114 protein-coding genes and 2 pseudogenes (1 of these 116 cut by a window edge) are annotated in these 109,798 nt (G+C 71.1%); 66 read left to right on the top strand and 50 right to left on the bottom strand.

The genetic code is table 11. The features are described from left to right. Positions 1–204: 204 nt before the first annotated feature. On the bottom strand, positions 205–699 hold the full coding sequence (locus ABEA10_RS23520; RefSeq protein ID WP_345467324.1) for a hypothetical protein: 495 nt from the start codon (positions 697–699) through the stop codon (positions 205–207). On the opposite strand from ABEA10_RS23520, the gene ABEA10_RS23515 reads away from it, so the two are divergent. The 3 genes from ABEA10_RS23515 (at position 686) to ABEA10_RS23505 (ending at position 5,874) form a co-directional block, all read left to right on the top strand. Then, complete coding sequence (locus ABEA10_RS23515) at positions 686–955, top strand: hypothetical protein (RefSeq protein WP_329255837.1); 270 nt, start codon at positions 686–688, stop codon at positions 953–955. The genes ABEA10_RS23520 and ABEA10_RS23515 overlap by 14 nt on opposite strands. Before the next feature lie 103 nt (positions 956–1,058). Further along, a complete protein-coding gene (locus tag ABEA10_RS23510) occupies positions 1,059–5,534 on the top strand; it encodes a cation-translocating P-type ATPase (protein WP_345467319.1) in 4,476 nt (1,491 codons plus the stop codon). Positions 5,535–5,739: 205 nt separating this feature from the next. Next, the gene (locus ABEA10_RS23505; protein WP_329255842.1) at positions 5,740–5,874 is read left to right on the top strand and encodes a hypothetical protein; all 135 of its coding nucleotides are present in this window, start codon (positions 5,740–5,742) and stop codon (positions 5,872–5,874) included. A 21-nt stretch (positions 5,875–5,895) separates the two neighbouring features. Here ABEA10_RS23505 and ABEA10_RS23500 read toward each other — a convergent pair whose 3' ends face one another. After that, on the bottom strand, positions 5,896–6,495 hold the full coding sequence (locus ABEA10_RS23500; RefSeq protein WP_425550942.1) for a TetR family transcriptional regulator: 600 nt from the start codon (positions 6,493–6,495) through the stop codon (positions 5,896–5,898). 218 nt (positions 6,496–6,713) lie between these two features. On the opposite strand from ABEA10_RS23500, the gene ABEA10_RS23495 reads away from it, so the two are divergent. From ABEA10_RS23495 to ABEA10_RS23475, 5 genes are all read left to right on the top strand, one after another. After that, the gene (locus ABEA10_RS23495; protein ID WP_345467313.1) at positions 6,714–7,814 is read left to right on the top strand and encodes an acyl-CoA dehydrogenase family protein; all 1,101 of its coding nucleotides are present in this window, start codon (positions 6,714–6,716) and stop codon (positions 7,812–7,814) included. After that, the gene (locus ABEA10_RS23490) at positions 7,814–8,986 is read left to right on the top strand and encodes an acyl-CoA dehydrogenase family protein (protein WP_345467311.1); all 1,173 of its coding nucleotides are present in this window, start codon (positions 7,814–7,816) and stop codon (positions 8,984–8,986) included. The genes ABEA10_RS23495 and ABEA10_RS23490 overlap by 1 nt, the downstream gene beginning before the upstream one ends. 19 nt (positions 8,987–9,005) lie before the next feature. Next, entirely contained in the window at positions 9,006–10,352 is a 1,347-nt protein-coding gene (locus ABEA10_RS23485; RefSeq protein WP_345467309.1) for an OB-fold domain-containing protein, read from the top strand. Beyond that, positions 10,349–11,515 (top strand): lipid-transfer protein, encoded by a 1,167-nt coding sequence (locus ABEA10_RS23480; RefSeq protein ID WP_345467306.1) that lies wholly within the window; start codon positions 10,349–10,351, stop codon positions 11,513–11,515. The genes ABEA10_RS23485 and ABEA10_RS23480 overlap by 4 nt, the downstream gene beginning before the upstream one ends. Positions 11,516–11,726: 211 nt before the next feature. Further along, positions 11,727–11,924, top strand: coding sequence for a DUF5999 family protein (locus ABEA10_RS23475; RefSeq protein ID WP_345467304.1), 198 nt, complete (start codon positions 11,727–11,729; stop codon positions 11,922–11,924). 194 nt (positions 11,925–12,118) lie between these two features. Here ABEA10_RS23475 and ABEA10_RS23470 read toward each other — a convergent pair whose 3' ends face one another. Next, positions 12,119–12,790, bottom strand: a complete 672-nt coding sequence (locus ABEA10_RS23470) for a TetR family transcriptional regulator (RefSeq protein ID WP_329255856.1) — start codon at positions 12,788–12,790, stop codon at positions 12,119–12,121. A 144-nt stretch (positions 12,791–12,934) separates the two neighbouring features. On the opposite strand from ABEA10_RS23470, the pseudogene ABEA10_RS23465 reads away from it, so the two are divergent. The 3 genes and pseudogenes from ABEA10_RS23465 to ABEA10_RS23455 form a co-directional block, all read left to right on the top strand. Further along, positions 12,935–14,555: pseudogene (locus ABEA10_RS23465) on the top strand (MFS transporter); the annotation flags it as partial. 58 nt (positions 14,556–14,613) lie between these two features. After that, positions 14,614–15,027, top strand: a complete 414-nt coding sequence (locus ABEA10_RS23460; RefSeq protein WP_345467298.1) for a hypothetical protein — start codon at positions 14,614–14,616, stop codon at positions 15,025–15,027. 164 nt (positions 15,028–15,191) lie between these two features. Beyond that, a complete protein-coding gene (locus tag ABEA10_RS23455) occupies positions 15,192–15,983 on the top strand; it encodes a rhomboid-like protein (protein WP_345467295.1) in 792 nt (263 codons plus the stop codon). Between the two features lie 39 nt (positions 15,984–16,022). Here ABEA10_RS23455 and ABEA10_RS23450 read toward each other — a convergent pair whose 3' ends face one another. Further along, positions 16,023–16,169 carry a hypothetical protein gene (locus ABEA10_RS23450; RefSeq protein WP_345467293.1) on the bottom strand — a complete coding sequence of 49 codons (147 nt, stop codon included), beginning with the start codon at positions 16,167–16,169 and terminating at the stop codon, positions 16,023–16,025. A gap of 281 nt (positions 16,170–16,450) precedes the next feature. Here ABEA10_RS23450 and ABEA10_RS23445 point away from each other — a divergent pair, with 281 nt between their 5' ends. After that, positions 16,451–17,089: an SMI1/KNR4 family protein gene (locus ABEA10_RS23445; RefSeq protein WP_345467291.1), complete on the top strand. Its 639-nt coding sequence runs from the start codon at positions 16,451–16,453 to the stop codon at positions 17,087–17,089. A 47-nt stretch (positions 17,090–17,136) separates the two neighbouring features. Here the strand turns inward: ABEA10_RS23445 and ABEA10_RS23440 are convergent, their stop codons facing one another. Then, positions 17,137–17,646: a transposase gene (locus ABEA10_RS23440; RefSeq protein ID WP_345467289.1), complete on the bottom strand. Its 510-nt coding sequence runs from the start codon at positions 17,644–17,646 to the stop codon at positions 17,137–17,139. On the opposite strand from ABEA10_RS23440, the gene ABEA10_RS23435 reads away from it, so the two are divergent. Then, a complete protein-coding gene (locus ABEA10_RS23435) occupies positions 17,634–17,846 on the top strand; it encodes a hypothetical protein (RefSeq protein ID WP_345467286.1) in 213 nt (70 codons plus the stop codon). The two genes, ABEA10_RS23440 and ABEA10_RS23435, sit on opposite strands and share 13 nt — an antisense overlap. 24 nt (positions 17,847–17,870) lie before the next feature. Here the strand turns inward: ABEA10_RS23435 and ABEA10_RS23430 are convergent, their stop codons facing one another. Both ABEA10_RS23430 and ABEA10_RS23425 read right to left on the bottom strand, forming a co-directional pair. Beyond that, positions 17,871–18,488, bottom strand: coding sequence for a nuclear transport factor 2 family protein (locus tag ABEA10_RS23430; RefSeq protein ID WP_345467283.1), 618 nt, complete (start codon positions 18,486–18,488; stop codon positions 17,871–17,873). Positions 18,489–18,651: 163 nt separating this feature from the next. Next, the gene (locus ABEA10_RS23425; protein ID WP_345467282.1) at positions 18,652–19,368 is read right to left on the bottom strand and encodes an IclR family transcriptional regulator; all 717 of its coding nucleotides are present in this window, start codon (positions 19,366–19,368) and stop codon (positions 18,652–18,654) included. Positions 19,369–19,534: 166 nt separating this feature from the next. Here ABEA10_RS23425 and ABEA10_RS23420 point away from each other — a divergent pair, with 166 nt between their 5' ends. After that, positions 19,535–20,173, top strand: coding sequence for a rhomboid-like protein (locus tag ABEA10_RS23420; protein WP_345467280.1), 639 nt, complete (start codon positions 19,535–19,537; stop codon positions 20,171–20,173). A gap of 36 nt (positions 20,174–20,209) precedes the next feature. On the opposite strand, the gene ABEA10_RS23415 is transcribed toward ABEA10_RS23420, so the two are convergent. Continuing rightward, entirely contained in the window at positions 20,210–20,725 is a 516-nt protein-coding gene (locus tag ABEA10_RS23415) for a MarR family winged helix-turn-helix transcriptional regulator (protein WP_329255870.1), read from the bottom strand. 145 nt (positions 20,726–20,870) lie between these two features. On the opposite strand from ABEA10_RS23415, the gene ABEA10_RS23410 reads away from it, so the two are divergent. From ABEA10_RS23410 to ABEA10_RS23400, 3 genes are all read left to right on the top strand, one after another. After that, on the top strand, positions 20,871–22,067 hold the full coding sequence (locus ABEA10_RS23410; RefSeq protein ID WP_345467277.1) for an FAD-dependent monooxygenase: 1,197 nt from the start codon (positions 20,871–20,873) through the stop codon (positions 22,065–22,067). A gap of 181 nt (positions 22,068–22,248) precedes the next feature. Beyond that, the gene (locus tag ABEA10_RS23405; protein WP_345467275.1) at positions 22,249–23,439 is read left to right on the top strand and encodes a 4-hydroxybenzoate 3-monooxygenase; all 1,191 of its coding nucleotides are present in this window, start codon (positions 22,249–22,251) and stop codon (positions 23,437–23,439) included. Positions 23,440–23,517: 78 nt separating this feature from the next. After that, a complete protein-coding gene (locus ABEA10_RS23400) occupies positions 23,518–24,534 on the top strand; it encodes an aminoglycoside phosphotransferase family protein (protein ID WP_345467273.1) in 1,017 nt (338 codons plus the stop codon). On the opposite strand, the gene ABEA10_RS23395 is transcribed toward ABEA10_RS23400, so the two are convergent. Then, complete coding sequence (locus tag ABEA10_RS23395; RefSeq protein ID WP_345467271.1) at positions 24,509–25,093, bottom strand: TetR/AcrR family transcriptional regulator; 585 nt, start codon at positions 25,091–25,093, stop codon at positions 24,509–24,511. The two genes, ABEA10_RS23400 and ABEA10_RS23395, sit on opposite strands and share 26 nt — an antisense overlap. Positions 25,094–25,214: 121 nt before the next feature. Between ABEA10_RS23395 and ABEA10_RS23390 the strand changes: the two genes are divergently transcribed. Continuing rightward, positions 25,215–25,670: a YybH family protein gene (locus ABEA10_RS23390; protein ID WP_345467269.1), complete on the top strand. Its 456-nt coding sequence runs from the start codon at positions 25,215–25,217 to the stop codon at positions 25,668–25,670. 12 nt (positions 25,671–25,682) lie between these two features. Here the strand turns inward: ABEA10_RS23390 and ABEA10_RS23385 are convergent, their stop codons facing one another. From ABEA10_RS23385 to ABEA10_RS23375, 3 genes are read right to left on the bottom strand one after another with little or no spacing between them, the layout of a single operon-like run. Continuing rightward, positions 25,683–26,078, bottom strand: a complete 396-nt coding sequence (locus tag ABEA10_RS23385) for a YchJ family protein (RefSeq protein ID WP_345467266.1) — start codon at positions 26,076–26,078, stop codon at positions 25,683–25,685. Between the two features lie 4 nt (positions 26,079–26,082). Continuing rightward, a complete protein-coding gene (locus ABEA10_RS23380) occupies positions 26,083–27,288 on the bottom strand; it encodes a sensor histidine kinase (protein WP_345467264.1) in 1,206 nt (401 codons plus the stop codon). A gap of 5 nt (positions 27,289–27,293) precedes the next feature. Further along, positions 27,294–27,941: a response regulator transcription factor gene (locus ABEA10_RS23375; RefSeq protein WP_345467262.1), complete on the bottom strand. Its 648-nt coding sequence runs from the start codon at positions 27,939–27,941 to the stop codon at positions 27,294–27,296. A gap of 147 nt (positions 27,942–28,088) precedes the next feature. Here ABEA10_RS23375 and ABEA10_RS23370 point away from each other — a divergent pair, with 147 nt between their 5' ends. The 5 genes from ABEA10_RS23370 (at position 28,089) to ABEA10_RS23350 (ending at position 33,325) form a co-directional block, all read left to right on the top strand. Continuing rightward, on the top strand, positions 28,089–28,625 hold the full coding sequence (locus ABEA10_RS23370; protein ID WP_345467259.1) for a hypothetical protein: 537 nt from the start codon (positions 28,089–28,091) through the stop codon (positions 28,623–28,625). A gap of 2 nt (positions 28,626–28,627) precedes the next feature. After that, a complete protein-coding gene (locus ABEA10_RS23365; RefSeq protein WP_345467256.1) occupies positions 28,628–29,821 on the top strand; it encodes a peptidoglycan-binding protein in 1,194 nt (397 codons plus the stop codon). Then, positions 29,818–30,564: an ABC transporter ATP-binding protein gene (locus ABEA10_RS23360; RefSeq protein WP_329255892.1), complete on the top strand. Its 747-nt coding sequence runs from the start codon at positions 29,818–29,820 to the stop codon at positions 30,562–30,564. Before ABEA10_RS23365 ends, ABEA10_RS23360 begins: the two co-directional genes overlap by 4 nt. Before the next feature lie 5 nt (positions 30,565–30,569). Next, positions 30,570–31,796, top strand: a complete 1,227-nt coding sequence (locus tag ABEA10_RS23355; protein WP_345467253.1) for an ABC transporter permease — start codon at positions 30,570–30,572, stop codon at positions 31,794–31,796. Positions 31,797–31,987: 191 nt separating this feature from the next. After that, positions 31,988–33,325, top strand: coding sequence for a serine/threonine-protein kinase (locus ABEA10_RS23350; RefSeq protein ID WP_345467250.1), 1,338 nt, complete (start codon positions 31,988–31,990; stop codon positions 33,323–33,325). Between the two features lie 33 nt (positions 33,326–33,358). Here the strand turns inward: ABEA10_RS23350 and ABEA10_RS23345 are convergent, their stop codons facing one another. The 5 genes from ABEA10_RS23345 to ABEA10_RS23325 all read right to left on the bottom strand — a co-directional run bounded on the left by ABEA10_RS23345 (position 33,359) and on the right by ABEA10_RS23325 (position 37,906). Beyond that, positions 33,359–34,621, bottom strand: coding sequence for an MFS transporter (locus ABEA10_RS23345; RefSeq protein WP_345467247.1), 1,263 nt, complete (start codon positions 34,619–34,621; stop codon positions 33,359–33,361). A gap of 145 nt (positions 34,622–34,766) precedes the next feature. Continuing rightward, entirely contained in the window at positions 34,767–34,949 is a 183-nt protein-coding gene (locus tag ABEA10_RS23340; RefSeq protein WP_345467245.1) for a papain-like cysteine protease family protein, read from the bottom strand. Between the two features lie 154 nt (positions 34,950–35,103). Continuing rightward, complete coding sequence (locus ABEA10_RS23335; RefSeq protein WP_345467243.1) at positions 35,104–36,426, bottom strand: RNA polymerase sigma factor; 1,323 nt, start codon at positions 36,424–36,426, stop codon at positions 35,104–35,106. 87 nt (positions 36,427–36,513) lie between these two features. Beyond that, on the bottom strand, positions 36,514–37,011 hold the full coding sequence (locus ABEA10_RS23330) for a cysteine dioxygenase (RefSeq protein ID WP_345467241.1): 498 nt from the start codon (positions 37,009–37,011) through the stop codon (positions 36,514–36,516). A 4-nt stretch (positions 37,012–37,015) separates the two neighbouring features. After that, positions 37,016–37,906 (bottom strand): amidohydrolase family protein, encoded by an 891-nt coding sequence (locus tag ABEA10_RS23325; RefSeq protein WP_345467239.1) that lies wholly within the window; start codon positions 37,904–37,906, stop codon positions 37,016–37,018. 182 nt (positions 37,907–38,088) lie between these two features. On the opposite strand from ABEA10_RS23325, the gene egtA reads away from it, so the two are divergent. From egtA to ABEA10_RS23300, 5 genes are read left to right on the top strand one after another with little or no spacing between them, the layout of a single operon-like run. Beyond that, the gene (gene egtA, locus ABEA10_RS23320; protein WP_345467237.1) at positions 38,089–39,279 is read left to right on the top strand and encodes an ergothioneine biosynthesis glutamate--cysteine ligase EgtA; all 1,191 of its coding nucleotides are present in this window, start codon (positions 38,089–38,091) and stop codon (positions 39,277–39,279) included. Positions 39,280–39,285: 6 nt separating this feature from the next. Next, a complete protein-coding gene (gene egtB, locus ABEA10_RS23315) occupies positions 39,286–40,575 on the top strand; it encodes an ergothioneine biosynthesis protein EgtB (protein ID WP_345467235.1) in 1,290 nt (429 codons plus the stop codon). Then, positions 40,575–41,309 (top strand): ergothioneine biosynthesis protein EgtC, encoded by a 735-nt coding sequence (egtC, locus tag ABEA10_RS23310; RefSeq protein WP_345467232.1) that lies wholly within the window; start codon positions 40,575–40,577, stop codon positions 41,307–41,309. Before egtB ends, egtC begins: the two co-directional genes overlap by 1 nt. Before the next feature lie 45 nt (positions 41,310–41,354). After that, positions 41,355–42,308 carry an L-histidine N(alpha)-methyltransferase gene (egtD, locus tag ABEA10_RS23305; RefSeq protein WP_345467410.1) on the top strand — a complete coding sequence of 318 codons (954 nt, stop codon included), beginning with the start codon at positions 41,355–41,357 and terminating at the stop codon, positions 42,306–42,308. Between the two features lie 9 nt (positions 42,309–42,317). Next, complete coding sequence (locus tag ABEA10_RS23300) at positions 42,318–43,337, top strand: LacI family DNA-binding transcriptional regulator (protein ID WP_345467230.1); 1,020 nt, start codon at positions 42,318–42,320, stop codon at positions 43,335–43,337. Positions 43,338–43,344: 7 nt separating this feature from the next. Here ABEA10_RS23300 and ABEA10_RS51240 read toward each other — a convergent pair whose 3' ends face one another. After that, positions 43,345–44,037, bottom strand: coding sequence for a zinc ribbon domain-containing protein (locus ABEA10_RS51240; protein WP_425550948.1), 693 nt, complete (start codon positions 44,035–44,037; stop codon positions 43,345–43,347). A gap of 684 nt (positions 44,038–44,721) precedes the next feature. Between ABEA10_RS51240 and ABEA10_RS23295 the strand changes: the two genes are divergently transcribed. The 4 genes from ABEA10_RS23295 to ABEA10_RS23280 are packed head-to-tail and all read left to right on the top strand — an operon-like array spanning position 44,722 to position 48,645. Further along, positions 44,722–45,354: a VC0807 family protein gene (locus ABEA10_RS23295; protein ID WP_345467228.1), complete on the top strand. Its 633-nt coding sequence runs from the start codon at positions 44,722–44,724 to the stop codon at positions 45,352–45,354. Continuing rightward, positions 45,351–46,862, top strand: coding sequence for an FAD-dependent monooxygenase (locus tag ABEA10_RS23290; protein ID WP_345467225.1), 1,512 nt, complete (start codon positions 45,351–45,353; stop codon positions 46,860–46,862). The genes ABEA10_RS23295 and ABEA10_RS23290 overlap by 4 nt, the downstream gene beginning before the upstream one ends. A 53-nt stretch (positions 46,863–46,915) precedes the next feature. Then, positions 46,916–48,043, top strand: coding sequence for a sensor histidine kinase (locus ABEA10_RS23285; RefSeq protein WP_345467223.1), 1,128 nt, complete (start codon positions 46,916–46,918; stop codon positions 48,041–48,043). Further along, positions 48,040–48,645, top strand: coding sequence for a response regulator transcription factor (locus ABEA10_RS23280; RefSeq protein ID WP_345467221.1), 606 nt, complete (start codon positions 48,040–48,042; stop codon positions 48,643–48,645). The genes ABEA10_RS23285 and ABEA10_RS23280 overlap by 4 nt, the downstream gene beginning before the upstream one ends. Before the next feature lie 62 nt (positions 48,646–48,707). Here the strand turns inward: ABEA10_RS23280 and ABEA10_RS23275 are convergent, their stop codons facing one another. From ABEA10_RS23275 to ABEA10_RS23260, 4 genes are all read right to left on the bottom strand, one after another. After that, entirely contained in the window at positions 48,708–48,848 is a 141-nt protein-coding gene (locus ABEA10_RS23275; RefSeq protein ID WP_345467219.1) for a hypothetical protein, read from the bottom strand. Between the two features lie 33 nt (positions 48,849–48,881). After that, a complete protein-coding gene (locus ABEA10_RS23270; RefSeq protein WP_345467216.1) occupies positions 48,882–50,402 on the bottom strand; it encodes an ABC transporter substrate-binding protein in 1,521 nt (506 codons plus the stop codon). Continuing rightward, a complete protein-coding gene (locus ABEA10_RS23265; RefSeq protein ID WP_345467214.1) occupies positions 50,399–52,291 on the bottom strand; it encodes a P-loop NTPase family protein in 1,893 nt (630 codons plus the stop codon). The genes ABEA10_RS23270 and ABEA10_RS23265 overlap by 4 nt, the downstream gene beginning before the upstream one ends. A gap of 172 nt (positions 52,292–52,463) precedes the next feature. Continuing rightward, the gene (locus ABEA10_RS23260; RefSeq protein ID WP_345467212.1) at positions 52,464–52,937 is read right to left on the bottom strand and encodes an oxidoreductase; all 474 of its coding nucleotides are present in this window, start codon (positions 52,935–52,937) and stop codon (positions 52,464–52,466) included. Positions 52,938–53,173: 236 nt separating this feature from the next. Here ABEA10_RS23260 and ABEA10_RS23255 point away from each other — a divergent pair, with 236 nt between their 5' ends. Next, positions 53,174–53,551, top strand: coding sequence for a MerR family transcriptional regulator (locus ABEA10_RS23255; protein ID WP_345467210.1), 378 nt, complete (start codon positions 53,174–53,176; stop codon positions 53,549–53,551). Positions 53,552–53,712: 161 nt separating this feature from the next. Here the strand turns inward: ABEA10_RS23255 and ABEA10_RS23250 are convergent, their stop codons facing one another. Together ABEA10_RS23250 and ABEA10_RS23245 are read right to left on the bottom strand one after the other, a co-directional pair. After that, positions 53,713–54,654: a DNA-3-methyladenine glycosylase family protein gene (locus ABEA10_RS23250; RefSeq protein WP_345467208.1), complete on the bottom strand. Its 942-nt coding sequence runs from the start codon at positions 54,652–54,654 to the stop codon at positions 53,713–53,715. Continuing rightward, the gene (locus ABEA10_RS23245) at positions 54,647–55,003 is read right to left on the bottom strand and encodes a VOC family protein (protein WP_329255934.1); all 357 of its coding nucleotides are present in this window, start codon (positions 55,001–55,003) and stop codon (positions 54,647–54,649) included. Before ABEA10_RS23245 ends, ABEA10_RS23250 begins: the two co-directional genes overlap by 8 nt. Before the next feature lie 77 nt (positions 55,004–55,080). On the opposite strand from ABEA10_RS23245, the gene ABEA10_RS23240 reads away from it, so the two are divergent. Beyond that, positions 55,081–55,512 carry a MarR family winged helix-turn-helix transcriptional regulator gene (locus tag ABEA10_RS23240; RefSeq protein ID WP_345467204.1) on the top strand — a complete coding sequence of 144 codons (432 nt, stop codon included), beginning with the start codon at positions 55,081–55,083 and terminating at the stop codon, positions 55,510–55,512. Positions 55,513–55,560: 48 nt separating this feature from the next. On the opposite strand, the gene ABEA10_RS23235 is transcribed toward ABEA10_RS23240, so the two are convergent. Further along, the gene (locus ABEA10_RS23235) at positions 55,561–56,661 is read right to left on the bottom strand and encodes an aldo/keto reductase (RefSeq protein WP_345467202.1); all 1,101 of its coding nucleotides are present in this window, start codon (positions 56,659–56,661) and stop codon (positions 55,561–55,563) included. A 145-nt stretch (positions 56,662–56,806) separates the two neighbouring features. On the opposite strand from ABEA10_RS23235, the gene ABEA10_RS23230 reads away from it, so the two are divergent. Then, on the top strand, positions 56,807–57,430 hold the full coding sequence (locus ABEA10_RS23230) for a TetR/AcrR family transcriptional regulator (protein WP_345467199.1): 624 nt from the start codon (positions 56,807–56,809) through the stop codon (positions 57,428–57,430). Positions 57,431–57,573: 143 nt separating this feature from the next. Here ABEA10_RS23230 and hemE read toward each other — a convergent pair whose 3' ends face one another. Both hemE and ABEA10_RS51235 read right to left on the bottom strand, forming a co-directional pair. Then, complete coding sequence (hemE, locus tag ABEA10_RS23225; RefSeq protein ID WP_345467197.1) at positions 57,574–58,704, bottom strand: uroporphyrinogen decarboxylase; 1,131 nt, start codon at positions 58,702–58,704, stop codon at positions 57,574–57,576. A gap of 72 nt (positions 58,705–58,776) precedes the next feature. After that, positions 58,777–58,983, bottom strand: coding sequence for a helix-turn-helix domain-containing protein (locus ABEA10_RS51235; protein ID WP_425550941.1), 207 nt, complete (start codon positions 58,981–58,983; stop codon positions 58,777–58,779). A gap of 242 nt (positions 58,984–59,225) precedes the next feature. Between ABEA10_RS51235 and ABEA10_RS23215 the strand changes: the two genes are divergently transcribed. After that, entirely contained in the window at positions 59,226–59,696 is a 471-nt protein-coding gene (locus ABEA10_RS23215; RefSeq protein WP_345467194.1) for a pyridoxamine 5'-phosphate oxidase family protein, read from the top strand. 112 nt (positions 59,697–59,808) lie between these two features. Here ABEA10_RS23215 and ABEA10_RS23210 read toward each other — a convergent pair whose 3' ends face one another. Beyond that, positions 59,809–61,254 carry an aromatic amino acid ammonia-lyase gene (locus ABEA10_RS23210; RefSeq protein WP_345467192.1) on the bottom strand — a complete coding sequence of 482 codons (1,446 nt, stop codon included), beginning with the start codon at positions 61,252–61,254 and terminating at the stop codon, positions 59,809–59,811. 108 nt (positions 61,255–61,362) lie between these two features. Here ABEA10_RS23210 and ABEA10_RS23205 point away from each other — a divergent pair, with 108 nt between their 5' ends. The 4 genes from ABEA10_RS23205 to ABEA10_RS23190 are packed head-to-tail and all read left to right on the top strand — an operon-like array spanning position 61,363 to position 64,522. Further along, positions 61,363–62,184 (top strand): ABC transporter ATP-binding protein, encoded by an 822-nt coding sequence (locus tag ABEA10_RS23205; protein WP_425550940.1) that lies wholly within the window; start codon positions 61,363–61,365, stop codon positions 62,182–62,184. Then, entirely contained in the window at positions 62,181–62,873 is a 693-nt protein-coding gene (locus ABEA10_RS23200) for an ABC transporter permease (protein ID WP_345467190.1), read from the top strand. The genes ABEA10_RS23205 and ABEA10_RS23200 overlap by 4 nt, the downstream gene beginning before the upstream one ends. Next, entirely contained in the window at positions 62,870–63,556 is a 687-nt protein-coding gene (locus ABEA10_RS23195) for an ABC transporter permease (RefSeq protein ID WP_345467187.1), read from the top strand. The genes ABEA10_RS23200 and ABEA10_RS23195 overlap by 4 nt, the downstream gene beginning before the upstream one ends. 33 nt (positions 63,557–63,589) lie before the next feature. After that, positions 63,590–64,522: an ABC transporter substrate-binding protein gene (locus tag ABEA10_RS23190; protein WP_345467185.1), complete on the top strand. Its 933-nt coding sequence runs from the start codon at positions 63,590–63,592 to the stop codon at positions 64,520–64,522. Between the two features lie 105 nt (positions 64,523–64,627). Here the strand turns inward: ABEA10_RS23190 and ABEA10_RS23185 are convergent, their stop codons facing one another. Continuing rightward, positions 64,628–65,236, bottom strand: coding sequence for a PadR family transcriptional regulator (locus ABEA10_RS23185; protein WP_345467182.1), 609 nt, complete (start codon positions 65,234–65,236; stop codon positions 64,628–64,630). Positions 65,237–65,308: 72 nt separating this feature from the next. On the opposite strand from ABEA10_RS23185, the gene ABEA10_RS23180 reads away from it, so the two are divergent. From ABEA10_RS23180 to ABEA10_RS23165, 4 genes are all read left to right on the top strand, one after another. Then, positions 65,309–66,031 (top strand): hypothetical protein, encoded by a 723-nt coding sequence (locus tag ABEA10_RS23180; RefSeq protein ID WP_345467180.1) that lies wholly within the window; start codon positions 65,309–65,311, stop codon positions 66,029–66,031. After that, on the top strand, positions 66,028–66,564 hold the full coding sequence (locus tag ABEA10_RS23175) for a YybH family protein (RefSeq protein ID WP_345467178.1): 537 nt from the start codon (positions 66,028–66,030) through the stop codon (positions 66,562–66,564). The genes ABEA10_RS23180 and ABEA10_RS23175 overlap by 4 nt, the downstream gene beginning before the upstream one ends. Positions 66,565–66,700: 136 nt before the next feature. Continuing rightward, a complete protein-coding gene (locus ABEA10_RS23170; protein ID WP_345467176.1) occupies positions 66,701–67,555 on the top strand; it encodes a maleylpyruvate isomerase family mycothiol-dependent enzyme in 855 nt (284 codons plus the stop codon). Continuing rightward, a complete protein-coding gene (locus tag ABEA10_RS23165; RefSeq protein WP_345467174.1) occupies positions 67,552–68,154 on the top strand; it encodes a GDSL-type esterase/lipase family protein in 603 nt (200 codons plus the stop codon). Before ABEA10_RS23170 ends, ABEA10_RS23165 begins: the two co-directional genes overlap by 4 nt. Before the next feature lie 144 nt (positions 68,155–68,298). On the opposite strand, the gene ABEA10_RS23160 is transcribed toward ABEA10_RS23165, so the two are convergent. The 3 genes from ABEA10_RS23160 to ABEA10_RS23150 all read right to left on the bottom strand — a co-directional run bounded on the left by ABEA10_RS23160 (position 68,299) and on the right by ABEA10_RS23150 (position 69,812). Continuing rightward, complete coding sequence (locus ABEA10_RS23160; protein ID WP_345467172.1) at positions 68,299–68,433, bottom strand: hypothetical protein; 135 nt, start codon at positions 68,431–68,433, stop codon at positions 68,299–68,301. Beyond that, positions 68,409–68,876, bottom strand: coding sequence for a hypothetical protein (locus ABEA10_RS23155; RefSeq protein ID WP_345467170.1), 468 nt, complete (start codon positions 68,874–68,876; stop codon positions 68,409–68,411). The genes ABEA10_RS23160 and ABEA10_RS23155 overlap by 25 nt, the downstream gene beginning before the upstream one ends. An 87-nt stretch (positions 68,877–68,963) precedes the next feature. Further along, positions 68,964–69,812: an SDR family oxidoreductase gene (locus tag ABEA10_RS23150; protein ID WP_345467168.1), complete on the bottom strand. Its 849-nt coding sequence runs from the start codon at positions 69,810–69,812 to the stop codon at positions 68,964–68,966. A 54-nt stretch (positions 69,813–69,866) separates the two neighbouring features. Between ABEA10_RS23150 and ABEA10_RS23145 the strand changes: the two genes are divergently transcribed. The 3 genes from ABEA10_RS23145 to ABEA10_RS23135 all read left to right on the top strand — a co-directional run bounded on the left by ABEA10_RS23145 (position 69,867) and on the right by ABEA10_RS23135 (position 73,284). Further along, positions 69,867–70,802 carry a LysR family transcriptional regulator gene (locus ABEA10_RS23145; RefSeq protein ID WP_345467166.1) on the top strand — a complete coding sequence of 312 codons (936 nt, stop codon included), beginning with the start codon at positions 69,867–69,869 and terminating at the stop codon, positions 70,800–70,802. Positions 70,803–70,910: 108 nt separating this feature from the next. Then, entirely contained in the window at positions 70,911–72,215 is a 1,305-nt protein-coding gene (locus ABEA10_RS23140) for a M20 metallopeptidase family protein (RefSeq protein ID WP_345467164.1), read from the top strand. A 106-nt stretch (positions 72,216–72,321) separates the two neighbouring features. Continuing rightward, on the top strand, positions 72,322–73,284 hold the full coding sequence (locus tag ABEA10_RS23135) for a quinone oxidoreductase family protein (RefSeq protein ID WP_345467162.1): 963 nt from the start codon (positions 72,322–72,324) through the stop codon (positions 73,282–73,284). Here ABEA10_RS23135 and ABEA10_RS23130 read toward each other — a convergent pair whose 3' ends face one another. Next, positions 73,285–74,184 carry a Vgb family protein gene (locus tag ABEA10_RS23130; protein WP_345467159.1) on the bottom strand — a complete coding sequence of 300 codons (900 nt, stop codon included), beginning with the start codon at positions 74,182–74,184 and terminating at the stop codon, positions 73,285–73,287. Between the two features lie 65 nt (positions 74,185–74,249). Beyond that, the gene (locus ABEA10_RS23125; RefSeq protein WP_345467156.1) at positions 74,250–75,161 is read right to left on the bottom strand and encodes an NmrA family NAD(P)-binding protein; all 912 of its coding nucleotides are present in this window, start codon (positions 75,159–75,161) and stop codon (positions 74,250–74,252) included. 82 nt (positions 75,162–75,243) lie between these two features. Between ABEA10_RS23125 and ABEA10_RS23120 the strand changes: the two genes are divergently transcribed. Continuing rightward, on the top strand, positions 75,244–76,002 hold the full coding sequence (locus tag ABEA10_RS23120) for a TetR/AcrR family transcriptional regulator (RefSeq protein WP_345467154.1): 759 nt from the start codon (positions 75,244–75,246) through the stop codon (positions 76,000–76,002). A gap of 1 nt (position 76,003) precedes the next feature. Here ABEA10_RS23120 and ABEA10_RS23115 read toward each other — a convergent pair whose 3' ends face one another. The 3 genes from ABEA10_RS23115 to ABEA10_RS23105 are packed head-to-tail and all read right to left on the bottom strand — an operon-like array spanning position 76,004 to position 77,415. After that, a complete protein-coding gene (locus tag ABEA10_RS23115; RefSeq protein ID WP_345467152.1) occupies positions 76,004–76,549 on the bottom strand; it encodes an alpha-ketoglutarate-dependent dioxygenase AlkB in 546 nt (181 codons plus the stop codon). A gap of 52 nt (positions 76,550–76,601) precedes the next feature. Continuing rightward, positions 76,602–77,000, bottom strand: a complete 399-nt coding sequence (locus tag ABEA10_RS23110) for a helix-turn-helix domain-containing protein (protein ID WP_425550939.1) — start codon at positions 76,998–77,000, stop codon at positions 76,602–76,604. Beyond that, on the bottom strand, positions 76,924–77,415 hold the full coding sequence (locus ABEA10_RS23105) for an ATP-binding protein (protein WP_345467150.1): 492 nt from the start codon (positions 77,413–77,415) through the stop codon (positions 76,924–76,926). Before ABEA10_RS23105 ends, ABEA10_RS23110 begins: the two co-directional genes overlap by 77 nt. Positions 77,416–77,425: 10 nt before the next feature. Here ABEA10_RS23105 and ABEA10_RS23100 point away from each other — a divergent pair, with 10 nt between their 5' ends. The 4 genes from ABEA10_RS23100 to ABEA10_RS23090 all read left to right on the top strand — a co-directional run bounded on the left by ABEA10_RS23100 (position 77,426) and on the right by ABEA10_RS23090 (position 80,434). Next, a complete protein-coding gene (locus tag ABEA10_RS23100) occupies positions 77,426–78,232 on the top strand; it encodes a Scr1 family TA system antitoxin-like transcriptional regulator (protein WP_345467147.1) in 807 nt (268 codons plus the stop codon). After that, positions 78,229–78,306 carry a DUF397 domain-containing protein gene (locus ABEA10_RS51230; protein ID WP_425550947.1) on the top strand — a complete coding sequence of 26 codons (78 nt, stop codon included), beginning with the start codon at positions 78,229–78,231 and terminating at the stop codon, positions 78,304–78,306. The genes ABEA10_RS23100 and ABEA10_RS51230 overlap by 4 nt, the downstream gene beginning before the upstream one ends. Further along, complete coding sequence (locus ABEA10_RS23095) at positions 78,273–78,398, top strand: DUF397 domain-containing protein (protein ID WP_345467144.1); 126 nt, start codon at positions 78,273–78,275, stop codon at positions 78,396–78,398. Before ABEA10_RS51230 ends, ABEA10_RS23095 begins: the two co-directional genes overlap by 34 nt. Before the next feature lie 86 nt (positions 78,399–78,484). Continuing rightward, positions 78,485–80,434, top strand: coding sequence for a glycine betaine ABC transporter substrate-binding protein (locus tag ABEA10_RS23090; protein WP_345467142.1), 1,950 nt, complete (start codon positions 78,485–78,487; stop codon positions 80,432–80,434). A 23-nt stretch (positions 80,435–80,457) separates the two neighbouring features. On the opposite strand, the gene ABEA10_RS23085 is transcribed toward ABEA10_RS23090, so the two are convergent. The 8 genes from ABEA10_RS23085 to ABEA10_RS23050 form a co-directional block, all read right to left on the bottom strand. Next, entirely contained in the window at positions 80,458–81,411 is a 954-nt protein-coding gene (locus ABEA10_RS23085) for a glycine betaine ABC transporter substrate-binding protein (RefSeq protein WP_329255991.1), read from the bottom strand. 63 nt (positions 81,412–81,474) lie between these two features. Next, complete coding sequence (locus tag ABEA10_RS23080; RefSeq protein ID WP_345467138.1) at positions 81,475–82,263, bottom strand: ABC transporter permease; 789 nt, start codon at positions 82,261–82,263, stop codon at positions 81,475–81,477. Next, positions 82,256–83,260, bottom strand: coding sequence for an ABC transporter ATP-binding protein (locus tag ABEA10_RS23075; RefSeq protein ID WP_345467136.1), 1,005 nt, complete (start codon positions 83,258–83,260; stop codon positions 82,256–82,258). The genes ABEA10_RS23080 and ABEA10_RS23075 overlap by 8 nt, the downstream gene beginning before the upstream one ends. Further along, on the bottom strand, positions 83,244–83,900 hold the full coding sequence (locus ABEA10_RS23070; RefSeq protein ID WP_345467134.1) for an ABC transporter permease: 657 nt from the start codon (positions 83,898–83,900) through the stop codon (positions 83,244–83,246). Before ABEA10_RS23070 ends, ABEA10_RS23075 begins: the two co-directional genes overlap by 17 nt. Before the next feature lie 436 nt (positions 83,901–84,336). Continuing rightward, positions 84,337–85,830 (bottom strand): RtcB family protein, encoded by a 1,494-nt coding sequence (locus ABEA10_RS23065; protein WP_345467132.1) that lies wholly within the window; start codon positions 85,828–85,830, stop codon positions 84,337–84,339. A gap of 163 nt (positions 85,831–85,993) precedes the next feature. Beyond that, positions 85,994–86,665, bottom strand: a complete 672-nt coding sequence (locus ABEA10_RS23060) for a hypothetical protein (protein WP_345467130.1) — start codon at positions 86,663–86,665, stop codon at positions 85,994–85,996. Positions 86,666–86,809: 144 nt separating this feature from the next. Then, on the bottom strand, positions 86,810–88,414 hold the full coding sequence (locus tag ABEA10_RS23055; protein ID WP_345467128.1) for a hypothetical protein: 1,605 nt from the start codon (positions 88,412–88,414) through the stop codon (positions 86,810–86,812). 75 nt (positions 88,415–88,489) lie between these two features. Continuing rightward, complete coding sequence (locus ABEA10_RS23050; protein WP_345467126.1) at positions 88,490–89,140, bottom strand: TetR/AcrR family transcriptional regulator; 651 nt, start codon at positions 89,138–89,140, stop codon at positions 88,490–88,492. Positions 89,141–89,212: 72 nt separating this feature from the next. On the opposite strand from ABEA10_RS23050, the gene ABEA10_RS23045 reads away from it, so the two are divergent. Next, a complete protein-coding gene (locus ABEA10_RS23045) occupies positions 89,213–90,106 on the top strand; it encodes an NAD(P)H-binding protein (RefSeq protein WP_345467124.1) in 894 nt (297 codons plus the stop codon). A gap of 12 nt (positions 90,107–90,118) precedes the next feature. Continuing rightward, complete coding sequence (locus tag ABEA10_RS23040; protein ID WP_345467122.1) at positions 90,119–91,060, top strand: alpha/beta hydrolase family protein; 942 nt, start codon at positions 90,119–90,121, stop codon at positions 91,058–91,060. A gap of 3 nt (positions 91,061–91,063) precedes the next feature. On the opposite strand, the gene ABEA10_RS23035 is transcribed toward ABEA10_RS23040, so the two are convergent. Beyond that, positions 91,064–91,915: a helix-turn-helix transcriptional regulator gene (locus ABEA10_RS23035; protein WP_345467120.1), complete on the bottom strand. Its 852-nt coding sequence runs from the start codon at positions 91,913–91,915 to the stop codon at positions 91,064–91,066. 117 nt (positions 91,916–92,032) lie between these two features. On the opposite strand from ABEA10_RS23035, the gene ABEA10_RS23030 reads away from it, so the two are divergent. Beyond that, positions 92,033–92,254, top strand: a complete 222-nt coding sequence (locus ABEA10_RS23030) for a tautomerase family protein (protein ID WP_329256012.1) — start codon at positions 92,033–92,035, stop codon at positions 92,252–92,254. 73 nt (positions 92,255–92,327) lie between these two features. Further along, complete coding sequence (locus tag ABEA10_RS23025) at positions 92,328–93,263, top strand: hypothetical protein (RefSeq protein ID WP_345467117.1); 936 nt, start codon at positions 92,328–92,330, stop codon at positions 93,261–93,263. Between the two features lie 60 nt (positions 93,264–93,323). On the opposite strand, the gene ABEA10_RS23020 is transcribed toward ABEA10_RS23025, so the two are convergent. Both ABEA10_RS23020 and ABEA10_RS23015 read right to left on the bottom strand, forming a co-directional pair. Further along, positions 93,324–93,980, bottom strand: coding sequence for a response regulator (locus ABEA10_RS23020; protein ID WP_345467115.1), 657 nt, complete (start codon positions 93,978–93,980; stop codon positions 93,324–93,326). Beyond that, the gene (locus tag ABEA10_RS23015) at positions 93,977–95,170 is read right to left on the bottom strand and encodes a sensor histidine kinase (RefSeq protein WP_345467114.1); all 1,194 of its coding nucleotides are present in this window, start codon (positions 95,168–95,170) and stop codon (positions 93,977–93,979) included. The genes ABEA10_RS23020 and ABEA10_RS23015 overlap by 4 nt, the downstream gene beginning before the upstream one ends. 134 nt (positions 95,171–95,304) lie before the next feature. On the opposite strand from ABEA10_RS23015, the gene ABEA10_RS23010 reads away from it, so the two are divergent. Genes ABEA10_RS23010 through ABEA10_RS23000 form a run of 3 tightly spaced genes read left to right on the top strand, consistent with a single transcriptional unit; the run spans position 95,305 to position 98,165 of the window. Then, positions 95,305–96,216 (top strand): ABC transporter ATP-binding protein, encoded by a 912-nt coding sequence (locus ABEA10_RS23010; protein ID WP_345467112.1) that lies wholly within the window; start codon positions 95,305–95,307, stop codon positions 96,214–96,216. Continuing rightward, positions 96,213–97,064 (top strand): hypothetical protein, encoded by an 852-nt coding sequence (locus ABEA10_RS23005; RefSeq protein WP_345467110.1) that lies wholly within the window; start codon positions 96,213–96,215, stop codon positions 97,062–97,064. The genes ABEA10_RS23010 and ABEA10_RS23005 overlap by 4 nt, the downstream gene beginning before the upstream one ends. Positions 97,065–97,067: 3 nt before the next feature. After that, positions 97,068–98,165 (top strand): glycosyltransferase family 4 protein, encoded by a 1,098-nt coding sequence (locus tag ABEA10_RS23000; RefSeq protein WP_345467107.1) that lies wholly within the window; start codon positions 97,068–97,070, stop codon positions 98,163–98,165. Between the two features lie 19 nt (positions 98,166–98,184). Here the strand turns inward: ABEA10_RS23000 and ABEA10_RS22995 are convergent, their stop codons facing one another. After that, positions 98,185–98,919, bottom strand: a complete 735-nt coding sequence (locus tag ABEA10_RS22995) for an IclR family transcriptional regulator (protein WP_345467404.1) — start codon at positions 98,917–98,919, stop codon at positions 98,185–98,187. Between the two features lie 177 nt (positions 98,920–99,096). On the opposite strand from ABEA10_RS22995, the gene hutH reads away from it, so the two are divergent. From hutH to ABEA10_RS22975, 4 genes are read left to right on the top strand one after another with little or no spacing between them, the layout of a single operon-like run. Continuing rightward, positions 99,097–100,635: a histidine ammonia-lyase gene (gene hutH / locus ABEA10_RS22990; protein WP_345467104.1), complete on the top strand. Its 1,539-nt coding sequence runs from the start codon at positions 99,097–99,099 to the stop codon at positions 100,633–100,635. Between the two features lie 13 nt (positions 100,636–100,648). Next, entirely contained in the window at positions 100,649–102,301 is a 1,653-nt protein-coding gene (gene hutU, locus ABEA10_RS22985; RefSeq protein WP_345467101.1) for a urocanate hydratase, read from the top strand. A gap of 3 nt (positions 102,302–102,304) precedes the next feature. Continuing rightward, positions 102,305–103,588: an allantoate amidohydrolase gene (locus tag ABEA10_RS22980; protein ID WP_345467098.1), complete on the top strand. Its 1,284-nt coding sequence runs from the start codon at positions 102,305–102,307 to the stop codon at positions 103,586–103,588. Beyond that, positions 103,585–104,910: a formimidoylglutamate deiminase gene (locus ABEA10_RS22975; RefSeq protein ID WP_345467401.1), complete on the top strand. Its 1,326-nt coding sequence runs from the start codon at positions 103,585–103,587 to the stop codon at positions 104,908–104,910. The genes ABEA10_RS22980 and ABEA10_RS22975 overlap by 4 nt, the downstream gene beginning before the upstream one ends. Positions 104,911–105,093: 183 nt before the next feature. On the opposite strand, the gene ABEA10_RS22970 is transcribed toward ABEA10_RS22975, so the two are convergent. Next, positions 105,094–105,858, bottom strand: coding sequence for a TetR/AcrR family transcriptional regulator (locus tag ABEA10_RS22970; protein ID WP_345467096.1), 765 nt, complete (start codon positions 105,856–105,858; stop codon positions 105,094–105,096). Positions 105,859–106,014: 156 nt separating this feature from the next. Here ABEA10_RS22970 and ABEA10_RS22965 point away from each other — a divergent pair, with 156 nt between their 5' ends. The 3 genes and pseudogenes from ABEA10_RS22965 to ABEA10_RS22955 all read left to right on the top strand — a co-directional run. Further along, positions 106,015–107,631 carry a carboxylesterase/lipase family protein gene (locus tag ABEA10_RS22965; RefSeq protein WP_345467398.1) on the top strand — a complete coding sequence of 539 codons (1,617 nt, stop codon included), beginning with the start codon at positions 106,015–106,017 and terminating at the stop codon, positions 107,629–107,631. A gap of 197 nt (positions 107,632–107,828) precedes the next feature. Beyond that, positions 107,829–108,365, top strand: a pseudogene (locus ABEA10_RS22960) (transposase family protein); the annotation flags it as partial. Positions 108,366–108,427: 62 nt separating this feature from the next. After that, positions 108,428–109,798, top strand: partial view of an AfsR/SARP family transcriptional regulator gene (locus ABEA10_RS22955; protein WP_345467094.1) — the 5' end (the start) only. 1,929 nt of this gene lie beyond the right edge of the window; 1,371 of the gene's 3,300 nt are visible here — the first part of the coding sequence; its start codon is at positions 108,428–108,430; the stop codon falls past the right edge of the window.

The following is a 109,798-nucleotide window of genomic DNA, read 5'->3' as shown; positions in this document are numbered from 1 at the left end:
CCTCCCTACCTGTGTCGGTCCGCCCGTATGCCTACCCGCCGCCTGTGCGGCCCGTACTCGCGGAAACGCCGGATAGCGGAGCCGGAGAGTCTCGTGATCCTCACCACCGGTGACACGTGGCCGCCTGCGGCGCTCTCCATCACGCCGCCGTGACCAGGGAAAAGGTCGGTCTGGAAACGCGGCCGGAGGCATGGCCGCACCCGCTCACGGAAACAACCTGGACTTAACCGGACATCGTGTCCGGGCACGTGAGGGGGGATGTGCCGGTATGGCGGAAGCCGGGCGAGCGACCAAAGAGAAGACCGCGCCGCGGAGCACCTCCGCGGGAAGCAAGACCTCGGCCGCGAGGGCGTCCGGCGGCGGGGGAGCCGGCGCCAGGACATCCCGCGGCAGGACCGCGGCCGGCAAGACCACGACGAGCCGGACCACGACCAGCAGGAGCGCGAGCAGCAGGACCTCGGGCGGCGGCGGCACGAAGAGCACGACGACGGCCAGGAGCACGAGAACGTCCGCCGCGGGCCGCTCCCGGGGCGGGACGACCACCCGGACCAGGACCTCCACGTCAAAGACCTCCAGGACCCGTGCGCGCGGGACCTCGGCCGCCCGGGCCGGCGGCGGCACGACCGCCACGGCGCGGCGGCCCGCCGAGCGTCCCTCCGCCGAGACCGCCGGGATGGACGTCTCGGTGCCGGTGCTCACCCCGCACATGAAGACCGTGCACGTGCCCACACCCGGGATGTCGTACGTGGGCGACGCCGGGAGGCTCGTCGCCGGGTACCTTCCGCCGCCCGAGCGCCTGGCGTTCTACGGCGGTCTGGGCATCGCGGCGGTTCTCGGCGCCATCGACTGGCCGGTCGCCGCGGCGATCGGCATCGGCACCATGGTCGCGCGCAGGACCGGCCGTGGCATGGAGGCCCTACGCGGGCGCGCGCGGCGCTCCACCTCGCGTACCTGACACTCACCGCTCCGCGGAACCCCGCCCGCCGCGAGCCGCGCCGGCGTGGGGCCGCTGACGCACGCCACCAGCACGCCACCAGCACGTGACCAGGAAGACGACCATGCGACTGCGACGACTTCTCGGCGACGCCACCGGCCTGCCCGGCGCCACACTGCGAGCGGTGACCGGGGCCGTGAACCGGCGCCAGGTGCACACCGCGCCGGGCCGGACGCGCATCCGGGTGCGCGGCGTGCACAAACCGGGCACCGAGGGGGTTTCGCGGTCGCTCGTCGACCGACTGACGAGCGTCGCCGGGGTGGCACGCGCCGAGGTGAACGCACCGCTCGGCTTCGTCTTCGTCCTGCACGACGAGGAGACGCCGCTCGACGCTCTCCTCGACGTCGTGGAGGCCGTGGAGGTGGCGCACGGAGCCTCCGGGGAGCCGTTCTCCCGTCTCGCCCACCCGAGCCGCCAGACGGTCCTGCGCGAGGCCGCTCTCGCCGGCGCGTACCTCGCCGGGGGCGGTGCCGCCGTGGTCGGCCGGATGTTGCGGGCCACGCCGCTGCCCCCGGGTATCGCGACGCTGCTGGCGATGGCCGACGCGTCCCCGCAGGTGCGGAACGGGCTGGAGCGGCGGGTCGGCCGTCCGGCCTCCGACGCGCTCCTCGGCGCCGGCGTCATCGTCAGCCACGTGCTGGCGTTCCAGCCCTCCGGTCCCGTCATCAACTCCGTGCACCGGCTCATGCGCATCGCCGAGATGCGCGCGCACGCGGAAGCGTGGAACCGGCGCTGCCACCACATCGCACCGACCCCCGGCGTCTTCCAGTGCGCCCCGCTCGACGTGCCGCCGCGGCCCGTCCCGCTGCCGTACGGCGCGGTGGAGCACGCCGCCTGGACCATCCCGGCCGCGATCATGACAGCCACCGGCACGTACGCGTTCAGCCGCGACGCCGACCGGGCCCAGGGTGTGCTCGCGGCGGGCGTGCCGAAGGCCGCCCGGCTCGGCCGCGACGCCTTCGCCGTCCAGGTCGGCAGGGCGGCGGCCCGCCGGGACGTGGTCGTGGTGACGCCGGAGGTCCTGCGCCGGCTCGACCGCGTGGACCAGATCGTCATCGACGCGTCCGCGCTGCGGACCGGCGACCTGGTCATCGAGGACGTGGTCCTCCTCACCGAGGACGTCGCGCCGGAGACGGCGTACGAGCGCGCCCACTCCCTCGTGGACGTGCACCGGCTGAGCGACCGGCACGAGGACGGCCCGTGGGCGGTGGCGCCGCTGCGCCCCTCCGCGCGCGGCCTGCCGTACGAGGCCAGGGAACAGGCGGACGTGCTGCGCAAGGGCGGCGCGACCGTACTGCTGTTGACCCACGAGATCGATCCGGTCGCGCTGGTCTCCGTCGTGGTGGAGTTGGACCCGCTCGCCGAGCCGTTGATCGCGGCGGCGCGGCGCGTCTGTCCCGTGGCGGTCGCCGGCGTCGCCGCCGGGACGCGACGGCGGCTCCCGGTCGAACAGGCGGTGCCGGGCGGCAGCCGCCTCCTGGCGTCCGTGCGGCGGCTCCAGGAGGACGGCCGTACGGTCCTGCTGCTGTCGTCGCGTGGCGGGGCGGCGCTCGCCGCCGCCGACGTCGGTGTCGGGCTCCTGAGCGCGAACGGGCACCCGCCCTGGGGCGCGCACATCCTGTGCGGCCCCGGCCTGGGCAAGGCGTACCCGGTGATCGAGGCGCTGGTGCCCGCGCGTGAGGCCAGTTCGCGCTCGGCCCGGATCGCCGAGGTCGGCTCGGTGGCCGGCGCGCTGCTCGCCGCCACCGGCACTCCGCGGAACGCCGCCCGGCGGGCGCAGCTCGCCATCGACACCGCGGCGCTGTCGGCGCTCGCGACCGGCACCTGGGCGGGGCTCACGGTCGGCCGGCGGCCCGCCCTCGTGCCGGTCGACCGTACGCCTTGGCACGCCTGGCCCGCCCAGGCCGTGCTGAACCGCCTCGACTCGTCCTCATCCGGGATCACCGCGTCCGAGGCCGAGCGCCGGCGGGTGTCCGCGCAGGACGGCACTCCGCGGCCTCCCGGCCTCGCCCGGGTCACGGTCGAGGAGCTGGACAACCCGCTGACCCCCGCGCTCGCGGCCGGCGCGGGAGTCTCCGCGGTCGTCGGGTCGATCACCGACGCGGCCCTGATCGGCACGGTCCTGGGCGTCAACGCGCTGATGTCGGGCATCCAGCGCGTCGGCGCGGACCGCGCCCTGCGCCGGCTCGTGGACCTGAGCGCGGTGCGGGTACGGCTGCGGCGCCCGGAGGAGGTCGAGACCGACGTCAGGGCGACCGCGGACCAGCTCGTCCCCGGCGACGTGATCATGCTGAGCGCCGGCGACGCCGTGCCGGCCGACGCGCGGCTGCTGGCCGCGAAGGGGCTGGAGGTGGATGAGTCCAGCCTGACCGGAGAGTCGCAGCTCGTCACCAAGACCGCCCGCCCGAGCATGGCCGGGTCCGTCGCGGACCGCACCTCCATGCTGTACGAGGGCACGGTCATCGCGGCGGGGGAGGCCACGGCGGTGGTCGTCGCGACGGGGGAGCGGACCGAGATCGGCCGCGCGACCCGGCTCGCCGGTGAGCACCGCCCCGGGGGCGTCGAGGCGCGCCTGCAGTCCCTCACCGCGGTGACGCTGCCGGTGGCGCTGGGCGCGGGCGCCGGCCTGTTCCTGTCGGACCTGCTGCGGGGCCGCTCGCTCGCCCAGGCGCTCGGCCCGGCGGTCAGCCTCGCCGTCGCCGCCGTCCCCGAAGGCCTGCCCTTCGTCGCCACCGCCGCGGAGCTGGCGACGGCACGCCGCATGTCCCAGCGGGGCGCCCTCGTACGCAACCCGGCGACGATCGAGGCCCTGGGCCGGATCGACGTCCTGTGCTTCGACAAGACGGGCACGCTGACCATGGGACGCCTGCGGCTGCGGCTCGTCTCCGACGGAGAGTCGACCTCTCCGGCCAAGGACCTGACACCGCAGCGCCGGGTCATCGTCGCCGCCGCGCTCCGCGCCAGCCCCGAGCAGGTCGGCCGCAAGATGCCCCACCCCACCGACCAGGCGATCATCCGCGCGGCCCGTGATCTGGACATGAAGGACTTCGAGGGGCTCGGCTCCTGGAAGCGTGTCGCCGAGCTGCCGTTCGAGCCGGGCCGCGGCTACCACGCGGTGCTCGGCCGTACGCCGGACGGGCAGCTGCTGAGCGTCAAGGGCGCGCCGGAGATCGTCCTGGAGCGCTGCGACCGGTGGTCGCGCGGCGACGAGACCGTCCCGTTCGACGACAAGGCCCGCGAGAAGGTCGAGCAGGAGGTGGACCGGCTGGCGCGCCTGGGCTACCGCGTGCTCGCGGTGGGCGAGCGGAAGGCGTCCGGGCGGCGGGATCTGACCGAGTCGCGCATCAACCGGCTGTGCCTGCTCGGCCTGGTCTGCATCGCCGACCCGGTGCGCCCGACCGCGGCCGAGGCCGTGGGCCGCCTCCGCAAGGCGGGCGTCGACATCATGATGATCACCGGAGATCACCCGACCACGGCGGAGGCGATCGCCGCCGAGCTGAACCTCCTCAACGGAAAGATCATGACCGGCGCTGACCTCGACGCCCTGCCCGAGGAGAAGCTCGGGGAGGCGCTGGCCGGGGTCTCGGTGTTCGCCCGGGTGAGCCCCAACCAGAAGGCACGCGTCGTGCAGGCGCTGCGCACGGCGGGCCGGGTGGTCGCGGTGACCGGAGACGGCGCCAACGACGCACCGGCGATCCGCCTGGCGGACGTCGGGATCGCCCTCGGCGAGCGTGCCACCCCCGCCGCCCGGGAGACCGCCGACGTCGTGGTGACCGACGACCGGATCGAGACGATCACCGACGCGATCGCCGACTGCCGGGCGATGTGGCGCTCGACCCGCGACGCGCTCGCGGTGCTGCTCGGCGGCAACATCGGCGAGATCACCTTCACCGTGCTCACCGGCCTGGTCAGCGGCAGCAGCCCGCTGAACGTCCGCCAGCTCCTGCTCGTGAACCTGCTCACCGACATGCTCCCGGCCGTCGCGCTGGCGGCCCGCCCGCCCTCCGGCGTCACCCGGGAGGAACTGCTCCAGGAGGGCCCGGACCGCTCGCTCGGCACCGCACTGACCCGCGACATCGCCGTACGCGCGTGCGCCACGGCGGGCGCCGCCGTGACCGCCTGGACCCTGGCGAGGATGAGCGGCACCCGAGAGCAGGCGGACACGACCGGCCTGGTGGCCCTGGTCGGCACCCAGCTGGCCCAGACGATCGCCGCCGGCGGACGCGACCCGTTGGTCCTGGCCGCGGGCCTGGCCTCGCTGGCCGCCCTGGGGATCATCGTGCAGGTGCCGGTGCTGAGCCACTTCTTCGGCAGCCGGCCACTCCTGCCGCACGGCTGGCTGATCGCCCTGGGCTGCGCGGGCGGCTTCGCCCTGGGCGCGGTGCTGGTGACCCGGTTGCCGGGCGGCACGATCGTGGCGTACGTGCCGGGCGCCGCCCAGGCCGCCCGCCTCGTGGAGGAGCTGAAGGACGACCTGACGGACAGCCTGCACGAGGCCCTCAAGGACGGCCTGCGCCCCGCCCTCACGCCCCACCGCTGAGCGGCGGCGTACCGCACGCCGGGGGCGATCAGCGGCGGCCCCGCGTGACGTCAGTGTCTCCTGTGTCGCCAGGGATCGACCGGGGTGGGCGTACCGGTTGACCTGGGCAGATGTTCACCTTCTCGTAACCCCCTGGGTTTTCCTGAAACCGGACAAGAAGGCATACTCATGTCGAAAGCATCCCTGATGACGTTAGGTTTTCCCCGTGCCCGACATCGTCTCGACCATCCTCGCGAAGGCCCTGGTGATGCTGCTCCAGGCCCTTCTCACCCGCCTGTTCCTGCAGTTCATGCGGTCCGGGCTGTACCGCGACCTGCGTGCCGCGGGCGTTCCCGCCTAAGGAAGCGGGTACTTCCCAGAATCAATCGCCGTCGAGCAGGCGCTCGGCGGCGATCTCCAGGCGTGCCTGGATCTGCTCGTTGCCGGTACGGCCGCGGAGCAGCTCGATCATCTCCATGACCCAGACGCTGGAGAGCGAGCGCAGCAGGATGTGACGTTCCTCGCCGGGCGCCGCGTCGTCGGCGGCGCGCGCGAGCATGGCCGCCATCCGGTCGCCGAGATCCGTCTTGACGTCCGACAGCAGCAGTGAGCGGATGAGGGCGTCCGCGAGCTCCGGTTCGCGCATCAGCCCGCGCGTCGCGCGCATCAGCGCCTCCACGGCCCTGCCGGCCGGCGTGCCCGAGCTCGGCGGCCGGCGATCGAGGCTCGCCTCCAGGGTGTCGATCTCCTCGTTGACGACCGCCACCACGAGGTCCATCTTCGAGGGGAAGTAGCGGTAGAGCGTGCCCAGGGCCACTCCGGCGCGCTCGGCGACCGTGCGCATCTGCATCGCCTCCACGCCTCCGCGCGACGCCAGTGCGGCCGCGGCCTGGAGGATGCGCTTTCGGCGCTGGTGCTGGCTGCGGGAACGACCTGTCAGGTGACCGGCCGCCGCGGGTTCTGCGGTCACGTCGCCACCCATCGGTCGGGAGCGCGGCCTCCGGTCCGCGCTTTCTTCGCACAAGGGTACATGCCGCGAGAACACGTTATTCCGCCGCAACGGTCCCGCGTGTCGCCCCGCCCTCGATGAATCCCGCTGTGTCGTGGCGGGATCGCGCTCGTCTCTCGGCAGTGGACACGGACTAGAATCCGTTCTAGTTTGCATCCCAGGCGCGCTGCCCCCGGCCGCGAGAGGGGATCATGGACTTCGATCTCGACGAGAACGCCCAGGAGCTGCGGAGTCTGGTGTCCGACCTGCTCGACCGGGAGGCGACCCCGGCGCGGATCGACGAACACGAGCGCTCCGGCGACCCGTACGACGCGCGGCTCTGGGCGGCGCTCGCCAAGACCGGCGTGCTCGGCGCCTGCCTGCCCGAGGACCTCGGCGGCTCCGGGCTCGGCACGGTCGAGCTGGCGGTGATCCTGCGCGAGATCGGGGCGCGCGCGGCGCCCGTGCCCGCGTACGCCTCGCTGCCGGCCGCTCTCACGATCGCCCGCCACGGCACCGGAGACCTCCGTCAAAGGCTCACCGCGCCGGCCGACGGCGAGCTGGTGCTCACCGCGGCGGTACGCGAGCCGGGCTCCGGCCTCGCCCCGGCACCCGCCGTCACCCCCGGCACGACCGCGACCCGCGACGGTGACACGTACGTCCTGCAGGGCGTCAAGACCTTCGTGCCGTACGCCGGGCAGGCGGCCTGCGTCCTCGTCCCGGCGCGCACCGGCGACGGCGGCGTCGGCGTCTTCGCCGTCGAGCCGGACCGGGCCGCACTGACCCCGCAGCCCGCGGCGACCGGCGAGCCCATGGCGCGGCTCGACCTGGACGGCGTACGGGTGAGCGCGGGCGCCCTGCTCGGCGCCGGGGCGTACGAGACGCTGCTCGGGCACGCCACCGCCGGGGCGGTCGCCACCGCCTCCGGCGCGCTCGCCGCCGCGCTCGACCTCACCACCGCGCACGTCAGGACGCGCGAGCAGTTCGGCCGCCCGCTGGCGGAGTTCCAGGCCGTCACGATGCAGATCGGCGACGTCTACATCGCCAAGCGGGCGCTCGACGTGGCCATGTGGGCCGGGGTCTGGCGGCTCGCCGAGGGCCACGACGACGCCGCCGAGGTGCTCGCGGTCGCCGCCTGGGCGGCCTGCGAGGGCGCCCTCCAGGCCCTCTACACCTGCCAGCACCTGCACGGGGGCCTCGGCCTCGACGTCACCTACCCCCTGCACCGCCACTTCGCCTGGGGCAAGCACTACGCCCACCTGCTCGGCGGCGCGGAGGCCCAGCTCGACACGATCGGAGCTCTGGTGGCCTGATGTTCATCGACCTGACCGCCGAGCAGCGGGCCCTCCGCGACGACCTGCGCGGCTACTTCCGCGACTGCCTCACCGCCGAGGACCGCGAACGGATCGCCGAAGATCCGTTCGGCCCGGCGTACATGGAGCACTGCCGCCGGCTCGGCCGCGACGGCATGCTCGGCATCGCGCTGCCGGAGGAGTACGGCGGGCGCGGCTTCGGCCCGGTCGAGCAGCAGATCTTCGCCAACGAGATCGCCCGCGCCGAGGTGCCGTACCCGATCATCACGCTCAACACCGTCGCGCCGACGCTCGTGCAGTACGGCACCGAGCAGCAGAAGAAGCGGTTCCTGCCCCGGATCCTCGCGGGGGAGTGCCACTTCGCGATCGGCTACAGCGAGCCCGGCGCCGGCACCGACCTGGCCGCGCTGCGCACCACGGCGGTCCGCGACGGCGACCACTACGTCGTGAACGGCCAGAAGATCTTCACCTCGGGCGCGCACCACGCCGACTTCATCTGGCTGGCCGCGCGCACCGACCCCGGCGCCGCCCGGCACAAGGGCATCTCGATGCTCATCGTCGACTGCGCCGACCCGGGCTTCTCCTGGACGCCGATCGTCACGATGGACGGCCGTCACCACACCAACGCCACCTACTACCAGGACGTACGCGTGCCGGCCGACCTGCTCGTCGGCGAGGAGAACCGCGGTTGGGACCTCATCGTCAACCAGCTCAACCACGAGCGCGTCACCCTCGGCCCGGCGGGAAACCTCGGCCACACCTACGACCGGTTCGTCCGCTGGGCCCGTACGAAGACCGGCCGTGATGGGCGGCCGCTGATCGAGGAGCCGGCGGTCCGGCGCGCGGTGGCACGGGTGCACGCGTTCCTGCGCGTCAACGAACTGCTCAACTGGCAGGTCGCCGCCGGCATGGACCTCGGCTGGCTCGGCGCGGCGGACGCCTCCGCGACCAAGATCTACGGTTCGGAGCGCATGCAGGACGCCGGGCGCGTCGTCGGCGAGATCCTCGCGCGGTACGGCGACCCGGGCGACGAGGAGACGCGTGAGCTGATCGACCGCGTCGACCACGGGGTCAAGGGCGGCCTCGTGCTGACCTTCGGCGGCGGGGTCAACGAAGTACAGCGAGAGATCATCGCCATGATCGGCCTCGGCCTGCCGCGGGCCCCGCGCTGACCCACCGCGAGGGAGAGACATGCACGACCGGCTGATGGCGCTCGCGGACGAACTCGCGGCCGAGGGCGAGAGCGCCGCCACGCCCTGCCCCGACCCGGTGAACGCCGCGATGATCCGCAACTGGACCCAGGCCCTCGGCGACCGGAGCGGACGCTGGTCGGAGTACGCCCCACCGGCCATGATCCAGGTCTGGTCGATGGCCGGTCCGGACGACCGTCCATCGCCGGGAGGTCGGTCGGGGCAGGTTGGTCGGGGAAAGAGCGCGCCCGATCGGGTTCTGTCGCTGTTGGACGAGTCCGGCTACACGGGCGTGGTCGCCACCAACTGCGAGCACACCTACGACCGGTACCTGCGGCTGGGCGAGGAGCTGTCCACGACCGTGCTCTTCGACGGCGTCACCGGGCCCAAGCGGACCGCGCTCGGCGAGGGCTACTTCGTCACCTGGTACGAGCGCTGGTACTCCGGCGGCGAGCGGGTCGCGGAGATGCTGTTCCGGGTGCTGAAGTTCAAACCGCGCGGCGCGCCGCCCGCCCCGGCCGGCGGGCGGTATCCGCTGCGCCCCGCCGTCGGCCCCGACACCCGGTTCTTCTGGGACGGCGTACGGGCCGGTGAGCTGCGGATCCAGCGCTGCGCCGAGTGCGGCGCGCTGCGCCACCCGCCCGGGCCGATGTGCCCGGCCTGCCACGCGACCAAGCGCGACCACGTCGTCGCCGCCGGGCGCGGCGTCGTGCACAGCTACGTCGTGCACCATCACCCGCCGGTGCCGGGCCTCACCCCGCCGTACGTCGTGGCGCTGGTCGAGCTGGAGGAGGGCGTACGGATCATCGGCAACCTGCTCGGCTGCGCGCCCGGGGACGTGTACGTCGGCATGCCGGTGGAGCTGGAGTTCCAGCGGATGGACGAGGAGCTGACGCTGCCGCAGTGGCGCCCGGCCGCCGCCGCGCCGACCGCGGAGAAGCCGCCGGGCGCCGCCGAGCCGAGCGCCGGCGAGTCGCGGCGCGATCGGGAGCCGGGCGAGCCGGAACTGCGGATCGAGCTGACGCCGACGTTCGTGATCTCGACGGCGCTGGCGACCCGCGACTTCACGCCCGTGCACCACGATCCGGCGGTGGCGCGGGCCCAGGGCTCCGCGGACATCTTCCTCAACATTCTCACCACGATCGGCCTGGTCCAGCGGTACGCCCTCGAACGCCGGCCGGACGCCCGCCTGGCCGGCATCGCGCTGCGGCTCGGCGCGCCCGCGTACGCCGGGGACACGCTGACCCTCACCGGCCGTGCCGGCGAGGACGGGACTCTAGAGGTGCGCGGCGCGGTCGGCCTGGGCGACCACGTGGTGGCGACCGTACGGCTGGGGGAGCCCGCATGACGATCTCGGGACGCGCGGCGATCGCCGGCATCGGAGCGACGGAGTTCTCCAAGGAGTCGGGCCGCTCGGAGCTGCAACTCGCGGCCGAGGCGTGCGTCGCCGCGCTCAAGGACGCCGGGCTGACGCCGTCGGACGTCGACGGGCTGGTGACGTTCACCCAGGACACGAACGCGGAGATCGCCGTCGCCCGCGAGCTGGGCGTCCCTGAGCTGAGCTTCTTCTCCCGCGTCGACTACGGCGGAGGCGCGGCCTGCGGCACGGTCGCGCACGCCGCGATGGCCGTGGCGACCGGGCAGGCGCGTACGGTCGTGTGCTACCGGGCGTTCAACGAGCGGTCCGGGCAGCGTTTCGGCCAGGCGACCACGGCCATGGCTCCGGGCACGACCGCGATGGAGTTCTCCTGGCACCTGCCGTTCGGCTTCGCCACGCCCGCCGCCTGGGTCGCCATGCAGGCCCGGCGCTACCTGCACGACTACGGCGCGACCAGCGAGGACTTCGGGCGCGTCGCGGTCGCGATGCGGCGGCACGCCGCGACCAACCCCCGCGCGTGGTTCCACGAGCGGCCGATCACGCTGGAGGAGCACCAGGCGAGCCGCTGGGTGGTCGAGCCGCTGCACCTGCTGGACTGCTGCCAGGAGTCCGACGGCGCCGTGGCGATCGTCGTGACCGGCGCCGACCGCGCCCGCGACCTCCCGAATCCGCCGGTGTCGATCACCGCCGCCGCCCAGGGCTCGGGGCCGAACCAGATGATGATGTTCGGCTACTACGACACGGACCTGGCCGCGCTGCCCGCGATGGGGGTGGTGGGCCGCGCGCTGTGGGAGCGGTCCGGCCTGCGCCCGGCGGACGTGCAGACGGCGATCCTGTACGACCACTTCACGCCGTTCGTGCTGATGCAGCTGGAGGAGCTGGGCTTCTGCGGGCGGGGCGAGGGCCGCGACTTCGTCGCGGACGGCGGCATCGAGCTCGACGGCCACCTGCCGGTCAACCCGAACGGCGGTCAGCTCGGCGAGGCCTACATCCACGGCATGAACGGCATCGCCGAGGCGGTCCGCCAGATCCGCGGCACGTCGGTCAACCAGGTCCCGGACGTGTCGCACGTCCTGGTCACGGCGGGCACCGGCGTTCCGACGAGCGGCCTGATCCTGAGCCGGGCCACCTGAGCGGCGCACGCGGGCCGGAACCCTCCACGGCCGGAGGCGGAGCCGCGCGGCGCGGCCCGGAGAGCGTACGGGCATACCGGCTAGCAGGAATGCCCGTACTGGCGCTGGCAGGCGGGTGGTTTGGGGGGTGGCGGCGCTGACGTGGGGCATCCGGCGAGGGATTGTGGTGTTGGTAAGTCAAGACGGCAACGAGGAAGGAAGGGGACGTGACATGTGCCGGCACCGGCCTCCATGCCCCACGGCGAACGCAGCAGACCACACGGCGGCACGTGTCGTGGCGTCGCACCCCGAGCAGGGCTGGTACCTGCTGTGCAACGGCGTCGTCATCTTCGACGACACCGGCGAACTCGCCCCTGACGGCCTCGTGACCGAGCCCCACCGCGCCCGGCCACTCTCCCTGGCGGCCTGAGCCCCGTACTTCGGCCCAAGAACGTCACCGGGGCGCGTGACCCTCACACGTGAGCCCCGCCGTGCGGCCCGTCGATCCCCACGACGGAGTCGCGAGCAGCGGCCGGCGGTTCCCCCGCCGCACGGCCGTATCCCCCGTAGGTGCGCCGGTCCACGGAGATCCACCCCCCAGGTGATCCGTGGGCCGGCGTGCCGTCATCCGGCGGCGGTCGTCTCCTCGGACCGGTAGGCCAGGCCGTCCTCCATGACCTCGAAGACCTCGTCCACGACCTCGGAGAAGCGGTCGGTCTTGGCCACGCCCGCCGCGAGCACCTCGAAGGCGCTGTGGAACGCGCAGTTGGCCAGGCCGGCCATCACGTGCGGCCGCAGGTCGGCGGCCGGGTCGACGCCCATGCGCTCGGCGATGATCCGGGTGATCTCCGACTGCTTCTTCTGCCCGTGCTCCAGGCTGCGGCCGAACACGGCCGGGCTGCTCTCCATCATCTGCTGGATGCAGCCGAACCGCTCCGGGTCGAAGCCGTACCGGCCCTCCTCGCAGGCGCGGATCACCGAGACCGCCGCGTTGCGCAGCGCGGTCAGCACCGGCTCGGAGGCCGGGCGGGAGGACAGCGCCTCCAGCATCGTGACGAACTGCTCTTCCTGGAACGTCAGGACGACGTCCTCTTTCGAGGCGAAGTAGCGGAAGAAGGTGCGGGAGGAGACGTCGACCTCGTCGGCGATCTCCTCGACCGTCGTCGCGTCGAAGCCCTTCTGCTGAAACAGCCGGAACGCCGCGTCGACCAGTGCCTCACGGGTGCGCTGCTTCTTGCGCTCGCGCCGGCCGGCCATGGGCGCCGCACAGCCGCCTTCCACCGTGGTCGCCTCCATGCCCGCAGAGTAACGGACGCCGTTCACTTAGCCAAGACCACTTTTCTCATTGTGACAGTAGTCATAGCGCGACTTTAGTCGCTTGACGACATGTGTCACAGCATGACAGCTTTGGGCCATCTCGAACTTCACGGAGGCAAGTTCATGTCCCAAGCGACACTCACGCCGCATGCGGGTGCGCGGGAGAGACCCCGCCGCGCCGGCCACGGTCATCCCTGGCTGACACTCTTCGCCGTCGCGCTCGGCGTGATGATGGTGGGCCTGGACGCGACGGTCGTGTCCATCGCCAACCCCGCGATCGCCAAGGACCTGCACGCCGATCTGGCCGGTCTGCAGTGGGTCACCAACGGTTACCTGCTCGCCCTCGCCGTCACGCTGATCCCGGCGGGGAAGATCGCCGACCGGTTCGGCCGCAAGAAGACGTTCCTGGCGGGTGTGATCGGCTTCGCCGCGGCGTCAGTGCTGGTGGGCGTGTCGGGCGGCATCGGCATGGTCATCTTCTGGCGCGTCGTCCAGGGCGTCGCGGGCGCGCTGCTCCAGCCGGCGAGCCTGGCTCTCATCCGCAACACCTTCCCCCCGCAGCGGCTCAACGCCGCGATCGGCATCTGGGGCGCCACCGTCGGTGTCTCCATCGCCGGTGGGCCGATCGTCGGCGGGCTGCTCGTCCAGCACGTCAGCTGGGAGTCGGTCTTCTTCCTCAACGCGCCGCTCGGCCTCATCGCCCTGCTCGTGGGCCTGTGGGTCGTCCGCGAGTCGCGGGACGAGGGCGCGCACGGGTCCTTTGACATCTCCGGCGTCGCGCTGCTGTCGGGGTCGCTGTTCGCCCTGGTCTGGGGCTTGATCAAGGCCGGCACGTACGGGTTCGGCGACCCGGTGCCGCTGTGGTCGTTCGCCGCGTTCGCGGTGCTGCTCGCCGGGTTCGTCGTCCGCGAGCTGATGGCCACGCATCCCGTGCTGCCGCTGAAGTTGTTCCGCTCGGTCTCGCTGTCGGCGGCGACGGGACTGCTCCTGCTCGGCACCTTCGCCCTGTTCGGCACGATCTTCTTCATCACGCTGTACCTCCAGCAGGTGCACGGCATGAGCCCGGTCTCCGCCGGCGTCCGGATGCTGCCGATGACCGGCATCTTCATCGTCTCCTCGCCGCTCGGCGGCGCGCTGACCCAGCGCTTCGGCCCGCGCGTGCCGCTGATCCTCGGCATGGTCTTCACCGCCGTGGCGATGTTCGGCCTGTCGCGGATCGGGGTGGACGCCTCGTACAACGCGATCTGGCCGTGGTTCATCCTCATCGGCCTGGCGTTCGGCTTCATCATGACGGCCGGCACCGAGGCGATCGTCGGCAATGCGCCCGTACAGCTCGCCGGCGTCGCGGGCGGGCTCCAGCAGACCGCCTTCCAGGTCGGCGGCGTGCTGGGTACCTCGGTCCTCGGCACCATCCTGTCCACGCGCGTGGGCAATGTCCTGATGGACCGGCTGACCGGGGCGGGCCTGCCCGTACCGGCCGCGCAGCGGTTCGCCGGGGCCAAGGAGTACGTCGCCCAGGGCGTCGCGCCGGTACCGCCCGGCACGTCGGCGCCGGCCGCCAAGGCCATCACCACCGGCAGCCACCTGGCGTTCATGGACGGCTTCCAGACCTCCATGACGGTGGCCGCCGCGGTCGCCCTCGTGGCGGCCGTCGCCGCCCTGCTCGTACGGCGCGGTGAGAACTCGGCCGAGGGCACAGTCGCCATCTGAGGCGCCATCTGAGGCGCGATCTGAGGGGCCCGGGGCGGGCGGAGGGGGGCTCCGCCCGCCCTTTTCACACGGAAGGAGCAGGAGCCATGTCCATGGACGCCGATATCGCGCCGGGCGCGACGCCGCTGCCGGAGAGCGGTTGGGAGCTGCGCCTCGGACGGGGGAGCGGGGACCGCCCCGCGCTGGAGGTGCACACCGGCGACGGCCTGATCGACGTCGCCGTCGCGGGCGGCCCCGGAGCCGTGCTCGTCCGCGGCGCCGTACGCGGGCGGGGGTTCTCGGTGGCGTGGGGGCAGCTCCCGCCCGGCGGCGAGGTCCTCGTGGAGTTCCGCGCGGGCGGCACGTCGCGCAGGGCCACCGCCGTGACCGTCGCGGGCGCCTTCTGGGCGGCCGAGGCACCGGGCCGGTTCCGCGAGGTCGTCGTGACGACGGCCGTCGACCGCGAGTCGTACCGCCTGCGCCGGTTCCGTGAGCGCCGTGCCGGCCGGCGGGCGGCAGCGGCGTGATCCCGGGTCGGCGGTCGGCCGTGAGGGGTGCCGTCCGTGCCGGTTCGGTGAGTGGCCGGGCCGGCCGGCGGGTGGCTGCGGCCTGATCCCGGGCCGGTTGTCAGGGACGGCGGCGGTCGACCGTGAGGCGTACCGCGGGTGGCAGCGGCGGTCGGCCGTGAGGGGTGCCATCTGTGGCGGGGTGGCGGGCGGGTGACAGCGGTCTGACCCCTGGGCCGGTTGTCAGAAAACGCTCAGTCGGCCGCACTAGGCTTCCGCCGTGCCCTCGCTCCTCAGGCGTTTCCCCCTGCCCCATCCTCTTCATCATCGCGCTGTGCGCCGTCTCGTCGGTGTACGCCTACGGGCTCGCGCCGTCTGATCAGCGATCTTTCGTCGCCTCGACGGCGACCAACCTCGTGAACCTGCGGACCGACCCGCTCGGCACGCTCATCGCCTCGGCCTTCGTGTCCGAGGCCACGCCGTGGATCTGGATCGGCTTCGCGATCGTCGGGCTGTTCCCGCTGGTCCACCGCTTCGGCAACCTGCGGGCCCTGCTTCTCGTCGCGGCCGCGCAGGTCATCGGCACAGTGATCAGCGAAGGCCTGCTGGCCTGGCAGATCTCGACCGGCGCGGCACCGGGGTCGCTGCGCTTCCTCGACGACGTCGGTCCCTCCTACGTCATCGCCTCCGCCCTGATCGCCACGATCCTGTACGGCCCCGAGCCCGCGGTGCGCACGGCCCGGCACGGACACTGGCTGTTCGACCGTGTCGCGAGCCGCTGGTGGCGCCTGGGGGCCTTCGCGGGCCTGGCGCTACTGGCCCCCCACCTGTTCGGCGGACTGAACCACCTGGACGTCGCCGCCGTCGGCCACCTGGTCGCCCTGATCACCGGCGCCGCGGTCGGGTTCCTCCTCGCCCGCCTCGAGCCCGGCCCGGGCGCGCGATCGCTCCGATCGGAGGCCTCCGCGGCGGAGTGACGCCGTCGCGACGCCGAGCCGCGGAAAGCGAAGCCTGCGTTACGCCACCAGGCCGAACACGACGAGGATGAGCGCGAAATACCAGCTGAGAATCATCAGGTGCGCCTTGCGGGTACCCCGCACACGGTCTGACAGGAAGCCGACCAGCGGCTTGACGCCGATCGCGGTGGTGCTGACGATCACCATGACCAGCGCGGCCTTCCCGGCGGACAGCCCGAGTGACTCAGAGAGACCGCACCCCCCACCACGGTGAGCACACCGAACAGGTAGTAGACACCGTTCCTGTCCCGCTTCGCCATCAACGCCGGGATGGAGGCATTGGCGATCACGCCGCCGAGCGCGGTCGCGGTGATGTACAGGTCGAACGGAACGGAAGTCGGCTGGCTGTTCCGCGCGTTCTCCGAGCACAGCTAGTGCCGCGTCAGGCAACGTTCGCCCTGTTTGATGGGTGAGGGAGTATGGCGGGCATGAGTGAGCTTGCTGTGTCGTCGGTAGCGGGATCCTGGCGGCGGATTGATGCTTGGCTTGCGACGCATGCGCCGGCGATGCTTTCCCTGCTCAATCCTCCCGTGGTTCCAGATGAGCTGGAGTCGGCTCAGCGAGTGCTCGGTGTTCAGTTTCCGGCTCATTTGAGCGAATCACTGAGCTGTCACAACGGAGTGGGCGAGTGGACGAGCCTGCTGCCAGAGCAGTCGCCACTCGGGGCAGCGGCTATTGCGGAGCACTGGAAGATGTGCATGGGGATCGCGTCGGACAATGACGGCCTGGTGACACGTCCTTGGGATGAAGAGCCCTGGTGGCATCCCCTGTGGGTGCCCTGGGCCGAGAGCGCTGACGGAAACGCGCACGTGATCGACCTGCGCCCGGGAAGTGGGTCCGGGCAGCTGGGCTGGGCCGGTCACGCCGATGGTGGTGATTTCTCCGACGCGTGGCCGAGCCTAGCTGCATACCTGCACGAAGTTTCCCGGGCGCTGTATGAGGGCGGGGGTGTCCGCGACATGTATCCCTATCTGACCTCGGACGGGCAGCTGTGGTGGGAGCTTGGCAAGGGTCCCCATTTGCTGAACGGAGATGCACTCCAAGAGGCGCCGGTGGGACTGGGCTGAGGGTGCGCTCTGTGGGAGAGCGGTTCCGGCGGGCGGGCGACAGCCGTTCAGGCGACGTTGGATCGGGCGACGATCTCGTGTAGACGTTCGTCATGGGCGTGGCGGTTTCGCCAGATGATGTAGCGGCGGATCATGCTGCCCTGCTCCTTGTGGCCGGCGTGGTCGGCCCCGTCGAGGGTGAAGTAGCGCAGGGCGGTGAACTGGGCTTCGATGCGGTTCAGCCAGGACGAATTGGTTGGGGTGAAGGCGATCTCGACATTGTTGGTCTCGGCCCAGTCCGCTACCCGGCGGCACTGCTTCGTGGTCAGGTGCGGTGAGTAGTTGTCACACACGATCGCGATGCGCTTGCTGGCCGGATGCAAGGAGCGCAGGTAGCGGCAGAATTCCAGGAACTTCGAGCGGTCCTTGGTCTTCTTGATGTGGCCGTAGAGCTGGTCCTTTCCCAGGTCGTAGGCGGCGAACAGGTGCCGGACGCCGTGGGGGCGGGTGTAGGTCGCCCCCGCCGGGGGCGGGGTTCGCGGTCGGGGTCTTTGCCCTTGCCGCCGTGTTCGGCCCACTGGCGTCCGGGGTGGGGCTGGAGGTTGAGCGGGCAGAACTCGTCCAGACAGAAGACGACCTCGGGTTCGCCGCCTTCGGGTATGACCTCGCCGTCGGCGATGGCGTAGAGGTGTTCCAGCCGGGCCTTTTTGGTGGCGTAATCGGGGTCACGGGAGGTCTTCCAGGTCTTTATGACCCCACTTATGAGTTCACCGGCTGAGAAGGACTACGGGGAGATGCACCGTCAATGTGGGTTTCCCGCCGTAGCGGAGCCGGCAAGCCACTCCGTGCCCTCGACGTAAAGACGTTCGACGGCGGCACCGGTCAGTCCCGGTAGTCCGAGCTTGACGGTGAAGCCGGCCTTCGTCTGCGCGAGGCCGAGATGGCGGTAGCCGACCGGGAACCGCGCCAGCAGCTCCGGATCGAGTTCCAGCCGCGATGCCGGATCGACGACGTCGAGCCGGTCTTTCTCATAGATCGGCTGGCGCCGGACGATCGTCCACTCCCCGTCATGACGGGCACAGAAGTCGTAGAAGCGGCCCGTGCACACCACGTCCACCTCGACGCCGTCGATCACCGACCGCTGGTTGATGGTCATCTTCGTCTGCGCCACCGCCCGGTCCCCAGCGATGTCAGCGGTGTGTCCGCCCAGGAAGTGCAGGATCGACACCCCTCGCTCGAACCCCTCCCGGCTCGCCGCGATGAACTCGGCCGCCGGGCCCTGGAACCAGGTCGCGGTCATCCACCCGTCGACCGGATGCCACACCGTGGCGAATCGCTCCCAGTCTCCCGCGTCGCGCCACACCGCCCAGTTCTCGACGAGCTCGCGGATCGCGAGCCGGTCTTCCGCGTGCGTAGGCATGTATTCCTCCCGCTTGTCGTCCCCGGTCCGGACATCATCGTGGGCCGGCACCGCGGCACAGGCCCAGGAACGGCCACCACTCAGTGGCAGCCCGGAAGCGAAAAATCGGCCGACGTCGTCGTCTCGGCGGCCGCACGAAAGACCGTCACTCTGGACCAGGCTCTCAGCCGACGCGGCGGGAAACTCCGAGCGCCGCGGTCCGCACCGCCGGGGCAAGCCGCCTCAAGGCGGCGCGGGAATGGGTCACGATGCCGAGCGCGCCGCGAACCTCACCGGAGGCATCAAGAATCGGCGCGGCCACGGACACCGCGCCGAGCGTCATCTCCTGATAGGAATACCCGACGCCTTGCTCGCGCACGATCTCCAAGGCCGCGGCGAGACGTCCAGGCTGGATGATCGTGTGACGCGTGAGCGCGACCAGCCCGTCGTCGACGACCTCTTTGAGCACAGCCGGTGCGGAGAAGGCGAGCAGCACCTTGCCGACCCCGGTCGCGTGCAGTGGCAGCCGCCCGCCGACCTGGGTGGCGGTGGGGACCGCACGCTGACTGGAGATCTTCTCGATGCACAACGCTTCGCGCCGGTCGAGCACCGCGAGCTGCACGTTCTCCTGGGTCGCCGCACACAGGTCCTGCATGAACGGCAGCGCCGCCTCACTCAGCACGCGCTGCTGCGGCGCCAGCGAACCGACCTGCCACAACCGGATGCCGACCCGGTACCGCCGGTCCGGCGTCCGTTCGAGGCCGCCCCATTCGACGAGCTCGCCGATCACCCGCCGAGCCGTGGACAACGGCAGCCCCGACAGTCTCGCGATCTCGGTGAGCGTCAGCGCCGGGCGATCGAGGTCGAAACAGCCGAGCACCGCCAAGAGCCTGCTGGACACACTTTGTCCCGGCAAAGCGCCGTTGCCTGCCACTACGGCCACCCCCAGCGGCCAGGATCGCCTGCCACTGAACGGCAGAGTACTGCTACCGCCTCTTCTCGACGCGCTGTCGGCCATCGCCGAGATCAACGCCGCGGACGCCGAGGGGCCGCTCTAAGCTGCCGGGGTGACCCTGTTCCTCCGGCGGTTCCCGGTGCCGGTCGTCTTCATCGCGGTCCTGTGCGCCGTCTCCGTGGTGTACACCTACGCGCTGAGGCCGGCCGGGCAGCGGTCGCTGGTGGCCGCGACCGCGACCAACCTCGTGAACCTCCGGTCGGATCCCATCGGCGCGCTCGTCGCGTCGGCGTTCGTCTCCGAGAGTGAGCCGTGGGTGTGGCCGGCGTTCGCGGCCGTCGGGCTGTTCCCCCTGGTCCACCGCTTCGGCAACCTGCGTGCGCTGCTGCTCGTCGGGACGGCGCACGTCATCGCCACGCTGGTCAGCGAGGGGCTGCTGGCGTGGCGCATCTCGACCGGCGCCGTACCGGGGTCGCTGCGCTTCCTCGACGACGTCGGCCCGTCGTACGTGGTCACGTCCGCGCTGCTCGGCACGCTGCTGTACGGTTCCGCGTCCGCCGCCCGGGGATGGCGGGTGTTCGCCGGGAGCGGCTGGTGGCGGCTCGGCGCGGCGGCGGCCCTGGGCGTGCTCGCGCCGTACATCTTCGCCGGGCTGGGCCGGCTCGACGTCGCGGCGGTCGGCCACGTCGTCGCGATGGTCATCGGAGCGGTGGCCGGGCTTCTCCTGCGCCCGGCGGCGCCCGCCGGTTGAAGCGCTGCGGGAACGGGGCTCGGGGCCGCGCGCTCGCTACGGACGGGACGGGCTCTCGTCGTCGATGGCCGCCAGGCGCGCGGTGAGGTCGTCGGCGAACCGGCCGAGCAGACGGCCGAAGTCCTGGCGGTCCCGCGCGGGCCAGCCGGCGAGGACGTCGGTGAACCAGCCGAGAATGGTCCGCAGGTAGCGCTCGGCCGCCGCCGTGCCCTCGGGGGTCAGCTCGATCAGACGTGCCCGCTGGTCGTCCGGGTCGGTGGCCCGGCGTGCCAGGCCCCGCCGTTCCAGCTCGTTCATCTGCCGGGTGACGTGGGGGCCGACGACCTGCATGCGTTCGGCGATCTCGCCGACCCGCAGCGGCCGGTCGGACATCTTCAGCGTGACCAGCACCGACATCGCCGGCCTGTCCAGGCCGAGGCCGACCCGCTCCATGGCGCGCTCGACCAGGCCACTGCGGTTCATCACGTTGCCGAGCTGGGTCAGGCGCGGGAACACGGCCATGAGGTCGAAGTCGGGACCGTCCTTGTCGCCGGCGGGCTGAGTGTCGTCCATCACATCCTCATTTAAATACCTAAGTTAGGTATATAGTTGCGTCAGGTGTCGCGGCGGCCGACGGTTCGCCGCGCCGCCAATAAGGATACCTAAGGTAGCTATATTGTCGTTCCCTCCTCAGGGGACGGCGGGACAGGAGCACGCAATGAGCCGTTCACCGCGAGGCACGGTCCTCATCTCCGGTGCAAGCATCGCAGGCCCCGCGCTCGCCTTCTGGCTCGACCGGTACGGTTTCCAGGTCACGGTCGTGGAGAAGGCCGGAGCGCTGCGCGGCGGTGGCTATCCCATCGACATCCGCGGCACCGCCCTGGAGGTCGTCCGGCGCATGGGGCTGCTGCCGCGCCTCCGAGCCGCCCACATCGACACCCACAAGATCAGCTTCCTCGACGCCGACGGCGGCCTGATCGCCTCCCTCCGGCCCGAGGTCCTCATTGGTGGGGATGAAGGCCGCGACCTGGAGGTTCGCCGCGGGGATCTCGCGGAGGTGCTCTACGACGCCGTCCGCGACGACGTGGAGTTCCTCTTCAACGACTCGATCGCCACGCTCGACGACCGCGAGGGCGGCGTGGACGTGACGTTCCGCGGCGGGGCCCGGCGCACCTTCGACCTCGTCGTCGGCGCCGACGGCCTGCACTCGAACACCAGAGGGCTCGTCTTCGGGCCCGAGGAGCGGTTCCATCGCTACCTCGGCTACTGCTTCGCCGGGTTCACCATGCGCAACGACTTCGACCTCTCCCACGAGGGCGTCCTGTGGAGCGTCCCGGGCAGGTCCGCGGCTCTCTACGCGGTCGGCGACGGCGACGAACTGCATGGCTTCTTGAACTTCACCCGTCCCGACCCGCCCTTCGACGCCTTCCGGAAACCCGATGCGCAGCGCGAGCTGGTCGCCTCGGTCTTCGCGGGCGACGGCTGGCTTGTCCCGCGCATGACCGCAGCCATGCGCGCCGCCGACGACCTGTTCTTCGACGTCGTCAGCCAGATCCACATGCCCCGATGGTCCGCCGGCCGGGTCGCGCTCGTCGGCGACGCCGCGTACGCGCCCTCGTTCATGACCGGGCAGGGATCGAGCATCGCGCTGGTCGGCGCGTACATGCTCGCCGGCGAGCTCGCCACCAGGCCCGGCCACGCGGAGGCGTTCGCCGCGTACGAGGACGGCGCACGCGAGTTCGTGGAGGTCAACCAGGCGCTCGTCACGAAGGGGAACGCCACGCTCTTCCCCAGCACCGCCGAGGCCATCGAACGGCGCAACGAGGCCCTGCGCGGGCTCACCTCCCTGCCCGTCGGCGACGACCGCGCCGAATACTCGGCGCTCACCCTCCCCGCCTACGCCGCGGCCACCTGACGCGGTCGGCGTCAGGGTCACCGATCAGTGGCCTCCACGGCAGGTACGGCGGGTCGGCCCTCATGTACGTTCTTCGCGTGGATCACCAGATTCCCGACTCGTGCCAGGCCGTCGCATGGCGCCCCGGCGTGACGGGAACGCCCTCTCTCGTCCCCCCGCCCCCGGCCGGTCTCGCCCCTCGATGACGGTCACGCGCACACGGGTCGCGGTCGTGGGCGCCGGTCCGGCCGGGCTCACGGTGGCCAACCTCCTGCGCGCCGCCGGGATCGACTGTGTGCTCATCGAGGAGCGGAGCCGCGCCTTCATCGAGCGCCGGCCTCGGGCCGGGTTCATCGAGGAGTGGGCGGTGCGCGCCCTCGAACGCCACGGCCTCGCCGACCGGCTGCTCCAGCGGGCACAGACGCAGGACGCCTTCGAGTTCCGCGTCGACGGGGTGCGCCACATCGTGCGGTACGGCGAGCTGTCCGGCCAGCGCCATTTCGTCTACCCGCAGCAGAACCTCGTCACGGACCTGGTCGCGCACTACGCCGACCAGGGCGGCGACGCCCGGTTCGAGGTGCGGAACGTCGGCCTGCACGACCTGGAGACCGAACGGCCCGCGGTCACGTACGAGGACGAGGACGGCCGGCCGTACCGGATCGACTGCGACTTCGTGGCCGGCTGCGACGGCGCCCGCGGGGTCTCGCGCGGTCACCTCGCCGCGGCGGGGCGGCTCTTCGCCTCCCACGACTACGGCATCGGCTGGCTCGCCCTGCTGGCCGAGACACCGCCGTCCGGGCCCGGGGTCATCTTCGGCATCCACCCGCGCGGGTTCGCCGCGCACATGGCGCGCAGCGCGCAGGTCACGCGGTTCTACCTCCAGTGCCCGCCCGGCGACCGGGAGGAGAACTGGCCCGAAGACCGCGTGCACGAAGAGCTGCGGAGCCGGCTGACCATCCCGGACGGGGAGATCCGCCTCGGCCCGCTGATCGAGCGGCGCGTGCTGGACATGCGCAACTACGTCGTGGAGCCCATGTCGTACGGCCGCCTCCACCTGGCGGGGGAGTCGGCCCACCTCGTCGCGCCCATCGCGGCCAAGGGCATGAACCTCGCCCTGCACGACGCACTGCTGCTCGCCACCGCCATCGTCGCGTACTACGACGGCGACGACACGAAACTGGCCGGCTACTCGGACGCCTGCCTGCGCCGGGTGTGGCAGTACCAGGAGTTCTCCCAGTGGCTGTCGGAGATCTTCCACGGTCATGCCGCGGGCTCACCGGCCTCTCTGTTCCACACCCGCCTGGCGCAGGCGCGCCTGCGCCGGCTGCTGAAGTCGAGAACGGCCGCGACGGCGTTCGCGGACCTGTACGTCGGCAAGCACGCCGACTTCTGAGACCACGGCGTCTCGCGCGATCCCGCACGCCCGGAAAACCGGTTGCCGGGGTGGAGCCGGGTCGCGAGCCTGAGGCGGATGAACCCGGACGGACACGCCCGGCCCCCGGCGATCGACACCGCGCTGGTCCGGCGGCTGGTACGCGCGCAGTTCCCCCAGTGGGCCGGCCTGCCTGTACGCCCGGTCGCCCGCGACGGCTGGGACAACCGCACCTTCCACCTCGGCGACACGATGGCCGTACGGCTGCCCAGCGCCGCGGGGTACGCCGCGCAGGTCGACAAGGAGCACACCTGGCTGCCGAGGCTGGCGCCGCACCTGCCGTTGCCGATCCCGGTTCCGCTCGCGAAGGGCGTGCCCGCCGAGGGATACCCGTTTCCCTGGTCCGTCCGTGCGTGGATCGACGGTGAGACCGCGAGCGCCGAACGCATCGGCGACCCGGTCGTCTTCGCCACCGACCTCGCCGCGTTCCTCACCGCCCTGCGGCGGGTCGACCCCACGGGCGGGCCGGCCGCCGGCCGGCACAACTTCTTCCGCGGCGGGCCGCCGGACACCTACGACGCGGAGACCCGCGAGGCGATCGACGCGTTGAAGGACCGGATACCGGCCGACACGGCGACGGAGATCTGGGAGACGGCACTCCGTGCGCGCTGGCAGGGGAGCCCGGTCTGGTTCCACGGCGACGTGGCCACCGGCAACCTGCTGGTCGAGGACGGCAGACTGACCGCGGTCATCGACTTCGGCACCTCGGGCGTCGGCGACCCGGCCTGCGACGTTGCGATCGCATGGAAACTGCCGACCGCCGAGAGCCGGCGGGCGTTCCGCGAGGCACTGGCCGTCGACCCGGCCATGTGGGCACGGGGCCGCGGCTGGGCCCTGTGGAAAGCCTTGATCACACTGAGCGGCGAGCCGACGAGCGAACGGAGTGGACGGCGAGGGACGAGTCGTCCGCGGAGTGAGGGAGGAGGGGAGCGCGACCATTCAATGCTGAGAGGGGAGCGCGACCATGAGCGGGCCGGGGACGATGGCGCCGCTCGGCTCGCCGCCGAACGGCGGACGCTCCAGGCGATCCTCAGCGAGTACGCGCGGCCGGACTGAGCGGGTCCGTGGCGCGGAGGCCGGCGAGCAGGATCTCGGCGGCGAGCCGCCAGTCGGTTCCGGCGGTGATGGCGGCGCCCAGGCCGACCATCATGCCGTTGTAGGTCTCGGCGCTGACCTCGGGACGCAGCACGCCGGCGTCGTGTGCGCGGCGGATGAGCACGGAGAGCCGGTCGCGGAACTCCGCCTCGGCCTCGGGGGTGGTCTCCTTGGCCGGCAGATCGGGAAAGACCTCCCGCAGGCCCGCGTCGCGGCTCATGGCCTCGGCGCTGCGGTGGACGTACTCGGTGATCGCCACCCAGGGGTCGGCCGTGGCGAGGGCCTGTTCGAGGTTGGCGGCGCGCTCGGCCGTCCACTCGGCGCGCATGGCGCCGATGAGCGCCCGCCTCGTGGGGAAGTTGCGGTAGAGCGTGCCCACGCCCACCCCCGCGCGCCTGGCGATCGGCTCCATCTGCGCGGCGGCGCCCTCTTCGGCGAACACCTGGCGAGCGGCCTTGAGGATCCGCTCGCGGTTGCGCCGGGCGTCCGCACGCATCGGGCGCTCTTCTTCGGCCTTCACGCCGTCCGAGTGTAGTGCGGCCGGAACCGGAGATCCGGGTCCGATTGACGCGCTGAGGCGGTGCCGTCTACGGTGCCGATAGCGGAATCGGAAATCCGATTCCAGTTAGTCAGGAGACAGGATGGACTCTTCGACCGAGCGCGCGGAACGCGAGGTGCGGCTCGCCGTGGCCCGGCTGATGTCGGCCGCCGACCGCCTCGACCTGGAGGAATTCGTGGCCATGTTCCATGCCGACGCCGACTTCCACAATCCGATCGGCATGGTGTCACGCGGACGCGACGAGATCCGCTCGCTGCACGAGAAGCTGTACTCCCCGACGCCTCCGCCGGGTTTCCCGACCTTCACCGACGCCGCGTCGACGGGTGGTGTCCAGGCCGTGCGCGTCCTCCGCCCGGACGTCGCGATCGTCGACTGGCACTGGACGCAGACGGGGGCACGCGCCGACGAGAAGGAGTGGCCGCCACGCGAGGGCACCAACACGACGGTGTGGGCCCGCGACGAGGCCGGCGAATGGCGAGTGGCCGCCTGGCGCGACAAGGACTTCCCACCCGGCTTCGACCGCCCGCCCGGCCACTGACTTCTGGACCGTTCACGGAAGCGCGGTGACATACAGCCAGGCGCCGTCGTGAAGGACGAAGCGGCTGTTCTCCTCCAGGTGGCCGGGGCGCTTGCGCCTGACGTAGTGGGCGCGGAAGTGCACGGTGCCCTCGGTGTCGAGGAGACCGCCGCCGGTGGTCCGCAGGACCTCCAGCCGCTGCCACCGCAGGGCCGGGTCGAAGTCGATCCGCGGCGGCCGCGTCGACGGGTGCCAGGTCTTCAGGAGATAGGCCTCGTCCTCGACGCTGAAGGCGGCGAACCGCGAGCGCATGAGGCGTTCGGCGGTCGGCGCCCTCGCGTCGCCGCGGTGGAACCGCCCGCAGCAGTCGTCGTACGGCGCGGGCAGCCCGCACACGCAGTTCGCGTTCGAAGAATCCGATCCGGGCACGCCCTCATTGTGCCGCGACGGACGGGGTGGGCTCCCCGGCGTACTCCCAGACGGGGAAGGCGACCTCCACGACGAGGCCGCCGTCCGGCCGGGCGCGGGCGGTGACGGTGGCGTCGTGGGCGGTCGCGATGGCGCGGACGATCGACAGGCCGAGGCCGTGGTGGCCGTCGCCCCGCGCGGTGCGGTCGCCGAGGCGCTGGAACGGTTCGAAGAGCCGGTCGACCTGCTCGGACGGGATGACCGGCCCGGTGTTGGCCACGGAGACGACGGCGCGTCCCGCGCGGGTCGCCGTGGTGACCTCCACCCACCCGTCCGGACGGTTGTAGTGCGTGGCGTTGTCGACCAGGTTGGTCACCAGGCGTTCGACGAGGGTCGGGTCGCCCGAGGCGAGCGCCGGCGCGGTGCCGGCCCGGACGCGCGGCCGGCCGGCCTCCGGGCGCGAGGTGAGCACCACGTGGTCGGCGACGGTCGCCAGGTCCAGGGGCCGGCGCCGGTCGAGGCCGCGTTCGCTGCGGGTGAGGGTGAGGAGCGACTCCAGCAGGCGTTCCTGCTGCTCGCTGTTGGCCAGCAGCCGTTCGAAGGTCGCCCGAAACGACGAGAGCGTCGCCGAGCGGTCGGTGAGAGTCTCTTCGAGCAGCGCGTGTTCGAGCGTCAGCGGCGTGCGCAGCTCGTGGGCCGCGTTGGCGACGAAGCGCTTGTGCGCGTCGAGAGCGGTCTCGAGCCGGCCGAGGAGGCCGTCCACGGTGTCGGCCAGGTCCTTCAGCTCGTCGCGGGGACCGCCGACGGCCAGCCGCTCGTGGACGTTGCGCGCCGAGATCTGCTGGATGGCGGTGGTCATGGTCTGCAGCGGGCGCAGGACCCGCCCGGCGACCAGCCAGCCGAGGGCGATCGAGATCACCAGGGTGATCGCCAGAGCGATGCCGGACTGGACCAGCAGCTCGTGCAGTTCGGCGGCGTGCTGGCGAGCCGCCTGCGTACGGGCCTGTGCCAGGACGCCGGGGGGAGGAGCCGAGAGCGAGCCGAGATCGGAGGTCGGCGGGCCGTCCAGATGTTTGATCAAGACGAACCGGCCCGTCGAGTGGCTGACGAGCAGGTAGGTGATCGCGAGCAGCACCACGCCGGACACCGCGAACAGGGCGCCGTACAGCAGGGTGAGGCGCAGCCGGACCGTACGGGGCGGCAGCCGCCGCATGAGGAGCAGAGGGCGCATGGGCGTCAGATCCGGTAGCCGGCTTGGGGAACGGTCTCGATCACGGGCGGGGCGCCGAGCTTCGCCCGCAGGCGGTTGATCGTCGCCTTGACGGTCGTGGTGAACGGGTCGGCCGCCTCGTCCCACACGCGTTCGAGCAGTTCCTCGGCGGAGACGGCGCGGCCGTCGGCGGCGAGGAGGTACTCCAGCACCGCGAGCTCTTTCGGGCTGAGCGGCAGGCGCATCCCGGCGCGGGTGGCGACGCGCTGCGCCGGGTCCAGCCGCAGGTCGCCGCGCGTCAGGACCGGGGGTGAGGCGGTCGGCGAGCGCCGGGCGACCGCGCGGATCCGCGCGATCAGCTCGGCGTACGCGAACGGCTTGGGCAGGTAGTCGTCCGCCCCCATGCTGAGGCCGTCGACCCGATCCTCGAGCGTGCCGGACGCCGTCAGCATCAGCACGCGGGTGGCCTGGGCCACGAGGGCGCGGCAGACGTCGTCGCCGTGGACGCTGGGCAGGTCCCGGTCGAGCACGACGACGTCGTAGCCGGTCACCGCCGTACGCTCCAGCGCGTCCTCGCCGTCGTGGGCGAGGTCGACGGCCATCCCCTCGCGGCGCAGGACCCTCGCCACCGACTCGGCGAGTTCGACGTGATCCTCGACCACCAGCACTCTCATCGCCAGGCTTCCCCGAACGACCGTTTCATGGTGTCGAGAATGCCCGATATCCGGTCACAGTCGGGTCACAGGTCCGCGCACCGTCGTGTGACCGCCTCATCCGTACAACGGTCCCCGACGCACGACACCGATGCGAGGGAGCAGGACATGAACGGACGGATGAGGAGCGCGGCCCTGCTGGCCGTGGCGGCGGCGGCCTTCGGGGCCGCGGGCTGCGGCGGGTCGGGCGGCTCGTCGAGCGCGACGAGTTCCGCCGCCGCGGCGGGCGGCGGGAAGGCGACGAACTCCACCAAGGCGGTGCAATACGCGCAGTGCATGAGGAGCCACGGGGTGCCGAGCTTCCCCGACCCGGTCAACGGGCGGTCCACGGTCATCATGAAGAAGGGCACCGACATGGACCCCGGCAGCCCGGCGTTCAAGGCGGCGCAGGAGGCGTGCAAGGCGTACGCGCCGAGCGGGGCGTCCGGAGCGGGTGACCCGAAGCAGCAGGCGCAGATGCTGAAGTACGTCACCTGCATGCGCCAGAACGGGGTGCCGAACTTCCCCGACCCACAGGACGGACGCATCGTCTTCAAGGGCGGCCCGAAGTCGGGCGTCGACCCCAACTCGCCGCAGTTCAAGGCCGCGACGCAGAAGTGCCAGAAGCTGCTGCCCGCCGGCGGTCCCGGGTCCGGTGGCCAGTGACCATGAGTGTTCCCGAATCGGAGGCCGAGGCGCCCGACGTGCCCGAGGCGCCCCACGCGTCCGCCGCGCCCGACGCGTCCGGCAGGGCGAAGCGGCGCCGGTTCCGGCGGGCGAGACTGCCGGTCGGCGCGGTCGTGGTGCTGGCCGCGGCGGGTGGTGCGATCGTCGCCGTGCACCCGTTCGGCGGCGGGGACGAGAAACCGCCGCCGGCCGGAGCCGGCGGCTCCCTGGTCGCCGTACGGCAGGGCCCGCTGTCGGCTCAGGTCAGCCAGAGCGGCACGCTGTCGTACGCCGCGCGGGACGACGGCACCCCGTACTCCGTGGTCAACCACGTCCAGGGCATCTACACCTGGGTGCCGAGCGCGGGCGATGAGGTCAAGTGCGGCCGGATCCTCTACTGGGTGGGGGACACCCCGGTCGTGCTCCTGTGCGGCACGAGGCCCGCGTACCGGAACCTGTCCGTCGGCGACAGCGGCCGGGACGTACGGGAGCTCAACGCCAACCTGGTCAAGCTCGGGTACGCCAAGAAGTCGCAGCTCGACCCCGACTCCCGGTACTTCGGCTCGGCCACGGCGGACGCGCTCCAGAAGCTGCAGGACGACGTCGGCGCCGACGAGACCGGGGAACTGCGCCTCGGCGACGCGGTGTTCCTGCCCGGCCCGCTGCGGATCACCAAGGCGCGGGCCACGCTCGGCGGCCGGGCGGCGCCCGGTGCGCCGGTCGCGGAGGCGACGTCGTCCGACCGGCAGGTGACCGTGGATCTGGACGCCTCCCAGCAGTCCGACGTCAAGGTCGGCGACAAGGCGCAGATCACCCTGCCGGACAACACCGTCACCACGGGGAAGGTGACCCGCATCGGCACGGTCGCGAAGTCGTCCTCCTCCGACGACCAGAGCTCCTCGGACACCACGCTCCCGGTCTACATCACGCTCGCGCATCCCAAGGTCGCGGGCGACCTGGACCAGGCGCCGGTCCAGGTGCAGATCACCACCGAAGGCGTGAAACAGGCGCTGATCGTCCCGGTCACCGCGCTGATCGGGCAGGCCGGAGGCGGCTACGCGGTCGAGCGGGTCGACGCCCGCGGCGTGCATCAGACGGTGCCCGTCACGCTCGGCCTGTTCGACAACGCCGAAGGGCTGGTGCAGGTGTCGGGGAGCCTGGCGGCGGGCGACCGAGTGGTGGTGCCCTCCACATGAGCGCCGAGTCCACGCGTGACGACGCCGTTCCGGTGCTGGAGCTGGAGGCGGTCACCAAGACCTACGGTGAGCAGCCGCCGGTGGCCGCGCTGCGCGGAGTCGACCTCACCGTGCGGGAGGGCGAGCTGGTGGCGATCGTCGGGCCGTCCGGGTCGGGCAAGACGACACTCCTGCACGTCATGGGCACGCTCGACCGGCCCACCGGCGGCACGGTGCGGATCGACGGCGTCGACGTCGCGGGCCTGGACGACCGCCGGCTGGCGGCGCTGCGGGCCCGCAGCATCGGGTTCGTCTTCCAGCAGTTCTTCCTGGACGAGCACAGCTCGGCGCTGGACAACGTCGCGAACGGGCTGCTTTACGCGGGCGTGCCCGTCCGTGAGCGGCGCGAACGGGCCGCCGAGGCGCTCGCCCGGGTCGGGCTGGCCCACCGCGCGACGTTTCGTCCGGGAAAGATGTCCGGCGGCCAGCGCCAGCGCGTGGCGATCGCCCGCGCGCTGGTCGGTCGCCCGGCGATCGTGCTCGCGGACGAGCCGACCGGCAACCTCGACAGCACGACCGGAGCCTCGATCCTCGAACTCCTGCACGAGCTGAACGCCGAGGGCGCGACGATCGTCATCATCACGCACGACGGCGGCCTGGCCGCCCGGCTGCCGCGCCAGGTGCACGTGCTCGACGGGCGGATCGTCTCCGACAGCGCCGCCGACCGCGTGCCGGTGCCGGCGGAAGCGGGGGAAGGATCGTGAGGGCCGTGACCACGCTGGTCCCGGCCCGGCTGGGCCTCGGCGACCAGGCACGTGTGGCGAGCACCGGGCTGCGCGCCCGGCCCCTTCGGGCGGCGCTGTCCGCGCTCGGCATCGCCATCGGCGTGGCGGCGATCGTCGCGGTCCTGGGGCTGTCCGCCTCGTCCCAGGCGGGGCTGCTGTCGGAGATCGACCGGCTCGGCACCAACCTGCTGACCGCGAACAACGGCCAGTCCTTCACCGGTCAGACGGCGCGGCTCCCGATCGAGGCGCCGTCGAGGATCGCGCACCTGCCGGCGGTCGAGCAGGTGGCCCACGTGGGCACCGTCGAGGACGCCAAGGTGTACCGCAGCCCGCTCATCCCGCCGATCACCACCAACGCGCTGAAGGTCCGCGCGGCCAGTCTGAACCTGCCGTCCGTGCTCGCCGCCACGGTCGCCCAGGGCCGCTGGCTGAACTCCGCGACCGCCACCCAGCCGGTCGCGGTGCTCGGCGCGGTCGCCGCGCAGCGGATGGGCATCGACCGGGTCTACCCGGGCGAGCGGATCTGGCTCGGCGGCCAGTGGTTCTACGTCGGCGGCATCCTGAACCCGGCGGTGCTCACGCCCGACATCGACACCAGCGTCCTGGTCGGGTACCCGGCCGCCCAGCGCTACCTCGGCTACGCGAGCATCTCCCGCGGCAAGCTGACGGTCGGACCGCCCAGCACGGTCTACGTACGGGCCCAGACCGACCATGTCGCCGACGTGCAGGCGGTGCTCGGGCAGACCGCGAACCCCGAGGCGCCGAACGAGGTCGACGTCAGCCAGCCGTCCGACGCGCTGACCGCCCGCGCCGCGGCGAGCGGGGCGTTCAACAGCCTGTTCCTGGGCCTCGGTGCCGTCGCGCTGGTCGTCGGCGCGGTCGGGGTGGCGAACATCATGATCATCTCGGTGCTGGAACGCCGTTCGGAGATCGGGCTCCGCCGCGCCCTCGGGGCGACGCGGGGGCAGATCCGCGGCCAGTTCCTGTCGGAGGCGATCATGCTCGCGCTGCTCGGCGGTGCCGCCGGCGTCGCGTCCGGCGCGGCGGCGACCGCCGTCTACGCGAGCACCAAGCAGTGGGCCGTCGTCATCCCCGCCGAGGCGTGGGCGGGCGGAATCGGGTCGGCCATCGCGATCGGCGCGCTCGCGGGCCTGCTGCCGGCCCTCCGCGCCGCCCGGCTGTCGCCGACCGATGCCCTGCGGACGGTCTGACCGGCGACGGCGCCAGGGCCTGTCTCGAAGCCCCGCGGTCCTGCCATGGGCAGGGGCTTCGAGACAGGTCCGCGCGCAACGCTCCTATAACCGGTCCCGCCATCAACGGAATCGCCTGCGGCGATGCCGAAAAAGACCGCTGGCGGTTCGCCTTAAGTTCACTTTATGGATGATTCTCTACAGCATGGTTCATGCTTCGCGAGATCTCCAAGCTCGGTTTAGCCGCACTCCGGCTACTATGCCAGGCTTGGCGGCATTCGGGGAACTCCGACTACCTCCCGCCCGTCTGGAACTGCCGACCGCTGCAGCGAAGGTTCCCCGACCGCTCCTCTGCTTTCAAGACCATCGCGCTGCTGATCCTGCTTTATTCGGTCTGGCTATCCATTGTCAAAGGCACGCTGTGGCCGCTCTTTCCGCCGGCGCTTTACTACTTCGTTCGCGGCGCTCGCATCCTCGCCTGGCGCCTCTTCCCCGACGAAGCCGCCCAGGATGTGCACGACCCGAAGCTGACGCGCATCAATCCCGCGCTCCCGGCCCTGCTGACCAGCGTTTTGACCTGGGAGTGCGCCGTCCTCAGCGAAATACCCTTTGGAGGACCATCGACGATCGTGGACCTGCTGTTCTTCGGCGGCCCGGTCATAGTGAGCGCCATCGCGTGGTGGGAGATCCACGAGCTCCGCAGGCCAGGAACCGAGCGGCACCGCGGGGAGGTCCACGTGGCACGTAACGGGGAAACAGTTGTGAGCGGCCGATATCGGCTGGTGGAGGTGCTGGGCGAGTGCGCAATGGGTGCTGTGTGGCGCGCTCACGACACGCGAATGCGCCAGGATGTGGTGCTCAAGCAGCTCAAGCCCCCGCTAGGCCTGGAGGCTGCACTACGTCAAGATCTGATGGCACGAATGGAGCGGGAGTCGCAGGCGGTCGGGATGCTCCAGCACCCTGGCATCGTCACCGTCTATGACCAGTTTCGCGACAAGGACGGCCTGCTCTGGATCGCGATGGAACTGCTGCGGGGGCGCTCTTTGGCCGACGTCATCACCAACGAGGGCCGACTGGACGAGGCGCGGGTCGCCCGGATCGGTGCGCAGATAGCCGCAGCGCTGGCGGCCGCACACCAGGCGCGAATCGTGCACCGCGACATCAATCCCTTCAACATCCTGCTGCAAGACCAGCGGGTGGTGGTCACCGACTTCGGGATCCCCGCCGTCGCCGGGGACATCACCCTCACCGCCGGCGGCGCCCTGCTGGGCATCCACGCCTACACGGCCCCCGAACAGGTCAACGACCACCAGCCCACCGCCGCCTGCGACATCTGGTCCCTCGGCGCCACCCTGTACACCGCCATCGAAGGCCGTCCCGCCTTCATCGGCACCACGAACGCGGCACTGCTGCGCGCCGTCTCCCAGGGAAACCCCGCCCCTATGCGACACGCCCAGCGCCTGGTCCCGGTCCTGGCCGATCTGATGCGTTTCGACGCCCGCCGACGCCCCACCGCCCAAGCCGCCGCCACCGCCCTCACCGCCCTGTGAGCGCATCTTCTTCAGAACGGCTGATGGGACGGATCAAAGATCAAGCTGAACGGACGTCTGCGGCGCCTCGGGGCGGCGGCGCCGGACGGGGGTGAACAGGCCGGCGCCGCCGATGCAGAGAAGCGCCGCGCCCGCCGCCAGCAGCGTGTCCCGTACGCCGATGCCCTTGGCCAGCGCGGTGAGCACCACGGCTCCGATCGGGGCGAGCACGTTGTGCATGGTCCAGAACGCCGCGGTGACGCGGCCCAGCAGATGGTCGGGCGTCACCTCCTGCCTCAGGCTCATCGAGCACAGGCCCGCCAGCGCCACGCCGAGCGAGTACGCCAGCACCATTCCGCCGACCACCACGACGTTCTCCACCACCCCCGCGACGGCCACGGCGACCCCGCACAGCCCGACCGACCCGAGCCAGCACGGGCCGAACCCCCACCACCTTCGCAGCGGCGACATCAAGGCCGCGCCCGCGATCGTGCCGACGCCCGCTGCGCCCATGACGTAGCCGACCACCCGGTCGTTCTGCCCGAGATCGTGCCGTACGTGGTAGATGAAGGTGTCGGTCATCCCGAGGCTCAGGAACAAGAACACCGTGAGCAGGATCGTCAGGGCCCGCAGTACCGGGGTCCGCCACAGGAACCCCGCCCCGGCCAGGAAACCCTCCCGCAGGCCGAACCTTCGGGCCGCCGGTTCTCCCGGCTCCTCGCGCGGGCGGAACCTGATCAGCGCCAGGCCCGCCGCTGAGACGGCGAAGCTCGCCGCATTGATCGAGAGCGCCGCCGTGACGCCGAACACGCCGGCGACCAGACCCGCCAGCATCGGCCCGAGCACATAGGCGGCCGAGTTCGTCGTCTGCAGCACACCGTTCGCCGCGCTGATCTGTCCCTTGCCCACCAGGTTGGGGATGGCCGCGACGTAGGCCACCTCGAAGATCATCTCGAAGACGGCCGCCGACCCCATCACCACGTACAGCAGCCACACCTGCGGGGCGGCCGCCCAGCACACTGGAATCAGCGCGTACAGCACGGCCCGCGCGACCTCGCACAGCACCATCAGCCGCCGCCGGTCGAGCCGATCCACCAACGTCCCGGCGAACAGCCCCGTGAGCACCGACGCCGCTCCCGCGATCGCGGTCAGCAGTCCCATCCGGGCCACCGACCCGGTCGCCTGCAGTACCAGCAGCGGCACGGCGACCAGCGCGAACGCGTTGCCCACCTCGGACAATGCCTGCACGAACCAGAACACCGCGAAGTTCCGGTCGGTTCGGAGCGGACGCGCGGCCACCGCGCTGCCAGCCGTCACCCAGCCTCCTCGCCGCGAGGTCGCCACCGCACGATCATGATCGTACGTTTTCTCCCAAGGCCGGCCGACGCCGACAAGGACGGGGCGGGCCCGAAGCCTGGCCTCAGGAGCCGTCCCGCGGACCGCGGATCAGCGGATCAGCGGATCACAACAGCGAACGCGAGATGTAGTGCATGCCTCCGTTCGCCTGCAGCGCGCCCGCCAGGCTCTTGGCGGAGACGGTGTGGGTGCCGCCCGTGGCCTTCCACGGGTCGAAGACGGTGACCGTACCCTTCGCCCTGTCGTATCCGTACACCACCATCGCGTGCCCGATCTTGGTCCCCTTCACCTTGTCCTTTGCTACTCCAGAGGGATCGAGCACAGAAGCTACGGATGTCTCCGATGTGCTGGAACGCAGTTCGGTTCCCTCTGGGCCCGCTCCGGCACTACAGCCCCACCCGGCCGTACGGGCAGCGCCCCTCGTTCCGCCGGTCCGGGGCGGCTCAGGAGCCGCTCGGGTCGGGGGATGGGGAGTCGGAGCCGTGGTCCGTCGGCGAGTCGCTCGGTGTCGGCGTGGGGTCCGGCGTCGGCGTGTGCGTCGGTGAGCCCGGCGGCGACTTCGGCGGTGTCGGGTGGGTCGGGTGCGTCGGTCTCGAGCCACCGCCCTTCGGCGGCGTGCCCGGCGTGCCCGGCTGGGACGGGCCGGCCGGGGCGGTGGTGCCGGGTGGCGTCGTGGTCGCGGGCGCGCCGGACGAGGACGTCGTCGGCTTGGGGGAGGCCGACGTGCCCGGCTTGGAGGTCGCCGCGTCCGGCGGGCCCGACCGCACCGGTACGGACGGCTGGGCGGAACGGCTCGCCGTCTGGCCTCGGTGGACCAGCAGGCTGGTCCCGTCCACGTTGGACGTTCCGCTTGAGTGCGGGCTCGGCCACAGGGCGAGCACGCCGGTCGCCGCGGCCACGCACGCCGCCAGGCCCGCGACCTCCAGGAGGTTGTCGTGCCGGCGGCGCAGGAACGGCTGCTTCTGCGACCGGTTCTTCGGCCGGTTCTTCGGCCGGGCGTGTGAGACGTGGGCGGCTCGCGACGCGGGCTCGGCGGACGCGGTCGCCTCCTGGACCTCGCGGACCGGCTCCTCGGGCGAGATCCGGGTGAACGGGCGCGTCGGCTCCTCGGCGTCGCGGAACAGGCCGTCCAGCGGGATCGGCATCCCGTCCGCGTCGAACAGCAGGGCCCCGTCCGCCGCGCGCTCGGCCGCCGCGCACGAGGACAGCACGCGCTCCCGCTGCCGCGGCGGAGGCTCGTACCCGCGGGTCACCACCCGGTGCAGGGCATCGCCGCTCAGCGACGCGAGCATGGCCGCGTCGTGCGCCTCCCGGCCGCCCACCGAGGCGGCGGCCTGCTCCAGCCGCCGCTGCGACACCCGTACGAGCATCTCCGCCGTGTCGCGGGCCACGCCGATGACCCGGGCGATCTCCTCCGCCCCCAGGACGGTGGACAGGGCCAGGACCTCGCGGTGTTCGGGACGGAGGAGGGTCAGGGCACGCCGCACCGGGTCCGCCGGCGAGGTCGACACCGGGCGGCGCACGAGGGCGCCGCGCCGTACGCACTCCGAGCGGGCCAGGGCGTGCAGCCACACGGGCAGCGCGCCGTCGTCGGAGGGCGCCTCACCCGGGTGCCGGGCGACCGCGATGAAGGTGTCCCGTACGGCGTCGGCGGCCTCGTCGCCCACCATGACGTGGCAGTAGGCGTAGAGCGGTCCGGCGTACTCGTCATAGAGCACGCCGAAGGCGTCCGGAGCACCCGTCCGTAGAGCCTCGGTAAGGGACACCGGTTCCTCCGTCCCGCCGCGTCACTGGGATGATCAACGCAATCCAGGCATAACACTAGAAATCTGGATACTAGCGGGACGGGTTGGTCAGGCGACAGCGTCCAGGGGGCGCAATTCGTCGGCGTAGCTGACCGAGACGCGACGCATCACTCCACCGTCGTCGATCGAGTACTGCCCCAGGCGCCACAGGGGCGGGGAGTAGGCGTGGATCGAGACGCTCTGGTCGGCCTGCCCGACGAGGCGGTGGATGTGCTCGGGTCCGAACGCGAAGGACTGGCCGTTCTCGACCGTGACCTCGACGTGGACGCCGCCGATGCGGGGGTTGCACTCTTTCAGGGCGCCGTCCACGACGGCGACCGCGCCGGAGGAGATGTCGTGGTCGTGCCAGCCGGTGTCGTTCTGCGGGGTCCAGCAGAGCAGCCAGACGTCGACGTACTCGTCGCGGTAGAGGGACACGTAGTGTCGCTGCCCGTCGGGGAAGTCCACGTGCTCGCGCCACGACTCCGGATCCTTGGCCAGGCCGTCCACGAGCTCACGTAGCTCGCGCTTGTCGAGGCACCGTGCGGGCAGTGACTCGAAGGACATCGGATCACTCCTCTCCCATCAGCAGTCGGCCCGGGTTGCTCACCCGGATTGCGTGCTCGGCGGCGTTCCCGAAGTCGGGACCGAAGCCGAGCGGTGGTGCGTACGGCCGATCGGAGCCGCACACGATCGTGTCGATGCCGAGCGCGCGGATCGTCGCGTCCACGGCGCGCGGACCGTACGAGGAGGTCTCGAGGAAGACGTCGCGGTCGACCTCGCCGCGACCGCCGCCGCGTGCGGCGAAGCGTTCGCCGTGCAGCGGGGCCAGCCCGGCGAGCAGCGCGAAGCACACCCGCAGCCGCGGGTGCCGCTCCCGGCCGAACGCCCGGAACGCGAACCACGCCGCGTGCATCTGCTGCACGTACGGCACCAGCGCCGGCCACCAGGACGGCCCGTCGGACGCGGGCGCGGGCCCGGGGTGCACGAACAGCGGCAGGCCGCGCGTCTCCAGCAGTGACAGCAGCGGCGCGCAGCGCTCGTACCCCGCCGCGTCGAGCAGCGCGTCGGCGGGCAGTTGCAGTCCCGCGAACCCGCGGTCGAGCCATCCGGCGAGAGGCGAGGGGTCGATCTCCGACACACAGGCCGCCGCCCAGGCCCCGAACGGCGCCGGCAGCGCGAGCGCGTCCTCGTGGTAGGCGTCGAGGAGTGGCGCGGCCTCGGCGGACGGCAGCCACTCCACACCGAGCGGCGACGACAGCGAGGTGAGGACGCGGTCGAAGCCGTCCGCGGCGGCCTGGGCCGCGCGGGCCGCCGGATCATGGTCGGCCGGGTCGACGTCGTACGACGGCTCGCCGTCGAGATGGAGCGTCCAGCCGTCGAGTCGCGGCGCCGTCGTACGCCGGCGCAGGGCGTCGGCGAACGCGGTGCCCCACAGGTGCTGGTGTACGTCGGTGGCCACGGGTCTCCCGTTTAGTGAACCGGTTTACTGAACCGTATCACTGTACCGCTTCAGTAAACCGATTCACCAGTTCAGGCGGCCAGAGTGTTCATGAACGTGTCACTGGCGAGATGCCGAGTTTCCGATTATTGATCCGGTTCAGTAGGGAATGACCCTCGTTCGTACTGTGAACGGAGGTGCTCATGACCCGTCTGACCTTGGACGACGTGTACGAACACGTCAGCGGTGTCTGTTTCAAGACCGGGCCACCGGGACAGGTGGGCGCGGAGACCGAGTGGTTCGTGGAGGACCGGCGCTCGCCGGGCACGGGGGTCACCATCGGCCGGCTCCGTACGGTGATGGAGGCCGCGGGCCCGCTTCCCGCGGGCAGCCGCGTCACCTACGAGCCGGGCGGTCAGCTCGAGCTCAGCTCCCTTCCGCGACGGGGGGTGGCGGCGGCACACGCCGCCCTGGCCGCGGACCTCGCCCACGTCGGGGACCACCTGGCCCGCGAAGGGCTGGAACTGGCGGGACGCGGCACCGATCCGCGCCGTCTCCGCGCGCCCTTCTTCCAGCTCGACGAGGGGCGTTACCGCTGCATGCGCGCCTACTTCGGGGAGCCGGGGCTCGCCATGATGTGCGCGACGGCCTCGCTCCAGGTCTGCCTGGACATCGGCGCGGACGAGAAGGACGCGGGGCGGCGCTGGCGGCTCGCGCACGCGCTGGGGCCCGTGCTCGTCGCGGCGTTCGCCAACTCGCCGGGGAACGGCACACGGTCGGCGCGGCAGGTCATCTGGGAGGGACTCGACCGTGGCCGTACGGCCCCGGTCGTGGGAGAGGACCCGGTGGAGGCGTGGGCGCGCTACGCCCTGGACGCACGGGTCATGCTGCTGCGGGACGGCTGGGTGCCCGACCCCGGGATGACGTTCCGCGAGTGGCTCATCGGCGGAGCCGGCAAGGGCAAGCCGGACCTGGCCGACTTCGCCTATCACCTCACCACGCTGTTCCCGCCGGTACGCCCGCAGGGCTGGCTGGAACTGCGGATGATCGACGCGCTGCCGGACCCGTACTGGCCCGTGCCGATCGCCCTGGTCACGGCCCTGCTCGACGACCCTCTGGCCGCGGAGATCGCCGCCGAGGCGACCGAGCCCGCCGCGGACCGCTGGCACGAGGCCGCGCGTGACGGCATCGGCGACCCCGTACTGGCGCGCGCCGCCCGCCGCTGTTTCGAGGCCGCGTGTGACGCGCTGCCCCGGCTCGGTGCCCCGGCGCTCGCCCCGCTCGTCGACGGATACGCGGAGCGCTACGTACGGCGCGGCCGCTGCCCGGCCGACGACGAGCCCCTCGAAGCAAAGCCCGGCGGTGCGACGGTGCCCGCCGGCAAGGAGGAATGAACCACGATGGACGTGAAAGAGCGGATCGTCGCGGAGCTGACCGCGGCCCGCGACCGCAGCTTCGGGCTGACGGTCGAGGCGCTGGAGGCGCCGGAGCTGACCGCGCAGGTCTCGCCGCTGATGTCCCCGCTGGTCTGGGACCTGGCGCACATCGGCAACTACGAGGAACAGTGGCTGCTGCGCGCCGCCGCCGGGGCCGCGGCCGTACGGCCCGACATCGACGACATCTACGACGCGTTCGAGCATCCCCGCGCCGAGCGGCCCTCCCTGCCGCTGCTCAGCCCCGCCGAGAGCCGCGCGTACGTCACGACGGTCCGCGACCGCGTGCTCGACTCCCTGGAGAAGGTGCCGCTCGTCGGCGCCCTGGCCGGGGACGGCTTCGTCTACCACATGGTGATCCAGCACGAGCACCAGCACGACGAGACCATGCTGGCCACCCACCAGCTCCGCAGGGGCGCGCCCGCGCTGCTCGACCCGCCGGAATCCGGCCCCGTCGCGGGCGAGACGCTGCCGGCGGAGGTGCTGGTGCCCGGCGGGTCCTTCCTCATGGGCACCTCCGACGACCCGTGGGCCTACGACAACGAACGGCCCGGCCACCTGGTCGACGTGCCGTCCTTCCACCTCGACACGACCCCGGTCGGCAACGCCGCGTACGCTGCGTTCGTCGAGGCCGGCGGGTACCGCGACCCGCGCTGGTGGCACCCGAAGGGCTGGGAGTGGCGGTCCCGAACGGGCAAGGAGGCCCCCGCCTTCTGGTACCGCGAGGGCGGCCAGTGGATGCGGCGCCGGCTGGGCCGCGTCGAGCCGGTGCCGATGGACGAGCCGGTCCAGCACGTCTGCTGGTACGAGGCGGACGCGTACGCGCGGTGGGCCGGTCGGCGGCTGCCGACCGAGGCGGAGTGGGAGAAGGCCGCGAGCTGGGACCCCGCGGCGGGCCGCAAGCGGCGGCTGCCCTGGGGCGACTCGGGCGATTCCGACGCGCACGCCAACGTCGGGCAGCGCCGGCACCGCCCCTCGCCGCTGGGCTCGTACGCGGACGGCGCGTCGGCCTACGGCGTGCGCCAGCTCATCGGGGACGTCTGGGAGTGGACCTCGACCGACTTCCACGGCTACCCGGGCTTCCGGTCCTTCCCGTACAAGGAGTACTCCGAGGTGTTCTTCGGCGGGGAGTACAAGGTGCTGAAGGGCGGTTCCTGGGCGACGCACCCCCTGGCGGCCCGGCCGACCTTCCGCAACTGGGACTTCCCGATCCGGCGGCAGATCTTCGCCGGCTTCCGCTGCGCGAGGGACGCCTGATGTGCCGGCACCTGGGTTACCTGGGCGACTCGCGGACCCTGCACCAGCTGTTGTTCGCGCCGGAGTACGGGCTGGCGACCCAGGCGTACGCGCCCCGCATGAACCGCAACAACATCCTGAACGCCGACGGGTTCGGCGCCGGCTGGTACGACGCCGCCCGTGACGCCCCGGTCCGCTACCGGCGCGCCCAGCCGATGTGGACCGACCTGTCCTTCGCCGACGTCGCCGACGTCGTACGGACGAACTGCGCGGTGGCCGCCGTGCGGTCGGCGACGGTCGGGTTCCCGGTGGACGAGTCGTGCGCCCAGCCGTTCACGGACGGGCTGCGGCTGTTCAGCCACAACGGCGCGGTCGAGGGGTTCGCCGGGGTGGAGGCCAAGCTGCGCGAGCTGGCCGGGGACCTGTCGCCGGTGCCGGACGCGCGGGCCCCGGTCGACTCGGCGCTGCTGTTCGCGATGGCGGCGGGCGCCTGGCGGAACGGCGCCTCGCTGGCCGAGGGCCTGGCGCACGTGGTGCGGAGCGTCACCCCGCTCACGGCCGGCCGCTTCAACCTGCTGGCCGCCGACGGCACCCGGTTGGCGGCCACGACCTGGGGGGACACGCTGTTCGTCCGCAACGGGCGAACCGTCGTGATCGCCTCTGAACCCTACGACGACGAACCGGGATGGGAGGAGGTGCCCGACCGATCACTCGTGACCGCCGGTCCAGGAGGGGTCGGAATCAGCCCGCTCTGACCGCTTCTGACCGATGACTCGATGAGGAGATCCTCAGTGCCGATCATGAAGAGCTATCTCACGCCCGACGACCTTGGAAAGTCGCTCCGGCAGGACGTCGCCGACGGCCTGACCGCGTTCCCGAAGACGCTGCCGCCCAAGTGGTTCTATGACGAGCGGGGGAGCGAGCTGTTCGAGGAGATCACCAGGCTGGAGGAGTACTACCCGACCCGGCGCGAACGCGCGATCCTCACCGAGCGCGCGGCCGACGTCGCCGCGCTCACCGGCGCCCGTACGCTGCTCGAACTCGGGGCCGGATCGGGGGAGAAGACCCGGCTGCTGCTCGACGCGCTCGGCGGCACGCTCACGACGTACGTGCCGGTCGACGTCAGCGGCGACTTCCTCGCCGACGCCGCCGGCCGGATCGCGTCGGAGTACCCGTCGCTGTCGGTACAGCCGATCGTCGCCGACTACGAGCGGCACCTCCACCAGATGCCCGGTGGGCCGAAACGGCTGGTCGCCTTCCTCGGCGGCACGATCGGCAACATGACACCGGCCGAACGCGTGTCGTTCCTCGCCGGGCTGCGCGCCACGATGGGCGAGGACGACGCGCTGCTGCTCGGCGCCGACCTGGTCAAGGCGCCGCACCGGCTCGTACGGGCCTACGACGACGCGCGCGGGGTGACCGCGGACTTCAACCGCAACGTGCTGCGGGTGATCAACCGTGAACTCGACGCCGACTTCGTCGAGTCGCGCTTCGAGCACGTCGCGATCTGGGACGGCGCGGAGGAGCGGATCGAGATGCGGCTGCGCTCGACCCGCGCCCAGACCGTACGGGTCGGCGCGCTCGACCTGGTCGTGGAGTTCGCGGCGGGGGAGGAGATGCGTACGGAGATCTCCGCGAAGTTCCGCCGCGAGAGCCTGGAGGAGTCGGCGACGGAGGCCGGCCTGCGCATTGACCGATGGTGGACCGACGAGGACGGTGATTTCGTCCTCAGTCTTGTCCGGCCCGCTCTATAGGGTTGGAGTGTGACGCAGCAGCGGAAGCGCGCGACCATCCGTGAGGTGGCCAAGGCGACCGGGCTTTCGCCGGCCGCCGTGTCCTACGCGCTGCGTGGCATACAGACATCAGAGGAGACGCAGGAGCGGGTCCGCCGTGCCGCCGAGGCGCTCGGCTACGAGGCCCACCCGATCGCGCGGGCGCTCGCCAGCGGGCGCAGCGGCATGGTGGGCCTGCTCTGCGGCTCCCTGGAAGACCTGTGGCAGCAGTCGCTGGCCGTGGGCATCGGCCGGGCGCTGTTCGCCCGCGACCGCTACGCCATCATCCTCGACGCCGCGGGCGACCCCGAGCGCGAGCTGATGCTCGCGCGGCAGCTGCGCGACCAGCGGGTCGACGGGCTGATCGTCCAGCCCCTCGACCCGTCGGCGTCGCTGTGGGCCGAGCTGGGCGAGAGCCTGCCGATCGTGTCGATCGGCGACTCGCTGCACGGCGCGCACGCCTACGGCGAGGTCGTCTTCGACAACCGTGCCGGTGTCACCGCGGCCCTGGAGCACCTGCACGACCTCGGCCACCGGCACATCGCGGTGCTCACCCCGACGATGGCCCGCACCCCCGACCGCCCGGCCGACGTGCACGTCAACGCCGAGGCCGAGCGGCTCGGCGTCAAGGTCGACGTGGTCCCCTCACCGCAGGCACTGGGCGCGGCGACGGACGTCGCCCTCGGTGTCCTGGGCGGCACCCCCCGGCCGAGCGCGGTGTTCTGCTTCTCCGACTCGATCGGCTACGGCGTCTACGCGGCGACCCGCGAGCTGGGGCTCGCGGTGCCGGAAGACGTCTCGGTGGCCGGCTTCGACAACCACCCGATGTCGGCGCTGCTCACCCCGCCGCTGACCAGCGTCGACTGGGACATCGAGGGCATCGTCCACTCGGCCGTCCGCGTGATGATCGGCGCAATCGACGGCAAGCCCCGCCGCCGCCGCATCGTCTGCGAGCCGAGCCTGCTGCAACGCGAGTCGACCGGGCCCGTCCGCTCGCCGGACGACTCCTAGTGCCGTGTCAGTCAACGTTTGCCTCGTTGGGGAGGTGGGGTTGGCTGGTCCTCGCTGTGGTGGGCGAGCGACTCCCCACTTCTGGTGGGGCGGGCCACGGCCGGCCATGGGGCCCCGCGGCGGTGCCGTGATGGGGGGACCGTCTGGGGTCACGCCGGGACCGTCCGGCACCGGGGAGGTGCCGTCCGGCTCGACGGTGCGTGATCACCACCGGGAACGTGTTGGTGGTGATGGTGCCGCCCGGGCCACTCCGGGCGATGTTGGCGGCGCCGACCAGGTCGCGGTGCCCATTGAACCCGGAACGAGTGCAGGTGAAGTTCCGGTTCTTGGGTTGGGGAACCCGCCGGCGACAGGTGGGGCAGGTCGAGGAGGTGCCCCGTTCGTCCACCAGCACCAGGCCGATCCCGGTCTGTTCGGCCTTGTCCCTCAGACACTTCAGCAGGTGCCCGATCCGCCAGGCATGGACCCGCTGGTTATGCCTTCGCCCCGCCGTGAGGGCCAGGACGCCGCGCGGATCCCCGACCACGAGTGTGCCGATCCGGCGTGCGGTCGCCCACGTGATGACCTGACGGGCGGCCTCGTGCTGGGCCTGGCGGACCCGCCGCCGGTGGCGGGCCTCGAGTTTGCGTTGCCGGGCCCGGTACTTCCGCCACCGCCGCGAACCGACCTGACCCGGCTTCGGTGCCCGCCGCGAGCGCACACCCACGACCGGTCGGAAGCCGCAACCGCCGCTCTTCCAGCGTGAACGTGCCGTGGTAGTAACGCACCGGCATCAACCGGCGTTTCCGCCGCGGGTACCGCGCCGCCGTCTCGCCGTCTTTTCGGTGTTTGGCGGTGGCGAACCAGGCGTCGCTGTAGCGCCGCAGCACCGACCGTGCTCCGACCGTGTTCAACTCCCCGAACGTGCCGGACCCGCCGCCGACAACTCCCGGCACAACGCCTGATAGCCCACGATCGCCGGCAGCCCGCGCTGCCGCCGCCACCGGTTCAAATCAAGCACACACGCCCACACATCACCGGCCGAGACCAGCAACTCGAAACAACGGCGCCGCTGCGGGGGAGTCAACCGCAGGCCAACCCGGGCGGTCCGCAACACCACCCGACACCTTCATCACGTCGAGGCACCAGGCGATTACAGCAAGTACCTACGACAGAATTCGGCCCCAGCCCGCACCACCTGGTCGACGCCTGCCCGAGGCCGAACACACGGCGGCCAAGACCACCTGACAAGCCTCCCGCGCTTCCCCCAACCGGTTCCAGACAGCACACACCACAACAGGGCAAACATTGCCTGCCACAGCACCAGCGTTCTCGTCTCGCCGTTCGCCGCGAACCATGACATCTGTCGTGGGTTCCGTGGCCCGTGCGACGCGACGCTCGGTACATGACCGAGAAGCGAGACACCCGCAACGTCGTCCGTGCACTGATCTGGGAGATCGGCGCCCCCGTCATCGTCTACTACGCGCTGCACCTGTTCGGCGCCTCGGCTCTGCTCTCCCTCGCCGCGGCCACCGCCGTCTCACTCGGGCGGATCCTGTACGTCGCCGCCCGCGACCGGCGGCTCGACGGGTTCGCCGCGCTGATGGGCGCCATGTTCGGCATCGGGCTGGTGCTCACGCTGATCACCGGCGACCCCCGTGTCACGCTGGCCAAGGACTCCGTCACGACCGGCGTCGCCGGAGTGGCCTTCCTCGGCAGCTGTGTCATCGGACGGCCGCTGATGTTCGCGGCGGCCAGGCGGATGCTGCCCGAGGCCCGGCAGGCCGAGGCCGACGAGCGCTGGCGGAACGACCCGGGATACCGGAGCCGGCTCATCGCGCTGTCCCTCATCTGGGGCGGCATCCTGCTCACCGAGGCCCTCGTGCGCATCGTGCTCGTCTACACCCTGCCGGTGGACGTCATGGTCGGCCTGTCCCACGGGCTACAGCTCGCCGCGATCGGCCTGGCCGTGCTCTGCAGCATGGTGTACATGCGCCAGACGCGGCGCCAGGCGGCTCCCGCGCGGGCGATGCGATGAGCACGGACACCGACGTCCTGGTCGTCGGAGCCGGGCCGACCGGGCTCACCCTGGCCTGCGACCTGGTACGACGCGGCATCATCTGCCGGATCATCGACCGGTCGCCCGGGCCGCAGGAAGGATCACGCGGGTTCGGCGTCAAGCCGCGTACGCTGGCCGTCTTCGACGCGCTCGACATCGCCGACACCGTCATCCAGGCGGCACGGGCCGACACCCACCTGCGTGTCTACCTCGGCACCGACCCGATCTACACCGGCCGCAGCGAGCCCGCGGCGCCGACCGCGGACACGCCGTACCCCGGTCCGGTCTCGCTGCCCCAGTCGCGCACCGAGGCCATCCTGCGCGCCCGGCTCGCCGAGTTGGGCGAGTCGGTGCGCTTCGGCTCGTGCCTCACCGGCCTGGACCAGGACGCGGACGGCGTCACCGCGACCATCGCCACGGATGGCGAGGAGGAGACACTGCGCGCCGCATACCTGGTCGGCTGCGACGGCGGCGGCAGCACGGTGCGGAAACTGCTCGGCATCGGCTTCCCCGGCCGTACCGAGGAGGACATGCGGGCGCTGCTGGCCGACGTCGAGGTGCACGGGCTGGAACCGCGCGATGCCGTGCACCTGTGGCTGGGGGCGCGGCGGATGATGGCGGTACGGCCCTGGCCCGGCGCCGCGACGAGCCAGGTCGTCACGTCGATCGCGCCCGGGCGGACCGTGGAACCGTCCGTGGGGGAGCTGACTCGCCTGGTCGCCGAGCACAGCGGCCGCGACGACATCCGGTTCGGCACGCCGACCTGGCTGTCGGTGTGGCGGTACAACCTGCGGCTCGCCGACCGGTACCGCTCCGGGCGGGCTTTCCTGGCCGGCGACGCCGCACACGTGCACAGCCCGTTCGGGGCGTACGGCATGAACACCGGCGTCCAGGACGCGTACAACCTCGGCTGGAAGCTCGCCCTGGCCGTGCGGGGCCGGGCCGCGCCCGGCCTGCTGGACACCTACGAGGCCGAACGCCGGCCCGCCGGGCAGGCCGCCCTGGACGCCAGCGACCGCGGTCTCTCCTCGGCGGTCACCCCGCCCCGCGTCCTCCGCCCGGTCGTGCGCCATCTGATCGGCCCTCTCCTGTCACGCATGCGCGCCGGCGGTCGCGACGACCATCCGACGTACCACGACGGGCCGCTCGGCGTGCAGGCGAGCCGCCGCACCCGGGTCAGGGCCGGCGATCCGGCCCCCGACGGCGTCCTCACGACGCCTCGGGGCGACCGGATCCACCTGTACGACCTCTACCGCGCCCCCGGCTTCACCTCGCTCTCCTTCGACCGGGAACGACAGGTCTACGTCACGACGCCGCCTGACTACACTCGCGGCACCGGCCACGACGATCCCGATGGCACGGTCCGCGACGCCTTCGGCGTCCGGCCCGGCACCACCGTCGTGATTCGCCCGGACGGGTACATCGGCCTGATCGCTCCCACCTCCGGCCCCGAACTCCCCGCGTACCTGCCCCGGGTCCTCCGATGACGCACGACGACGCGAGCGTGGACGGAGGGTGGGGGCTACGTAAACTCATCGCCATGCAGGACGGGCCGGAGCCGACCGCGTGGCCGGCGTACGCGGATCCGCCCGGGTCACCGCGGCCGATCCGGCGGATGTTCGGGCCGGTGCTGGCGCTGGTGGGGCTGGGGACGACGGTGGTCCGAGCGCGGTACGGACACACCCCGCACCGGCCCCTGATGCTGGTCGACGGCGTGCTGATCGCCGGCGGGTTCCTGGCGGCGGTGTACGCCGGGCGGCGCACCGGCCCGCCCGCTCGGATCGCCATGCTCGCCGGCCTGTACCTGGCCGGGTCCGCGTTCGCGGTGCTCGTCGGGGACCCACGCGGGCTCGGGGGGCTGGCGTACCCGATCATCGCCTCGGTCGTGCTGCTACCGCCGCTGTGGACCCGCGTCATCGGCACCCTGGCCGCGGTCATCGAGGTGGCGCTGAGCTGGTGGCTTCGCGGCGCGCCGAGCTGGGACGTCGCGCTGCTGCTCATGTTCGTCGCGTACGTGCTGACCGGCATCAACCAGCTCAGCCGTACGGTCGCCGAACTGCGCGCCGCCCGCGACGAGATCGCCACGCTGAGCGTGGCCGCCGAGCGCGCCCGCGTGGCCCGCGACCTGCACGACGTGCTCGGGCACAGCCTCACCACGATCACCGTCAAGACCGCCCTGGCACGGCGCGTGCTGGAGAGCGGCGCGGAGCATGCGCGGGCCGTCGCCGAGATCCGCGACGCCGAGCGGCTGTCCCGGGACACGCTGGAGGAGATCCGCGCGACCGTGTCCGGTTACCGCCGGGCGTCGCTGACCGCCGAGCTGGCCGGTGCCCGGTCCGCTCTGCGCGGCGCCGGCATCGGTGCGCGCCTGCCGCTGTCCGCCGACGATGTACGCGCGGACCTGCGTGAACCCTTCGCCCACGTGCTCCGCGAAGGCGTCACCAACGTGATCCGTCACAGCGGCGCCGGCGCCTGCGAGGTCCGCATCACTCCCACCTCCATCGAGATCCGCGACGACGGCACGGCCGCCGCCCCGCCCCGGCCCGGCACCGGCCTCGCCGGCCTCACCGAACGCCTGGCCACCGTCGGAGCCCGCCTCGATGCCGGGCCGCTCACCGGCGGCGGCTTCCGCCTCGCGGCCACGGCGACGCAAGAGGCCGAGACGTGATCCGCGTGCTGCTGGCCGACGACCAGGCGCTGGTCCGGGGCGCGATGGCCGCGATGCTCGGCCTGGAGCGCGACCTGGAGGTGGTCGCCGAGGTGGGGACCGGCGATGAGGTGCTGGCCGCCGCCCGGCGGACCCGGCCGGACGTGGCCCTGCTCGACGTGCAGATGCCCGGGGCCGACGGCCTCACCGTGGCCGTCGAGCTGCGGGACGCACTGCCGGCCTGCCGCGTCGTCATGTGCACGACGTTCGGCCGCCCCGGCTACTACACCCGCGCGATGGCCGCCGGCGCCGCCGGTTTCGTGGTCAAGGACGCACCGCCCGAGCACCTGGCCGACGCGATCCGCCGGGTCCACTCCGGCCTGCGCGTCGTCGACCCGGTCCTGGCCGCCCAGTCCCGCGCCAGCGGCCCCGACCCCCTGACCGAACGCGAACGCGAAGTCCTCCAGGCCGCCTCCGAGGGCGCCACGGTCGCGGACATCGCCGCCGCCCTCCACCTGTCCGGCGGCACCGTCCGCAACCACCTCTCCTCCGCCATCAGCAAGACCAACGCCACCACCCGAGCCGAAGCCGTCCACATCGCCGAACGCAACGGCTGGCTCTGACCCGCGCGGTCCCATCGGAAGCCGGTCCGGTGGCGGGGCAACGCGGTCCCTGCGTTTCGGGCTCATGCGTCCTCAATCGTCACCGGGCCGTGGTCGGCACCGTCCAAGGGCTGCTTCAGCTGGTCGCGGGCGAGACGCAGCTGCCCGCGCTTCGCCCGCTCCAGCTTGGCGACGGTGGCGGTCTTGCGGCGCCGTGTGCTCACGGCGGCTGGGCGACCATGCCGGGATCCGCGGGGTCAGCGTTGGATCTGCAGCACGACGGGTGGGGTGGTGGGCTTCGGGTTGCCGTTCCGGTCCAGGTTGGTCAGGGTGACCGCGCCGGTGATCTGGCGGCCCAGCTGGAACTGGCGGAGGCTGACGCGGATGTCCTCGCGCTTGGGCGGTGCTCCGGCGCTGTCGGAGTCGGCCTGGCGGATCGCCGACCCGGCCGTCATCATGGCGTCGTGGGCCGCGATGCCCCAGCCGTCGTTCAGATCCGAGGCGGAGAAGACGGTCTTGGGCGAGTCGCCCGGCGTTCGACGGGTGAACTCGGTGGCGAACGCCGACCACGGTCGCGGGTTGGTCCTCTTCAGGACGTTCGGGTCGGCCAGTGGCACGTAGAGGACGGTGAAGCGGCTCGCGTCCGGGTGGCCCGACCGGTCGGCGGGCTCGGCCTTGCCGTCGGAGAAGACCGCCGCGTCCGAGCCGGTCACGATGGTCAGTGGCCGGACCTTGCAGCTCTGGCCCTGTTGCGTCTGGTACGCCCGAAGGTCGCTGATGAACTGGTTCAGCGCGTTCGCCCGGCCCGCGAACATGACCATGTCGGCGCGGTTCGGCCCGCAGAAGTCCCGCACCGCGCCGGGAATGTCCTTCTGGATGTCACCGGCGCCGATGAACGGGTCGTCGGCGTGCCCGCCGCGAGCCCAGTACTCGCCCAGGTACTTCTCGAAGTCCTTGCGGAGCGAGGTGTTGTACATGTCGCTGCCGTTGAGGTCGGTCAGCATCACCGCGGTGCGCAGATCCTTGCGGTACTTCGCGAGGTGGTCGGCGATGGTGTGGATCTGCTGGTCGTTCGGGATGGCCACGCGCGCCAGGTAGTCGAGCGGCCGGCCGACCACCGCGCCGGTCGCATCGAGGCCGTCGGCCGTGATGATGTCGCCGATGACCGGAACGTGCTTCTTGGACAGCTCCAGTGCGGCCTGTGCGGTCTCCTTCTGGCTGAGGACCAGGCCGATCACCGCCTCCAGCGGGGCGTCGTCGTCGGTCATCGCGACGAGTTGGTCGACGGCCGCCTTCCAGTGGCGTTCGCCGTGTCCCTCGTTGGCGAGCGTGAGCTTGATCCGTCGCTGGCCGGTGCCGAGCGGACCGTGGTTGAGCCGGTGCTGGGCGATGTACGCGCCCTCGATCTCATGAACGATACGTCCGCCGGTCAGGCCGTCCGGGTCGATGTCGGTCAGCGGGCCGAGGAACGCGACCGTGACCGGCCTGCCGCCCTGCGAGTCGACCCAGTCGTTCTCCGCCTTGATCGCGTTCCTGACCTTCTCCAGGACGTCCTGGCCCACGGGGGCGAAGGCTTTTTCGTACGAGACGCCGACGCACTCCCCGTCGAGGCGTAGCACTCCGGCCGAGCACCTGACGGGACGCGTGAAGTGGTACCAGATCGTCACCGCGACGATGACCGCCGCGGCGAGGACGGCGACGACGCGGCGGGCGTTCCGCCGCCTGCGGAGTCGTCTTCCCCGGTCCGTCTGCCAGGGGTCGAAGCTGATGTCGGTCATCGTTCCGTGTCCTTTGACGCCGGCCATTCCCGCGCCAGCTCCTCGTGTCGTTCCGTCTCGGGCTCGAAGACGTCGCGTCCGGAGGGCGCGGCCCCGCGGAGTGCCATGTAGGCCCCGGCGATCTCTTTGTGCAGTTTCCTGCGGTCGAGGCCGGTCAGGGGGTCACCGGCGAGTTGCAGGCCGGAGACGAGGTAGGCCACCCGTGCGGGGCGGGAGTCCCACGGCCCGGCCCACGACGTGTCCACCTTCTTGTGGGGAGACCGCGCGGGCGGGTTCCGTACGGGCGCGGCGGTGATGGCCTCCAGCGCCGCCAGCCAGGGACCGGCGTCGAGGTTCTCCGGTCGCTGGGCGGGATCGCCGAGCCGGTCGACGAGCCACCCGACGACCGACTCGACCTCGCCGAGGGCCAGCGCGTGGTAGTGCCGGGCGAACTCGTCGTGGCCCGCCCGCTCGCGCAGCCAGGTGAACACCCGCGGCCAGCCGTCCGCGCTGTCGTCGTCGCGATCGGCCAGCTCGCGCAGCAGGAGGTGTCGCAGCACCGGCTGCAGGACGGCGGCATCACCGGACGTGTGCAGCAAGGACCACCGATCGTGGATCACCGCCAGGTCACCCGGTTCGACCAGGCCCTCCAGCCGGTTCATCTCTCCCACGTCCCGCGCCGCCGCGCAGGTGGTCAGAACCTTGACGTGCGCCGTCGAGAACCCGTCGAGCAGGCGATCACGCAGCTGTGCGGTCAAAGCGTCGTCCAGGACCTCGGAGAGCGGCTGCTCGGGCCGATCACGGAGCTTGTCGACCAGGACGTCCGTGGCCCACGGATGCCCACCGGCGAACTGGTACAGGACCCGCCGGACGTGTGCGGGCGGGCTCATCCCGACGATCGGCAGCGCTCCCTTTCCCTGCACCATCTGCCCGACCTGGGACTCGGTGAGGTTGCGAAGCCAGATCGCCAGCCGGGGACGACCGAGATACGGCTCGATCGGCCCGACCGGAGGGAGCCTTTCGTCGTCGGCCTGGAACGGCGATTCGCCCGCGCTCGGCAGCACGGTGGCCACCACGGTCATCGGGTCGGGACCCGCCTCCTCCTTCCCGCGCTCCTTGGCGAGCTGCCGCAGGAACTCCTTGCCCGCCTCGGCGTCGGCGTTGTCCAGGAGGATCACGCAGTTCAGTACGCGGCGCCCGGCCCGCCTGCGTACGTGGAAGGCGTCGCGCAGGTCGGCCAGGAACGCTCCCAGCAGGATCTCGTCGAGCGCCGCGCGGTCCGGAACCCTCGCGTGGGCGGACTGGCTCATGCTCACGAGCCGGTCGACCGGGTCGGTGTTCTTGACGCCGTGCCACGCGACGCCCCGGCCGAGCAGCACCTTGCGCGCCGACGGTATGAGCAGCAGTAGATCGATCAGCAACCCGAGCCCGAGCCGGAGAATCGTCTTCAGGCCCGGGAACCTCGTCGTCGAGGCCAGGCCGGGCACGGCTTCGGTCAGGATCCCGCGGATCCGGGTGATGCCCCGCGCCTTCGCCAGCGCCGCCGTCATTTCACGGTGGGCCGTGCCGGGGATGTCGCTCACCGGAGTGCGTATGGCGATCAAGGCGGCCGCGAAGCGCGGAAAGGGCAGCCGGCCGTACATTCCGCATTTCTCGTTCAGGCCCAGGGCGAGCCTGACGAGCATCGTCTGCCTGGTCAGCGTCTTGTCCGCGGCACAGTCAAGGAGTGCGTGCGGAATATTGCCCCGCAGCCTGGACGCGAGCGTCGTGAGCAGCGTGGTCTTGCCGATGTGGTGCGGCCCGGTGAAGTACAGCACCGGGAGGCTGCGGCTCTCGGGAAAGCGACCTTCGCCCGGGCGGTCGAGGAACGCACGCACCAGGCGTATGGCGGAGTCCTGCCCGTAGCTCATGGCCGCCTCCCGCAATCCGTAAACCCGACATAGACCAAACCGTGGTATGGCCGCGTATGTTAGGCACGATGGGTCGGGAGGGGTCCCGTAGTCGAGTAATGGCCCGATTACCGGCTTTATTTATATTCTGCGCCAGAAGCACCGGAAATGGACCTTCCGGTGTCGAGCGGCATCAGGCCGTGTACTGATAGGCCGGGTAGGTCAGGTAGCCCGCGTCGCCGCCCTGGTAGTACGTGGCCTCGTCGACGGGGGCGATCGGGAGCCCGGTGCGCAGCCGCTCGACCAGGTCGGGGTTGGCGAGGAAGCCGCGGCCGAAGCTGATGAGGTCGGCGCCCAGCGCGAGCCAGTGGTCGGCCTCGGTCCGCCCGGTCTGCTTGGGGCCCATGGGGAGCACCGGGTTCATGATGAGGGTGCCCGGCCACGCGCGGCGCAGGCCCACCAGCACCTCTTCGCCGGTGGTGGCCTCGAGATGGACGTAGGCGAGGTCGAGGCGGGCGAGCTCGGTCAGCAGCGCGCCGTACAGCTCGGGGACTTCGGTCTCCTCCACGCCCCAGAAGGTCCCGCCCGGAGAGAGCCGGATGCCGGTCCGGGCCCCGCCGACGGCCGCGACGGTCGGTGCGGGCCGGAGGCCACCCGGAGTGAACACCTCGCCGACGGCCGGGACGCGGTGTCGCCAGCCCGCCGGCGGCCGCCCGTACCCGCGTCATCGGCGCCATCACCACCCGGTCGGGCAGCGCCAGGTCACCGAGCCGATAGCCGTCGAAAAGGGTCGTCATGTCATCCTCCAGACGTCCGTGGATCTCCCGTACGGCGGCTACGCTAAAAGCTCACATCAATGTCAGAGGCAAACACTGTGCCGCAGGTCACAGCGGGAGGGGCGACGTGCGCATCGGCGAACTCGCGTCACGGACCGGAGTCAGCGTCCGGTCCCTGCGCTACTACGAAGAGCAGGGCCTGATCACCAGCACCCGCAGCGCCAGCGGACAGCGGCACTACACCGACGAGGAGATCGAGCGGGTCAGGTTCGTCCAGCGCCTGTACGCCGCGGGCCTGTCCAGCCGCACCATCGCCGAACTGCTGCCCTGCGTCGACTCGCCCAGCGAGGAGAACTCCGACGCCGCCCTGGAGCGGATGGCGCAGGAGCGCGACCGGCTCTCCGCCCACATCGCCGACCTCATCCGCACGCGCGACGCCCTCGACGAACTGACGGCCATCGCCCGAGCGCACCGAGAGACGCTACGGGTACCCCTGGCCGGCTGACCGGACCTCCTCGACGCGGGGTCGGAGACGGGCTGGGCCGCGGCCCGGAGAAGGTGTCCGCACGCCGCAGCAGATCGTTCGCGCCGGCCGGCGTCTTGATGCACCGTCCGGTGAGCTTGATGTGCGAAGTAGATGACCGGCTTCGTACGCGGGCCGGAATTCTAAGGTGCGTTGTCGGCGGAGACCACCCGTCCTGCTCCGGAGATCTCGCCGGTCTCGTCCTCCAGTCGGGCGCGGAGTAGCAGGGTGACCCAGGTGCGGTAGGGCTTCCAGCGCTGGCTGAGGCGCTGTAGTTCCTCGGCGGAGGGTGGTTCGGGCAGGCCGTAGGCGAGGGCGACGGCACGGGGGAGCCGCCCTTCGTGGAGGGGGATGTGGTCCGGGTCGCCGGCGCCGCGCAGCAGGATGAGTTCGGCGGAGAAGCCCCCGATGCCCGGCAGCCGGGTCAGCTCGGCGAGGGCTTCGTCGCGCGGCAGGGCGCGCAGGTGCGTGGCGTCCAGGTGGCCGTCGAGGGCGGCGCGGGCGATCGAGCGCAGCCATTCGGGTTTGCGGCCGGACAGCCCGGTGAAGCCGTCGAGCCCGGCCAGGCGCTGCGGTGAGGGGAAGGCGTGCACCACGTGTTCGCCGAACGAGACCGGCTCGCCGAGTTCCCTCGCCATGCGGGACTTGATCGCGGCGGCCTGCCGGATGCGGATGCGCTGCCCGATGACGGCCCAGGCGGCGGCCTCGTACGGCGACCAGAAGCCGACCGGGCGAAGACCCGGGTAGTGACGCTGGAGCCCGGCCACCACCGGGTCGCGGTCGCCGACGGCCGGGAACCCGGACCCGTCCACGTCGAGCGAAAGGATCCGGGTCACCTGGGAGCGGATGGCCGCGGCCAGGCCGGGCGCCGGGGCCGCCGGGCTCACGATCTCGGCGGTGACGCCGTGCGCGTGCTCGCGCACGCGCACGCCGGCCGTCCGCCTGTCGCCCTCCACGGGGAACGCCAGTTCCAGCGGCTCGTCCGCCGTTCCGGTGAACCCGGCCGGAGTGAAGCCCTCCAGGAACCGGGTGCCGGCCGCCAGCGAGAACGGCCCCCGCGCGGTCAGCGTGAACTCCTCAGCCATGGAGCGTCACGACGTATCCGTCGGGGTCGGCGAACGCGAAGGTCCGGCCGAACGGGCCGTCGAACGGTGCGGTCACGACGGTGACGCCGTGGCTCACCAGGTCGTCGTGCAGCTTGTCGACGTCGTCGGCCTTCAGCCACAGCGCCACGCCCCAGCCCAGCCGGTCGGTCGCGTCCAGGTCGACCAGCGGCTCGCGGACGGCGAAGGGGACCGGCTCGGTGGCGAACACCACGGCCCCCGGCGGTGAAACGGCCGCGCGGGTCAGCCCCAGCCGCTCGGTGTAGAAGCGCGCGGACGCCTCCAGGTCGCGCACCTGGAGTGCGACGAAGTCAGGTCCGGTGACAGCCATGATCACTTCTCCTCGAGTAGTATCAGGTTGCCTGATACTATGTCAGGTAACCTGATACTACGCAAGGGAGGGCTCCTTTGGCCGCCCCGAACTCCACCGGCCGCCCCGGGTACCTGCTCAAACGCGCCCAGGGCGTGCTGAACGCGGCACTCACCGGCGAGCTGCGCGAGCACGGCGTGACGATCCCCCAGTACGCCGTGCTGACCGCCCTGGACGAGGAGCCGGGGCTGTCGAACGCCGATCTCGCCCGCCGCGCCTTCGTCACCCCGCAGACCATGAACCAGGTCCTGCGCGACCTCGAACAGCGCCGCTGGGTGAGCCGCCGTCCGCACCCCGGCCACGGCCGCATCCTGCAGGCGGAGCTGACCGCTGACGGCCGCGAGGCGCTGGAGGCCTGCCACGGTGCGGCGGACGCCGTCGAGGACCGGATGCTGGCCGCGCTCAGCCCCGCGCAGCGCGAGCAGCTCAGCACGGCCCTGCGCAGCTGCATCGAGTCGCTCGCGGAGTGACGACCGTCGGCGACACGGCCCCGCCGCATGGGTCGTACGGCGCCACCGTCAGCCGACCGGCCGGGCGGCGCCGTTCCACGTCGGCGGCGCGTATCCGGCCGGTTTGTCGCCGATGCCCAGCCCGGGGCTCACCACCCACGACTGGTACTCGGGGGTGAACATCGAGTAGACCGACCCTCGCGGCGGAGCGCCGGCCTGGTCGAGCCGGTGGCGGGCCTCCGGCGGGATCTCGAAGTCGAGCGCGGTGAGGTTGCCGTCGAGCTGCTCGGGGCTGCTCGCACCGATGATCACCGACCCGACGGCGGGCTGGGTGGCCACCCAGTTGATCGCCACCTGGGCCATGCTCCGGCCGAGTTCGGCGGCCACGCGTTCCAGCTCCTCGACCACCTGCCAGTCGCGGTCGCCGACCGGCAGGTGGTCTCCACCCTTGGTGAACCGCCCCTCGCCGGCCAGGCCGTCCGTGCCGCGCCGGTACTTGCCGGTGAGCAGCCCGCCGCCGATCGGGCTCCACGCGGTGAGCCCCAGCCCCAGCGACTGTGCCATCGGCACGAACTCCGGCTCGATGTCCCGCGCGACGAGCGAGTAGGGCAGCTGCAGGTTGATCATCGGGGTCAGGGCGTGCGCCTCGGCGAAGCTCTGCGCCCGGGCGGCGTACCAGGCCGGCACGTCGGACAGGCCGGCGTACCGGATCTTGCCGGCGCGCACCAGGTCGTCGAAGGTGCGCACGACCTCCTCGACCGGAGTGATCCGGTCCCAGGTGTGGAGCAGGTACAGGTCGAGGTGGTCGGTGCCGAGCCGGCGCAGCGAGGCCTCCACCGAACGGATCATGTGCTTGCGGCCGTTGCCGCTGGCGTTGGGGTCGGCCGGATCGGTGGTGTTGGTGAATTTGCTGGTCAGCACGAGCCGGTCGCGCACCCCGGCGGACGCGATCAGCCGGCCGAGGATGGTCTCGCTCTCCCCGGCGGTGTAGAAGTCCGCCGTGTCGATGAAGTTGCCCCCGGCCTCCAGGTAGCGCCGGAAGATGGGCTCGGCCTCCGCCTCGGTCTTCCCGTACGCCGCGTGGAAGCCGCCGGTGCCGAAGTTCATGGTGCCCAGCGCCAGCCGGCTCACCCGTAGCCCGGACCGGCCGAGCAGGTAGTAGTCGTTCATGTCCGTGTCTCCCCGTGGTGCGTGTCGGTAACGGCGGCCGGGCGCGGGCCGCGTCCGCCTCGCTCACCACGATGTGTCGGCGAAAATGGACCCGCAAGTCCAAAAGGGGCATGATGGTCGGCACGGGCGACGAAGTGAGGTGGGGATGAGCGGGACACTGACCCGGAAAGGGGCCGCGACCCGGCAGCGGATCATCGAGGGCGCGGCGGCGGAGATACGCGAGCACGGCGTCCTCGCCACGACGCTCGACGACATCCGCGGCCGGACCGGCACGAGCAAGAGCCAGCTCTTCCACTACTTCCCGGAGGGCAAAGAGCAGTTGCTCCTGGCGGTCGCCCGGCACGAGGCCGACCAGGTGCTCGCCGACCAGCGGCCCCAGCTCGGCGACCTCACCTCCTGGCCGGCGTGGTCGGCCTGGCGCGACCGGGTGGTCGACCGCTACCGCCGCCAGAAGCTCGACTGCCCGATCAACTATCTCGTCTCCGAACTCGGTCGCAGCACGCCCGGCGCCCAGGCCGTGGTGGTCGAGCTGCTGCGTACGTGGCAGGCGGAGATCGCCGTCGGGATCCGGCACATGCAGAGCATCGGCGAGGTCGACCCCGAAATGGACACCGAGCGGGCCGCCGCCGCGCTGCTCGCCGGTATCCAGGGAGGCGTCGTGGTGCTGATGTCGACGGGAAGCATCACGCATCTGGAAGCGGCGCTCGACGCGGGCATCGAGAGCCTGCGGGCGAGCGGCCGGCGGCACGCCCCGTCCGACGCGGCCTGACCGGCGCCGGTCCCGGGACGCGTCCCGAAGCCCCGGCCGTACGGCCCTGGGCGTGCGCGCCTCGCCTGGCCACGTGTGGGCGGCGAGGAGTCGCTCGCCTCACGGCGAGGATCCACCCACGCCATCCCCCAGGCCGGGAAACGTCAGCCGCGCTGGTCCGGTGGCGCGGGTGTGGTCCAGGCGCGTACCTGCTCGGCCAGGGCGGCGACATGCTCCGGGGGCGTGGTCTTGCCGACGCCGTGCCCCAGGTTGAACACGAACGGCCCTCCGCTCAGGGCGCGCAGGATGCGGTCCGTCTCGGCCTGGAGCGTGGGGCCGCCGGCGGCCAGGAGCTGGGGATCGAGGTTGCCCTGCACGCAGCGGCCCAGGCCGCGCTGCAGCTTTCGCGCGGCCCATTCGAGGGGGACCGTGGTGTCCAGGCCGATGCAGTCCGCTCCGGTGGCCTCGGCGAAGCGGTCGTAGCCGAGCCCGGCGCCCCGCGGGAAGGCGATGACGGGAACTTCCGGATGCTTGTCCTTCAGCGCTGCGATGATCGCGGCGGCCGGCTCGACGCACCAGCGTTCGAAGAGATGGGCCGGGAGAATCCCGGCCCAGGTGTCGAACAGCTGGACCGCTTCCGCGCCTGCCTCGATCTGGCGGTCAAGGAACTGGGTGACGGCGGTGGTGAGCAGGTCGATCAGGGGCTGGAACCCGTCGGGGTCGCTCAAGGCCCACTGCTTGACGACTGAGTGCTCCGACGGGCCGCCGCCGCGTCCTTCGACCATGTAGGTGGCGATGGTCCACGGCGCACCGGCGTAGCCGATCAGGGTCACCTCGGCAGGCAGGGCGCGGGTCAGCCGCCGGACGGTCTCGTAGATCGGCGCCAGTTCCTCGTGCAGGCGGGAGACGCTCAGGAACCCGGCCATGTCCGCCGCGGAGCGGATGGGGGGCGTCAGCACCGGGCCTTCACCAGCCCGGTAGTCGAGGGTCTGGCCCAGCGCGGCGGCGACCTGCGGGAGGTCCGCGAAGAGGATGGCGGCGTCGAGCGGGAAGCGGCGGAGCGGCTGCAGGGTGACCTCGACGGCGTGCTCCGGCGAGTTGCAGAGCCCGACCATGCCCCCGGCGGCCTCACGGACCCGGTGATACTCGGGCAGGTATCGACCGGCCTGCCGCATCAGCCATACCGGCGGCCGCTCGGTCGGCTCTCCCGCGAGCGCGCGCAGGAGCAGCTTCTTCGGCCGGACGGTGCCGGATACCGGCTCCGGACTGACTTCTTCCCGTGTGCCGATGTCCACGCTGTTCCATTCTGCTGAATCGCCCCGGGCTTCGTGCTGTCACGGCGATGGGGGCATGAAAGATCTCCGTGCTCATCGGAGACCCCGAGTGTCAAGGACGTCCGGCGATTTTAGACCTAGTGCCGTGCCAAGCAACGCTCGCCCTGCGGCAGGGATGGTCACGCGGCGGGCCCGGCGATGCCGGGCGATCGCGACCAGCACCTCGGGAGAAGCGCCCCGCGAATGCCCCCGCTCGAGCCTGGAGTAATACGAGGCGCTCACCCCGGCCAACTGCGCCAACTCCTCGCGCCCTGCCGTGGACAGGCACCGGTCACTCCTACGGACGCGGGCGGTGAAGGCAGCCCGGACGGTGAGCGGAACACGTCGGGGTCGCCGCCGGCCGCGTCCCCAACCTCACGCGACAGAGCACCTAGGACGTGTCCCGTGGATCTTGGTTGGTCCTTGTTCAGCAGGTCGGTCCCGTGAAGGATGGATGGCCCTGAAGTGTGATGATCTTCAGGGTGGATGGGGAGTGGTGAGCGGTGTCTGGTGAGTTGTTCGAGGTGGCGTTGGAGCTGTTGCGCGCGAACCCGTATGGGTTCTTGACCACGGTGGACGATGGGCAGCCGCATACTCGGCTTGTCCAGCATGTCGGTGTTGATGACGACGGGACCGTGTGGATCGGAACCAGCCCGGCGTCTCGCAAGGCGACCGAGATCTCTCGCCATCGGATGGTGTCTTACGCAGTGGAAGACAGGGGTGCCTTTGCCTACCTGTGCCTGCATGCGAACGCCGAACTGGTCGTAGAAAAGACGGAACGGGTAGCTCGGTGGCAGGACGGGTTGGAGGCCTTCTTTCCGGACGGCCCAGCGGGGAACGATTTCGTGCTGATCCGGTTGCGTCCACACAGAGTCGAGCTCATGGACTTCTCCCGCAAGATCCACCCCGACCCCTACGGGCTGGTCCCCGCCGCCGCCGAGCGGCGGGAAGGCTCGTGGTCGCCTGGCCGGTGAGCCGGCTCCGGCAGCATCCACTCCTCAGTAGTCAGATCGTGACGCTTCAGGCGTTCCTCATCCACAACCGGTGATCTACACCATCACCGACATCAAGATCACGGGACACGCCCTAGTACACCCCGTACGCGGCGATGCGGGGGAGGAGGTCGGTGGCGGTGGTGATGTCGCCGTCCAGGGCGCGGTCCTCCACCTGGGGGTCCAGTACGGCCGCCGCCGCGGCGAAGACCTCGCCCAGCCGGCCCGCCGGCATGCGGTCCTGCATGCGCAGGGCCCGTACGGCCGCGACCAGTTCGCACGCGAGGACGACCCGGTACGCCCCGATCGCCTCCGTCGTCGCCCGGGCCGACTGGGTGGAGAAGCCCGCGTGCTCCTCCACGCCGCGCGACAGCACCGCGTTGCCCAGCGCCGACGGGCTCGCCAGGCGCCGGATGTCGGCGATCGCCGAGTGGGCGACGTACTCCAGGATCATGATGCCCGAGCCCGGCTCGCCCGGGGCGGCCTGGAACGGGGCGAGGCCGGTGAAGGCCGGTTCGACGAGGGTCCCCAGGCGTGCCGCCGACAGCGCCGCCGTCTGGAACATCGCCGCCCGTACGGCGTCCAGGCTCAGGCCCACGTACGCGGTGTGGAAGTTGCCGTTGTGCCACACCGTACGGCCCGCGACGTCCACGAGCGGGTTCTCCGACGACGCGTTGATCTCTCGTGTCACGATCGTCTCGGCGTTGTCCGCCGCGTCCACACTGGGCCCGTGGACCTGCGGGAACGCCCGGTAGCCGTACGGGTCCTGGATGCGCGACGGGACGTGGTCGGCGCCGTCGAGCAGCCCCCGCATGGTGTCGGCGACCCGACGGCGCCCCGGGTGCGGGCAGTTCTCGTGCACCGGGGCCGCGTACGCCTCCGGCGACCCCCGCACCGCGAGCAGCGACAGCCCGGTGATCGGAATCGAGGCCCGCAGCAGTTCGCGTATGTCCCGGCAGTCCAGCGCCGCCTCGCCCAGCGTCGCGGCGTTGGAGCTGATGAAGGCGAGCGCGTCGGCGGGCCGCAGCGGGAAGCGGGCGGTGGACGCGCCGCCCTGCCACGGGCGTTCGCCGATCAGGCACAGGGCGGTCGACGCGAGCGCGGTCAGGTCGCCGGTGCCGATCGCGCCGTACGCTGGGATCGGGGGAATGAGCCAGCGATTGATCACATCGGCGAGGGCGCCGAGCACGTCCGGGTCGACGCCGGAGCCGCCCGCCGCGATCTGGTTGAGGCGTACGACGAGCATCGCGCGGACGTTCTCGGCCGACATGAGGGGGCCGGCGCCGCCAGAGTGGCTGCGCAGGAGCCGCAGGCCGTGGGCGTCGTCGTCCTCGATCGTGACGTCGCGGTTGGCGCCCACTCCGGTGGTCCGCCCGTACACTGGCCGCTGCGCGGCGACCTCGCGTACGACCTCCCACGCCTGCCGCGCATTCTCCACCGCTTGTGGAGTAACGGTAACGAAGGCGCCATCACGGGCTACAGCGGCTACAGCGTCGCAGTTCAACCCGCTACCGTTGACCGCTATGGCCGTTTGACTCATGGCCGGACCCGTATAGACGGTACAAATACCACTATCTTGACCTCTTAACTTGGAAACGAGTCGCGGTCGTCCCGGACCACAGGGCCGCCTCTAGAGAGAGAGTCACTCTTGATCAAGTTCGACGGCGTCACCAAGCGATACCCGGACGGCACCGTGGCCGTTGACGATCTGACCTTGGAGCTGCCCTCCGGCCAGATCACCGTGTTCGTCGGCCCGTCCGGCTGCGGCAAGACCACGTCGCTACGGATGATCAACCGCATGATCGACCCTACCGCCGGCACTATCAGCATCGACGGGGAGGATATCCGGAAAAAGGATGCCTCCGATCTGCGCCGTGGCATCGGCTATGTGATCCAGCACGCGGGGCTGTTCCCGCACCGCACGATCGTCGACAACATCGCGACCGTGCCGTACCTGCTCGGCTGGGACAAGAAGAAGGCGCGTGCCACCGCCATGGAGCTGATGGAGCGCGTGGGCCTGGACACCAAGATGGCCAAGCGCTACCCGTTCCAGCTCTCCGGCGGGCAGCAGCAGCGCGTCGGTGTCGCGCGGGCGCTCGCCGCCGACCCCCCGGTCATGCTGATGGACGAGCCGTTCAGCGCCGTCGACCCGATCGTGCGCAAGAGCCTGCAGGATGAGTTCCTGCGGCTCCAGTCCGAGGTGCGCAAGACGATCGCCTTCGTCACGCACGACATCGACGAGGCGATCAAGCTCGGGCACCGCATCGCGGTCTTCCAGACCGGCGGCGTCCTCGCCCAGCACGCCACCCCCGACGAGCTGCTGACCGACCCCGCCGAGGGCTTCGTCACCGAGTTCCTCGGTGGTGAGAAGGGCCTCAAACGGCTGCGCTTCAACCGCGAGCTGGACGCCACCCCCGAGCCCGCCGACGACAGGGCCGACGAGGACGAGGTCGAGGCGGCGGAGCGATGAGCGTACTCGCCGCCGGCGGTGAGCCGCTGGTCCGCTGGAGCTGGATCGGCGACCACACCGACGAGCTCACCACCCTGACGCTGCACCATCTCAAGCTCGCCCTGCTGCCGATCGTGTTCGGCCTGATCATCGCGATCCCGCTGGGCATCATGTGCGCGCGCTGGCGCTGGATCTACCCGCCGACACTCGGCGTCGCCAACGTCCTGTACGGCGTACCGTCGCTCGCCCTGTTCATGCTGTTCATCCCGTACTTCGGCATCGGCAGCGGCGGCAAGGCGGACTTCACGATCATCCTGCCGCTGACCCTGTTCTCCCTGTCGGTCCTGGTGCCGAACGTCGTGGACGGGCTGCGGTCGGTCCCCGAGCCGGTACGGCAGGCGGCCACCGCGATGGGCTTCGGCACGCTCCGCCGGCTGGTCCAGGTCGAACTGCCGATCGCCGTCCCCGTCGTCATCGCCGGCGCGCGGGTCGCGGCGGTCGCCTCGATCAGTCTCGTCAGCGTGGGCGTGCTGATCGGCAACGGCGGGCTCGGACAGCTGTTCATCGACGGCTACTCTCGCGACTTCACCACGCCGATCATCGTCTCCAGCGTGCTGATCCTCGCCCTCGCCCTCATCAGCGACGGCGTGCTCGTCACGGCCCAACGGCTGCTCACCCCGTGGGCGCGCACCCGGAGGAGCAACGGATGAACCTCACCGACCAGATCAACGCCGCCTGGAACTGGCTCACCGCCTCCGCGCACTGGAGCGGCGGCGACGGCATCCCGCACCGCCTGCTCGAACACCTCGGCTACAGCGCGCTCGCCCTGGCCATCGCCGCGGTGATCGCCCTGCCGCTCGGCGCGATCGTCGGCCACACGGGCCGGGGCGGGTTCATCGTCGTCAGCTTCGCCAACCTGGCGCGCGCCGTGCCCACGCTCGGCCTGCTCCTGCTCGTGGTGACGGTCACCTCGATCGGCCTCACCCCGGTGATCATCCCGCTGATCGCGCTCGCCACGCCGCCGATCCTCGTCAACACCTACGAGGGCATCCGCGGCGTCGACGCCGACATCAAGGACGCCGCCAAGGGGATGGGCATGAAGGGCCCCGGCGTCCTGGTCAAGGCCGAGATCCCGGTCGCCATGCCCCTCATCCTCCTGGGGCTGCGCACGGCGGCGATCCAGGTCGTCGCGACGGCGACCATCGCGGCGTACGCGGGCATCGGCGGTCTGGGCCGCTACATCGTCGACGGGCTCTCGCGTAAGGACTATCCGTCGGTGGTGGGTGGTTCAGTACTCGTTGTGCTGCTCGCCGTCATCGTGCAGCTCGCGTTCGTCGGAATCCGGAGAGCGGTCGTGTCCCCGGGCCTGCGCGGTTCGTCCCGCACCTCCTGAGACTTGGTAAGAAGAGGGAAGGAAAACAGAACAATGATGCGGATAGTCCGTGGCGCCGTCCTCGGTGTCGTCGCCGCGCTGGCCCTCAGCGCGTGCGGTGGCAGCAGCGACAAGGGCGGCAGCGACAACCCCCTGGACCAAAAGCCCGCCGGCGGAGGCGGCAACGTCGTCGTCGGCTCGGCGAACTTCGACGAGAGCAAGCTCCTCGGTGAGCTGTACGCCCAGGCGCTGGAGGCCAAGGGCGTCAAGGTCACCAGGAAGTTCAACATCGGCAGCCGCGAGGTCTACTACGACCAGGTCAAGTCCGGCGGCATCACCGTGATGCCGGAGTACAACGGCGCCCTGCTGACGACGTCGGTCGACAAGTCCAGCAGCGCCGTGACGACCGCCGACGTCAACGCCGCGCTCAAGGCCAAGCTCCCCCCGACCCTGGCGATCCTCGACTCCTCCCCGGCCGAGGACAAGGACTCGGTGACGGTCAATCCCCAGACCGCGCAGAAGTACAACCTCAAGTCGATCGCCGACCTCAAGTCGGTGGCCGGCCAGCTGACGATCGGCGGCCCGTCGGAGTTCAAGACCCGTCAGCAGGGCCTGGTCGGGCTGGAGAAGAAGTACGGCCTGAAGTTCAAGAAGTTCCAGCCGTTCGACGCCAACGCCCAGACGACGCTGGTCAAGCTGCTGAAGAACAACACGATCCAGGCGGCCGACCTGTTCACCACCGACCCGACGATCGCGGCGAACAAGTTCGTGGTGCTCCAGGACCCGCAGAACGTCTTCAGCGCGCAGAACGTCACGCCGCTGATCTACAAGTCCGGCGTCGACGCGAAGTCCCAGGCCGCGCTGAACGCGGTCTCGGCCAAGCTGACCACCCAGGACCTGCTCGCCATGATGACGCGCGTGGTCTCTGACAAGGAAGACTGGGACACCGTCGCCAAGGACTGGCTGAACAAGGCCGGCCTCGCCTGACGCCGTCTCATGTAACCGTCTGAACGAACCCGGGGCGGGCACGGTGTGTCGAGCACCGTGCCCGCCTCTCATCTTCACGCCCCCGAGCGTCCGGAGGGCCGGGCGTCATTCCCGGTCATCGGCCTTGAGCGCGTCGAGCCACTCCCTGGTCCAGGTCAGCTTCTTCTCTTCGAGATCGGCGATCAGGGATTCGACCCAGCTCAGCTCCGCCCTGGTCATGGCGATGGCGTACTCGTCCTCGATCAGGAAGAGGCGAGGCACGGTCTCCGCCTCCGCCGCACGGCCGGTCTCGGCCTCGGCCAGGCGGCGGGCGAGCACCTCGGCTCGCGCCTCGAGGTAGCGTGCCACTTCCTCCGGTGTCGCCGCGGACATCGTCGCGAGGGCGGCCGGGAACTCCGGGAACTCGCGGGCCGGGGTCGACAGCGTCGTGGCGAGCCACTGCTGGAGCGCGGTCCGCCCTTCGTCGGTGATCTCGTAGATCGTGCGGTCCGGGCGTCCGGCGCCGCGCGACGTCCCGCGTACGCGGATCAGCCCACGGCGGCTCATCTGCTCGATCGCCTGGTAGACGCTGTTGCTCCGCGCCACGTTGACGACTTGGTCCTTGCTGCGTTCTTTGATGAGCCGACGCATCCGATAGGCGTGCATCGGTTCCTCACTCAAGAGCGCGAGGAGGACGAGAGCCAGCGGCGAATGGCGGCGTGGACCTTCGACCATGCACTCATCCTCCCAGCCCGAGGATGCGTCGAGTCATAGCCATATTATGGCTAACCATGTTATGGTCATCGCATGATCTTCGGCTTACACGCTCCGAGACGGGCTCTGCGCTCCAGCCCCTATGCCGTCGCGGTTCCGCTGCTCGTCATCTCCGAAGGCCTGTCGCTTCGGTCGACCGGCATGGGGGCCGCCGCACTGCTCGTGGGCGCCGTCGCGGGTCTGCTGTGGGCGCTGCTGCTGGGGCTGGTCGCCGGCTGGGCCGGTGCCACGCCCGAGCGTGGGACAAGGACGGAGAACGCGCTCATCTTCTGCGGCGTGATCTGCGCGGCGTTCCTGTGCTGCGGCGGCGTCATGATGATCCTGCTCATGGGCGCGGCCCTGGAGGAGCCATCGACGACTTACCAGACGCTCTCGGCGATGATGGCCCCCACATTGCCCTACTTCATCGTCGGTAACACGGCGATGGAACTGTTCATCGTGCCCGCCGCCCTTTTCGTCTGCCGGCGAGGCGGCAGACGGCGAAGCCTCATCGTCTCGGCCGCGCTGGTCTATTTCGCCTCGCGCGTGTGGACCTATCTCGTCTATGCCCAGCGCAGGACGGAGACGGCCACCGGCCGACTGTCGGCCGACGACGTCCGCTGGTACAAGGCGACCCTGGTCGTCGACTATCGCGTCGTACTCCTCGGCGCGGTTCTCGTTCTCTTCGCGGCGGCGGCCTTTCTCCCGGCTCGGCGGTACGCCGGCCCCGTACGGCATCGCGACTCGACCGCGAAACCACAACCCGGAAGGGCATGACGATGACTCGTGTACGCGCAGCGCTGGTCGCCGGCACACTGATGGCCGCTCTGTCGAGCGGCTGCGGAGCCGCGCACGAGACCGCCGGCGCGGCGGCGAAGGCGGACGACCGCGTCCGGCCGGCATCCGTGCGGCGGGACCGGGGACGGGCGATCACCTCGCTGCTCGGCTCCGTCGACCGGGCATGGAACGCCGGGAACGCGCGGGCGTTCGCGTCCAACTGGACGAATGACGGCGTGGTCATCAGCCCACAGGGCAGGCGCACCGAAGGCCGCGACGATATCCGCAAGGAGCAGGCCTCTGCCTTCGCCGGCTCCATGAAGGGCACTACGCACAAGCTCGCCGCGACCGAGATCGAATGGTCGTCGAGCAACGTCGCGGTCGTCGACGGTGACGCGGTGATCAGTGGCCTCAAGGGGGACGACGGCACGACCTACCCGCCGCTGTCGGCTCGATTCACGTGCGTCTGCGTCAACGAGCACGGCAGATGGCTGGTGTCCCACATGGTGTCCTACTCCTTCATGAACTCCTGACACGCCCGACGCGGTCCCGGCAGGACCGACGGCGCAGAGCCCGTGGGACCGCCGGAAAACCGCTGGGCAAGGCCGGTCCCGGCCTGCCAGACTCTCTGACACCCGTCGTGCCGGCGCGCATCATCGAGGGGAAGCGATGACCGATACCTCCTGGCTGGGGCCGCCCATCGACGCCCGGCCGCTGCTCGCCGAGCAACTGGCCGCGTTCACCGGCCTGCTACGCCGGCTCGACGGGGACGAATGGGACAGGCCGACGGTCTGCCCCGGCTGGAGCGTCAAAGATGTCGCCGCCCACGTGCTCGGCGACCACGTCGGACGCCTGTCCATGCACCGCGACGGCTTCCACACGCTCCAGCCACGAGACGGCGAGAACCTCCCCGTCTTCCTCGACCGCATCAACGAAGAATGGGTCGTCGCCGCCCGCCGCATCAGCCCTCCGCTGCTCGTCGAGCTGCTGGCGAACATCTCGGACCGGATCGTCGCGTTCTGGCAGACCGTCGACCTGGACGCCCTCGGCGCCTCGGTGTACTGGGCCGGGCCCGGGCCGCACCCGTACTGGCTGGACGTCGCCCGCGAGTACACCGAGTTCTGGACCCACCACCAGCAGGTCTGCGAGGCGACGGGCCGGGCCGGGCTCACCGACCGGCACTACGTCGGCCCCCTCATCGACACCTTCCTGCGCGGCCTGCCGCACACGCTGCGCGACGTGACCGCCCCGGAGGGCGCCGCCCTTCAGCTGACGGTGACCGGCCCCGGCGGCGGAGACTGGACCTGCACGCGCGGCCCCGACCGCTGGCGGCTGTCCCGTGGACCGCACCCCCGGCCCACCGCGCGGCTCGAACTCGACACCGATACGACCTGGCGCCTGTGCACCCGCGGCATCACCCCCGGCCAGGCGGCCGAACGCACCCGCACCGACGGCGACCGGCACCTCGCGGCGGCGGCCCTCCAGATCGTGTCGATCATCTGGTCGCCGCCAGGGCTCAAATGACGAGAGACCTGCGTATCTGCTTCATCGGCGATTCCTTCGTCCAGGGGGTCGGCGACCCCGAATATCTGGGCTGGGTGGGGAGGGTGCTTCAGCGGACGCCCGGCGAGGTCACGGCGTTCAACCTGGGGATCCGGCGTGAGACATCCGAGGACGTGCTGCGCCGTTGCCGGCCGGAGATCCTTCCCCGGACGAAGCCGGACGCCGACAACCGCCTGGTCATCTCCTTCGGGAGTAACGACATGGTCGAGGAGGACGGAGCCCTTCGCGTCGACCCGGCGCGCTGCCTCGAGAACCTCGCGGCGGTACTGGACGAGAGCAGGCGCCTGGCGGTCTCCGCGCTGGTCGTCGGCCCGCCGCCGGTCGTCGACGCGGGCGAGGACCACCTGAGTCGGACCCGGGAACTCGCCGGCGAGATGGCGAGCCTGTGCCTGCGGGGAGACGTGCCGTTCATCGCCGTCACCGAAGAACTCGCCCGCGACTCGACGTGGACCACCGAGGCCACGGCCAATGACGGCGCCCACCCCCGCGCCGGCGGCTATCGCCGGATGGCCGACCTGGTCCTGGCCGGCCACTGGCACGAATGGCTCGCCCTGCCCTGAGTCACTCGGTACCGAGGCTCGCCGAGTCCTGAACAAGGGCTACACCCCGGCCGTACGCGGAGCCCGGCGCCTGCCGACGTCTGGCAACGCCTGGTCGATGCGGCCGGCCTGACGCTCCCCGACCAGCGGCACGAAGTGGCTCGCTCAGTACGGCATGGGCGGCGAGGTCAGGCGGCGGCGGTGCGAGGAGCGTCGTACGGCGACCACGATGATGATCACGGCGGCGATCGCCAGCGTCGCCAGCGGGATCAGGATCACGGCGAAGATGCTGCCGACCATCTGTCCCGCTCCGGGCGGGGTGCCGATGCCGTACCGCGCGTCGCTGTTGGTCGCGGTCCGCAGGCAGGTGACCTGGTACGTGCCGTCGGCGGGCAGGCGCAGGTGGGACAGGGGACGTGCCAGCGGGTGCCGTTCTCGGTGATGGTGGCGGTGCCGGAGATCGGCTCGGCCGTGAACTGCCGTCCGGTCGAGTCGCGGGCGTAGCAGCGGTCGTTCGGGGAGCCCGCGTCGGTGACGTAGAAGCCGGGCCGTGGAGCCTTGCCCAGGTGGAGCGTCACCGTCTCGCCGGGGCCGAAGGTTCGTGTCGGCCCGGCACCGACGATGAGCCTGACGAAGATCACGGCGGCGGTCGCCAGGCCGGCCACCACGATCAGCGCCGCGATCAGGAACCACAGGCGTCGCGGGCGGATCTCGGCTGCGGGGGGATACGGCGGTCGGACCATGTCAAAACAGACGCGCCCCGGCCGTGACGCGTTCCATCGGGCTCCTCGACGCGATCCTCGTCAGGCACACGACGAAGTCGTAGGCGCTCAGAGCTGAGAAGCGCCTCCGTCCACGGCGAGTTCGGCGCCCGTGGTGAAGGTCGCGTCGAACGCCAGAAACTCGACCGCCCTCGCGACCTCTCGGGGGTCGCCGAAACGCAGCATGGGATTGGCCGCCCTCATCTCCGCCTTGGTCTGCTCGGAGGCCTCCTTCGGCATCGACCTGTCCAGGATTCCCGTGTCGATGGGACCGGGGCTGACCGCGTTGACGCGGATCTTCCGGGGGAGCAGCTCGCGGGCGAGACTACGCGTCATGGAGCGCAGGGCCGCCTTGCCGGCGGCGTAGGCACTGATCAACGGAATGCCCTTGACGTTCGCGACCGAGGTGGTGAGGACGACGCCACTGCCCTCGTTCAGCAGCGGAACGAGCTTCTGCACGGTGAAGTAGGCGCCCTTGGCGTTGATCGCGAACAGCTCGTCGTACACCTCCTCGGTCACCGCCTCGAAGGGCGTGAACCGGGTGATGCCGGCGTTCACGAAAAGCGCGTCGAGCGTGCCGAATTCCGCCTTCGCGCGATCGGCGAGAGCGTCGATGTCGGGAAGTGAAGCGGCGTCGCTCCGAATGGAAACGGCGTTTTCTCCGAGTCGTTCGCGTGCGGAGTCGAGAGTTTCCTGGCCGCGCCCGGTGATCAGAACGCGCGCTCCGCCGTCCACCAGCAACTTCGCCGTCGTGAAACCGAAGCCGCTGCTACCGCCCGTGATGACGATACTTTTGCCATCGTATTTGCCCATGGTCGGACGCCCTCTGTTCGTTTCTCGATACGTGGATTTCGACCTCGGTGTACGAGGATGCCGAGGTCGATTTCGAGTTAACGGCAATTCAAGATCGCTGTCCAAGACCTGTGCGGTACCTCGTCATGCGGCCGGCGTATGACGACGTAGGCTTGATGCGTGCCCGACGATTTCTCGCCCCCTGCGGGACCCGACCTCCGCCTGGATCTCGAGCTGCGGCTGGTGCGTTACTTCACGGTCGTGGCGGAGCACCTGAACTTCGGCCGGGCGGCCGCCGCGCTGCACCTGGCCCAACCGTCGCTCAGCCGGCAGATCCAGCGTCTGGAGGACCAGCTGGGGGTGCGCCTGTTCGATCGCACTCCCCAGGGCAGCAGCCTCACCGAGGCGGGCCAGGCGTTCCTGCCGCGAGCGCGGGCGCTGCTGCAGGCGGCGAACCAGGCGGCGCTCACCGCGCGTGCCGCCGCGCCGCCGCACGCGATCACGATCGGATACGTCGGCGACCTGATCGTCACCCCGGCGGTGCGGGAGCTGCGCCACCGTTACCCTGACGCCCAGGTCCGCACCCGCCATCTGAGCTGGCAGGACACTCACGCCCTCCCGCAGCGTCAGGTGGACGCGCTCCTCGTCCGGCTGCCGCTCCCGTTCCCGACCGACCATCTTCGCGTGACCGTGCTGTACGACGAGCCGCGGGTCGTCGTGATGCCGGTTTCGCACCGCCTGGCGGGCAAGGAGTCCCTCACTCTCGACGACCTCGCCGACGAGGAACTCGTCGCCTGCACCAGCACACCGACGATCTGGAGTACGCCCCGGCGTCTCGGCCCGGGCCCCGACGGCCCGGGGGCACCGCCCGGTCCCGGGGCCGACGACAGCTTCGAGGACAAGCTCGAACTCGTCGCGGGCGGGCATTCCGTCGCCATCCTGCCCGCCGGCGACCGGCGCAGCACACTACGCACCGACCTCGCCACCATTCCCCTCACCGGGATCGACCCATGCCAGGTCGTGGTCGCCACCCACGCCAACGACCGAAACCCCCTGGTCGGCGCCTTCCGCGAAATAGCGGGGCGAACGCTCGACCGCCCACCGGTCCGGCGCTGACGGGATCGTCTCCGACCTCACCGACCGTGCGACGGTGGACCTGAGTACACCCCCGGACGGTGGCTGTCCGGATCGAGGGCACGGCCCGCGATCCGTAGCGTCCGGGGCATGACTGATCGCCACCTTGCAGACCACGCTGGAGACCACGCCCTGACCCGCCGGAGTGTGCTCGGCGGTGCCGTCGCGCTCGGCGCGGGAGGTGTTCTGACCACCGGCATCCCCGCTCAGGCGGCCGAGCCGTCCGGGCTCGAAGGCCGGATCGACGCCCTCGCCGGACGGCTCGACGCCGACCTGATCGCCCTGCGCCGCGACATTCACCGCCACCCCGAACCGGCGGGCGACGAGGTCCATACCGCCGCGCTGGTCGCGGACCGGCTGCGCGCCGCCGGCCTGGAGGTGACCACGGGTGTGGGCGGCCACGGGGTCGTCGGCGTCCTGCGGGGCGCGGGACGCGGCCGGACGGTCGCCTACCGGGCGGACATGGACGCCGTGCCGCCGGACTCGCAGATCAACGGCGGTCCGGATCCCGCGCACGTCTGCGGCCACGACCTGCACACCACGATCGGCGTCGGGGTCGCCGAAGTGCTGGCGCGGCTGAGGACCCGGTTCCACGGCCGCGTGGTGTTCCTCTTCCAGCCGGGGGAGGAGACCCTCACCGGGGCGCAGGCGATGATCTCCGACGGCGTGCTGGAGCGGACGAGGCCGGACGAGATCCACGCCCTGCACTGCGGTCCCTTCCCGGTCGGCTCGTTCGCGGTCACGCCGGGCACCGGGCTGCCGGGACAGGACCACGGCGGCATCACGCTGACCGGGCCCGGCGCGTCGGACCGGGCCGAACGGCTCGTCGCCGACATCGGCGCGCTGTCGACGGTCACGGCTCCGCAGACCTCCGCCGACCTCGAACGGCTCATCCGGGAGGTGGAGACGCCGCACGGGCCACTGACCCGGTTCGTCTGGATGAGGGCCGCCGCGAGTCCCGCCGCAGGCGGCGACGTCGAGGTACGCGCCACGTACCGGTGCTGGCCACAGGAGCGCGTCCCGGAGATCCGCGCCCGGTTGCGCCGCCTGGCCGGCCGGTACCCCGACGCCCGCATCGAGTTCCCCGCCGACGCGTTCCCGGCGATGGTGTGCCCGTCGCGTCCGGGCCGGGAGGTCCGCGACTACCTGGTGCGCGGACTCGGCCGTCCGGCCGTCACGACCATGCATGCGGCGATTCCGTTCAGCGGCGAGGACTTCGCGCTGTTCCTCCGCCGCGTCCCCGGGACGTTCAGCTTCCTCGGCGTACGGCGGCCCGGCGCGGACATCACCACCGCGTACCCGCACTTCGGCACCTTCGACCCGGACGAGCGCGCCATCGGCGTCGGCGTCCGCGCGATGGCCGGCTGGCTGGCCCACCGCGCGGCCGGGCGGTAGCAAGGAAGCACGTTTTTGGACTTGCCGGTCCATTTTTTCGGACCTACGTTCCGAACTGTGCGCCGGGCGCGTCCCGGCGCCGGCCCGGAGCGAGAGAAGGTCACCAATGCACGCGATCCACATCGGCGAATACGGCGGCCCGGAGGTCATGACCTGGACCGAACTGCCGGAGCCGGCACCGGGACCCGGCGAGGCGCTCGTACGGCTGGGGGTGGCGGGGGTGAACTTCATGGACACCGGCGTCCGCGCCGGGCCGGTGCGCGGCTGGTCGGTGCCCACCGTGCTGGGCGTCGAGGGAATGGGCTACGTCATCGCGCTCGGCGACGACGTGCGGGGCCTCGCCGTCGGCGATCGGGTCGCCTGGGTCTACCACAGGGGCAGCTACGCCGAGCGCCTCGCCATCCCTGCCGCATCCCTGGTGAAGGTCCCCGAAGACGTGGACGACGAGACGGCGGCCGCGGTGATGATGCAGGGCGTGACCGCGAACCACTTCACCACGGAGACGTACGCGGTCAAGCCGGGTGACACGGCCGTCGTGCACGCGGCGGCGGGCGGTGTCGGCCTGATGCTGACCCAGATGATCAAGGCCAGGGGCGGCGTCGTCATCGGCCTGGTCTCTCGGGAGGAGAAGGTCGCCGTCGCCAAGGAGGCCGGGGCCGATCACGTCCTCGTCTCCAGCGGCGGTGGCTTCGAGGACCGGGTGCGCGAGCTCACGAACGGCGAGGGCGCGCACGTCGTGTACGACGGCGGCGGCCCGGCGACCTTCCGTTCGTCGCAACTGGCCCTGCGCCGCCATGGCGTGCACGCCTATTACGGCGTGCTGATGGGCGACCTGTCGTTCCACCCCATGGAGCTGCCCAGCAGCATCCTGTTCTCCTACCCGACGTACGCCGACCACGTGCCCACCCGTGAGGCGCTGGTCCGCCGCACCACCGAGATCTTCGATTTCGTGCGGAAGGGGCAGGTCAGGCCGCGCATCGGGGCGCGCTACGCCCTCACGGACGCGGCGAAGGCGCACGCGGACCTCGAGTCGCGCCGTACGACGGGGAAGCTGCTGCTCCTCCCCTGATCAGCCGGGGAGTGACCGGCCGGGGACGGCGGCGACGCGGGCGAGTGCGCCGATCTCGAGAGCCGTCCACAGCGCGCCGTCCGGGCCGAGCGTGATGCCGTGCGGTTCCGAGCCGGGTGTGGGCAGGTCGTGGACCTCGATCGTGCCGTCCGCGGCGATCGAGCCGACGCGGTTCGCGCCCCATTCGGTGAACCACTGCCGGCCGTCGTCGCCGGGGGCGATGGCGTGCGGCCGGGCGGCTCGGTCGGGCAGCGGGAACTCGGTGATCACGCCGTCGGTGCCGATCCGGCCGATCTGCCCGGCGGCGATCTCCACGAACCACAGCGCGCCGTCCCGGCCGGCGCTGATGCCCACCGGCGCGGCGGCCTCGGTCGGCAGCGGATGAACGGTGATCTCCGCGTCCATGCCGATGCGGCCGATCGCGTTGCCCTGGTTGAGGGTGAACCACATGCCCCCGTCGGCGCCGGCGGTGATCGCGGAGGGGAAGGCGCCGGTGACCGGCAGCGGCACCTCCGTGACCTCGCCGTCGGTGGTGATCCTGCCGATGCGGTCGGCGGCGGTCTCGGTGAACCACAGGGCGCCGTCCGGTCCCGCGGCGATGCCGAACGGCCCGCGGTCCGTGGCCGGCAGCGGGAACTCCGTGACCTCGCCGTCGGTCGTGATGCGTCCGATGCGGTGCGCCTGGTACTCGGTGAACCAGAGCGCGCCGTCCGGCCCGGTGACGATGATCGTCGGCCCGGACGCCGGATCGAGCCGATGGCTCAGGGGTTCGCCGCCGGGGACGAGCCGCCCGATCCGGCCGCTGTGCACCATGGTGAACCACAGCGCGTCGTCCGGACCGGTGGTGATCGCGTACGGGCCGTCCTCGGCGCCCGCGACGGCGTACTCCTCGATGGACATTCCGGAGAGGTTACCGGCGGAGCCGAGGGACCTCGAACTCTTTTCGACCCCGGCCGACGCCGGGGTCAGGCGGTGGTGAGGTGGGCGCGCAGGGCGGCGGCGCCGGACTCGGTGAGCCAGTCGGCGAGGGTACGCAGTCCCGGGTGGATCACACGCAGTGCCTCGATGTCGGCGTGCCAGCGGTGACCGGCCTGCCAGCGCTTCCTGGTCTCGGCGACCTCCGGGCCGATCTCGGCGGCCTCGTCGTCGGTGAGCCACTCGTACCGGACCGGGACGCCCGTGGCCTCGCTGATCGCGGCGGCGGCCGCGACCGGAGTCGGTTCGTCACCGGCGAGCTCCAGGGTCCGTCCGGCGAACCGGGGCGGGTCGGCGAACGCGAGCGCGGCGAACTCGGCGACGTCCTCCAGCGCGATGACCTGCATGGGCTCGTGCGGTGGGAACAGGTGCCGGTGCACGCCGCCGGAGATGCCGTCGATCCTCGACCCGACGCCGAGATAGTTGGTCATGAACCGGACCGGGCGCAGCACGGTGGGCAGCGCGATGTGGTCGCGCAGGTACTCCTCGATCAGCGCCTTCCCCGCCGAACCGAATGACGCCCTCGAAGCCGAGGCGACGGTGCTGAACACCACCTGCTCGATCCCTGCCGCGGCCGCCGCGTCGATCAGCGCCCGGCCGCGGGCCACTTCGAGGTCGGTCTCGGGCCCGGCCGGCCCGAAGGCCACGGGTGGGATGCCGAACAGGGCGGCGGCGCCGTCGAGCGCGGGCGGCAGGCTCGCCGGATCGTCGAAGTCACCGCGTACGAGCTCGGCGCCGGCTTCGGCCAGGGCGGCAGCGGCGGGTGCGGTCGTGTCGCGTACCAGGGCGCGCACCGGCCGCCCCTCGGCGAGCAGCCGCCGTACGGTGGCGCCGCCCTGCTTGCCGGTGGCGCCGGTGACGACGATCGGGTGGTGGGATTCGGCCGGTGTCACAGCGGTCATGGCGTCCGTTCCGGAGTTGGTGGATACTGGCACGATCCGGAATACTCCACCCGCTTCACCGCCACGAAAAGGGTTACGTGACATGGCAGCAGTACCCGTCGCCGCGCCGGCCGGGCGGGCCGATGCCCGCCGCAACCGGGAGGTCGTGCTGCGCACCGCGATGCGCGTGTTCGCCGAGGAGGGCCTGGAGGCATCGCTCGGCCGGATCGCGCAGCGTGCCGGCGTCGGGGCCGGTACCGTCTACCGGCACTTCCCGAGCAAGGAGATCCTGCTCGAGGCGGTGCTCGCCGAACACCTCGAAGGCCTGGTGACGGCCGCGGGCCGATGGCCCGCCCGCGCCACGCCCGGTGACGCGCTGTTCGGGTTCCTCATCGAAGTGATCGAGAAAACGGCCGGCCGTCAACGTGTCTGCGACGCGCTCACGGCCGATCGCGGCTGGCCGCACGCCCTGCTGACCGCGGCGGCGCGGCGGTTCCGCGAGGCGCTGGACGACCTGCTGACCAACGCGAAACAGGCCGGTGCCGTACGCGCCGACGTGCGGGTCGACGATCTGACCGCGCTGATCGCCGGCGGTGCCGCACTGCGTGCGGCCCACCGGGACCGGGCACGCGGCACGCGGCTGGTGCGGCTGCTGCTCGACGGACTGCGCACTCCGGCCGTCACGAAAGAAGCGGCGTTCCGTGACGCGACGTCCCTTCAGCGTCACGAAACCGCCGCCTCCGACGTGAGGTACTGCGAGGAATGCGGCGCTCGGCTGCGGGTCCGGCCCACCGGGCGGCCGCCCCGCTACTGCGGGCCGACCTGCCGCCAGCGCGCCCGCCGTCGCCGCACCGCCGGTTGACTCAAAGGACGGTCCGCAACGTGACGGACACCCGCCGTCCACGGGGAACCCGTCCGTTCGGGCCAGGGTCGGACTTGCGGGCCGGGATGGAGTGCCGCCACGTGAATCGCGCCGGGCCGGTCATCACGCACAGGCTGCCGGGTTCGAGCACGACCGGCACGCGCGTCCTGTCCTCGGGGTGGGTGAACTCCATGACGCACGCCGACAGCAGGCTGACCGAGGCGACGACCGGTCCGAAACTTCCGACGTGGTCGACGTGGGCGCTGATGCCCTGACCGGGCAGGTACTCGTTCACGATCACCTGGTCGGGCGGGCGGTCGAAGTGACCGTCCTCGTGCAGGCGTCGGGCCAGCGTCACCGCCCAGCCGGGCAGTGGCGGGGCCGGAGTGCCGCCCACGCCACGACTGCCGTAGTCGTAGCGGTGCCCGTAGTGCTGGACACGCCGCCGCAGCTGCGATGACCAGGGCGCGGCGTCGATGTCCGCCGTCAGCCGCCGCCGGCCGTCCTCGTCCAGCCAACGACCGACGCACACAAGACCCGGAACCATGGTCGAAAACATATTCGATCGTGCTCTGCCGGGAGAGGATTCGCGGGAAGTGTCACCCCCTCGATCTAAGGACTCCGTGGCGGGCCAGGATGCGGCGCATGGCGCCGTAGCCGCACTCGAAGCGTTCGGCGACCTGACGGATCGACCATCCCTGCTCGTACAGGCGTACCGCGTCCTCCTCCATTTCCGTACGCGCGGGATCGGCGGTGTTTCTCTTCTCCAGGAGCGCGCGGATGTCCGCGCGGCGGTAGCGACGATGGCCGCCCAGGGTCGGTACGTACGGCACCGCGCCATCGCGGGCCCAGGTCGCGAGTGTCGCGACGGAGACGCCGAACATCGCCGCCACCTCCTTCGGCGTGAGCAGGTCGGGCCGGTCATCGGGGGAGTACGGCCCATACGGTCTTGCCGCCCCGTTCTTCGGGCCGGACTCCCCACTCTTTTGAAAGCGCATCTACCAGGAACATCCCTCGACCGTTGACCGCGAGGGCGTCGGGCAGCGTGACGTCAGGTGTCGCATCGGTGCAGTCCCAGACTTCGATCAATATTTGGTTTTCGCGTAGATCAAGGGCGAGCGTGAACACGCCCACCGAATGCATAAGCGCATTCGTTGTCAGCTCGCCCAGAACAATATGCGCGTCATCGGCGCAGGGGCCGTGGACACACCACTCCGAAAGCGCCCATTCCAGTACCTTATGGGCTTGTCGCGAGGCAATGGGATGGGGTGGAAGCGGTAGACGGTACTTTTGATTCTGTGCTATTCCTGATTCATCCATTCCACCTACCCCCGATCCGTCGATTCGTTGATGACGGAAGTCTGTAGCTTCCGGATCGATGGCGTAAGCATTCCGATGCTCTCGGAAAGTCACGGAGACCGATATGGCACCGCACCCCGATATCGACCCCGACTCGTCGCTGTGGGCATGGCTCGCTCATGACCTGCGCTTCTACCGGGAGAAGTACGGATTGTCGCAATCTGCGATGGGAAAGATCATCCGCCGAAGCGCGACAAATCTTTCCAACTGTGAGGCGGGCAGACGGCGGATCACCGATAAGGAGGCCAAACTCCTGGACGTCCGCTTCAAGACCGGCGGCCACTTCCAGCGCCTGCTCCACTTCGCCGAACTCGGCCACGACCCCAACTGGCTCAAGCAGTACGTCAACCTCGAGAAGCGAGCCGCGGTCATCAAGACGTTCCAGGCGCTCGTGATCCCGGGTCTCCTCCAGCTTCCGGAGTACGCCTACGCCGTGATCAAGGCGGGGGGCGAATTGGATCCGGAGCAGGCGACGAATGAGAGGATGAAGAGGCAGGCCATCCTTGATGACACTCCACAGCCGATGTTGTGGGCGTTAACAACAGAGAGCGTCCTCGAGTGGCCTATCGGCGGGCGAGAAGTGATGCGGAGGCAACTCGCGCACCTGCTGGAGATGTCCGAGCGGCCGAACGTAGGGATCCGGGTGATTCCAAAGGTCACGGGTGAGCACGCGGGTCTCGACGGAAGCTTCTCCATCATCTCGGGTGAGATTGGCGCGGTCGCCTACGCGGATTCGCCCGGAGGCGGGCGCCTGGTTCCCTCGACTACCGAGGTAGACCTGTATACGGTGCGGTATGACCGCATCGGGCAAGTGGCCTTGCCCGCAGAACCCTCCCGGGTGCTGATTCAAAAGGCTATGGAGGCATTGTGACCGACTGGACGAAGAGCTCCCACAGCGGAAACACGGGTGAGTGCGTCGAGGTCCAGGTTGTGGAGTTGCCGTGACGGCAGAGACTCAGTGGGTGAAAAGCTCCTGGAGCGGAACGCAGGGTGACTGTGTCGAGGTCAAGCTTGTGGAGTCCGAAAACAGCGCCTGAGGTGGGCTGAAGCTGATTGCGGGTTCCCATGCCCGGTCGCCCTCTCCCTCTTTTGTCCTGAAATCGCCTGGTTGTGATGCGTTTCAGTGCGAGACGATGCTTCGCGAGGGGGAGAAGGCGACACGTCTAATGCAGCCATTACGACCGGAGGATCCCGAGCGATCGGCCCGTATCGGCTCACCGGGCGGCTGGGTGAAGGCGGCCAGGGCGTCGTCTACCGTGCCGAAGGCGACGATGGCACACCGGTCGCCCTGAAGGTGCTGCATCCGCGGCTGCTGCGCGGCGCGCGGGCGTACGACCGGCTGAGGGACGAGATCGCGGCCGTGCGCCGGGTGGCCGACTTCTGCACGGCGCGGATCATCGAGCTGGGCAGTGACGGCGGCCGGTCGTACCTGGTGAGCGAGTACGTCGACGGTCCCTCGCTCCAGGAGTTCACCGAGTCCGGCGGGCCGCTGACCGGTGGGGCGCTGGCCCGGCTGATGGTGGGTACGGCCTCGGCGCTGGCCGCGATCCACCGCGCCGGGGTGCTGCACCGCGACTTCACGCCGTACAACGTGCTGATGGGCCCGGACGGGCCACGCGTGATCGACTTCGGTATCGCACGCGTGCTCGACGCCGGTGCGACGGTGACCAGCGGTCTCGTCGGCACCCCCGCGTACACCGCGCCGGAGCTGCTGCGCGGTGAGCGTCACACGGCCGCGGCCGACATCTGGGGCTGGGCGGTGACGATGACGTTCGCGGCGACCGGGCGGCCGGCGTTCGGCACCGACGCGGTCGCCGCGGTGTTCAACCGCATCCTGCGCGACGAGCCCGACATCGCCGCCGTGCCCCCGCCGTACCGCGAGACGATCCGGCGCTGCCTGGCCAAGGACCCGCGCGAACGCCCCGAGGCGCGCGACATCCTGCTCCGGCTCCTCGGCTACCAGGACGTGGAGGAGGCGGCGTCCGCGATCGGGCTGCCCGAGGGGGTACGCCCCGCCGACCACCTCACCGTCGACCGGCCCGAGCGGGGCGCCGACGGCGACCGTACCCGGCCGGACCGGTTCACCCGCCCGGACCGTACGCCGGTGATCCGGCGCCGCCGACGGCGGGTCCGGACGCTCGTGGCGGCCGGGGCCACGGCGGTGGCGGTCGGGGCGGCGGCGCTGGTGTTCGCGCTGTGGCCGGACGGCGGGGCACGGCGCGCCGGCGGCCCGCCCTCGGTACCGCCGCCCGAGGTCACCGTGGGATCGGCCAACTTCGCCGAGAGCTCCCTGCTCGGCGAGGTGTACGCGCAGGCGCTGGAGGCCAAGGGGTACCGGGTGACGCGGAAGTTCTACCTGGGCGACCGCGAGACGTACTTCCCGCAGGTGCGAGCCGGGCAGATCGACGTCATCCCCGAGTACACCGGCGCGCTCGCGGTGTCGCTCGACCCGACCAGCACCGCGGCCACGGCGGAGCAGGTCGACGCGGTCCTCGCCCGCAAGCTCCCGGCCCAGCTCCAGCTCCTGCGCTCCGCGCCGGCCGAGGACAAGGACACGGTGACGGTGACCAGGGCGACCGCCGACCGGTACGGCCTGCGGACGATCGCCGACCTGCGGCCGGTGGCGGGCGATCTGGTGATGGGCGGCCCGCCGGAGTTCCAGACCCGGCACCAGGGCCTCGTCGGGCTGCGCGGCACGTACGGGCTGAACTTCCGGAGTTACCAGCCGTTCGCGACCGACGACCGGGCCACGGTCGTCAAGCAGCTCCAGGACGGCCGCATCGACGCGGCGGACCTGTTCGCGACCGAACCGGCGATCGCCGAGGGCGGGCTGGTGGTGCTGGAGGATCCCAAACACGTGTTCAGCGCGCAGAACGTCACGCCGCTGGTCTACCGTTCGGCGCTGAGCGCCCCCGGCCGGGCCGCGCTCGATGCCGTCTCGGCCAGGCTGACGACCGACGCCCTGCTGAACATGAACGTCCGCATGCTCATCGACAAGGTCCCGGCCCGTACGGTGGCCGCCGACTGGCTGCGCCGGGCGGGCCTGTCCGCCACGCCCGGCGCCACTCCCTGACGGGCGGCCCTCACGGCTCGGGTCTACTTGATGAAGCCCTGCTGCTTGAGCCAGTCGTGGGCGACCTGCTTCGGCTCGTAGCCGTCGACGTCGACCTTCGCGTTGAGCCGGCTCATGGTGTCGTTCGTGAGCTTCTGCGCCACCGGGGCGAAGATCTTCTGGATCTGCGGGTACTTGTCGGCGATCTGCTGGCGCAGGGTGAGCGAGGCGTTGTAGACGGGGAAGAAGTGCTTGTCGTCCTCCATGACCTGCAGGTGCTTCGCGGGGATGCGGCCGTCGGTCGTGAAGACCTCGCCGAAGTTGCACGTCGAGCCCTTGGCGGTCTCGGTGTAGATGACCCCGGTGTCGAGCTGCTTGACGTTCCCCGGCGGGACGTTCATGTCGTACGCCTTCTTCAGGCCGGGCCAGCCGTCGTCACGGGTGGAGAACTCGCTCTCGATGCAGAAGGTCGCCTCGGCGGGCTTGGTCTTGAGCAGGTTCGCCACGTCGGACATGGTCTTCACGCCGAGCTGCTGGGCCTCGGTCTGCCGGATCGCGAACGCGTACGTGTTGTTCAGCGGGGCGGGCGGCTCCCAGACGATCTTGTTCTTGGCCAGGTCCTCCTTGGCCACCGCCTGGTACTGCTCGGTGGGGTCGGCGATCGGCTTGGCGTGCTTGAGATAGGTGATCCAGCCGGTCCCGGTGTAGTCCCAGTACAGGTCGACGAGGCCCGAGGTCAGCGCGTTACGGGTGTTGGTCGAACCCTGGATGTTGGTCTTGTCGGTGACGCTCGCGCCGTGGGCGCGCAGCAGCTGCAGGGTCATCTGCCCGAGCACCAGCTGCTCGGTGAACTCCTTCGAGCCGACGCGTAGCGACGCCCCCTTCAGCTCCTGACCGGCGCTTCCCTGCTCGACAGCGGACTTCGATCCGCCGCAGGCGGCGAGTGACGCCGCAAGAGTGAGTACTCCGAAAGCCGCTCCGATGGCACGAAAACGCATGTGAACCTTTCTCTCTGTCGGCCGGTCGTGACGATCGGCCCGGGCGTCGGTCAGGAGGAATCGTCAGGAGAGGCCGCGAGGTCGTAGCACGTCCTCGGCCAGGCTGCCGAGCCAGTCGACCAGGAACGCGATGCAGCAGGTGAGGACGCCGCCAGTGATCAGAACCGGATGGCGGGACAGCTTGATGCCGTTGACGATCATGTCGCCGAGGCCGCCCGCGTTGACAAAGGTGGCGAGCGTGGCCACGCCGACGGTGAGCACCAGTGCGGTCCGCAGGCCGGCCAGGATCACCGGCACGGCCAGCCGCAGCTCCACCGACAGCAGCACCTGGAGCCGCGTCATCCCCATGCCGCGTGCCGCCTCGACCAGGGCGGGGTCGACCTGCTGGATGCCGACCATCGTGTTGCGGAGCACGGGCAGCACGCCGTACGCGACCAGGCCGATCATGGCGATCTTGAACCCGACCCCGAACTTGATGGTGAGGAGCACCAGCACGCCGATGGACGGAATCGCCTGGCCGAGGTTGGAAAGGCCGAGGATCACCGGGCTCACCCACTTGGCCCTGGGCCGCGAGACGAGGACGCCGAGCGGGATCGCGATGACGACGATGATCACGCTCGCGAGCAGGGTGAGCTTGAAGTGCTCGATCACCCGGTCGTGCATGTACGTGTAGTTCAGCGTGCGCCGCTCGATCGAGTCGAGCTTGAGCCCGTGCACCCACAGGTAGAGCACGCCGAGCGCGGCGGCGATCGCGATCGGCGTCCCCAGGTGCCGGAGCAGGACGCGTCCCCGGCTGCGCCGTGGTGTCCCGGCGGCACCGACCTCGCCCGTGACGGGCAGCGTGTCAGCCACCACTCGGCTCGACCTCCCGGCTCTCGCTGTTGATCGCTTCGCAGATGTCCTGGTAGGTCAGGCAATGGCGTGCGTCCCCCGAGACGGCGGCGACCTCGTCGGTACCGTGCGCGACCATGGCGTCCAGCGCCTCGCGCAGCGTCGCCGTCGCCTCGACCTCCGGCAGTCCGGCGGTCTTCTTCGGGCCGTCGCCGGCGGTGCAGGCGTCCTCGACCGTGATCAGGGCCAGGCGTTTCAGCGTCCCCGCGCTGCCGATGAAACCGGCGACGTAGTCGTCCGCGGGAGCGCCCAGGATCCGCGCCGGCCGGTCGTACTGGGCGATGTGCGAACCCTCCCGCAGTACGGCGATCCGGTCGCCGAGCCTGATGGCCTCCTCGAAGTCGTGCGTGACGAAGATGATGGTCTTGCGGAGTTCGCGCTGGAGCCGCAGGAACTCGTTCTGCAGGTGTTCGCGGGTGATCGGGTCGGTGGCTCCGAACGGCTCGTCCATCAGCATCACCGGCGGGTCCGCAGCGAGCGCGCGGGCCACCCCGACCCGCTGCTGCTGGCCACCGGACAGCTGCCGTGGATACCGGGAGCGGAAGTCCGCCGCGTCGAGCCCGACCAGGCCGAGCAGCTCATCGACCCGGTCGTTGATCCTGGCCTTCGACCAGCCGAGCAGCTTCGGCACGACGCCGACGTTCTGGGCGATGGTCAGGTGCGGGAACAGCCCGATCTGCTGGATCACGTAACCGACGTGGCGGCGCAGGTCGTCCGGACGCATCTTGAGCACGTCCTCGTCGCCGATGCGGATCTCGCCGGAGGTCGGCTCGATCAGCCGGTTGATCATCTTCATCGTGGTCGTCTTCCCGCACCCGGAGGGGCCGACGAAGACGACGAGCTCCCCGGCCGGCACGTCCAGCGAGATCGCGTCCACGGCGGGACTGGACTGTCCCGGATAGCGCTTGGTGAGCTCGCGCAACTCGATCCGGACGCCACCGTCACTGTTCTCGAACACGAAGACCCCTCGGACTGGTTAGACGGCGGACGATGAGGAAGAACAGGTCGCAGAGAAGAGCGAGGATCACCACGCCCAGCGTTCCGGCCAGCGCCTCGTTCAGCGAGTTCGCCGAGCCCAGGCGGGACAGCCCGTCGAGGATCTGCTGGCCCAGCCCGGGACCGGCCACGTACGCCGCGATCGCGGTGATGCCGATGATCATTTGGGTGGCGACGCGGATCCCGCTGAGGATCAGCGGCCAGGCGAGCGGGAGCTGAAGGCGCCACAGCACGTGGAACGAGCTCATCCCCATGCCGCGCCCGGCCTCGATGACCGCCGAGTCGACGCCGCGCAGGCCCACCACGGTGTTCCGGATGATGGGCAGCAGCGAGTAGAGGGTGAGCGCGAACACGGTCGGTGACCAGCCGAGGCCCAGTATCGGGATCAGCAGGCCGAGCAGCGCGAACGACGGGATCGTGAGGAACCCGCTGGAGACCCCGATGGCGAAGCCGCTCAGCCGCGCGTGCCGCCAGGTGAGCGTCCCGACACCGACGCCGAGCACGGTGGCGATGGCGATGGACAGCGCCACCACGAGGGCGTGCTGCCCGAAGGCACGCGTGAGCTCGTCCGAGCGCGTCTGGACGTACTCCGTGAAGGTCATCGCACTCTTTGAAGGGCCATGTTTTATACCTAATTGTCGGGATTCAAGGATTAGAGGGTGGAATCTTACGGCATGGAACAGTCCGAAACCATGTACGGACCCTCAGTCACGACCGTGACGGCCGCGTCCGCGCGTCGCGCACGGGCGCGCGGCACGCCGACGGCGGGCCATGGGCGGCAGGCGCGGGCCGTTGCCGTGAAACAACCGGTCGACCTGCGAAGACGCTCACGAGCGTCGCGTGCGCGCCGACCGTACGACGACGACCGGGAGCATGCCGCGCCGGGGGCGGATCACGACGAAGATCACGTTTTGGCATCGCCGATCGGGATCCGCCGGAGCGAGACAATTAGCCGATGAAATGTTCGGCGGAGTGGGCCGAAACCCCCCTACGGGACAAGGCCTCCGCTCGTACGGGGGCGGGCGCCCGCCCGCGGCGTCACCCCTTGACGGTCAGCAGGGGGCGGAGTTCGACGACCGGGTCGGCGACGCCGGCGTTCCGCAGGCTGGAGACGACCGGGCCGATGTCCTTGTAGACCCAGGGCGCCTCCTGCTTGAGGTCACGGCGCCAGACGGCCATGACGTCGGTGCGGTGGGCGACCTTGGGGTCGCGGTGGTCCAGCGGCGTGACCACGCGAAACTCCGTCAGGAACGCGTCGAGCTCCTTCTCGTTCGCCCGTGAGGCGGCGCCGCGCGGCACCCGGCGGCCCGCGCCGTGGCAGGCGCTCGCCAGCGACCGCGGGTTGCCGTGGCCGCGCAGGAGGTAGCTCGCCGCACCCATCGAGCCGGGGACGATGACGGGTTCGCCCCACAGGGCGTACGGGCCGCCGGCCGTCTCCTCATAGCCCCCGGCCGGGGTGGCCCCCTTGCGGTGCGTGACGGTGTCGCCGTCCTGCCAGAGCAGGTTGTGCGGCGCGTCGTAGACGAGATCGGCGGTGAGCTCGCCGCACTCGGCGGCCAGCCCGGTGCGCAGCATGAGGGACAGAAAGAAGCGGTTGCCGACCGCGAAGTTCGCGGCGTTGCCGAGGGCGTCGAGGTAGCGCCTCCGCCGCGTCGCGGACCGCTCGTCGAGCAGCATCGGGATGATCTTGTTGTCGGGCGCGGGGAGATCGTCCGGCCACGCGGCGCGGGCCTGGTCCATGCCGTCGGCGTTCGCCTGGTGGCCGAGGGACAGCGAGCCGCTGTGCACCATCGAGACGACCTGGCCGAGCTCGAGGCCCCAGGCGTACGCGGCCTGCCGGTCGTGCACGGCGGCGACGTACTGCAGCTCGGCGAAGTGGTTGCCGCCGCCGATGCTGCCGACGATGCTGTCGTAGCTCGTGCCGCCCGCGCTCGTGATCCAGTCGCGGAACGGCTCGGCGGTCGTGGTGGGGTAGCGGGAGCGGTGGATCCGGTCGTGCCGCTCGTCCTCGCGCAGCGCCGCCCAGACGCCGTCGTCCGGCCGCGGGCCCGCGTCAAGGAGGCCGGGCAGGCCGTCGCGGAGCAGGCCCTCGCGCTGCGCGGCGGTCAGGGCGATGCGGCGCCCGCCCTCGAAGAACAGGTGACGCAGCCGGCGTTCGAGGGCGTCGAGCCGGGGCCGTACGTCGTCGACGGTCAGCGAGGTCGTCTCCACGCGCATGCCGCAGTTGATGTCGTTGCCGACGGCCTGGGGGATCAGCGCGCCGCGGGTGCGCAGGACCGTACCGATCGGGATGCCGGCGCCCTTGTGGAGGTCGGGGGTGAGCACGACCTGGGTGATCGCGGCATCGCCGCCGAGGCGTTCGAGGGTGGCCGCGGTCTGGAGGACGGTGAGGATCTCGTCGATGGCGCTGGATTCGATCGGCACGTCTGCGGCGGCGCAGATGTCGACCGGGACGTGCCAGGGGTTGGGCAGGCGCAGCCAGTCGTCGTCGACGCGGACGAGTCGTGGATCCTGCGTGGGAGAGCTGGGCATGAGGCCTTCCTGGTGGCTGCTTGTCGAGGCATGAGGGAGTGCCGCCGCGTTTTCGGTGCGCGGCGGGAGCGCCGGTATTCCCCGGGATTCAGCAGCCGCGAGGTGGAACGACGATATCCCGCCGGACCGGGGCGGTCGCAACGGGATTTCGTCGTTTCGCCGGTTATCGGGCCTGCAGCGCCGGGGCCGGGGCGGTGAGCGGGGCCCGGCGGGCGCTGCGGAGGATGCTGATGCTCATCGCCAGCAGCCAGTAGCTGAGGATCGCGCCCATGGAGGCGGTCGTGCCCCAGCCGTTGGCGGCGTAGAAGAACGCCGGCTTGTTGCCGAAGAACATCGAGGGGATGAAGGCGAAGTTGATCGCCGCCAGGACGTACGCCGAGCGGCCGGTCCAGCGGGGGAGGGCCCGGGTCCGGGCGATCGCGTAGCCGACGGCGGCGAGGAAGGTGCCGAGCAGCATGCGCCCGATCGAGCCGTACAGGATGTAGGTGCCGTTGACGGTGATGGTCGGATCGATCGGGTGGTCGGTCGCGATGACGGAGCCGGCCTCCAGACCGTGGGAGACGAGCGTGACCACGACGTACGCGAGCCCGGCGGCGGAGGCGATCCCGCCGATCCACTCGTGGCGCGGGCTGACGGCCTTGATCAGTTCGCGGAGGCCGGTGACGAACAGGAGGAGGAGCCCGAGGGCGAGGATGCCGATCAGGAGGCGGGACAGGACGTTCCAGTCCGGCGGCGCACCGTCGTAGACGAAATAGAGCGGCACTTCGACGATGAACGCCACGGCGGCGGCGAGGCAGGAGAATCCAGTGAACTTCCGGGCGAGTTTCTCGTTCATCTCAGCTGGGGCCTTTCCGAGCATTTCTTGCTGACACGAGCAATCCTGCTGGGGAAGGCCACAGCGTGTCGGTGGGCGTGGACACCGGCCGGGGGTGGACCTTTCACCACCATCGCCCCGGTGGTGTCAGAACCCGTGCCGTCGTTAGGCGGGGGTGTCCCACAGGTCGAGTTTTTGGTTGATCTCGTCGCTGGGTGCCCTGTCGCCGCCCCGTACCCAGTACTGCGCCGCACGGCCGAACGGCAGGATGGTCGACGCCGCGCTGCTGACGACGCCGACGCGGTTCTCTATCGAGCGTACTCCCCCTTGACCGTCCCCGACCTGGTAGCCCCTGACCCGTACCTTACGTCCGTTGTTCGGATAAGGATTTCCGGACTTGTCGGTGTTATAGAGATGGAAGCCGAAGTCGCGGAAAACGCCGTTCTTTGTCGATCGCCACATTTGCTTTCCGGTGCTGACGGCCACGTGGATGTCGTTGACTTTCGCGTGTTTCCCGGTGGCGTCGGCTCTTACGCGAGCCAGGGTCTGTCGGGCGCCGCCGTATCCCGAATCCATGAATTTCTTTCCGGGTGACGAACGCAGTAGTGCGGCGAAGGACTTCTCCTTGATCTGCCGAAGCTCGGCACGCAGCCGGGGTACGAGTCCCTTGATGCGCCGGAGCATCCCCAGCAGCGAAGCCATCACGTGTCCGACAACGCCGGCAGTCCGTTCCGACTCCGCCGTGATCCGCTGCGCGGCGACCAGCTCTGAGACCCCGAACGTCTCGACGGCGGCCAGTTGGGCGCTGATCCACGCCACCGCGGCCCATACGACCACCTCGTTGATCATCTCGCGGATGACGGCCTCGACGTCGGTGATGAGCGAACTGACCAACTGCAGAAGCGCGGCGGTCCGGTCGGCGCTGCCCGCGGTCTCCGTGATTCCGTCCCGCATCTCCGTCAGGCGCAGCCGCGCGGCGTCCGCGGTGGTTCCCCGCCACGTCTCTCCGAGAGTCCGGTCCATGGTCTCGTCGAGGTTCGTGGCGAGTGTGCGGCAGCCCTGGGCGATGCTGTCGAAGTTGTACGCGGCCTGTCCGGTGGCGATCGGGTCACCTGTCAGCAGGTCCGTGAGACTCTTCGTCCAGTAGAACGCGTTCAGCAGAAACGGAATGCCGCATCGAACCAGAAACCCCATCGGGTCGGCGCGGAGATTGGCGATACCGCCGATCGTCGACAGGTAAGCGGTGGAGGCGTCGGTGGCCAGCAGTGCGATATCCGTGCCGATGTTGTACTTGTCGTCGCTGTTCAGGTCGCCGTACAGTCGCAAGGAATGAAGGCCGGTCGAGCCCCACGCGCCGACGAACGATGGCGCGGAGATGATGACGCCGTTCCAAATCCGATGGTTCTGGTAGAACTGCGACGCCGGATTCAGCTCGCGGAGTCGCCGGCCGTCACCATATTCGTTCCCGACCTTCGCCAATACCCGCAAGCATGCGGTTTCGGCCGAAGAATAGTTGGCGGCCGTGCCGTGCAGGCGTTTCTTCGCGCCGTCGATGGCGCCGGACATGTGGTTCAGGTGTTCTTTGAACTCGGTGGCGAGTGACAGGAAATCCTGTCTCAGGGACCGGAGCAGCCCCCACGCGTGTTCCGACGAGAGGGAACGCGCCGCATCGTCGGTGGCGCGATGAAACGTCTCCACCCGGGCCGCCAGTGTCCCGATACCGTGCGCGGCGCCGCCGACCGCGCCGGCGGAGACGGTGAATCCGTCCATGCGCCGTCCCCAAGACGATCCGGCCGTGCCCGGAGTCAAACGATCAATACCGAAGTCGATCTTACCGACCGGCGTTCAGGCCGGTGGGCCCGGCAGAGCGGTCGAGACCAGGCGGCGGATCGCGCCCAGGTCGACGTCCTCGGCCAGGGACGTCTCCTCGGGCATGTCCTTGATCGCCTCGTCGACGTTGAGCAGCGTGCGGAACAGCCGGGGGAGCACGGTGCGGGCGAGCAGGTCCTCCGCGAGCACCGCGCTGTCGGCGGGGTCCATCGCGTACCGCTCGGCGAGGTAGGTGCTCAGGCGCTCGTACGTGCTGCCGAAGATGGCGTCGAAGTACGTGCTCGAGCTCCCGGGCAGCCGTTCGGCCTCGGTGATGGTCAGCCGGCAGGTCCGTACCTGGGCCTCCCACACCATCAGCTGCAGGAACCGTCCGCAGAACCGCGTCACCGCCTCCGCGGGCTCCTCGGCGTACGCGCCGGGGGTGCCCAGCCTGCGCAGGTACAGCTCACGGACGAGGTCCAGGACCGCGAGGAACAGCGTGTCCTTGTTCTCGAAGTGGGCGTACAGCGTCCGCTTGGACGTCTCGGCGCGTGACGCGACGGTGTCCATCGAGGCCCGTTCGTAGCCGGTCTCGAGGAACACGTCCTTGGCCGTGAGCAGGATGTGGCGGCGTAGCTCCTCGCCGCGCCGCTGCCGCGTGCGCCGCGGTTCACCTTCTTGCCTCATCGGCTTGCATCCCCAAAAGTAAACGGTACGGTAGAGTTTACTTCGCCAGAGCGACTCCAGTGGAGAGAACTCATGCTCGTTATCACCGCCCCTACGGGAAACATCGGACACCAGGTCCTCGACCGCGTCCTCACCGGCGACCAGCCGGTTCGCGTCATCGTGCGCGACCCGAACAAGCTGCCCGCCGGCGTCCGTGAGCGGGTCGAGGTCGTCCAAGGCTCGCACGGCGATCCGCGGGTCGTCACCCGAGCCTTCGACGGCGCCGACGCCGTGTTCTGGCTGCTGCCGCCCGACCGCCAGGCCGCCAGTGTCGAGGAGGCCTTCGTCGGCTTCACGCGCCCCGCCGCCGAGGCGATGCGCGACCAGGGCGTCAAGCGCGTCGTGGACGTCAGCTCCCTCGGCCGCGGCACCGCGTACGCGGGCAAGGCGGGGTACGTGACCGGTTCGCTGGCCATGGACGACCTGATCGCCGGCACCGGAGTGGCGTTCCGCGCGCTGACCATGCCCGCGTTCATGGACAACCTGCTGCGGCAGGTCCGGGCGATCAAGGAGCAGGGCGTGTTCTTCGACGTCCTCGGCCCTGACCACAGGCTGCCCACCGTGGCCACCCGCGACATCGCCGCCGTCGCCGCCCGTCTGCTGCTCGACACCACGTGGACCGGCCAGGAAGAGGTCCAGGTGATCGGCCCCGAGGACCTGTCCTACGACGACATGGCCGCCGTCGTCTCCGAGGTGCTCGGGACTCCCGTGCGGTACCGGCAGGTCTCCATCGAGGCGCTCGAACAGCAGCTCACCGGCCCCGGCCGGTCCGACGCCATGGTGCAGGGCATGCTCGACATGATGATCGCGGCGGACAACGGTCTGTACGGCGGCGTCACCCGTACGCCGCAGCACGCGATCGACACCCCGACCACCTTCCGGCAGTGGTGCGAGGACATCCTCAAGCCCGCGGTCCAGGCCGTCTGAGAGGTGAGCCGGATGACCACACCGCCGACGACCACCGATCGGCTGGACGAACGACTCGACGCGATCGCCGACGGTTTCAGCACGTCAGGCCGATCGCCCGTGCTGCACACGCCGGCCGAGCACGGGCTGCGGTTCGAGGACGTCACCTTCCCCTCCGAGGACGGCACGCCCCTGGAGGGGTGGTTCGTCCCGGCCGAGGGCGCGGACACCGTCGTGATCGTCAACCATCCACGGTGGTTCAGCCGCTCGGGGCTCCCGTCCCACCTCGAACCCTGGCGTTCGGCGCATGCCGCCACCGGCAACGACGTGGAGGTCGACTTCGTCCCGGACATCGCGATCCTGCACTCCGCCGGGTACCACGTCCTCGCCTACGACCTGCGCAACTTCGGCCTCAGCGGCGCCGCCAACGGCGGACTGACCACGGGCGGCAACCTCGAGTCGCGCGACGTCATCGGGTCCCTGCGCTACGTACGGTCCCGGCCGGAGCTGCGGGACGCGAAGATCGCGCTGTTCGGCCGGTGCCTGGGAGCCAACGCCATCCTGTTCGCGATGGAACGAGCACCGAGCGAGTTCGCGGACGTCCGGTGTCTCGTCGCGTGCCAGCCGCTGTCGGCCCGCATGGTCCTGACACGGAACCTGGAGCGACAGGGCATACCGGTCGAGTGCCTCGACGAGCTCGACCGGCGGATCAGGCTCCGGACCGGTTTCGGCCTCGACTCGATGTCACCGGCGCGCGCCGCCCGGAGCGTACGGACGCCGACGCTCGTCTACCAGGTCCACGACGACCTGATGACCAGGCCGGCCGACGTCCAAGCGGTCTTCGACGCCATCCGGGACGACGTGCCGAAGGACCTGCTCTGGATCCACGGGACCACCCGGCGATGGGACGGGTACCTGCACTTCCAGCGGAACCCGGACCGGATCCTGGACTGGCTCGCGCGGCACACCCGGTGAGCCTCAGCCCACCTCGTCGGCCGTCAGCCGCTGGGTGCCGATGACCTCCAGCAGCCGCAGCTGCTCGACGGCGGGCGTGCCGGGCCGGGGAGCGAACCACAGGAGCCGCTGGCGCCCGTCCTCGCTCAGCAGGGTGAGGCAGTCGATCTCGACGACGCCCAGCTCCGGATGGACGATCCGCTTGCTGTCCCGGCGCCGTACGGCGACGTCGCCGCCGTCCCAGAGGGTGGCGAACTCGGCGCTCTCGCGGCGCAGGGCCGCCACCATCGCGTCGGAGTGCGGGTCCTTCCCGCGGCGGCCGGTGGCGGCCCGAAGGTCCGCCGCGAACGCGGCCGACTGGTGCGGGTGGTCCTCAGGCGGGTACAGCTCGCGCGCCGCCGGATCGGTGAACCAGCGGTAGGCGAAGCTCGCCGCGAACCCGCCGCCCGTCGGCTGCCGGCCGAGCAGCGCCACGGCGAGCGGGTTCTGCACCAGAGTCTCGTGGAGATCGGTGATGATCTGCGCGGGCGTGCCGGTGAGCCGCCCGAGCAGGTCGAGCATGGCGGGCTGCACGTACGACAGGCCGCCGCGCGGCGGGGGCACGGGACGCCCGGCGAGGTGGAAGAGATGGTCCCGCTCGTCGTGGTCGAGCCGGAGCGCCCGGGCCAGCGCGGCGAGCATCTGGGCCGACGGCTGCGCGCCGCGCCCGCGCTCCAGCTCGGTGTAGTAGTCCGGGGAGGCCCCGGCGAGCGTGGCGACCTCGTCGCGCCGCAGGCCGGGCACCCGCCGTCGCGGCCCGCCGGGCAGCCCGACGTCCGCCGGCCTGATCCGGGACCGCCGGGACCGCAGGAAGGCGCCCAGCTCGGAGAGGTCCATCCGCCCATTATCGCCGGGCCGGCCCCGCTCATCCTGGGGACGCCGTCCCCAGGGAAAGGGCCACCTGGTCACCCGCGTCCCGTACGGCGATGGTGGATGCAGAACGAGGAGGAACACATGCCTTTCGCCAATCTCAAGGTGCCGGCGGGCCTGCTGTCGGCCGAGGAGAAGCAGAGACTCGTCACCGGAGTCACCGAGCTGTACGTCGAGACCTTCGGCGAGCGAGCCCGTCCCAACACGATGGTCCTGGTGGAGGAGGTGACCGACGGCGGCTGGGGAGTGGCCGGCCAGGTACTGACCCGCGCGATGCTCCAGCAGCCCGGCCCGTCCGGCGGCTGAGCGCCCGGCGGGAACCCGACAGGCCTCCGATGAGTTGAACCGGTTGTTTCACTCGAAATGAGGAGAGACCACCTTGACTCAGGACGCCATCGGTGAGGCCCTGGTCCGGGCCCTCGCGGAGGAGAACTTCGCGGCCCGGATCACCGGCCCGACGACGATCGCCATCAGCGTCCCGGGCGGCGACATCAACCCCGACATCGGTGAGTGGCGTACCCACGCCGACCGCGTGCCACCGGCCGACCTCCCCGCGTTCGCCGCGGACTTCGCCCGCGGTTTCGCGCGGGGGATCCGCAAGCAGATGGCGCGGGCGCAGGCCACCGCGACGGTCGACGTCGAACGCCTGCTGGCCGAGGACGCGCTGCGCGTGCGGATCTACCCGGAGGCGGCGCTGGCCGACCCGCCCGGCATGCGGGACGCCCTGCTGACCCGCACGCTCGCGCCGGGCCTGCTGGAGACGGTGGTCATCGACCGGCCCGACTCGATTCAGCCGCTCAACCGGGCGGACCTCGGCGGCAGGCCGGAGAACCAGGTCTTCGGCGCCGCGCTCCACGCGTCGCTGAGCCGGGAGCCGCACAACACCGGCACCGACGAGGTCTGGGGCGTCCCGATCACGCACATCGGCGAGACCCACCGCTACGTGGGCTCCCGCGTTCACGTGCTCAGGCGCTTCCTCGGGTCCGCCCCGTACGGGGCGCTGGTCTCCTTCCCGATCCCCGAATACCTGGTCGTGCACGAGATCGGCGCCGTCCACGTGATCTCGGCGCTGGAGGCCATGCAGGCGCTCGCCCGCACCCATGTCGAGAAGGGGCAGAACGCCATCACCCCCCAGATCTACTGGTGGCGCCCCGGCGCGTACGAGCAACTGCCCGAGGGGCACGCGCTCGCCAGCGGCCAGGTCCCGGACCTGCGGCCCGTGGAGATCCAGGTGGACCACGAGGAGAAGAGCGTCACCCCGCGCACCGCGGAGACGCAGGAGCTCATCGAACTCTGGATGCGCGCAAACGCGTGAGGTTGTGAACCGCCGGATCGGCCGGTAAGCGGCGCTAAGAACCACCGCGAGGCGAACCGGCTATCCGCGCACCCGTACCAGACCGGCCTCGTAGGCGATGATGACCAGCTGGACCCGGTCGCGGGCGTCGAGCTTGGTGAGCAGCCGGGTCATGTAGCTCTTCACGGTGGCGACGCTGATGACCAGCTCGGCGGCGATCTCCGCGTTGGACAGGCCGCGCCCGACGAGGGTCAGCACCTCGTGCTCCCGTTCGGTGACGCCGTCGAGCGTGGGCCGCTCGGGAGCGGGCGCCGGGCGGCCGGCGAACTCCTCGATCAGGCGGCGCGTGACACTCGGGGCGATCAGGCCGTCTCCGGCGGCGACGACGCGGATCGCGGCGAGGATGTCGTCCAGAGCCATGTCCTTGACGAGGAATCCGGCCGCGCCGGCGCGCAGGGCGCCGTAGACGTAGTCGTCATCGTCGAACGTGGTGAGGACGACGACGTGTGCGGAGGAGGGACCGGCCGCGATCTGCCGGGTGGCCTCGATCCCGTCCATGCCGGGCATGCGGATGTCCATCACGACGACATCCGGGTCGAGGCGCCGGGCCAGTTCGACCGCCTCGGCGCCGGTGCCGGCCTCGCCGACGACCTCGATGTCGGGGGCGTCGGTGATGACCATCTGCAGGGCGGTGCGGACCAACGGCTGGTCGTCGGCGAGGACAACGCGGACGGTCATGCGACTCTCGCGGGGAGGGGGAGCTCGGCGGTCACGCGGTAGCCGCCTTCGGGCGCCGGTCCGGCGGAGAAGTCTCCATGGAGCAGGGCGACGCGTTCGCGCATCCCGACCAGGCCATAACCGGTGTCCGGGGTGCCGCCGTGGCCGCGCCCCCTGTCGGCGACCTCGATGGAGAGAGCCCCGTCCCGATGGTCGATGGACACGGTGCACGATCGGGCGTCGGCGTGCCGCACCACGTTCGTGACGGCCTCCTGGATGATCCGGAAGGCGGAAAGATCGACCTCCGCGGGGAGCGGGCGCCGGTCCCCACGCCATCGGACGTCGACGCGGACACCGGCGGCCGTGGTCGTCTCGGCCAGCCGGTCGACGTCCGCCAGACCCGGCATCTCGTCGAGCGGTGCGATGTCGGTTCCCGCTTCCCGCTCGGCCTGCCGGAGCGCGCCGAGCATCCGGCGCAACCCGGACAGCGTCTCCCGGCTCGCGGTCTCCACCTCGCCCAGGGCGTCGCGCGCCCGGCCGGGCTGCGTGTCGATGACTCTCCGCGCCGCTCCGGCCTGCAGGGCGATGATACCGATGCTGTGCGCGACCACGTCGTGCAGTTCGCGGGCGATCCGGAGCCGTTCGGCGGTCACCGCCTGGGCGCGCCGGGCATCGGCGTGATCGCGGGTCTGATGGATCGAGTTCCCGATGAGCCAGGAGATCAGGGCCGTCATCATCACGGCCAGCTCCGTGGAGGTCCCGATGGTCCACCCGCGCGCGACCCGGAAGGCCAGATAACCGGCCAGCGTGGCGACCACCAGACCGGCGGCGGTGAGAGACGTCCGGCGCCGCCCGGAGGCCGCGATGAAGCACAGGGCGACGTCCACGGAGAGGAACTGCGGCACCGGGATCGCGCCGACGCTCAGCGGGAGCGTCCCGATGACGGAACCGGCGAGCACCGAGACGATGGCCGTGATCGGCCGGCGGAGCAGCAGGCAGCTGCCGACCAGCGTGAGCGCGGTGGCCATCATCAGCATCGTCAGGCCGTCCCACCGGTAGAAGATGACCCCGGTGTACATCGATGCCGCGCCCTCACCGGGCAGCCTCAGCCGGATGAGGAACGTGAAGACCGTGCCGGCGCACCAGGCCAGGGCCGTCCAGACGCCCGGTGGAATGCGCTTGAACAGGGGAGAAGGGGACACGGCGGACATGGGCCTGATCGTAATCGGGTGATTCTGGTGAGGCATCGGCCCACGGGTGTACGACCTCGGTCGACACCCCGTCCCCGGCAATACCGCCGACGGCCCGATGCGTGGCGGGTCCGGCCCGCGACACCGTTGGCCGCGTGATCGAAGTGAGCGAACTGACGAAGCGCTACGGCCCGAAGACGGCCGTCAACGGACTCACCTTCACGGTGCGTCCGGGTCATGTCACCGGATTCCTCGGGCCCAACGGCGCGGGCAAGAGCACCACGCTGCGGATGATCCTCGGACTGAACGAGCCGACCAGCGGTACCGCCACCGTCGCCGGCCGCCCGTTCCGGGACCGCCCGCGCGGACTCCGGCACGTCGGCGCGCTGCTCGACGCCCATGACGTGCACGGCGGCCGCACCGCGTACGCGCACCTGTCCGCGCTGGCCCGCGGCAACCGGATCCCACGGCGCAGGGTCGAGGAGGTCCTGCGGGAGGTGGGCCTGGCCGAGGCGGCGCGCCGTCGCGTCGGCGGGTTCTCACTGGGCATGAGGCAACGGCTCGGCATCGCCACCGCCTTGCTCGGCGACCCGCCCGTGCTGTTGTTCGACGAGCCGATCAACGGGCTGGACCCCGAGGGCGTGCGATGGGTGCGCGGGCTGTTCCGTCGCCTGGCCGGCGAAGGGCGGACCGTGTTCGTCTCCAGCCACCTCATGAGCGAGATGGAGCACACGGCCGACCATCTCATCGTCATCGGCCGGGGCGAGCTGATCGCCGACGAGAGCCTGGCCGAGTTCGCGGCCCGCGGTACGTCCCAGAGCGTGACCGTGCGCACTCCTGACGCAGCCTCGCTGACGGCCGTCCTGACCACCGAGGGAGCGTCCGTACGACCGGACGGGAACCAGGCGCTCACGGTCACCGGACTGAGCGCCGTCCGTATCGGCGAACTCGCCTTCCGGCACCGCGTGCTGCTGCACGAACTCGCCCCCCGTACCGCCTCTCTGGAGGAGGCGTTCATGGAACTCACCGCCGACAGCGTCGAATATCTCGCCGGAGACGCCCGATGACCGCACCGACCCTCAGCGTTCGCCCCGCCGTCGCCGAGCAGCGCGCCCGGTTCCGCGATCTCCTCGCCGCCGAGTGGACCAAGCTCTGGTCGCTCCGCTCGACCTACTGGACCCTGCTCCTCAGCGGGCTGGCCGTCATCGCGCTGAACGTGAACGCCGCCGTCGCCGACCACCACAACTGGCCGCAGTACGGCGCCGACATCCGCGCCATCTTCGTCCCGCTCTGGGCGATGCGGGACGCTTTCACGAATGTCGCCGGCCTGGTGTTCATGCTCGCCGCCGGTAGCGTCGGCGCGATCACGATCACGGGCGAGTACGGGACGGGGCTGATCCGCACGACCTTCTCGGCCGTGCCGGACCGCCGTTCGCTGGTGACGGCGAAGCTGATCGACGTGACGGTGGTCATGCTCGGCTATGGGACCGTCATCGCCGGAGCCTCCTTCTGGGCGACCCAGGCCATCCTGTCCGGCCGCCACGCCGGCATGTCGATCGGCTACCCCGGAGCGTTCCAGGCGGTCGCGGCGTCGGTGGTGCTCGCACCGGTGTGCTCGTTCATCGGCATGGGCCTCGGTGCGATCATCCGGCACGGCGCGGCGACCACGGTGATCACCACGGTGATCCTCCTGCTGCTGCCCCTCTGCTTCACCGACCACTACCGCTGGACGGCCGACATCAAGCACGCGCTGCCCGCCAGCGCCTGGCAGCGCCTGACCGACGTCGGCTACGGACGTTTCGGCTTCGTCGTGCACCGGCCGACGACGACCATCGAGGCGTGGATCGCGCTGGCCCTCTGGGCGCTCGGCGCGGCGCTCGTCGCCGTCACCGTCGTCCACCGTCGGGACGTGTGAACCATGGGCGCCACCCTCATCGTCACCAATGACTTCCCGCCGCGGATGGGCGGCATCGAGACGTTCGTTTACGAACTGGCGCGCCGGTTCCCGCCCGGCGAGGTGGTCGTCTACACCTCGCGTGAGCCGGGCGGGGAGCGGTTCGACGCCCGACTGCGGTTTCCCGTGGTGCGGGACCGGTCGCGGACGCTGCTGCCGACGCAGAAGGTGGCAGCGACGGCGGTAGCGGTCGCGGACGAACACGGATGCGACCGGGTGTGGTTCGGCGCGGCCGCGCCGCTCGGCCTGCTCGCCGGAAGGCTCGGACTCCCGTCGGTGGCCACCACGCATGGGCATGAGGTCTGGTGGGCGTCCTTGCCCGGGTCGCGGCAGGTGCTGCGCCGGATCGGCGGCCAGGTGGGCACCGTCACCTACCTGACCGGCTACACGCGTCGGCGGATCGTCCGGGCGTTCGGTCCCCGGACGCGAACGGCACGGCTGGTCCCGGGGGTGGACACTTCGGTGTTCCGCCCGGACGGCGATACCTCCGGGATCAGGGAGCGCTACGGCCTGCGGGACCGGCCCGTCATCCTCAGCGTGTCGCGGCTGGTCGCCCGCAAGGGGCAGGACCGGCTGATCCGCGCGCTGCCCCTGGTGCGCCGGACGGTGCCGGACGCGGTGCTGCTGATCGTCGGGTCCGGCCCGTACGAGGACCGGCTGCGCCGGCTCGCGGGGGAGGGGGTCGTGTTCGCCGGTCCGCAACCGCACGAGGCGCTGCCCCCGTTCTACGCGGCGGCGGACGTGTTCGCCCTGCCATGCCGGAGCCGGCTCGGCGGGCTGGAGGTCGAGGGGCTGGGAATCGTGTTCCTGGAGGCGGCCGCGGCCGGGCTTCCGGTGCTGGCAGGGGATTCGGGCGGCGCGCCCGAAGCCGTCCGGGACGGGGAGACCGGGCACGTGGTGAACGGGCGCTCGGTGCCGGCCATCGCCGACCGGCTGATCGAACTGCTCACCGCTCCCGGTGCGATGGGGGAGAAGGGCCGGGCCTGGGCCTGCGGGGAGTGGCACTGGGACCGCTCCTACGAGCGACTGCGCGACCTGCTGTCCCGCGCGGACGGCAGCTGACCGGACGGCGGACCCGGGCTCACCTCTGCGGGGCGTGGCCGGACAGGCGGCGGGTGAGCTCGGCGGACGCCTCGCGGACGCGGGCGGCGATCTCGGGCCATTCCTCCTCCGCGCGGGCGTCCCGGCGGAACGTCACCGTCATCGCGGCGGCCGGGCGGCCGACGTGGTCGAAGCTGCACGCCGCGATGCTCGCGAAGCCCTCCGTCACGTGGCCGTCCTCCACCGCCCAGCCGCGCCGGGCGTCCTCGGCCAGGAGCCGGCGCAGCTCCCGCAGCGACCGGGGGCCCGCTCCGGTCCGGTTGACCAGCTCTCCCGGGACCAGGGCCCGCACCTGCGCGGTGGGCAGGTGGGCCAGCATCACGCGGCCGCTCGCGGTCAGGTACGCCGGCATCCGCACGCCGACGTCCGTGACCAAGGTCGCGTGGTGGCGCGGCTGCTCCTTCAGCAGGTACAGCGTCTCGGCCCCGTGCAGCACGCCGAGCTGGACGATCTCGCCGAGCCGGTCGACCAGACGGACGAGGAGCGGACGGGCCAGGCGCTCCAGCGGGCCCTGGCGCAGGTAGGCCGAGCCGATCTCGAACGCCGTCACGCCGAGGCCCCACAGCCGGTCTTCGGGCAGGTACGTGACGAAGCCGTCCTCGGCCATCGCGGTGAGCAGGTGGTACGTGCTGGAGCGCGGCAGGTCCAGCGAGCGGGCGATGGCCGAGGCGGCGAGAGGCCGCGCGGAGGAGGCCAGCAGGCGGAGCACGGCCATCACCCGCCGTGCCGCCGGTACCTGTTCGCCCGCCACGTCTCCCCACCTCGGTGAACGCCGCGTCCCGCGTCCTGGGGCCGTTCCGCGGCCCTGCCACACCCTTCAGTGTCTCGTATCCGAGACAGATGCCGCCCACCCGGGGTACGGGCATCGTCCGCGGTCGCGTCCAATAGGGGTATGACGAAAATCCCCGTCGGCACCGGCCCGCTCGCCTTCGGCGACGTGGTCGCCGTCGCCCGCCACGGCGCCGAGGTCGTCCTCACCGACGAGGCGCTCAAGGCGATCGCCGAGGCCAGGGCGCACGTGGACGACCTCGCCTCCCGGCCCACGCCCGCGTACGGGATCTCCACCGGGTTCGGCGCTCTCGCGACCCGGCACATCCACGAGGAGCTGCGGGCCCGTCTCCAGGAGAACATCGTCCGCTCCCACGCCGCCGGGTCCGGGCCCGAGGTCGAGCGTGAGGTCGTGCGGGCGATGATGCTCCTGCGCCTCAGCACGCTCGCCACCGGCCGTACCGGTGTGCGGCCCGTCACGGCCGAGACCCTCGCCGCGGTGCTCAACGCGGGCATCACCCCGACCGTGCACGAGTACGGCAGCCTGGGCTGTTCCGGCGACCTCGCCCCGCTCAGCCACGTCGCCCTCGCGCTGATCGGTGAGGGCGACGTCCGCGACGCCGACGGGAACAAGACGTCGGCGAAGCAGGCCCTCGCCGAGGCCGGCATCCAGCCCCTCACCCTCGTCGCCAAGGAGGGCCTGGCCCTGCTCAACGGCACCGACGGCATGCTCGGCATGCTGGTGCTGGCCATCGAGGACCTGCGCGCCCTGCTGCGCGCCGCCGACATCGGCGCCGCGATGAGCGTCGAGGCCCAGCTCGGCACCGACCGGGTCTTCGCCCAGGATCTGCAGGAGCTGCGCCCCCACCCCGGCCAGGCCGACAGCGCCGCCAACCTCCGCCGCCTCCTGAAAGACTCGGCGATCATGGAGTCGCACCGCGGCCCGCACTGCAACCGCGTTCAGGACGCCTACTCGCTGCGCTGCTCCCCGCAGGTGCACGGCGCCGCGCGGGACACCCTCGCCCACGCCGCCCTCGTCGCCGGGCGCGAGCTGGCCTCCGCGGTCGACAACCCCGTCGTGCTGCCGGACGGCCGGGTCGAGTCCAACGGCAACTTCCACGGCGCGCCGATCGCGTACGTGCTGGACTTCCTCGCCATCCCGGTCGCCGACGTCGCGTCCATGGCCGAGCGCCGTACCGACCGGATGCTGGACGTGTCCCGCTCGCACGGGCTCCCGGCGTTCCTGGCCGACGACCCGGGCGTCGACTCCGGCTACATGATCGCCCAGTACACCCAGGCCGCCGTCGTGAACGAGCTCAAGCGGCTCGCCACGCCCGCCAGCGTCGACTCGATCCCCAGCTCGGCCATGCAGGAGGACCACGTCTCCATGGGCTGGGGCGGGGCCCGCAAGCTGCGCCGCGCCGTCGACGGCCTCACGCGGGTCGTCGCGATCGAGATCATGACCGCCGCCCGCGCCCTCGACCTGCGGGCGCCGCTGCGGCCCGGCCCGGCGACCGCCGCCGTCGTCGCCGCCCTCCGTACGGGCGTCCCCGGGCCCGGCCCGGACCGCCACGTCGCCCCCGAGATCGCCGCCGCCGTCGACCTGGTCCGCGACGGCTCGCTCGTCACCGCCGCCGAGTCCGTCGTCGGCCCCCTCGCGTAAAGGAGAGAACGCCATGGGTCCCCGTCCCGTACGCGCGCCGCGCGGCACGACACTGAGCGCCAAGGGCTGGCAGCAGGAGGCCGCCCTGCGGATGCTCATGAACAACCTCGACCCCGAGGTCGCCGAGCACCCCGACGAGCTGATCGTGTACGGCGGCTCGGGCCGCGCGGCACGCTCGTGGGACGCCTTCGACGCGATGGTCCGCGCCCTGCGCGACCTGGAGGCCGACGAGACCCTCATGGTCCAGTCGGGCAAGCCGGTCGGCGTCTTCCGTACGCACGAGTGGGCGCCGCGGGTGCTCATCGCCAACTCCAACCTCGTGCCGCAGTGGGCGACCTGGGAGGAGTTCCGGCGGCTGGAGTCGCTCGGGCTCACCATGTACGGGCAGATGACCGCCGGCTCGTGGATCTACATCGGCACGCAGGGCATTCTTCAGGGCACGTACGAGACGTTCGCGGCGGTGGCGGCCAAGAGGTTCGGCGGCACCCTGGCCGGGACGATCACGCTGACCGCCGGGCTCGGCGGCATGGGCGGCGCCCAGCCCCTCGCGGTGACGATGAACGGCGGCGTCGCGATCTGCGTCGAGTGCGACCCCTCGCGCATCGACCGCCGGGTCGAGCACCGCTACTGCGACGTGCGCGCGGACAGCGTCGAGGAGGCGCTGCGCCTGGCCGTCGAGGCGCGCGACGCGCGGCGGCCCCTGTCGATCGGCCTGCTCGGCAACGCCGCCGACATCGTGCCGTCGCTGCTCGCCGACGGCGCGCCCATCGACGTCGTCACCGACCAGACCTCCGCGCACGACCCGCTGACGTACCTGCCGCGCGGGGTGGCGTTCGAGGACATGGCCGCCGAACGCGCCAAGGACCCCGACGGCTTCATCACCCGGGCCCGCGAGTCGATGGCCGCGCACGTCGAGGCCATGGTCGGCTTCCAGGACGCGGGCGCGGAGGTCTTCGACTACGGCAACTCCATCCGGGGCGAGGCGCAGCTCGCCGGCTACACCCGTGCCTTCGACTTCCCCGGGTTCGTGCCCGCCTACATCCGGCCGCTGTTCTGCGAGGGCAAGGGCCCGTTCCGCTGGGCCGCGCTGTCCGGTGACCCGAAGGACATCGCCCGCACGGACAAGGCGATCCTCGACCTGTTCCCGGAGAACGAGCAGCTCGCCCGCTGGATCCGGATGGCGGGGGAGAAGGTGCACTTCCAGGGGCTGCCCGCGCGGATCTGCTGGCTCGGGTACGGCGAGCGGGACCGGGCCGGGCTGGAGTTCAACAAGCTCGTGGAGAGCGGCGAGATCAGCGCCCCGATCGTGATCGGCCGCGACCACCTCGACTCGGGCAGCGTCGCCTCGCCGTACCGCGAGACGGAGGGCATGGCCGACGGCTCGGACGCGATCGCCGACTGGCCGCTGCTGAACGCCCTGGTCAACGCCTCCTCGGGTGCCTCCTGGGTGTCGATCCACCACGGCGGCGGGGTCGGCATCGGCCGGTCGATCCACGCGGGCCAGGTCACGGTCGCCGACGGCACGCCGCTCGCCGCGCAGAAGCTGGAGCGCGTCCTCACCAACGACCCGGGCATGGGAGTCATTCGCCACGTCGACGCCGGCTACGACCGCGCGGCCGAAGTGGCCGCCGAGCGCGGCGTACGGGTCCCGATGCGCGAGGCTTGAGCTATGGCATTCGAGGAGATGTGGGAGACGTTGCGCCCGATCGGGCGGGCCGGGAGCGGTGGCTACCGGCGGTTCTCCTGGACGGCGGCGGACCGGGAGTGCCGTGCCTGGTTCGTCGAGGAGGCGCGGTCGCGCGGACTGGCGGTCGAGCGCGACCGCAACGGCAACCTGTTCGCCTGGTGGGACGTGGAGAAGAACGCCGATGCGAGCGTCGGCGGCCTGCTCGCCAGCGCGGCGAGCCTCGCCGCGGACGCGATGGCGGGCGACGTCCACGGGGAGCCGGTGACCGGGCGCCGCGACGCCGTGCTGACCGGCAGCCACCTGGACTCGGTGCCGGACGGCGGCGCCTACGACGGGCCGCTGGGCGTCGTCTCGGCACTCGCCGCGATCGACCTGCTGCGGGAGCGGGGCGCGAAGCCGCGCCGCCCGCTCGGCGTGGCCGTCTTCGCCGAGGAGGAGGGCGCCCGCTTCGGCGTCGCCTGCCTGGGATCACGGCTCGCCACCGGGGCGATCGACCCGGCACGCGCCCGCGACCTGCGCGACGCCGACGGCGTGACCTGGGGCGAGGCCATGGCCGCCGAAGGGTACGACCCCGAGGCGATCGGCCCCGACACGCAGCTGCTGTCGCTGGCCTGCTTCATCGAGCTGCACGTCGAACAGGGCCGGGCGCTGACGGCACCGGTCGGGCTGGCGAGCGCGATCTGGCCGCACGGGCGGTGGCGCTTCGACTTCACCGGGGCGGGCGACCACGCGGGCACGACCCGGCTCGCCGACCGCCGCGACCCGATGTTGCCGTTCGCCCGTACGGTGCTCGCCGCCCGCGAGGCCGCGATGCGGCACGACGCCGTCGCGACCATGGGAAAGGTTCGGGTGACGCCGAACGGGGTCAACGCGATCCCGTCGTCGGTGGCGGCCTGGCTCGACGCCCGCGCCCCGTCCGAGGAGGCCGTGCGCGCGACCGTCGCGGACGTGCGGGCGGCGGCGGAGGACGCCGCCGGGCGGGACCGCGTCGAGGTGTCGCTGAGCGAGGAGTCCTACACCGAGGTGGTGGACTTCCACGCCGAACTGCGCGACCGGCTGGCCAAGGCGCTCGGCGACCCGCCGGTGCTGCCGACCGGCGCCGGGCACGACGCCGGAATCCTGTCCGCGCACGTGCCGGCCGCGATGCTGTTCGTCCGCAACCCGACCGGCGTCTCCCACGCGCCGGCCGAGCACGCCGAGCCCGCGGACTGCCTGGCGGGAGTGGAGGCGCTCGCGGACGTGCTGGACGAGCTGGCGTGCCGGTGAGGTACCACGCCGAGCACGCGTGGCTGGACGGCGCGGTCGTCGCGGACGTGCTCTTGGAGGTCGACGGGGCGCGCTTCACGTCGGTCGCCTCCGGCGTGCCCGCGCCCCCGGACGCCGTACGCCTGGCCGGGCTCACGCTGCCGGGGCTGGCGAACGCGCACTCGCACGCGTTCCACCGGGCCCTGCGGGGCCGCGTGCAGGCGTCGCGGGGCACCTTCTGGACCTGGCGTTCGCAGATGTACACGGTGGCCGCGCGCCTGGACCCGGACACCTACTTCGCCCTGGCCCGCGCGGTGTACGCGGAGATGGCGCTCGCCGGGATCAGCTGCGTGGGCGAGTTCCACTACCTCCACCACGGGCCGGGTGGGGTGCCGTACCGGGACGCCAACGCCATGTCAGAGGCGCTGCTGGCCGCCGCCGAGGAGGCGGGGGTACGCATCACGCTGCTCGACGCGTGCTACCTGACCGGCGGCATCGGGGATCCGCTGCTCGGGCCGCAGCTGCGGTTCGGCGACGGCACGGCGTCGGCGTGGGCGTCCCGCGTGTCGGGGCTGCGGCCGGGCGAGCACGCGCGGGTCGGCGCCGCGATCCACTCCGTACGCGCCGTTCCGCGCCGCGAGCTGGGCGAGGTCGCCGTGTGGGCCGGCTCGCGATCGGCGCCGCTCCACGTGCACCTGTCGGAACAGCCGGCCGAGAACGCCGCGTGCCTGGAGGCCTACGGCCGGACGCCGGCGGCCCTGCTCGCCGAGAGCGGCGCGCTGGGGCCGCGGACGGTGGCCGTGCACGCGACCCACCTGACCGCCTCGGACGTCACGCTGCTGGGCGGCGCGCGCACGGGCGTGTGCATGTGCCCGACGACCGAACGCGACCTGGCCGACGGCATCGGCCCGGCCCGCACCCTGACCGACGCCGGCTCGCCGCTGTCACTGGGCTCGGACCAGCACGCGGTGATCGACCTGTTCGAGGAGGCGCGGGCGGTCGAGCTGGACGAGCGGCTGCGCACCCAACAGCGAGGTCACTGGACCGCCGCGGAGCTCCTGACCGCCGCCACGGCGGACGGCCACGCCGCCCTGGGCTGGCCGGAGGCGGGCCGCCTCGCCCCGGGCGCGTACGCGGACCTGGTCACGGTGACCCGCGACTCGGTACGCCTGGCGGGCGCGGCCCCGGACCACCTGGCCGAGTCCGTGGTCTTCGCCGCGTCTCCCGCCGACGTACGGCACGTGGTGATCTCCGGCCGCGAGGTCGTCCGCGACGGCCACCACCTCCTCGTGGACGACGTCCCCGCCGCGCTCACCGAGTCGATCGCCGCCGTGACGCCTTAGGGCTACCGGCAAATGGGGCGGGTGGGTCGTGTCTTAACAGACTGCAGGCACGGAATCTAATGATCATGGTCTGGCTGCAGTCCGTGATCTTCGAGGTGTTCCGTGCCTGCGGTGCCATCAAGCCTGCTTGAGCATGAAAGGGAGCCCGCCGACCCCAAAACGTCATGCCGCCCGCTCAGCGAACTAACCAGCAGGGTCGGCGGTGTGGTGGCGTTTGTTCCCCGAAAGGAGGCCGTCGATACCATCGAGAATCAGGGTTAGGCCGAAAGTCACATCACTGTCGTCGATATCGTCTGAATATTCGTTGCCCATCATCAAGGCCGCAACAATAGGATATCCATGCTCGTGCAGCAAAGGCAGCAGGAAATCCTGCACAGCGGTTGATTCCACGGAGCCCGCGCTGCTCTGCCTGAGGTCGCGGCGCATGCCGGCTATCCGGCGCGCGTACAAATCGAGCAGCAACGCGCACTGAATTGCCTCCTTGGGGCTGAGTCCGGCGCCGGTAAAGGACTCCAGAATGACCTCCGTCCAGCGCAGCAGGTTCGGCGTGACCGGCGCACCCCGGACGGGCAGGTCCACCAGCCAGGGATGGACATCGCACCGGTCGATCATCGCCCGGGTCCAGGTTGTCGCTGCGGTTCGCCAGCGGCCGGCGCCGGACACCAGATCCGGTGCGGGGCCCCACCCGGTCTCGGCGACCAGCACCAGCAGCTCATCCTTGGATCTGACATATCGGTAGATCGCGTTGGCCGTGAGCCCGAGTTTCTTGGCGAGCTTCGGCATCGACAACGCCGCGAAGCCATCCGCGTCGGCTAGCTCGATGGCCGCCTCGACGACCTGCTCGACGCTTTGAGATGGCGTCCGCCCGAGCTTGCTCGTCTTGGCGGGCAGGCCCCAGGCGAGGGCCAACCCCGGTGGCAGCTCCTGCGGATCAACGCCAGTCGACATCAGTAGATCGTCCTCACAAATCTCGCCGAACGCTTGACTTCGTGTGACCCATACACTTTTATTCGTGTGCACCTTACACAAACAGGATCGGGATGTGAACCCTTGAGACAGCTCGTTCAGAGCCCAACAACAGGCCGCGGCCGGTCGCGGGCCACCATGCCAGGTCACCTGCGGACCCTACTCGCCGCAGCGGTGCTCTTCGGCTCCTCGGCGTGTGCCGTGACGGCCGGCGCCGCGTCGGCGAACCATGCCGAGACGAGCCACGATTACTCCACTGTTGTCTCAACCGACGCCGGCGCCGTGCGCGGCACGCTCACCGCGAGCGCGCGAGTGTTCCAGGGAGTCCCGTACGCGGCCCCACCTACCGGGCCGCTGCGCTGGGCCTCCCCCCGTCGTGCCGCATCATGGCCGGGAATCAGGGATGCGACCAGGCCCGGCAACCGGTGCGCGCAGGCGGAGGGATTGATCGACAAGGCCAGCAATACCGAGGACTGCCTCTACCTCAACGTCGCAACGCCCCGCCACGGCAGCGCTCGCAAACTCCCCGTGATGGTGTGGATCCACGGCAACGGCTTCATCAACGGCGCCGGCAGCCTCTATGACGCACAGCACCTGGCGGACACGGGCAACGTGATCGTGGTGTCACCCAATTACCGCATGGGAATCTTCGGATTCCTTGCACATCCCGCTCTCGATCACGGTGCGGCCCGGCATCTCTCGGGCAACTTCGGACTCGAGGACCAGCAGGCTGCGCTGCGATGGGTCCAGCGTAACGCTGCAGCATTCGGGGGTGATCGGGCAAACGTCACCATATTTGGCGAGTCGGCCGGAGGTACAAGTGTCTGCTCCCATCTGGTGGCGCCCGGCTCGGCAGGGCTCTTCCAGAAGGCGGTCCTGCAGAGCGCGCAATGCACTGGGGAGAAATGGTCACCGGGTCCGCCGACCTGGTTCCCGCTTCCGCGCACGGAGCGTGAGCAGCACGGACTCGAAGTCGCCTCTGAACTCGGCTGTTCCAATGTCCGTACGGCGGCAGCATGCCTGCGTGCCAAACCAGTGGAGGAACTCGCCAAGTGGTCCGACGTCGGCGTCGGATCCGGGCCTACGGTCGGTGGCGGCGTGCTTCCCCTCAGCCCGCAAAAGGCATTCACCGCAGGCCGTTTCCATCACGTGCCGATCATCGAAGGAACCACGCGCGATGAACATCGCCTCTTCACCGCCGCCATCGAGACCGCGACCGGCAAGCAGACGACCGATGCCAGCTACCAGGATGAAATCCACACACTCTTCGGGCCGGCCGACGCCGCGCGGATCCTGGCTCGATACCCCAGCGATCATTTCCACTCCGCCGGTGAGGCGTTGTCCACCGTCGTGACCGACTGGGCATGGGGGTGCCCCGTTCTTGATCGAGACCGCGCGCTATCCGCACACGTTCCCGTCTACGCTTATGAATTCAGCGATGAGAATGCCCCATGGTTCACCACCCTCCCGAAGCCGAATTTTCCCACCGGCGCATTTCATGGCGGCGAACTGCAGTACCTCTTCAACGATGACCAGCTTCCCGGCCCGGCGACAACCGCGCAACGCCGGCTCTCGAATCAGATGATGCGTTACTGGAGCCAATTCGCACATACGGGAAACCCGAACGGTCATGGTCGGCCGAAATGGTCGCCATTCCAAGCGGGCGAGCACGTCCAATCGCTCGCGCCGGGCGCGATCGGGTCGGCAGATCTCGCTCAGGAACACCAGTGCACCTTCTGGGCGTCAATTCGGTAACTGATCGCGTGATGCGACCCGCGCACGCGGGGATGGTCCTGGCGAACCGTTAACCGCTCCCAGCGTCCAGCAGTGCTCCCCGTACGCGTGCGGGGAGCACCGACGGGCACGGCGCCGTCCTGCAAGGGCTACCAGCCAATGGGCCATGTGGGTCGTGTCGTAACAGACTGCAGGCACGGAATCCGATGATCATGGTTTTGCGCGTGGACGGCTGCATCACCGAAGCGCCGTGCGGAGGCGAGAAGGCCGGGCCTTCCCCAGTCGATCGACGCAAGGGCGGTCTGAAACGGTCAGTGTGCGTGGAGGGCTACGGGATTCCCCTCGGCCTGGCGTCGGCAGGCGCCGACCGCCACGACTCCCCGCTGCTGGAACCGACGCTGCGGGCCGCAACGGTACAGGCTGGACCGCTGCCCGCAGATGTCACCGCGCACCTGGACGCCGCCTATGACTCAGGCCTCACCCGGCAGCTACTTGACGATCTCGGTGTGGAGAGCGAGATCGCACGCAAAGGCACACCTTCGCCGATCCAGGTCGGCAAGCGGTGGGTGGTCGAACGCACGAACTCATGGATGAACGGATACGGCAAGCTCCGCCGGATGACAGACAAGGACGGCCAGGCCGTCGATTTCTATCTCTACCTCGCCGCCGCGCTCGTCACCGTACGTCAGCTCATCCAACGAGCACGCACCCGCTACCGATGGGACACCCGGCCCACCACCCGACGCCTCAAGTGATCTCAATTGCCGGTCGTTCTTAGCCGCGCATACCCGCGAATCGCCCATGTCAGAATCAGCGGGTGCAGATCGGGATGCTGGGGCCGTTCGAGGTTCGCGCGGACGACGGTGACCCGGCCGACGTGCCGGGCGCGCGGCTGCGCGGGCTGTTGGTCGCCCTCGCGCTCAGGCCGGGTCACGTGGTCCCGAAGGCGACGCTCGTCGACTGGATCTGGGGTGAGCACCCGCCCGCCGACGCGACGAACGCCCTGCAACGCCTGGTCTCCCGGCTGCGGAAGGCGCTGCCGGAAGGATCGGTCGAGGGACGGACGGACGGCTACCGGCTGACGGTGGAGCCCGACGCCGTCGACGCGGTGCGGTTCGAACGCCTCCTCGGCCGGGCCCGCGATGGCGAGGACCCGGGGCGGGTACGGCTGCTGCGCGAGGCCCTCGCACTGTGGCGCGGTGCGGCCATGCAGGACGTCGGTCTGCCGGACAGCGCGGCGTTCGACGCGGCGGTCACCCGGCTCGAGGGGCTACGCCTGACCGCCATGGAGGATCGGTTCGACGCGGAGGTCGGCCTCGGCCACGGCGCGGAGCTGGTCACGGAGCTGACCGACCTGGTGGCCGCGCATCCGGTGCGAGAACGGCTCGCCGCCGCGCTGATGCGTGCCCTCGCCGCGGCCGGCCGCGACACCGACGCGCTGCTCGTGTACCAGCGCACGAGAGAGGCCCTGGCCGACGCGCTGGGCGTCGACCCCTCCCCGGAGCTGTCCGCACTGCACGTCGCGCTGCTGCGGGGCGAACTGGGGCGGCGGGAGGAGACCCGGAACACCAACCTGCGTGCCGAGCTGACCAGCTTCGTCGGCAAGGGCGACGATGTCGCTGCGGTCCGCGAGCTCATCGCCGAGCATCGGCTCACCACCCTGATCGGGCCGGGCGGCGCGGGGAAGACCAGACTGGCCACGGAGACCGCGCGCACGCTGCTCGCCGATCTGCCGGACGGGGCCTGGCTGGTCGAACTCGCGGCCGTCGGCGCCGACAGTGATACGGGGGGTGGGCCCGAAGGGCAGGGGGGTGGGAAGAGCGACGCGGGTGGGCCCGAAGGGCAGGGCAGCGGGGAGAACGTCGCGCAGGCGACGCTCGCCGCGCTCAGACTGCGCGACGCGCTGCTCGGCGAGGCACCGGACGCGGAGCCGACGAATCGGGTCATCGCCGCGGTCCGCGAGCGGGCGATGCTGCTGATCCTGGACAACTGCGAGCACGTGATCGAGTCCGCGGCGACATTCGCCCATCGAGTACTCGGAGAGTGCCGGCGGCTGCGCATCCTCGCCACGAGCAGGGAACCCCTCGGCATCACCGGTGAGGCACTGTGGCGGGTCGCTCCGCTGGCCCTGCCGGCCGGCGACGCGGGCCCGGGCGAGATCGAGTCCGCCCCGGCCATCCGGCTGCTG

This window comes from Actinoallomurus oryzae (genome assembly GCF_039541955.1).
Lineage (GTDB): Bacteria > Actinomycetota > Actinomycetes > Streptosporangiales > Streptosporangiaceae > Actinoallomurus > Actinoallomurus oryzae.
Note: the sequence above shows the minus strand (reverse complement) of the source record. Positions and strands in the feature narration are given on the sequence as shown.

Bases quoted from the DNA above. Each gene is read 5' to 3' on its own strand.
- ABEA10_RS23510 (WP_345467319.1), top strand. From the start codon at position 1,059: ATGCGACTGCGACGACTTCTCGGCGACGCCACCGGCCTGCCCGGCGCC.
- ABEA10_RS23500 (WP_425550942.1), bottom strand. From the start codon at position 6,495: ATGGGTGGCGACGTGACCGCAGAACCCGCGGCGGCCGGTCACCTGACA.
- ABEA10_RS23495 (WP_345467313.1), top strand. From the start codon at position 6,714: ATGGACTTCGATCTCGACGAGAACGCCCAGGAGCTGCGGAGTCTGGTG.
- ABEA10_RS23490 (WP_345467311.1), top strand. From the start codon at position 7,814: ATGTTCATCGACCTGACCGCCGAGCAGCGGGCCCTCCGCGACGACCTG.
- ABEA10_RS23485 (WP_345467309.1), top strand. From the start codon at position 9,006: ATGCACGACCGGCTGATGGCGCTCGCGGACGAACTCGCGGCCGAGGGC.
- ABEA10_RS23480 (WP_345467306.1), top strand. From the start codon at position 10,349: ATGACGATCTCGGGACGCGCGGCGATCGCCGGCATCGGAGCGACGGAG.
- ABEA10_RS23475 (WP_345467304.1), top strand. From the start codon at position 11,727: ATGTGCCGGCACCGGCCTCCATGCCCCACGGCGAACGCAGCAGACCAC.
- ABEA10_RS23470 (WP_329255856.1), bottom strand. From the start codon at position 12,790: ATGGAGGCGACCACGGTGGAAGGCGGCTGTGCGGCGCCCATGGCCGGC.
- ABEA10_RS23460 (WP_345467298.1), top strand. From the start codon at position 14,614: ATGGACGCCGATATCGCGCCGGGCGCGACGCCGCTGCCGGAGAGCGGT.
- ABEA10_RS23450 (WP_345467293.1), bottom strand. From the start codon at position 16,169: ATGGTGATCGTCAGCACCACCGCGATCGGCGTCAAGCCGCTGGTCGGC.
- ABEA10_RS23445 (WP_345467291.1), top strand. From the start codon at position 16,451: ATGAGTGAGCTTGCTGTGTCGTCGGTAGCGGGATCCTGGCGGCGGATT.
- ABEA10_RS23430 (WP_345467283.1), bottom strand. From the start codon at position 18,488: ATGCCTACGCACGCGGAAGACCGGCTCGCGATCCGCGAGCTCGTCGAG.
- ABEA10_RS23415 (WP_329255870.1), bottom strand. From the start codon at position 20,725: ATGGACGACACTCAGCCCGCCGGCGACAAGGACGGTCCCGACTTCGAC.
- ABEA10_RS23410 (WP_345467277.1), top strand. From the start codon at position 20,871: ATGAGCCGTTCACCGCGAGGCACGGTCCTCATCTCCGGTGCAAGCATC.
- ABEA10_RS23405 (WP_345467275.1), top strand. From the start codon at position 22,249: ATGACGGTCACGCGCACACGGGTCGCGGTCGTGGGCGCCGGTCCGGCC.
- ABEA10_RS23400 (WP_345467273.1), top strand. From the start codon at position 23,518: ATGAACCCGGACGGACACGCCCGGCCCCCGGCGATCGACACCGCGCTG.
- ABEA10_RS23390 (WP_345467269.1), top strand. From the start codon at position 25,215: ATGGACTCTTCGACCGAGCGCGCGGAACGCGAGGTGCGGCTCGCCGTG.
- ABEA10_RS23380 (WP_345467264.1), bottom strand. From the start codon at position 27,288: ATGCGCCCTCTGCTCCTCATGCGGCGGCTGCCGCCCCGTACGGTCCGG.
- ABEA10_RS23375 (WP_345467262.1), bottom strand. From the start codon at position 27,941: ATGAGAGTGCTGGTGGTCGAGGATCACGTCGAACTCGCCGAGTCGGTG.
- ABEA10_RS23370 (WP_345467259.1), top strand. From the start codon at position 28,089: ATGAACGGACGGATGAGGAGCGCGGCCCTGCTGGCCGTGGCGGCGGCG.
- ABEA10_RS23365 (WP_345467256.1), top strand. From the start codon at position 28,628: ATGAGTGTTCCCGAATCGGAGGCCGAGGCGCCCGACGTGCCCGAGGCG.
- ABEA10_RS23360 (WP_329255892.1), top strand. From the start codon at position 29,818: ATGAGCGCCGAGTCCACGCGTGACGACGCCGTTCCGGTGCTGGAGCTG.
- ABEA10_RS23350 (WP_345467250.1), top strand. From the start codon at position 31,988: ATGCTTCGCGAGATCTCCAAGCTCGGTTTAGCCGCACTCCGGCTACTA.
- ABEA10_RS23330 (WP_345467241.1), bottom strand. From the start codon at position 37,011: ATGTCCTTCGAGTCACTGCCCGCACGGTGCCTCGACAAGCGCGAGCTA.
- egtA (WP_345467237.1), top strand. From the start codon at position 38,089: ATGACCCGTCTGACCTTGGACGACGTGTACGAACACGTCAGCGGTGTC.
- egtB (WP_345467235.1), top strand. From the start codon at position 39,286: ATGGACGTGAAAGAGCGGATCGTCGCGGAGCTGACCGCGGCCCGCGAC.
- egtC (WP_345467232.1), top strand. From the start codon at position 40,575: ATGTGCCGGCACCTGGGTTACCTGGGCGACTCGCGGACCCTGCACCAG.
- egtD (WP_345467410.1), top strand. From the start codon at position 41,355: ATGAAGAGCTATCTCACGCCCGACGACCTTGGAAAGTCGCTCCGGCAG.
- ABEA10_RS23295 (WP_345467228.1), top strand. From the start codon at position 44,722: ATGACCGAGAAGCGAGACACCCGCAACGTCGTCCGTGCACTGATCTGG.
- ABEA10_RS23290 (WP_345467225.1), top strand. From the start codon at position 45,351: ATGAGCACGGACACCGACGTCCTGGTCGTCGGAGCCGGGCCGACCGGG.
- ABEA10_RS23285 (WP_345467223.1), top strand. From the start codon at position 46,916: ATGCAGGACGGGCCGGAGCCGACCGCGTGGCCGGCGTACGCGGATCCG.
- ABEA10_RS23270 (WP_345467216.1), bottom strand. From the start codon at position 50,402: ATGACCGACATCAGCTTCGACCCCTGGCAGACGGACCGGGGAAGACGA.
- ABEA10_RS23265 (WP_345467214.1), bottom strand. From the start codon at position 52,291: ATGAGCTACGGGCAGGACTCCGCCATACGCCTGGTGCGTGCGTTCCTC.
- ABEA10_RS23250 (WP_345467208.1), bottom strand. From the start codon at position 54,654: ATGGCTGAGGAGTTCACGCTGACCGCGCGGGGGCCGTTCTCGCTGGCG.
- ABEA10_RS23245 (WP_329255934.1), bottom strand. From the start codon at position 55,003: ATGGCTGTCACCGGACCTGACTTCGTCGCACTCCAGGTGCGCGACCTG.
- ABEA10_RS23235 (WP_345467202.1), bottom strand. From the start codon at position 56,661: ATGAACGACTACTACCTGCTCGGCCGGTCCGGGCTACGGGTGAGCCGG.
- ABEA10_RS23230 (WP_345467199.1), top strand. From the start codon at position 56,807: ATGAGCGGGACACTGACCCGGAAAGGGGCCGCGACCCGGCAGCGGATC.
- ABEA10_RS23210 (WP_345467192.1), bottom strand. From the start codon at position 61,254: ATGAGTCAAACGGCCATAGCGGTCAACGGTAGCGGGTTGAACTGCGAC.
- ABEA10_RS23200 (WP_345467190.1), top strand. From the start codon at position 62,181: ATGAGCGTACTCGCCGCCGGCGGTGAGCCGCTGGTCCGCTGGAGCTGG.
- ABEA10_RS23195 (WP_345467187.1), top strand. From the start codon at position 62,870: ATGAACCTCACCGACCAGATCAACGCCGCCTGGAACTGGCTCACCGCC.
- ABEA10_RS23190 (WP_345467185.1), top strand. From the start codon at position 63,590: ATGATGCGGATAGTCCGTGGCGCCGTCCTCGGTGTCGTCGCCGCGCTG.
- ABEA10_RS23185 (WP_345467182.1), bottom strand. From the start codon at position 65,236: ATGGTCGAAGGTCCACGCCGCCATTCGCCGCTGGCTCTCGTCCTCCTC.
- ABEA10_RS23180 (WP_345467180.1), top strand. From the start codon at position 65,309: ATGATCTTCGGCTTACACGCTCCGAGACGGGCTCTGCGCTCCAGCCCC.
- ABEA10_RS23175 (WP_345467178.1), top strand. From the start codon at position 66,028: ATGACGATGACTCGTGTACGCGCAGCGCTGGTCGCCGGCACACTGATG.
- ABEA10_RS23170 (WP_345467176.1), top strand. From the start codon at position 66,701: ATGACCGATACCTCCTGGCTGGGGCCGCCCATCGACGCCCGGCCGCTG.
- ABEA10_RS23165 (WP_345467174.1), top strand. From the start codon at position 67,552: ATGACGAGAGACCTGCGTATCTGCTTCATCGGCGATTCCTTCGTCCAG.
- ABEA10_RS23160 (WP_345467172.1), bottom strand. From the start codon at position 68,433: ATGGTCGGCAGCATCTTCGCCGTGATCCTGATCCCGCTGGCGACGCTG.
- ABEA10_RS23155 (WP_345467170.1), bottom strand. From the start codon at position 68,876: ATGGTCCGACCGCCGTATCCCCCCGCAGCCGAGATCCGCCCGCGACGC.
- ABEA10_RS23140 (WP_345467164.1), top strand. From the start codon at position 70,911: ATGACTGATCGCCACCTTGCAGACCACGCTGGAGACCACGCCCTGACC.
- ABEA10_RS23135 (WP_345467162.1), top strand. From the start codon at position 72,322: ATGCACGCGATCCACATCGGCGAATACGGCGGCCCGGAGGTCATGACC.
- ABEA10_RS23130 (WP_345467159.1), bottom strand. From the start codon at position 74,184: ATGTCCATCGAGGAGTACGCCGTCGCGGGCGCCGAGGACGGCCCGTAC.
- ABEA10_RS23125 (WP_345467156.1), bottom strand. From the start codon at position 75,161: ATGACCGCTGTGACACCGGCCGAATCCCACCACCCGATCGTCGTCACC.
- ABEA10_RS23120 (WP_345467154.1), top strand. From the start codon at position 75,244: ATGGCAGCAGTACCCGTCGCCGCGCCGGCCGGGCGGGCCGATGCCCGC.
- ABEA10_RS23115 (WP_345467152.1), bottom strand. From the start codon at position 76,549: ATGGTTCCGGGTCTTGTGTGCGTCGGTCGTTGGCTGGACGAGGACGGC.
- ABEA10_RS23110 (WP_425550939.1), bottom strand. From the start codon at position 77,000: ATGCGCTTTCAAAAGAGTGGGGAGTCCGGCCCGAAGAACGGGGCGGCA.
- ABEA10_RS23100 (WP_345467147.1), top strand. From the start codon at position 77,426: ATGGCACCGCACCCCGATATCGACCCCGACTCGTCGCTGTGGGCATGG.
- ABEA10_RS23085 (WP_329255991.1), bottom strand. From the start codon at position 81,411: ATGCGTTTTCGTGCCATCGGAGCGGCTTTCGGAGTACTCACTCTTGCG.
- ABEA10_RS23070 (WP_345467134.1), bottom strand. From the start codon at position 83,900: ATGACCTTCACGGAGTACGTCCAGACGCGCTCGGACGAGCTCACGCGT.
- ABEA10_RS23065 (WP_345467132.1), bottom strand. From the start codon at position 85,830: ATGCCCAGCTCTCCCACGCAGGATCCACGACTCGTCCGCGTCGACGAC.
- ABEA10_RS23060 (WP_345467130.1), bottom strand. From the start codon at position 86,665: ATGAACGAGAAACTCGCCCGGAAGTTCACTGGATTCTCCTGCCTCGCC.
- ABEA10_RS23055 (WP_345467128.1), bottom strand. From the start codon at position 88,414: ATGGACGGATTCACCGTCTCCGCCGGCGCGGTCGGCGGCGCCGCGCAC.
- ABEA10_RS23050 (WP_345467126.1), bottom strand. From the start codon at position 89,140: ATGAGGCAAGAAGGTGAACCGCGGCGCACGCGGCAGCGGCGCGGCGAG.
- ABEA10_RS23045 (WP_345467124.1), top strand. From the start codon at position 89,213: ATGCTCGTTATCACCGCCCCTACGGGAAACATCGGACACCAGGTCCTC.
- ABEA10_RS23040 (WP_345467122.1), top strand. From the start codon at position 90,119: ATGACCACACCGCCGACGACCACCGATCGGCTGGACGAACGACTCGAC.
- ABEA10_RS23035 (WP_345467120.1), bottom strand. From the start codon at position 91,915: ATGGACCTCTCCGAGCTGGGCGCCTTCCTGCGGTCCCGGCGGTCCCGG.
- ABEA10_RS23030 (WP_329256012.1), top strand. From the start codon at position 92,033: ATGCCTTTCGCCAATCTCAAGGTGCCGGCGGGCCTGCTGTCGGCCGAG.
- ABEA10_RS23020 (WP_345467115.1), bottom strand. From the start codon at position 93,980: ATGACCGTCCGCGTTGTCCTCGCCGACGACCAGCCGTTGGTCCGCACC.
- ABEA10_RS23015 (WP_345467114.1), bottom strand. From the start codon at position 95,170: ATGTCCGCCGTGTCCCCTTCTCCCCTGTTCAAGCGCATTCCACCGGGC.
- ABEA10_RS23005 (WP_345467110.1), top strand. From the start codon at position 96,213: ATGACCGCACCGACCCTCAGCGTTCGCCCCGCCGTCGCCGAGCAGCGC.
- ABEA10_RS23000 (WP_345467107.1), top strand. From the start codon at position 97,068: ATGGGCGCCACCCTCATCGTCACCAATGACTTCCCGCCGCGGATGGGC.
- ABEA10_RS22995 (WP_345467404.1), bottom strand. From the start codon at position 98,919: ATGGCCGTGCTCCGCCTGCTGGCCTCCTCCGCGCGGCCTCTCGCCGCC.
- hutH (WP_345467104.1), top strand. From the start codon at position 99,097: ATGACGAAAATCCCCGTCGGCACCGGCCCGCTCGCCTTCGGCGACGTG.
- hutU (WP_345467101.1), top strand. From the start codon at position 100,649: ATGGGTCCCCGTCCCGTACGCGCGCCGCGCGGCACGACACTGAGCGCC.
- ABEA10_RS22980 (WP_345467098.1), top strand. From the start codon at position 102,305: ATGGCATTCGAGGAGATGTGGGAGACGTTGCGCCCGATCGGGCGGGCC.
- ABEA10_RS22970 (WP_345467096.1), bottom strand. From the start codon at position 105,858: ATGTCGACTGGCGTTGATCCGCAGGAGCTGCCACCGGGGTTGGCCCTC.
- ABEA10_RS22965 (WP_345467398.1), top strand. From the start codon at position 106,015: ATGCCAGGTCACCTGCGGACCCTACTCGCCGCAGCGGTGCTCTTCGGC.